Source organism: Actinomyces sp. zg296 (assembly GCF_009829695.1).
Classification (GTDB): domain Bacteria; phylum Actinomycetota; class Actinomycetes; order Actinomycetales; family Actinomycetaceae; genus Actinomyces; species Actinomyces marmotae.
In genome coordinates, this window is the sequence record NZ_VWPG01000003.1 from 171,834 (window position 1) to 287,176 (window position 115,343).

General features: G+C 70.7%; 95 protein-coding genes, 1 tRNA gene and 1 pseudogene (2 of these 97 cut by a window edge). 39 read left to right on the forward strand and 58 right to left on the reverse strand.

Annotation, left to right across the window (positions count from 1 at the left end; translation table 11 throughout):
• Together GVV76_RS03035 and GVV76_RS03040 are read left to right on the forward strand one after the other, a co-directional pair.
• Positions 1-3,152, forward strand: the 3' portion of a protein-coding gene (locus GVV76_RS03035) for a multifunctional oxoglutarate decarboxylase/oxoglutarate dehydrogenase thiamine pyrophosphate-binding subunit/dihydrolipoyllysine-residue succinyltransferase subunit (RefSeq protein WP_235904936.1). It extends 562 nt beyond the left edge of the window; only the last 3,152 of its 3,714 coding nucleotides appear in the window; its start codon lies off the left edge, out of view; it ends in the stop codon at positions 3,150-3,152.
• A 194-nt stretch (positions 3,153-3,346) separates the two neighbouring features.
• Positions 3,347-3,961: a GDSL-type esterase/lipase family protein gene (locus GVV76_RS03040; protein WP_159522256.1), complete on the forward strand. Its 615-nt coding sequence runs from the start codon at positions 3,347-3,349 to the stop codon at positions 3,959-3,961.
• A 151-nt stretch (positions 3,962-4,112) separates the two neighbouring features.
• Here the strand turns inward: GVV76_RS03040 and GVV76_RS03045 are convergent, their stop codons facing one another.
• From GVV76_RS03045 to GVV76_RS03060, 5 genes are all read right to left on the reverse strand, one after another.
• A complete protein-coding gene (locus GVV76_RS03045) occupies positions 4,113-4,382 on the reverse strand; it encodes a type II toxin-antitoxin system RelE family toxin (RefSeq protein ID WP_159522254.1) in 270 nt (89 codons plus the stop codon).
• Entirely contained in the window at positions 4,379-4,603 is a 225-nt protein-coding gene (gene relB / locus GVV76_RS03050) for a type II toxin-antitoxin system RelB family antitoxin (RefSeq protein ID WP_159522252.1), read from the reverse strand. The genes GVV76_RS03045 and relB overlap by 4 nt, the downstream gene beginning before the upstream one ends.
• Positions 4,604-4,754: 151 nt before the next feature.
• A complete protein-coding gene (locus GVV76_RS10695) occupies positions 4,755-4,829 on the reverse strand; it encodes a 50S ribosomal protein bL37 (protein WP_370427841.1) in 75 nt (24 codons plus the stop codon).
• Positions 4,830-4,991: 162 nt separating this feature from the next.
• Complete coding sequence (rsrA, locus tag GVV76_RS03055) at positions 4,992-5,408, reverse strand: mycothiol system anti-sigma-R factor (RefSeq protein ID WP_159522250.1); 417 nt, start codon at positions 5,406-5,408, stop codon at positions 4,992-4,994.
• Positions 5,408-6,010, reverse strand: a complete 603-nt coding sequence (locus GVV76_RS03060) for a sigma-70 family RNA polymerase sigma factor (protein ID WP_175994136.1) — start codon at positions 6,008-6,010, stop codon at positions 5,408-5,410. The genes rsrA and GVV76_RS03060 overlap by 1 nt, the downstream gene beginning before the upstream one ends.
• 539 nt (positions 6,011-6,549) lie before the next feature.
• Here GVV76_RS03060 and GVV76_RS03065 point away from each other — a divergent pair.
• From GVV76_RS03065 to GVV76_RS03080, 4 genes are all read left to right on the forward strand, one after another.
• A complete protein-coding gene (locus GVV76_RS03065) occupies positions 6,550-6,987 on the forward strand; it encodes a PadR family transcriptional regulator (RefSeq protein ID WP_159624891.1) in 438 nt (145 codons plus the stop codon).
• Positions 6,984-7,712, forward strand: a complete 729-nt coding sequence (locus tag GVV76_RS03070; protein ID WP_159624893.1) for a hypothetical protein — start codon at positions 6,984-6,986, stop codon at positions 7,710-7,712. Before GVV76_RS03065 ends, GVV76_RS03070 begins: the two co-directional genes overlap by 4 nt.
• Before the next feature lie 77 nt (positions 7,713-7,789).
• Positions 7,790-8,296 carry a DoxX family membrane protein gene (locus GVV76_RS03075; protein ID WP_159625141.1) on the forward strand — a complete coding sequence of 169 codons (507 nt, stop codon included), beginning with the start codon at positions 7,790-7,792 and terminating at the stop codon, positions 8,294-8,296.
• Between the two features lie 129 nt (positions 8,297-8,425).
• Complete coding sequence (locus tag GVV76_RS03080; protein WP_159624895.1) at positions 8,426-10,750, forward strand: NADP-dependent isocitrate dehydrogenase; 2,325 nt, start codon at positions 8,426-8,428, stop codon at positions 10,748-10,750.
• A gap of 230 nt (positions 10,751-10,980) precedes the next feature.
• On the opposite strand, the gene rplL is transcribed toward GVV76_RS03080, so the two are convergent.
• The 7 genes from rplL to GVV76_RS03115 all read right to left on the reverse strand — a co-directional run bounded on the left by rplL (position 10,981) and on the right by GVV76_RS03115 (position 14,955).
• A complete protein-coding gene (gene rplL, locus GVV76_RS03085) occupies positions 10,981-11,373 on the reverse strand; it encodes a 50S ribosomal protein L7/L12 (RefSeq protein ID WP_073451464.1) in 393 nt (130 codons plus the stop codon).
• 69 nt (positions 11,374-11,442) lie between these two features.
• A complete protein-coding gene (gene rplJ, locus GVV76_RS03090; RefSeq protein ID WP_159522238.1) occupies positions 11,443-11,964 on the reverse strand; it encodes a 50S ribosomal protein L10 in 522 nt (173 codons plus the stop codon).
• Positions 11,965-12,323: 359 nt separating this feature from the next.
• The gene (gene rplA, locus GVV76_RS03095; protein WP_159522236.1) at positions 12,324-13,013 is read right to left on the reverse strand and encodes a 50S ribosomal protein L1; all 690 of its coding nucleotides are present in this window, start codon (positions 13,011-13,013) and stop codon (positions 12,324-12,326) included.
• 77 nt (positions 13,014-13,090) lie between these two features.
• On the reverse strand, positions 13,091-13,522 hold the full coding sequence (gene rplK / locus GVV76_RS03100) for a 50S ribosomal protein L11 (RefSeq protein ID WP_073451467.1): 432 nt from the start codon (positions 13,520-13,522) through the stop codon (positions 13,091-13,093).
• Positions 13,523-13,701: 179 nt separating this feature from the next.
• Complete coding sequence (nusG, locus tag GVV76_RS03105; RefSeq protein WP_201292186.1) at positions 13,702-14,490, reverse strand: transcription termination/antitermination protein NusG; 789 nt, start codon at positions 14,488-14,490, stop codon at positions 13,702-13,704.
• Between the two features lie 61 nt (positions 14,491-14,551).
• A complete protein-coding gene (gene secE, locus GVV76_RS03110) occupies positions 14,552-14,782 on the reverse strand; it encodes a preprotein translocase subunit SecE (protein ID WP_159522234.1) in 231 nt (76 codons plus the stop codon).
• A 100-nt stretch (positions 14,783-14,882) separates the two neighbouring features.
• Positions 14,883-14,955 (reverse strand) — tRNA-Trp (locus GVV76_RS03115).
• 260 nt (positions 14,956-15,215) lie between these two features.
• On the opposite strand from GVV76_RS03115, the gene GVV76_RS03120 reads away from it, so the two are divergent.
• The 3 genes from GVV76_RS03120 to GVV76_RS03130 all read left to right on the forward strand — a co-directional run bounded on the left by GVV76_RS03120 (position 15,216) and on the right by GVV76_RS03130 (position 18,547).
• Positions 15,216-16,286 carry a DUF4862 family protein gene (locus GVV76_RS03120; protein ID WP_159624897.1) on the forward strand — a complete coding sequence of 357 codons (1,071 nt, stop codon included), beginning with the start codon at positions 15,216-15,218 and terminating at the stop codon, positions 16,284-16,286.
• Positions 16,287-16,912: 626 nt separating this feature from the next.
• Positions 16,913-17,182: a metal-sensing transcriptional repressor gene (locus GVV76_RS03125; protein ID WP_201288236.1), complete on the forward strand. Its 270-nt coding sequence runs from the start codon at positions 16,913-16,915 to the stop codon at positions 17,180-17,182.
• Positions 17,183-17,314: 132 nt separating this feature from the next.
• Positions 17,315-18,547 (forward strand): pyridoxal phosphate-dependent aminotransferase, encoded by a 1,233-nt coding sequence (locus GVV76_RS03130; protein WP_159624899.1) that lies wholly within the window; start codon positions 17,315-17,317, stop codon positions 18,545-18,547.
• 473 nt (positions 18,548-19,020) lie between these two features.
• Here GVV76_RS03130 and GVV76_RS03135 read toward each other — a convergent pair whose 3' ends face one another.
• Entirely contained in the window at positions 19,021-20,268 is a 1,248-nt protein-coding gene (locus tag GVV76_RS03135; protein ID WP_159522231.1) for a phosphotransferase, read from the reverse strand.
• Between the two features lie 130 nt (positions 20,269-20,398).
• On the opposite strand from GVV76_RS03135, the gene GVV76_RS03140 reads away from it, so the two are divergent.
• Positions 20,399-21,508 (forward strand): adenosine deaminase, encoded by a 1,110-nt coding sequence (locus tag GVV76_RS03140; RefSeq protein ID WP_159522326.1) that lies wholly within the window; start codon positions 20,399-20,401, stop codon positions 21,506-21,508.
• On the opposite strand, the gene GVV76_RS03145 is transcribed toward GVV76_RS03140, so the two are convergent.
• From GVV76_RS03145 to GVV76_RS03155, 3 genes are all read right to left on the reverse strand, one after another.
• Positions 21,463-22,656, reverse strand: coding sequence for a UDP-N-acetylmuramate dehydrogenase (locus GVV76_RS03145; RefSeq protein WP_159522229.1), 1,194 nt, complete (start codon positions 22,654-22,656; stop codon positions 21,463-21,465). The two genes, GVV76_RS03140 and GVV76_RS03145, sit on opposite strands and share 46 nt — an antisense overlap.
• On the reverse strand, positions 22,653-22,751 hold the full coding sequence (locus GVV76_RS03150) for a 30S ribosomal protein bS22 (RefSeq protein ID WP_003792170.1): 99 nt from the start codon (positions 22,749-22,751) through the stop codon (positions 22,653-22,655). The genes GVV76_RS03145 and GVV76_RS03150 overlap by 4 nt, the downstream gene beginning before the upstream one ends.
• A gap of 159 nt (positions 22,752-22,910) precedes the next feature.
• Positions 22,911-23,150 carry a helix-turn-helix domain-containing protein gene (locus GVV76_RS03155; RefSeq protein ID WP_159522227.1) on the reverse strand — a complete coding sequence of 80 codons (240 nt, stop codon included), beginning with the start codon at positions 23,148-23,150 and terminating at the stop codon, positions 22,911-22,913.
• Between the two features lie 369 nt (positions 23,151-23,519).
• Here GVV76_RS03155 and GVV76_RS03160 point away from each other — a divergent pair, with 369 nt between their 5' ends.
• Both GVV76_RS03160 and GVV76_RS03165 read left to right on the forward strand, forming a co-directional pair.
• A complete protein-coding gene (locus GVV76_RS03160) occupies positions 23,520-24,917 on the forward strand; it encodes a TrkH family potassium uptake protein (protein WP_413227731.1) in 1,398 nt (465 codons plus the stop codon).
• 58 nt (positions 24,918-24,975) lie between these two features.
• Positions 24,976-25,644: a potassium channel family protein gene (locus GVV76_RS03165; RefSeq protein ID WP_159522223.1), complete on the forward strand. Its 669-nt coding sequence runs from the start codon at positions 24,976-24,978 to the stop codon at positions 25,642-25,644.
• A gap of 25 nt (positions 25,645-25,669) precedes the next feature.
• Here the strand turns inward: GVV76_RS03165 and GVV76_RS03170 are convergent, their stop codons facing one another.
• The 4 genes and pseudogenes from GVV76_RS03170 to dhaK all read right to left on the reverse strand — a co-directional run bounded on the left by GVV76_RS03170 (position 25,670) and on the right by dhaK (position 29,164).
• A complete protein-coding gene (locus GVV76_RS03170; protein ID WP_159522221.1) occupies positions 25,670-26,599 on the reverse strand; it encodes an aldose 1-epimerase family protein in 930 nt (309 codons plus the stop codon).
• Between the two features lie 241 nt (positions 26,600-26,840).
• Positions 26,841-27,284 carry a PTS-dependent dihydroxyacetone kinase phosphotransferase subunit DhaM gene (locus GVV76_RS10190; protein WP_175994139.1) on the reverse strand — a complete coding sequence of 148 codons (444 nt, stop codon included), beginning with the start codon at positions 27,282-27,284 and terminating at the stop codon, positions 26,841-26,843.
• A 177-nt stretch (positions 27,285-27,461) separates the two neighbouring features.
• Positions 27,462-28,157 (reverse strand): annotated as a pseudogene (dhaL, locus tag GVV76_RS10195) (dihydroxyacetone kinase subunit DhaL); the annotation flags it as partial.
• Entirely contained in the window at positions 28,154-29,164 is a 1,011-nt protein-coding gene (gene dhaK, locus GVV76_RS03180) for a dihydroxyacetone kinase subunit DhaK (RefSeq protein ID WP_159624904.1), read from the reverse strand. The gene dhaK and the pseudogene dhaL, both read right to left, overlap by 4 nt.
• Positions 29,165-29,410: 246 nt before the next feature.
• Between dhaK and GVV76_RS03185 the strand changes: the two genes are divergently transcribed.
• Positions 29,411-30,175: an L-ribulose-5-phosphate 4-epimerase gene (locus GVV76_RS03185; protein ID WP_159624906.1), complete on the forward strand. Its 765-nt coding sequence runs from the start codon at positions 29,411-29,413 to the stop codon at positions 30,173-30,175.
• A 197-nt stretch (positions 30,176-30,372) separates the two neighbouring features.
• Here GVV76_RS03185 and GVV76_RS03190 read toward each other — a convergent pair whose 3' ends face one another.
• The 5 genes from GVV76_RS03190 to GVV76_RS03210 all read right to left on the reverse strand — a co-directional run bounded on the left by GVV76_RS03190 (position 30,373) and on the right by GVV76_RS03210 (position 35,545).
• Complete coding sequence (locus GVV76_RS03190) at positions 30,373-31,770, reverse strand: MFS transporter (RefSeq protein ID WP_159522213.1); 1,398 nt, start codon at positions 31,768-31,770, stop codon at positions 30,373-30,375.
• Between the two features lie 49 nt (positions 31,771-31,819).
• Complete coding sequence (locus GVV76_RS03195; RefSeq protein ID WP_159624908.1) at positions 31,820-32,767, reverse strand: sugar kinase; 948 nt, start codon at positions 32,765-32,767, stop codon at positions 31,820-31,822.
• A gap of 144 nt (positions 32,768-32,911) precedes the next feature.
• Positions 32,912-33,880 (reverse strand): L-ribulose-5-phosphate 3-epimerase, encoded by a 969-nt coding sequence (locus tag GVV76_RS03200; protein WP_236263180.1) that lies wholly within the window; start codon positions 33,878-33,880, stop codon positions 32,912-32,914.
• A complete protein-coding gene (locus GVV76_RS03205) occupies positions 33,877-34,536 on the reverse strand; it encodes an orotidine 5'-phosphate decarboxylase / HUMPS family protein (protein ID WP_159522209.1) in 660 nt (219 codons plus the stop codon). The genes GVV76_RS03200 and GVV76_RS03205 overlap by 4 nt, the downstream gene beginning before the upstream one ends.
• A gap of 16 nt (positions 34,537-34,552) precedes the next feature.
• The gene (locus GVV76_RS03210; protein ID WP_159522207.1) at positions 34,553-35,545 is read right to left on the reverse strand and encodes a phosphotriesterase family protein; all 993 of its coding nucleotides are present in this window, start codon (positions 35,543-35,545) and stop codon (positions 34,553-34,555) included.
• A 201-nt stretch (positions 35,546-35,746) separates the two neighbouring features.
• Between GVV76_RS03210 and GVV76_RS03215 the strand changes: the two genes are divergently transcribed.
• Positions 35,747-36,721 carry a sugar-binding transcriptional regulator gene (locus GVV76_RS03215; protein WP_159624910.1) on the forward strand — a complete coding sequence of 325 codons (975 nt, stop codon included), beginning with the start codon at positions 35,747-35,749 and terminating at the stop codon, positions 36,719-36,721.
• Between the two features lie 131 nt (positions 36,722-36,852).
• Here the strand turns inward: GVV76_RS03215 and GVV76_RS03220 are convergent, their stop codons facing one another.
• From GVV76_RS03220 to GVV76_RS03235, 4 genes are read right to left on the reverse strand one after another with little or no spacing between them, the layout of a single operon-like run.
• A complete protein-coding gene (locus tag GVV76_RS03220) occupies positions 36,853-37,605 on the reverse strand; it encodes an iron ABC transporter ATP-binding protein (protein WP_159522203.1) in 753 nt (250 codons plus the stop codon).
• 22 nt (positions 37,606-37,627) lie between these two features.
• The gene (locus GVV76_RS03225) at positions 37,628-38,644 is read right to left on the reverse strand and encodes an iron chelate uptake ABC transporter family permease subunit (protein WP_159522201.1); all 1,017 of its coding nucleotides are present in this window, start codon (positions 38,642-38,644) and stop codon (positions 37,628-37,630) included.
• A complete protein-coding gene (locus tag GVV76_RS03230; protein ID WP_235904930.1) occupies positions 38,641-39,588 on the reverse strand; it encodes an ABC transporter permease in 948 nt (315 codons plus the stop codon). The genes GVV76_RS03225 and GVV76_RS03230 overlap by 4 nt, the downstream gene beginning before the upstream one ends.
• A 42-nt stretch (positions 39,589-39,630) precedes the next feature.
• Complete coding sequence (locus GVV76_RS03235) at positions 39,631-40,680, reverse strand: siderophore ABC transporter substrate-binding protein (RefSeq protein WP_236263182.1); 1,050 nt, start codon at positions 40,678-40,680, stop codon at positions 39,631-39,633.
• Positions 40,681-40,897: 217 nt separating this feature from the next.
• Here GVV76_RS03235 and radA point away from each other — a divergent pair, with 217 nt between their 5' ends.
• Both radA and disA read left to right on the forward strand, forming a co-directional pair.
• Positions 40,898-42,313 carry a DNA repair protein RadA gene (gene radA / locus GVV76_RS03240; RefSeq protein ID WP_159624912.1) on the forward strand — a complete coding sequence of 472 codons (1,416 nt, stop codon included), beginning with the start codon at positions 40,898-40,900 and terminating at the stop codon, positions 42,311-42,313.
• Positions 42,314-42,500: 187 nt separating this feature from the next.
• The gene (gene disA / locus GVV76_RS03245; protein WP_159522195.1) at positions 42,501-43,562 is read left to right on the forward strand and encodes a DNA integrity scanning diadenylate cyclase DisA; all 1,062 of its coding nucleotides are present in this window, start codon (positions 42,501-42,503) and stop codon (positions 43,560-43,562) included.
• A 25-nt stretch (positions 43,563-43,587) separates the two neighbouring features.
• On the opposite strand, the gene GVV76_RS03250 is transcribed toward disA, so the two are convergent.
• The 10 genes from GVV76_RS03250 to GVV76_RS03295 all read right to left on the reverse strand — a co-directional run bounded on the left by GVV76_RS03250 (position 43,588) and on the right by GVV76_RS03295 (position 56,378).
• On the reverse strand, positions 43,588-44,787 hold the full coding sequence (locus GVV76_RS03250) for a hypothetical protein (protein ID WP_159624914.1): 1,200 nt from the start codon (positions 44,785-44,787) through the stop codon (positions 43,588-43,590).
• Positions 44,788-46,072: 1,285 nt separating this feature from the next.
• Positions 46,073-47,128 (reverse strand): A/G-specific adenine glycosylase, encoded by a 1,056-nt coding sequence (locus GVV76_RS03255; RefSeq protein WP_236263183.1) that lies wholly within the window; start codon positions 47,126-47,128, stop codon positions 46,073-46,075.
• 224 nt (positions 47,129-47,352) lie between these two features.
• Positions 47,353-47,988, reverse strand: a complete 636-nt coding sequence (locus GVV76_RS03260; protein ID WP_159624916.1) for an amino-acid N-acetyltransferase — start codon at positions 47,986-47,988, stop codon at positions 47,353-47,355.
• Between the two features lie 23 nt (positions 47,989-48,011).
• A complete protein-coding gene (locus GVV76_RS03265) occupies positions 48,012-48,956 on the reverse strand; it encodes a sugar-binding transcriptional regulator (protein ID WP_159624918.1) in 945 nt (314 codons plus the stop codon).
• 74 nt (positions 48,957-49,030) lie between these two features.
• Positions 49,031-50,761 carry a ribulokinase gene (locus GVV76_RS03270; RefSeq protein WP_236263185.1) on the reverse strand — a complete coding sequence of 577 codons (1,731 nt, stop codon included), beginning with the start codon at positions 50,759-50,761 and terminating at the stop codon, positions 49,031-49,033.
• An 82-nt stretch (positions 50,762-50,843) separates the two neighbouring features.
• The gene (locus GVV76_RS03275; RefSeq protein WP_159624920.1) at positions 50,844-52,232 is read right to left on the reverse strand and encodes a sn-glycerol-1-phosphate dehydrogenase; all 1,389 of its coding nucleotides are present in this window, start codon (positions 52,230-52,232) and stop codon (positions 50,844-50,846) included.
• Positions 52,233-52,264: 32 nt separating this feature from the next.
• Positions 52,265-53,827: an FGGY-family carbohydrate kinase gene (locus tag GVV76_RS03280; RefSeq protein ID WP_159522185.1), complete on the reverse strand. Its 1,563-nt coding sequence runs from the start codon at positions 53,825-53,827 to the stop codon at positions 52,265-52,267.
• Between the two features lie 79 nt (positions 53,828-53,906).
• On the reverse strand, positions 53,907-54,800 hold the full coding sequence (locus GVV76_RS03285; RefSeq protein WP_159624922.1) for an HAD-IIA family hydrolase: 894 nt from the start codon (positions 54,798-54,800) through the stop codon (positions 53,907-53,909).
• A gap of 73 nt (positions 54,801-54,873) precedes the next feature.
• Positions 54,874-55,839 carry a hypothetical protein gene (locus GVV76_RS03290; RefSeq protein ID WP_159624924.1) on the reverse strand — a complete coding sequence of 322 codons (966 nt, stop codon included), beginning with the start codon at positions 55,837-55,839 and terminating at the stop codon, positions 54,874-54,876.
• 80 nt (positions 55,840-55,919) lie between these two features.
• Complete coding sequence (locus GVV76_RS03295; RefSeq protein ID WP_159522179.1) at positions 55,920-56,378, reverse strand: ribose-5-phosphate isomerase; 459 nt, start codon at positions 56,376-56,378, stop codon at positions 55,920-55,922.
• A 351-nt stretch (positions 56,379-56,729) separates the two neighbouring features.
• Between GVV76_RS03295 and tkt the strand changes: the two genes are divergently transcribed.
• Entirely contained in the window at positions 56,730-58,814 is a 2,085-nt protein-coding gene (gene tkt, locus GVV76_RS03300) for a transketolase (protein WP_159624927.1), read from the forward strand.
• 95 nt (positions 58,815-58,909) lie between these two features.
• On the opposite strand, the gene GVV76_RS03305 is transcribed toward tkt, so the two are convergent.
• Entirely contained in the window at positions 58,910-60,019 is a 1,110-nt protein-coding gene (locus GVV76_RS03305; RefSeq protein WP_201292187.1) for a sugar-binding transcriptional regulator, read from the reverse strand.
• Positions 60,020-60,170: 151 nt separating this feature from the next.
• On the opposite strand from GVV76_RS03305, the gene GVV76_RS03310 reads away from it, so the two are divergent.
• From GVV76_RS03310 to GVV76_RS03375, 14 genes are all read left to right on the forward strand, one after another.
• A complete protein-coding gene (locus tag GVV76_RS03310) occupies positions 60,171-61,937 on the forward strand; it encodes a glycerol-3-phosphate dehydrogenase/oxidase (RefSeq protein ID WP_159522175.1) in 1,767 nt (588 codons plus the stop codon).
• Between the two features lie 98 nt (positions 61,938-62,035).
• Complete coding sequence (locus GVV76_RS03315) at positions 62,036-62,800, forward strand: MIP/aquaporin family protein (RefSeq protein ID WP_159522173.1); 765 nt, start codon at positions 62,036-62,038, stop codon at positions 62,798-62,800.
• 81 nt (positions 62,801-62,881) lie between these two features.
• A complete protein-coding gene (gene glpK, locus GVV76_RS03320; protein ID WP_159522171.1) occupies positions 62,882-64,408 on the forward strand; it encodes a glycerol kinase GlpK in 1,527 nt (508 codons plus the stop codon).
• Positions 64,409-64,593: 185 nt separating this feature from the next.
• On the forward strand, positions 64,594-64,998 hold the full coding sequence (locus tag GVV76_RS03325; protein WP_235925199.1) for an ArsR/SmtB family transcription factor: 405 nt from the start codon (positions 64,594-64,596) through the stop codon (positions 64,996-64,998).
• A complete protein-coding gene (locus GVV76_RS03330; protein WP_159624929.1) occupies positions 64,991-66,937 on the forward strand; it encodes a heavy metal translocating P-type ATPase in 1,947 nt (648 codons plus the stop codon). The genes GVV76_RS03325 and GVV76_RS03330 overlap by 8 nt, the downstream gene beginning before the upstream one ends.
• A 243-nt stretch (positions 66,938-67,180) precedes the next feature.
• A complete protein-coding gene (locus GVV76_RS03335; RefSeq protein WP_159522167.1) occupies positions 67,181-68,875 on the forward strand; it encodes an L-lactate permease in 1,695 nt (564 codons plus the stop codon).
• Positions 68,876-69,242: 367 nt separating this feature from the next.
• On the forward strand, positions 69,243-70,040 hold the full coding sequence (locus GVV76_RS03340) for a (Fe-S)-binding protein (RefSeq protein WP_159522165.1): 798 nt from the start codon (positions 69,243-69,245) through the stop codon (positions 70,038-70,040).
• Positions 70,037-71,590: a LutB/LldF family L-lactate oxidation iron-sulfur protein gene (locus GVV76_RS03345; protein WP_159624931.1), complete on the forward strand. Its 1,554-nt coding sequence runs from the start codon at positions 70,037-70,039 to the stop codon at positions 71,588-71,590. The genes GVV76_RS03340 and GVV76_RS03345 overlap by 4 nt, the downstream gene beginning before the upstream one ends.
• A complete protein-coding gene (locus GVV76_RS03350) occupies positions 71,590-72,240 on the forward strand; it encodes a LutC/YkgG family protein (RefSeq protein WP_159624933.1) in 651 nt (216 codons plus the stop codon). Before GVV76_RS03345 ends, GVV76_RS03350 begins: the two co-directional genes overlap by 1 nt.
• A 184-nt stretch (positions 72,241-72,424) precedes the next feature.
• Complete coding sequence (locus tag GVV76_RS03355) at positions 72,425-73,267, forward strand: DeoR/GlpR family DNA-binding transcription regulator (RefSeq protein ID WP_159624935.1); 843 nt, start codon at positions 72,425-72,427, stop codon at positions 73,265-73,267.
• A 327-nt stretch (positions 73,268-73,594) separates the two neighbouring features.
• The gene (locus GVV76_RS03360) at positions 73,595-74,917 is read left to right on the forward strand and encodes an RbtT/DalT/CsbX family MFS transporter (RefSeq protein ID WP_159624937.1); all 1,323 of its coding nucleotides are present in this window, start codon (positions 73,595-73,597) and stop codon (positions 74,915-74,917) included.
• 112 nt (positions 74,918-75,029) lie between these two features.
• Complete coding sequence (locus tag GVV76_RS03365) at positions 75,030-76,481, forward strand: mannitol dehydrogenase family protein (protein ID WP_159624939.1); 1,452 nt, start codon at positions 75,030-75,032, stop codon at positions 76,479-76,481.
• A gap of 278 nt (positions 76,482-76,759) precedes the next feature.
• Positions 76,760-78,028, forward strand: a complete 1,269-nt coding sequence (locus GVV76_RS03370; protein ID WP_159624941.1) for an alpha-hydroxy acid oxidase — start codon at positions 76,760-76,762, stop codon at positions 78,026-78,028.
• Between the two features lie 331 nt (positions 78,029-78,359).
• Complete coding sequence (locus GVV76_RS03375; protein WP_159522153.1) at positions 78,360-79,928, forward strand: peptide MFS transporter; 1,569 nt, start codon at positions 78,360-78,362, stop codon at positions 79,926-79,928.
• A gap of 106 nt (positions 79,929-80,034) precedes the next feature.
• Here the strand turns inward: GVV76_RS03375 and GVV76_RS03380 are convergent, their stop codons facing one another.
• The 5 genes from GVV76_RS03380 to GVV76_RS03400 form a co-directional block, all read right to left on the reverse strand.
• Positions 80,035-81,405: an aspartate aminotransferase family protein gene (locus tag GVV76_RS03380; RefSeq protein ID WP_159624943.1), complete on the reverse strand. Its 1,371-nt coding sequence runs from the start codon at positions 81,403-81,405 to the stop codon at positions 80,035-80,037.
• 176 nt (positions 81,406-81,581) lie between these two features.
• Positions 81,582-83,159: an APC family permease gene (locus tag GVV76_RS03385; protein ID WP_159522149.1), complete on the reverse strand. Its 1,578-nt coding sequence runs from the start codon at positions 83,157-83,159 to the stop codon at positions 81,582-81,584.
• Positions 83,156-84,016 carry a universal stress protein gene (locus GVV76_RS03390; protein WP_159624945.1) on the reverse strand — a complete coding sequence of 287 codons (861 nt, stop codon included), beginning with the start codon at positions 84,014-84,016 and terminating at the stop codon, positions 83,156-83,158. Before GVV76_RS03390 ends, GVV76_RS03385 begins: the two co-directional genes overlap by 4 nt.
• Before the next feature lie 30 nt (positions 84,017-84,046).
• Positions 84,047-85,474, reverse strand: a complete 1,428-nt coding sequence (locus GVV76_RS03395) for an aminobutyraldehyde dehydrogenase (protein WP_159624947.1) — start codon at positions 85,472-85,474, stop codon at positions 84,047-84,049.
• 256 nt (positions 85,475-85,730) lie between these two features.
• On the reverse strand, positions 85,731-87,311 hold the full coding sequence (locus GVV76_RS03400; RefSeq protein ID WP_159624949.1) for a PucR family transcriptional regulator: 1,581 nt from the start codon (positions 87,309-87,311) through the stop codon (positions 85,731-85,733).
• Between the two features lie 192 nt (positions 87,312-87,503).
• On the opposite strand from GVV76_RS03400, the gene gabT reads away from it, so the two are divergent.
• From gabT to GVV76_RS03420, 4 genes are all read left to right on the forward strand, one after another.
• Positions 87,504-88,826, forward strand: coding sequence for a 4-aminobutyrate--2-oxoglutarate transaminase (gabT, locus tag GVV76_RS03405; protein ID WP_159624951.1), 1,323 nt, complete (start codon positions 87,504-87,506; stop codon positions 88,824-88,826).
• A gap of 81 nt (positions 88,827-88,907) precedes the next feature.
• On the forward strand, positions 88,908-90,158 hold the full coding sequence (locus tag GVV76_RS03410; RefSeq protein WP_159624953.1) for a Glu/Leu/Phe/Val family dehydrogenase: 1,251 nt from the start codon (positions 88,908-88,910) through the stop codon (positions 90,156-90,158).
• A gap of 39 nt (positions 90,159-90,197) precedes the next feature.
• The gene (locus tag GVV76_RS03415; RefSeq protein WP_159624955.1) at positions 90,198-91,730 is read left to right on the forward strand and encodes an NAD-dependent succinate-semialdehyde dehydrogenase; all 1,533 of its coding nucleotides are present in this window, start codon (positions 90,198-90,200) and stop codon (positions 91,728-91,730) included.
• Positions 91,731-92,057: 327 nt separating this feature from the next.
• Complete coding sequence (locus GVV76_RS03420; protein WP_159624957.1) at positions 92,058-92,393, forward strand: DivIVA domain-containing protein; 336 nt, start codon at positions 92,058-92,060, stop codon at positions 92,391-92,393.
• A 16-nt stretch (positions 92,394-92,409) separates the two neighbouring features.
• Here the strand turns inward: GVV76_RS03420 and GVV76_RS03425 are convergent, their stop codons facing one another.
• A complete protein-coding gene (locus tag GVV76_RS03425; protein ID WP_159624959.1) occupies positions 92,410-94,104 on the reverse strand; it encodes a lysine--tRNA ligase in 1,695 nt (564 codons plus the stop codon).
• 153 nt (positions 94,105-94,257) lie between these two features.
• Here GVV76_RS03425 and GVV76_RS10345 point away from each other — a divergent pair, with 153 nt between their 5' ends.
• Positions 94,258-95,208, forward strand: coding sequence for a hypothetical protein (locus GVV76_RS10345; RefSeq protein ID WP_235904892.1), 951 nt, complete (start codon positions 94,258-94,260; stop codon positions 95,206-95,208).
• Between the two features lie 84 nt (positions 95,209-95,292).
• Here GVV76_RS10345 and GVV76_RS03435 read toward each other — a convergent pair whose 3' ends face one another.
• From GVV76_RS03435 to GVV76_RS03490, 12 genes are all read right to left on the reverse strand, one after another.
• Entirely contained in the window at positions 95,293-95,685 is a 393-nt protein-coding gene (locus GVV76_RS03435) for an aspartate 1-decarboxylase (protein ID WP_159625157.1), read from the reverse strand.
• Between the two features lie 114 nt (positions 95,686-95,799).
• Positions 95,800-96,762 (reverse strand): pantoate--beta-alanine ligase, encoded by a 963-nt coding sequence (gene panC, locus GVV76_RS03440; RefSeq protein WP_159624961.1) that lies wholly within the window; start codon positions 96,760-96,762, stop codon positions 95,800-95,802.
• A 175-nt stretch (positions 96,763-96,937) separates the two neighbouring features.
• The gene (locus GVV76_RS03445) at positions 96,938-97,906 is read right to left on the reverse strand and encodes a Rossmann-like and DUF2520 domain-containing protein (protein WP_159624963.1); all 969 of its coding nucleotides are present in this window, start codon (positions 97,904-97,906) and stop codon (positions 96,938-96,940) included.
• Positions 97,907-97,919: 13 nt separating this feature from the next.
• Positions 97,920-99,575 (reverse strand): PH domain-containing protein, encoded by a 1,656-nt coding sequence (locus GVV76_RS03450; RefSeq protein ID WP_159624965.1) that lies wholly within the window; start codon positions 99,573-99,575, stop codon positions 97,920-97,922.
• Positions 99,576-99,691: 116 nt separating this feature from the next.
• The gene (locus GVV76_RS03455) at positions 99,692-100,261 is read right to left on the reverse strand and encodes a PH domain-containing protein (RefSeq protein ID WP_159624967.1); all 570 of its coding nucleotides are present in this window, start codon (positions 100,259-100,261) and stop codon (positions 99,692-99,694) included.
• 170 nt (positions 100,262-100,431) lie between these two features.
• Positions 100,432-100,938, reverse strand: coding sequence for a DUF3180 family protein (locus tag GVV76_RS03460; protein ID WP_159624969.1), 507 nt, complete (start codon positions 100,936-100,938; stop codon positions 100,432-100,434).
• Positions 100,938-103,247, reverse strand: coding sequence for a 2-amino-4-hydroxy-6-hydroxymethyldihydropteridine diphosphokinase (gene folK, locus GVV76_RS03465; RefSeq protein ID WP_159624971.1), 2,310 nt, complete (start codon positions 103,245-103,247; stop codon positions 100,938-100,940). Before folK ends, GVV76_RS03460 begins: the two co-directional genes overlap by 1 nt.
• Positions 103,244-104,113: a dihydropteroate synthase gene (gene folP / locus GVV76_RS03470; RefSeq protein ID WP_159522119.1), complete on the reverse strand. Its 870-nt coding sequence runs from the start codon at positions 104,111-104,113 to the stop codon at positions 103,244-103,246. Before folP ends, folK begins: the two co-directional genes overlap by 4 nt.
• A 367-nt stretch (positions 104,114-104,480) precedes the next feature.
• The gene (folE, locus tag GVV76_RS03475) at positions 104,481-105,053 is read right to left on the reverse strand and encodes a GTP cyclohydrolase I FolE (RefSeq protein WP_159522117.1); all 573 of its coding nucleotides are present in this window, start codon (positions 105,051-105,053) and stop codon (positions 104,481-104,483) included.
• The gene (gene ftsH / locus GVV76_RS03480) at positions 105,050-107,170 is read right to left on the reverse strand and encodes an ATP-dependent zinc metalloprotease FtsH (protein WP_159624973.1); all 2,121 of its coding nucleotides are present in this window, start codon (positions 107,168-107,170) and stop codon (positions 105,050-105,052) included. The genes folE and ftsH overlap by 4 nt, the downstream gene beginning before the upstream one ends.
• Before the next feature lie 136 nt (positions 107,171-107,306).
• Complete coding sequence (locus GVV76_RS03485) at positions 107,307-107,705, reverse strand: hypothetical protein (RefSeq protein WP_235904890.1); 399 nt, start codon at positions 107,703-107,705, stop codon at positions 107,307-107,309.
• Entirely contained in the window at positions 107,702-110,056 is a 2,355-nt protein-coding gene (locus GVV76_RS03490; protein ID WP_159624975.1) for a hypothetical protein, read from the reverse strand. Before GVV76_RS03490 ends, GVV76_RS03485 begins: the two co-directional genes overlap by 4 nt.
• 193 nt (positions 110,057-110,249) lie before the next feature.
• Between GVV76_RS03490 and GVV76_RS03495 the strand changes: the two genes are divergently transcribed.
• The 3 genes in view from GVV76_RS03495 to GVV76_RS03505 are tightly spaced (each overlapping or abutting the next) and all read left to right on the forward strand, a layout consistent with a single transcriptional unit that may run on beyond the window.
• Complete coding sequence (locus tag GVV76_RS03495; protein WP_159522111.1) at positions 110,250-112,007, forward strand: hypothetical protein; 1,758 nt, start codon at positions 110,250-110,252, stop codon at positions 112,005-112,007.
• The gene (locus GVV76_RS03500) at positions 112,004-113,986 is read left to right on the forward strand and encodes an RAMP superfamily CRISPR-associated protein (RefSeq protein WP_159522109.1); all 1,983 of its coding nucleotides are present in this window, start codon (positions 112,004-112,006) and stop codon (positions 113,984-113,986) included. Before GVV76_RS03495 ends, GVV76_RS03500 begins: the two co-directional genes overlap by 4 nt.
• Positions 113,983-115,343: the 5' portion of an RAMP superfamily CRISPR-associated protein gene (locus GVV76_RS03505; RefSeq protein ID WP_159624977.1), read on the forward strand. It continues 361 nt past the right edge of the window; 1,361 of the gene's 1,722 nt are visible here — the first part of the coding sequence; it begins with the start codon at positions 113,983-113,985; its stop codon lies beyond the right edge, outside the window. Before GVV76_RS03500 ends, GVV76_RS03505 begins: the two co-directional genes overlap by 4 nt.

Here is a 115,343-nt window from a genome sequence, read left to right on the forward strand (position 1 = left end):
CCAAGGGCGAGCGGCGGCTGCTCGTGCCCTCCATCAAGGAGGCGGACCTGATGGACCTGGCCGGGTTCATCGCCGCCTATGAGGAGTTGGTGCGCAGGGCGCGCGCCGGGGGGCTGGGCGTCGAGGACTTCGCCGGCACCACGGTCACGCTCACCAACCCCGGCATGATCGGCACGCTGCACTCGGTGCCCCGGCTCATGAGCGGCCAGGGGCTCATCGTGGGCGTGGGCTCGATGGCCTACCCGGCGGCCTTCGCCGGGGCGAGCGAGGAGACCCTGGCCAGGCAGGGTATCGGCAAGGTCCTCACCCTGACATCCACCTACGACCACCGGGTCATCCAGGGAGCCGCGAGCGGGGAGTTCCTGCGCCTGGTGGAGCGCAAGCTCATGGGCCTCGACGGCTTCTGGGACCGCGCCTTCACCTCGATGCGCGTCCCGCACGAGCCGGTCGCCTGGCAGCGCGACACCACCTACGACCCCGAGCTCGAGACCGGCAAGCCCGCGCGGGTGGCCGAGCTCATCCACGCCTTCCGCCAGCGCGGGCACCTCGCCGCGGACACCGACCCGCTGACCTACCGCCAGCGCCACCACCCGGACCTGGACCTGACCTCCTATGGGCTGAGCCTGTGGGACCTGGACCGCTCCTTCCCCACCCGGGGGGTGGGAGGGGCCGGGCGGGCCACGCTGCGCGAGATCCTGTCCCTGCTGCGCGAGGCCTACTGCGGCACCGCCGGCATCGAGTACATGCACATCCAGGACCCGGCCCAGCGGGCGTGGTGGCAGGAGCGGCTCGAGGGCCCCCGCGCGCCGATGAGCGCCGACGAGCGCCGCCGGATCCTGGCCAAGCTCGTCCAGGCGGAGGCCTTCGAGACCTTCCTGCAGACGAAGTATGTCGGGCAGAAGCGCTTCAGCCTCGAGGGCGGGGAGTCCCTCATCGTGGCTCTCGACCGCCTCCTGGACGCCGCCGCCCACGACGGCCTGGACGAGGTGGTCATCGGCATGGCGCACCGCGGGCGCCTCAACGTGCTGACCAGCATCGCAGGCAAGTCCTACGGCCAGGTCTTCGACGAGTTCGAGGGCAACGGCGTCATCGTGGGGGCGGGCACCGGGGACGTGAAATACCACCTGGGCACGGAGGGGGTCTTCTCGGGCACCGACGGCGTGAGCACCCGGGTGTCGCTGGCCGCCAACCCTTCCCACCTGGAGACGGTCGACGGCGTCGTCGAGGGGATCACGCGCGCCAAGCAGGACCGGATCGGCCTGGGCGAGCGCGGGTACACGGTCATGCCGGTGCTCGTGCACGGCGACGCGGCCTTCGCGGGCCAGGGCGTGGTCTACGAGACCCTCAACATGAGCCAGCTGCCCGCCTACCGCGTCGGCGGGACGGTGCACATCATCGTCAACAACCAGATCGGCTTCACCACGGGGGCGGCCTCGGCGCGGTCCACCAACTACGCCACGGACCTGGCCAAGGGCCTGCAAGTGCCGATCTTCCACATCAACGCCAATGACCCTGAGATGGTGGCCCGCGCGGTGCGCCACGCCTACGAGTACCGGGCGGCCTTCCACAAGGACGTCATCATCGACCTCATCTGCTACCGGCGCCGCGGGCACAACGAGGGCGACGACCCCTCGATGACTCAGCCGGTCATGTACCGGCTCATCGACTCGCTGCCCTCCACGCGCGCCGTCTACACCACCGACCTGCTGGGGCGCGGGGAGATCACCGCCGAGCAGGCCGAGCGGATCGAGTCCTCCTTCCACGACGAGCTGGAGCGGATCTTCGCCTCCACGCGCGCCCAGGCGCCGGGCGGGCCCGAGGCCGGCCCGGCGGCGGCGCCCGTGGGCGAGGACGCCTCGCTGGCCGACCCGACGACGGTGGGCCGATTCCCCGGCGGCCTGGGGGTCCCAGCCTCCCAGGAGGCCGGAGCGGGCATGATGATCGGCTGGAGGAGCGCCGTCGAGCCGGGCGTCATCGAGCGCATCGGGGACGCCCAGGTGGCCTGGCCCGAGACCTTCACCGTCCACCCCAGGCTGGAGCCGATGCTGCGCCGCCGCCAGGCCGCCAGCCGCGCCGGCGGCATCGACTGGGCCTTCGCCGAGCTCATCGCCCTGGGCTCACTGCTCATGGAGGGCGTGCCGGTGCGCCTGGCCGGGGAGGACGCGCGCCGAGCCACCTTCGCCCAGCGGCACGCCGTCCTGCACGACCACAGCACGGGCGCGGAGTGGACTCCCCTGGACTTCCTCACCCCCGGCCAGGCGCCCCTGGAGATCTACGACTCCCTGCTCAGCGAGTACGCGACCTTGGCCTTCGAGTACGGCTACTCCGTGGAGCGGCCCGAGGGGCTGACGCTGTGGGAGGCCCAGTTCGGGGACTTCGCCAACGGGGCGCAGTCGGTCATCGACGAGTACGTCACCTCCGCGTCCCAGAAGTGGGGTCAACGCTCGGGCCTGGTCATGCTCCTGCCCCACGGGCAGGAGGGCCAGGGGCCGGACCACTCCTCGGCGCGCATCGAGCGCTACCTGCAGATGTGCGCGCAGGAGAACATGCGCGTGGTGATGCCGTCGACCCCGGCCAACCACTTCCACCTGCTGCGCGAGCAGGCCTACTCCCGGCCGCGCCGCCCGCTCATCGTGTTCACTCCCAAGCAGTTGCTGCGCCTCAAGGCCGCCACGAGCCCGGTGGAGGCCCTCACCTCCGGCTCCTTCCAGCCGGTGATCGGGGAGGTCGATGCGGCGATCTCGCGCGGGGGCGGCGTGGACCGGGTGCTCCTGTGCTCGGGCAGGGTCTACTACGACCTCATGGCTGAGAGGGAGCGGCGCGGGGACGCCTCCACGGCGATCGTGCGCCTGGAGCAGCTCTACCCGCTCGACGGCGAGGCGATCGAGGCGGCTCTGGCGCCCTTCCGGGGCGCGGAGGTCGTCTGGGTGCAGGACGAGCCGAGGAACCTGGGGGTCTGGCCCTTCCTCGCCCTCGCCGCCCCCGCCGGGCTGGCCCGGCGCCTCTGGCCCGCGGGCCATCGGGGCGGCCTTGACGACGGCGCGGCCCACTGCGTGTCGCGCCCGGCGGCGGCCTCCCCCGCGCCCGGCACGGCGGGGCTGTACAAGCGCCAGCAGGAGACGCTGGTGGCCCAGGCGTTCGACCGCTCCTGACGGCACCGGTCCCGGGGCGCGGAGGGGTGGCCGGGGGGGTGGCCCGCGCCTCCCGGGCCCTTCCCGCCCCCGGGCCCCGGCGCGCGGGTGCCGCGCCCGCAGCGCGCCGCCGGGATCGGGAGGGCCGGATCGGTAGTCTGGGGCCACTGGGGGCCACTGATCGGGAGGACTCCCGCACGAACAGGAGACCGTCAATGAGCGCAGCAGCCGTCCCTGGAGCGGCCGACGCCAACAGGATCCACTTCATCGGCGATGAGATCGTCGCCGGCTACGGCGATGCGCGGGCGCTGGGCTGGACCGGCCGTGTCCTGGCGCGCACGCCCCGCGAGGCTGACCTGCTCCCCTCCACCCTGGCGATCCCCGGGGAGACCCTCGCCCAACTCGCCGAGCGCTGGCACGCCGAGGTGGCGCCGCGCTCCACCCACACCCGGGACAACCGGCTCGTCATCGGCATCGGCGTCGGGGATGTGCTGGCGGGCATGTCCGCAGCGCGCTCGCGCCTGGCCCTGGCCAACATCCTCGACAAGGCCTCCAGCGAGCACCGGCCCTGCTTCGTCGTCGGCCCTCCGCCGCTCCCCCACGCGGACACCGATGCGACGGCGGCGCTGTCGCACGCGGCGGCCGAGGTGTGCCGGCGCCGCTCCACGCCCTACGTGGAGGTCTTCGACCCGCTGCGCCACCACGACCAGTGGCTCACGGACGTGGCCGGGGGCGCCGGGCACCCGGCCCAGACCGGCTACGGGCTCATGGCCTGGCTCGTGCTGCACCGCGGCTGGTACGAGTGGCTGGGGGTTGAGGCCCCCGCCTGAGGCCTCCGACGGCGCGAGGCGGGCACCGCCCTCATGGGGAGGCCTGGAGGGCGGGCTGGCTCCGGCGGCTCCACTACGCGCGAGGGGATGGCATGTGGCGATGACTTATGCGCGCTCGCGCGCCATCGCATCGGCGGTGACCGTCACGGGATCAGCGTCGGTAGATCACCGAACGGTGCCCGATCTCAATGGCCAGGACGATCAACTCCTCGTCACGGATGTCGCACAGCACTCGGTAGTCACCGATCCGATACCTCCACGCCCCGCTCAACTCACCGCTCAGCGCCTTCCCCCGCTCCCTGGGGTCTTGGGCGCCGTCGATATTCTTGTTGAGCCACGCGACAATAACGCGAGCTGTTCCGCGATCCATCTTGGCGAGCTGTTTGTCCGCGCGTTTGGAGTAGAGGAGCCGGTAGTTCATGCGTACTTGCGCGCCATCGCATCGGCGGTGACCGTCACGGGATCAGCGTCGTGCTCCGCCCGCGCCTCCTGCCATGTCTTGAGATCGGTCTCATCCTCGATGCGCTCCAGAGCCGCGGTCCTCATGAACTCGGACAGGCTCTGGCCGAAGGCCGAGGCGTAATCCTGGATGATGGCTTTCTCCTCCGCCGCCAGGCGCAGGGTGATCGATGTCGCGCTCATGCGCACCTCCTCCGCAAGACATTGTAAGGCAGGCTCTGGCCGAAGGCCGAGGCGCGGCGGCTCCCAAGAGGATGGCCGCGCGACACGGCGGCGGCCGATCACCCATGTGATCGGCCGCCGCCGTTCGATGCTCGGGGCGTTGCCGCCCGACTCAGGCGTTGGGGCGCTTGCCGTGGTTAGCCCCGCCCTTGGCCCGGGCCCTGCGCTTGCGACCGCGCTTGCTCATGGTTGCCTCCTCGTGTCAGATCTGCCCCACGAGGGGGCAAGGAACGCGCACCATCCTCCCACACCGCGCCGAGGGCCGGCCAATCGGATGGGGCCCCTTCGGCGTGCGCCTGGACACAGGCCGGGCGCGCGCCCGCGAGGACCGCGAGCCGGCGCGGGCTCCTCAGTCCCGCTCGACGCGCATCGAACTCGTCCGGGTGACGGTCACCCGGGAGCCGTCCCTGGAGACGGTGGTTGAGGTCGTCCGCGACACGGAGGCGACGCCGCTCGTCCCGCGCAGGACGGCGAGCCGCCCCAGGACCCGGGCGCGGAGCTCGGGCGGCGCCTGCTCGGCGCAGCGCGAGCGGATGATGGCGCGCAGGTGCTGCTCGGCGTCGGCGATCTGCGCGCAGTGCGCGCAGTCGGCCACGTGCCGCGCCAGGCGCTCGGCGACGGAGCGCTCGCACTCATGGTCGAGGAAGGCCTGGAGGTGGGCGATCATCTCCTCACAGGAGACACAGGTGCCCTCCGAGGACGCGGGCTTCCCGGCCTCACCGGTCGCGGCGCCACGAGCGACGGCGCTGGCGTCGGGCGCGCCCATCACTCGCCCTCCTCGTCGTCGCCGGGGAGGTAGCCGAGCTGGCGGGCATGGTCGGCCAGGAGCTCGCGCAACTGGCGGCGCCCGCGGTGCAGGCGGGACATGACGGTGCCGATCGGGGTGCCCATGATCTCGGCGATCTCCTTGTAGGCGAACCCCTCGACGTCGGCGAGGTAGACGGCTAGACGCCTCTCCTCGGTCAACTCGTTGAAGGCCGCCTTGATCTCCTCGTCAGGCATGTCGTCCAGCGCGAGGGACTCCGCGCTCGGCAGCCCGACGGAATCGTGGGAGGCGGCGCGGTGGAGCTGCCAGTCCTCGACGGCGTCAGCGTCGGACTGCAGGGGCTCGCGCTGCTTCTTGCGATAGGAGTTGATGAAGGTGTTGGTCAGGATCCGGTAGAGCCAGGCCTTGAGGTTGGTGCCGGGGCGGTACTGGTGGAAGGAGGCGAAGGCCTTGGCGTAGGCGTCCTGGACGAGGTCCTCGGCGTCGGAGCGGTTGCGCGTCATGCGCAGGGCGGCGCCGTAGAGCTGGTCGAGGTAGGGCAGGGCCTCGGCTTCGAATCGGGCGGCACGGGCCTCGGCGTCCTCGTCGGCGGGAGCTCGCATAGGAGTGTCGCGGTGGTCGCCGAACTCCTGGGCGTCATCAAGGATGACGCTCCCGGGAGTCGGCGCGGCTGAGGACTCGCCGGTGAGGCGGTCCTCGTCGTCGATCGTGCTCGCGGAGCGCTCGCCGCGCTGGGTCTGCTGGTGGGTCATCACCGGCGAGCCTAGCGCGATGCGCCGCGCGGCGCGGGAGGGCCGGCGCGGGGCCCCACCCGTCAAAGAGGCGATAACAGGCGTCATCAGGGCCACAGGGCTGGACGGTGCGGACGTCTCGATCATCACAGTCACGCATCATCCAACGACGACGGCACCGCGCTTGTTCCCGCTCCGGCGTCGCGCGCCTCACCCCCGACACACCGTCTCGCCCCGCCCTTGCGCCCTCGAACGACGACGATGAGGGTGCAAGGGCGGGGCGAGGCGGTTTCCGCGGCCTCAGAACGCATGACCAAGCCGCATCAGCCTGAACCAGCCCCACAGCCGTTGACGCCAGGTACCTTGTAGTGCAAGATATTTGGCATGACCGGGAACGCGAGGTGGAGGGGATGAGCAAGGAGATGTCCGCAACAGCAAGAGCCCCGAAGGGGACCGCGGCTGGCGCCGCGGAGCCGCAACTGCGCAAGGGAGCCCTCGAACTCGCCGTTCTGGCCCTGGTCGAGCGCGCGGAGCCGGACGGCATCTACGGCGGCGCCCTCATCGAGGAACTCTCCGCCCTGCCCACGCTCACCGCCCCCCAGGGAACCGTCTACCCGCTCCTGTCCCGCCTGCGCGCCGCCGGCGTCGTGGAGACCACCTGGCAGGAGTCCCCCAGTGGGCCACCCCGGCGCTACTACCTGCTGACAGAGGCCGGTCGAGAGCGACTGGCGGCCCAGCGACGGGTCTGGCTGGCGCTCAGCCGCGACATGGCCGCCCTCCTGGACAGCGCGGCAACGACAACCAGGGCGCGCGGCACGAGGACGCGCGAGGAAGGAGAACCAAGATGAGTACGGACGAGACCCGCGCCCCCAAGGAGCGCGCGACGCCCACGGAGCCCACCGCGTGGGAGGAGGCCTCCTGGGACGCGGGCGGGGACCCCTCAGCCCTCCGCGTCCTCGGCATCCCCGTCTCCCTCGATCCACGAGGCCTGCGCGAGCGCTCCGCCCGCCACTTCTCCCCGACGGACCCGGTGCTCGTTCCCCGCGCATGGGGCATCGGCTGGGACCTCAACCTCGGGGCCCTCGCGACGAGGGCGGGCTGGATCAACCCGGATGACCTGGGCGATGACCTGCGCCTGGGCCCGGCGGGAATGAGGGCGCTCAGCCTGGCGCCGGCCGCCCTCGCTGTGGGAGCGGCCGCGGGCGTCATCGTCACCAGCGGGCGGGTCCCATCGACGGCGCGCTCTCGACCTCGGGCGGTGCCGACGACGTCGAGCGCGGCCATCGCGCCCATTGCGCTGGCCGCACTCATGGCCACCGCGCTGGGCGCCGTCGACCTCGCGCTCGACGCGCCTCTACCGCAGCGCCTCGGCCACACCACCGCCTCGCTCCTGCTTACCGGCGCCGGGATCGCCGGCGCGATCCAGCAGCGGGGAGGCGCCGGCCGCGCCCGGCGGGCGGCGGTCGTCGTCGGGGCCGCCACCGCGGCCACGGGCCTCGCCATCACCGCGACCCGGGCCGCGATCCGCCGCGCCATGAAGGCCACCACCACGAGCGGCCAGGAGCAGTCATGAGCAGCGCAACCACCGCGGCGCGGACTCGCGGAGCCCTGGGCCTGGCCCGCGCCGCCGAGGTGGGCCAGGATAGGGGCATGGATCTTCTGCGCGCCGTCGCCCGTCCCCTGCTCGCCGCGAGCTTTGTCGTCGATGGCATCGACGCGATCGCCCGCCCCAAGCGCCACGTCGAGAAGATGAGGCGGGTAACGCCCATCCTGGAGCGCGTGGGCGTCCCGCCGGTCATGGACTCCGACGCCGCCCTGGCCACCCGCGCCCTCGGCGCCGTGAGCGTCGCCGCGGGCCTGGGCCTGGCCACTGGCCGCACGCCGCGCACGAGCGCCGCCGTGCTGGCCGCGATCAACGTGCCGCTCGCCGTCGTCAACCACCCGGCGTGGGCGGTCAAGGGCAGGGAGGCGCGCCTTGACGCCGTCTCCGGGCTCCTGCGCCGGGGCGCGCTGGGCGCGGGCCTCCTGCTGGCCTGCGTGGACCGCGCCGGCCGTCCCTCGCTGGCGTGGCGCGCCGCGAACAAGCGGGAGCAGCGCCAGGCGATCCAGGCCGCGAGGGCCGCGGTGCGCCAGCGCTATGAGGGCGCCTCCGCCTAACCCGCCCACGGGACGGCGCCGTCCAGTGCCGGCCGGCTCTGTCCAGCGCCGGATGGCTCTGTCCAGTGCCGGCCCGTACCGCCCCATCCCACGTCCACCGCCGCTACGCCGCCCCGAGGAGCCGTTCCAGTGACCGACCACCAGATCACCGCCACCGAGCCCGACATCGTCTGGACCCGCACGGATGAGGCCCCCATGCTGGCCTCGGCCTCCTTCCTGCCGATCGTGGAGGCCTACACGCGCGCGGCGGGGGTGAGCATTGGCGTCGCCGACATCTCCCTGGCGGGGCGCATCCTGGCGGCCTTCGGGCTGGCTGACGACGGCCTGGCCCGCCTGGGCGACCTCACCTCCTCCCCGAGCGCCACGATCATCAAGCTCCCCAACATCTCCGCCTCCCTGCCCCAGCTCAAGGCCGCGATCGCCGAGCTGCGGGGGCAGGGCTTCGACATCCCCGAGTACCCGGACGCCCCCGCCTCGCCCCTGGCGGAGGAGGTCCGCGCCGCCTATGACGCGATCAAGGGCAGCGCCGTCAACCCCGTCCTACGCCAGGGCAACTCCGACCGGCGCGCCCCCGCCTCCGTCAAGGCCTACGCCCGCTCCCACCCGCACTCCATGGGTGAGTGGTCCCCTGAGTCGCGCACCCGCGTGGCCACCATGGACGAGGGCGACTTCAAGCACAACGAGCGCAGCGTCATCGTGAGCGAGGGCGGCGCCCTGGAGATCCGCTTCGTGCCCGCGGGCGGTGGCGAGCCCCGCGTGCTGCGCGACCACCTGACCGTCACGGCGGGCGAGGTCGTGGACGCCACGCGCATGAGCGCCACCGCCCTCGACTCCTTCCTGGCCGCGCAGGCGGCCGCCGCCAAGGAGGAGGGACTGCTGCTGTCGGTCCACCTCAAGGCCACGATGATGAAGGTCTCCGACCCGGTCATCTTCGGGCGCGCCGTCGCCTCCGTCATCCCGAGGACGCTGGCCGAGCACGGGGACGCGCTCGCCGCCGCCGGGCTGCGGGTCGAGGACGGGCTCGCCTCGATCCTCGCCGGGCTCGATGGGCTGGAGGGCGGGGAGGCGATCCGCGATTCGATCACCGCCGAGCTGGCCGACGGCCCGACGATCTCCATGGTCGATTCGGACAAGGGCATCACCAACCTCCATGTGCCCTCCGATGTCATCATCGACGCCTCCATGCCGGCGATGATCCGCCGCGGGGGAACCCTGTGGGATGCCGACGGCGAGCTGCGCGACACCCTCGCCGTCATCCCCGACTCCTCCTACGCGGGCGTCTACGAGGCCGTCATCGAGGACTGCAAGGCCCATGGCGCCCTTGACCCCACCACCATGGGCACGGTCCCCAACGTGGGGCTCATGGCCCGCAAGGCCGAGGAGTACGGGAGCCACGACAAGACTTTCATCATGGACGCCGCGGGGCAGGTCGAGGTGGCGGCGATCGAGGGGGCGGGGGTGGAGCCCGGCACCGTGCTGCTCTCCCACGAGGTTGAGGCCGGGGACATCTGGCGCGCCTGCGCGACGCAGGACGCCCCCATCCGCGACTGGGTGCGCCTGGCCATCGCCCGCGCCCGCGCCACCGGGGCTCCCGCCGTGTTCTGGCTCGACCCGGAGCGCGCCCACGACGCCGTCCTCATCTCGCTCGTCACGCGCTACCTGGCTGAGGAGGGCGTGACCCTGACCGAGGGCGGCGACGGCGCCGATGAGCGCGCGAAGAAGGCCGACGGCGATGACGCCCCCGTGGAGGACTCGGCGGATGGCGCCGGGCTCGACATCCGCATCCTCGACCCGGTGGCGGCCACGCGCCTATCCCTGGAGCGGGCGCGCCGGGGCGAGGACACGATCTCCGTGACCGGCAACGTCCTGCGCGACTACAACACCGATCTCTTCCCGATCCTGGAGTTGGGCACGAGCGCCAAGATGCTCTCAGTGGTGCCCCTCATGAGCGGTGGGGGCCTGTACGAGACGGGCGCGGGCGGCTCGGCCCCCAAGCACGTCGCCCAGCTGCTGGCGGAGAATCACCTGCGCTGGGACTCCCTGGGCGAGTACCTGGCCTTGGCCGAGGCCCTGCGCCATGTGGCCGACCGCGGCGGAAAGCCGGCCGCCGCCCTCCTCGCCGATGCCCTCGACACCGCCACGACCGCATTCCTGGAGGCCGACCACTCCCCGGGCCGCAAGCGCGGCCAGATCGACAACCGCGGCTCCTCCGCGTGGCTCGCCCTGGAGTGGGCGCGCGCCCTGGCCGCCCAGTCTGAGGACCCCGAGTTGGCCGGCGCCTTCCGCCCCGTCGCCGAGGAGTTGGAGGCCGTCATGGGCACGATCCAGTCCGAGATGCTCGCCGTCCAGGGAGGCGCCGTGGACATCGGCGGCTACTACCACCCCGACGCCGAGCTCACCGCCGCCGTCATGCGCCCCAGCGCCACTCTCAACGCGGTCATCAACGGGATCTAAGACCCGCCCAGGAGAGGCGGCCCCCGCGCGGCAGGGGCCACGCGCAGCAGGGACCACAGCCCTCCCGTGGTGACGGGCCCGGTGGCGCCCCATGCGCTCATCGCGGGATCGCCTCCTGCCCCGCGCGCGCCTGGGCCCCGACCACCTCGCGGTGGTCGGGGCCCAGGATGATCAGTGGCTCCCTGCGCCGGCTCAGGCCGCGAGGCCGAGCGCCGACGCCGGGGACGGGGTCACTTGAGGGTGACGGTGGCGCCGGCGCCCTCGAGCTGCTCCTTGGCCTTCTCGGCGGCCTCCTTGTTGGCGCCCTCGAGGACGGGCTTCGGAGCGCCGTCGACGAGGTCCTTGGCCTCCTTCAGGCCGAGGGAGGTCAGGGCGCGCACCTCCTTGATGACCTGGATCTTCTTGTCGCCAGCGGCCTCGAGGATGACGTCGAACTCGGTCTTCTCCTCAGCGGCCTCGCCACCGGCGGCGGCAGCGCCGGGAGCGGCGGCCACGGCCACGGCGGCCGGGGCGGCGGCGGTGACGTCGAAGGTCTCCTCGAAGGCCTTGACGAACTCGGACAACTCGATGAGGGTGAGCTCCTTGAAGGCCTCGATGAGCTCGTCGGTGGTCAGCTTCGCCATGATGGGCGTTCCTTCCTGGTTAAGTGGTTCCTGCGCGGGCAGGATGGGGGATGACGCGCGCGGCCTGGATCAGGCCGCGGCCTCCTGCTTGTCGCGCAGGGCGTCGACGGTGCGCACGGCCTTGGAGGCCGGCGCGGCGAAGAGGTAAGCGGCCTTGGACAGGGACGCCTTCATAGCGCCCGCGGCCTTGGCGAGCAGAACCTCGCGGGATTCGAGAGATGCGAGCTTGTCGACGCCGTCGGCGGACAGCACGGAGCCATCCATGACACCGCCCTTGATGACGAGCTCCTTGTTGTCCTTGGCGAAGTCACGCAGGGCCTTCGCGGCCTCCACCGGCTCACCGGTGACGAAGGTCAGGGCCGTGGGGCCCTTGAGGTCCTCCGCGAATGCCTCGAAGCCGACCTGGCGGGCGGCGATCGCGGCAAGCGTGTTCTTCACCACGGTGTACTCGGCGTTACCGGCGAGCGAGCGGCGCAGCGTCTTCAGCTGGGCGACGCTCATCCCGCGGTACTCAGTCAGCAGCACGGCGCCGGAGGCGCGGAACTTGTCCGCGATCTCGGCAACAGCCGCTTCCTTGTCAGGCCGTGCCATGGGCCCTCCTTCCGTGGTCTGCCGCAGCGCCCTTCACGGAAGAAGCCCCGCGCCGGTGGGCACGGGGCTCGCAGCCCAGCGATGCTGGAGCGGTCTCGTCTCACCTGCGCCGGCCCCGCCCGTGGCGGACTTGGTCCCGCTCGCGCGGGAGACCTGCGGTCTTTGGCACGTCACACTCTGCCCGCTGGCCGCGCCCCCGCGCAAGCCAGGAGGGGGTCAGCGCGCGGTGTGATCGCTCACTGCCCCGGTTCACCCGCCACCGCCTCGGGGGCGCCCCGGAGGCGCCCGCGCGGGAATGACGACGGCGCCGCCCGTCCCAGCGTGGGGCGGGCGGCGCCGTCGGACGCGATCGCGGGCGGTCAGGCCTTCGTGACATCCATCGGGATGCCGGGGCCCATCGTCGTGGCCATGGTGGCCTTGAGGATGTAGCGGCCCTTCGACGTCGACGGCTTGAGGCGCAGGACCTCCTCAAGGGCGGCCTTGAAGTTGTCCTCGAGCTGGGCCTCGGTGAACGAGGACTTGCCGATGATGAAGTTGAGGTTCGCGGCGCGGTCCACACGGAACTCGATGCGGCCGCCCTTGATGTCGGTGACGGCCTTGGTCACGTCCATCGTCACGGTGCCCGTCTTGGGGTTGGGCATGAGGCCGCGCGGGCCCAGCACCCGGCCCAGGCGGCCGACCTTGCCCATGAGGTCCGGGGTGGCGACGGCGGCGTCGAAGTCCGTCCAGCCCTTGGCGACCTTCTCGATGAGCTCGTCGCCGCCGACCTCGTCGGCGCCCGCGGCGAGGGCCTGCTCGGCCCGCTCGCCCTGGGCGAAGACGATGACGCGGGCGGTCTTACCCGTACCGTGCGGCAGGGACACGGTGCCACGCACCATCTGGTCGGCCTTGCGGGGGTCCACGCCCAGGCGGAGGACGACGTCCACGGTGGAGTCGAACTTCGTCACGGACGTGGCCTTGGCCAGCTTCACGGCCTCGGCCGGGGTGTAGAGGATCCCGGACTGGATCTTCTCAGCGGCGGCGCGGTAGGCCTTGCTGCGCTTGGTCATCTGCTTCTCCTTGGCAGTCGTGGTGAACGGGCCGCGCATGGCCCTTCCACGGGGTCTTGATTAGGGGTGCCGGGGCCTCAGGCCTCGACGGTGATGCCCATCGAGCGGGCGGTGCCGGCGATGATCTTGGAGGCCGCCTCGACGTCGTTGGCGTTGAGGTCGGCCATCTTCGCCTCGGCGATCTCGCGCACCTGGGCGGCGGTCATCGAGCCGACCTTCGCGGAGTGCGGCGTCGAGGAGCCCTTGGCCACGCCAGCGGCCTTCTTGATGAGCTCAGCGGCCGGAGGGGTCTTGAGGACGAAGGTGAAGGAGCGGTCCTCGTAGACGGTGATCTCAACGGGGATGACGTTGCCGCGCTGCGACTCCGTGGCGGCGTTGTAGGCCTTGCAGAACTCCATGATGTTGACGCCGTGCTGGCCGAGCGCGGGGCCGATCGGCGGCGCGGGGTTCGCGGCGCCGGCCTGGATCTGGAGCTTGATGAGCCCAGAGACCTTCTTCTTGGGTGCCATGTGTATGGGTCTTTCTTGTCCGGATGCCGCGCGCCTGCCGCGCGGCGGTGCGCAGGAGCGCGCACGAGGGCCCATCCTAGCCCCCGCGCGGTACCCCCGTAGCGCCCGGTGCCCGGTATCACAAGCGCTCGCGCTGTGATACCGGGCACCGGCGCGGCTCGCCGCGGGGGCGGCTCGCCTCAGATCTTGGACACCTGCGTGAAGGAGAGCTCGGCCGGGGTGTCGCGGCCGAACAGGGAGATGAGCACCTGGAGCTTCTGGGTGTCCGGGTGGATCTCGGAGATCGTGGCCGGCAGCGACTCGAAGGGGCCGTCAGTGACGATGACCGACTCGCCCACGGAGAAGGCGACCTCGTAGACCTGGCCTCCGGCGGCGACCTGCGTGGCGGCCCCCTCCTCGGGGCTCGCGTTCGCGCTGGCGGCCTGCTTGGCGGCGACCTCCTCCGGGGTGGGGCCGAGTTGGGAGACGGCCTCCTCGAGGGTCAGCGGCACCGGGTTGTAGCGGTCCCCCACGAAGCCTGTAACGGCCGGGGTGTCCTTGATGGTGCGCCAGACGCGGTCAGAGGTCTCCGGGTCATCCAGGTCCATCCGCACGAACACGTAGCCGGGGATGCGGACCCGCGACACCTCCTTCTTCTTGTTGGAGGCCTTGATCTCGATGACCGTCTCCATGGGGACGACGGCGTCGAAGACGTAGTCCTCGATCTCGAAGTTCTCAGCGCGGGCCTTGATGTCCGCGGCCACGCGGCGCTCGTAGCCGGAGTAGGTGTGCAGCACGTACCACTCGCCGGGCAGGGAGGACATCTCCTTGCGGAAGTCCTCCAGCGGGTCGATGGCGTCGGCGGCGTCGGCGGCCTCGGGCGCGGCCTGGGCGGTGGCGCCCTCAGCGGCCTCCTGGGCGGCGTCGGCGGCGCTGGCGGCCCCGCCGCTCTCCTCGACAGCGGTTTCCTCGAGCGTCTCTTCGGACACGGTGTACCTGCTTTCCACTGGCTTCTTCAGGCTGACGGGTGGGCGCTGGGCTCGGCGGGACTCAGCCGAGGCCCCACATGACCAGGCGGTCGAAGATGGTGTCGAGAATGCCGGTGAAGGCCATGATCGCGACGATGAAGACCATGACGACGACGAAGTAGGTCCACAACTCGTTCTTCGTGGGCCAGATGACCTTGCGCATCTCGTCGATGACCTGGCGGATGAAGCGCATGACGCGCTTGATGGGGTTGCCACTGCGCGTGGATGCGTCCTTGGCGGCGCTCTCGCTCATTGTCACGATCCTCGGGTGCTCGACGGTCCGAATCCTTGCCATCCCTGACGGGACGAGAAGACGAACCGACGGGATCTCCCGACAGATCCGCCGTTCTCAGCAGGGCAGGCGGGACTCGAACCCACAACCGCCGGTTTTGGAGACCGGTGCGCTACCAATTGCGCCACTGCCCTTCAGCGGTGACCAATCCTGCCACAGGTTCCCCCGGGAGTGGAAACAGCGACGGGGTGGGCTGCACCACTGCCAGCCCCCAGAGTCTCGGGAGCCAGCCCCAGAGCCTCGGGCAGAGGCAGGCATCCCAGGGAAATCCGCTATCGTGGTCCCCGTTGTCTGATATCCGATGAGAGGTGCCGACGACAGCTCGTGACCGCGCGCACCGCGCCCCGCGCCCGAACCGCCCCGGCCCTGCTCGACCTCACGAGAGGAGGCCACTATGACCACCGCCCGGAGCACCGCCGCAGCCCTCCCGATCCCCGGGGCGCCCAGCCCCACCGGCGCCGTCGCCGCCCAGCAGCCGGCATCGGGCGCCGGGGCGCCCGACGAGTCGCGCCCCGCCCCGAGCGCGATCCTCGGCGCCTACGCCTCGCTGCCCGAGTCCCAGGAGGACCAGGAGGAGTACTACCGGCTCCTGGCGCAGATTCCGGGCGCTCGCGGGCTCGAGATCCCCTTCCGGGACGACCTCGGCGGGGCGGCCGGCCTGCCCTGGCTGGCCTCCCAGCTCGCACCCCACTGGGACCGCAACATCATCACCGCGATCCCCGGGACCATGGTGCGCGTGTGGGCGACCGGCGCCTTCGGCCTGGCCTCCACCGATCGCCAGGGCCGCGCCGACGCCCTCTCCTTCACCCGCTCGGTGCGCGACGGCGTCGAGGCGCTGCGGGAGGCGGCCGGCCGCGACGTCGTGGCCGCCGTCGAGATCCACTCCGCGCCCTCGGGCGAACCCGGGGTGGCGCACAGCGCCGAGGCCTTCGGGGAGTCGCTGTCGCGGATCGTCGACTACGACTGGGGCGGCGCGCTCCTCCTGGTGGAGCACTGCGACGCCTTCGTGGCGCCCGACCTGGGGGAGAAGCGGCTGCTCGGGATCGACGAGGAGTTGGAGGTCCTGCGTGTCCTCAACCATCCCCGCGCGCGCATGTCCCTCAACTGGGGCCGCTCGGCCCTCGAGGCCCGCGACGCCGCCACCGCCTTGGAGCATGTGCGCCTCGCCCGCGCCGCCGGAGTGCTGGAGGGGGTCATGTTCTCCGGGGCCGGCCCCGCGGATACCCGCTACGCGAAGGCGTGGATGGATGGGCACCTGCCCCTCGACGTCGACGAGCCGGGATCGGTGATGGGCGCTGAGGATGTGCGCGCCTGCTCCCTGGCCGCGCTGGAGCCCATCGAGGGCCCCGAGGGGGCCATCGCCCCGGCCTCCTACCTCGGGGCCAAGTGCCAGGTCCCGGCCGAGGCCACCCCCGAGCAGCGTCTGTCCTTCCTCACCCACATCCTCGACGCCACCCGCGTCTAACCGCCCCTCATCACCGAGACCGGTCGAAATCATGAGCGAGACCGGTCCGCAGCACGCAGGGCGGGGTCATCGGGAAGCGCAATGCCCTCCCGCGCCACGCGCCCGGCTCCCTGCGGGCCCGCACCCCTGGGGCCCTCGCCTCCACCGAGGCCGCGCCCATCGACCGCGCCGCGCGCCGCGCCACCATCCACCGCGCCGACGCCGGGGCCAGCATCACCGAGGCCGGGCCCTCCTGCGCGCCTTTGACCGGCGGCGCGCGAGGCTGGGAGCCGATGAGCGCGGGGCGATCGCCGTCGACGACCAGCAGCGATCATCCGATCCCGCGACGTGGCCGGCCGGCGACGCCACTGCCAAGCGCGACGCCGTCGACGAGCGGGCCGGCGGAATGCGCCCGGCGCCCTCAACATCCCGGAGGGCACCCCACGCGATCACCTCGGAGATCCGCCCGACCGACCGCTGGCAGCGGCTCGCGAGGCGGGCCTGCGCGGCCACGTCGCGACCCGTATCCTCCTCCAGGAGGGGCGCGAGGCGCGCGATCTCGACGGCGGCCACCGCACCTGGTCCGCGGCTGGCGGGGCCGGCGCTCGGGACGACGCCGCAGCGCCCCCGATGAAGGAGGAACGACCATGGGCATCGCGCTCAACCCCACGGACCTGCATCCCACCATGGCCCGCCTCAAGCGGGCGCGCGGGCAGCTCGACGCCGTCATCCGCATGATGGAGGAGGGCCGTGACTGCGAGGAGGTCGTCGTGCAGGTCGCGGCCGTGAGCAAGGCGGTGGACCGCGCGGGGCTCGCCATCATCGCCTCCGGAATGCGCGCCAGTCTCACGAAGGACCCATCCGGCCAGATCCTGGAAGCGACCCGCCTGGAGAAGCTCTTCATGTCCCTGGCATGAGGGCGCGGGGCGGGGCGGCGGCATCGCGAGCACGAATCTCGCCGTGTTGATGGACCGGTCTCGTTGCCGATTTCGACCGGTCTCGGCGAGAGGGCGGGAGGGGCGTGACAGGCGGATAACCCGCGTGGGACCATGGGCCCTGTGAGCACAGTGAGCACCTCCCCCGCACGGCGCGTCTCCGCGCGCCTGTCCGCCATCGCCCCCTCCGCCACCCTCGTCGTCGACGCCAAGGCCAAGGCCCTCAAGGCCGCTGGTCGGCCGGTCATCGGCTTCGGCGCCGGCGAGCCCGACTTCGCCACCCCTGACTACATCGTCGAGGCCGCGATCGCCGCCGCTAAGGATCCCGCCAACCACAAGTACTCCCCCGCCAAGGGCCTGCCCGCGCTGCGCGAGGCCATCGCCGCCAAGACCCTGCGCGACTCCGGATACGAGGTCTCCCCCGACGACATCCTCGTCACCAATGGCGGCAAGCAGGCCGTCTTCCAGGCCTTCGCCTCCATCCTCGACCCGGGCGACGAGGCCCTCCTGCCCGCCCCCTACTGGACCACCTACCCCGAGGTCATCGCCCTGGCCGGCGGCGTCACGGTGGAGGTCTTCGCCGGCGCGGACCAGGAGTACAAGGTCACCGTCGAGCAGCTCGAGGCCGCCCGCACCGAGCGAACGAAACTCCTGCTCCTGTGCTCGCCGTCGAACCCCACCGGCTCGGTGTACACGCCCGCTGAACTCACCGCCATCGGGCAGTGGGCCCTCGAGCACGGCATCTGGGTCATCACCGATGAGATCTACGAGCACCTCCTCTACGACGGCGCCGAGCCCGCCCACATCGTGGCGCTCGTCCCCGAGCTGGCGGACACCACGATCGTCCTCAACGGCGTGGCCAAGACCTACGCCATGACGGGCTGGCGCGTGGGCTGGATGATCGGCCCGAGCGACGTCATCAAGGCCGCCACGAACTTCCAGTCGCACCTGTCCTCCAACGTCGCCAACGTGTCCCAGCGGGCAGCGCTCGCGGCGGTGGCCGGGGACCTGACCGCCGTGGCGCGGATGCGGGAAGCCTTCGACCGCCGTCGGAAGGTCATGGTGGAGATGCTCTCGGCCATCGACGGGCTCGCCGTCCCGACGCCGCGGGGCGCCTTTTACACCTACTCGAGCATCGAGGCGCTGATCGGGAAGTCCCTGCGTGGGACGGTCATCGACTCCTCCGCCACGCTGGCCTCGCTCGTCCTCGAGCACGCCGAGGTCGCGGTGGTGCCCGGTGAGGCCTTCGGCCCGTCCGGATTCCTGCGCCTGTCCTACGCCACGAGCGACGACGCGATCACCGAGGGCGTGGGGCGCCTCCAGGCGCTCCTGGCCGAGGTCGCCTGAGCGCCCGCCCGCCGGGCCTCCTTCCCGGGAGCGGTTCCGCCGCTCAGTACCGCGAGCAGGAGGCCCGGCCGACGGTGGGCCCGCGGCCTGTCGCCAGGTTCCATCAGGTCATCCCCGACCGCTCCAAAGGACGGGCGGAGACGCCGTGGGCCGCTGTCAGTCCGTGCTCGAGCCCATGGGACCGGACCCCGGCCCCGCCGTGTAAGTACTCGCCGCAGCGCGGCTGACGCCCAGTGGAGTCCGTGGGGATCGCGAGGATGAGCAAGGTCCAGTGGCGGAGGATGCGCGGTCAGGGACGTTGACGCGCTCCCCGAGGAGGATGCCGCCGACGGCGCCCGCAGCAGCCCGCGCGAGCACGAGCGGGAATCAGCGCGCTCTCCTGCGCCCAATGCGAACCGGTCTCGACGCTGTTTTCGACCGGTCTCGGCGCTGTTTTCGACCGGTCTCGGCGAGGGGGAGGGTGGGGAGCGGCGTCAGTGGGGGCCGCGGCGGGCTTGGAGCTCGCGGGCCTGGGCGAGCCAGGTCTCGGCGCGGGCCAGGCGGCCCTCAGCGTCGGAGCGCCACGGGCCGCCATCCTCGCGCCGGGCGCCCGCCACGAGGGACAGCACCACGCCGGCGGCCCGCGCCCGCAGCGCCACGGGATCCGCCTGCTTCTCGGCCAGGCGCGTCCAGGTCTCCAGGGCTGGGCGCAGGCGGGGGTAGGAGGCAGGGGCGAGGTGGTCGAGGACGCTGACATGCCCGAGCAAGCAGGCCAGGTCGTCCACGCGCCGCCCGGGCCCGAGAGAGTCCACGTCGAGCAGGCAGGAGACGGACTCGCCGTCCATGAGGACATTGGCCTCGTAGAAGTCGCCGTGAACCGGCACCACCGGGCCCGGGTCGGAGGTGGCCATGAGCTGGGCGACGCCGTCGGCGATGGCCCGGGCGCGCGAGGCGTGCTCGGGCAGCACGGTGGCGGCGGCGTGGGCGTAGTGGCGGGCGCGGTCGGACCAGGCCGGGTGGACCGGCAGATCCAGGGAGGCCCGCGGAAGAGCGTCGAGCAGGCCGGTGAGGTGGTTGAAGACGCGGGTGGCCTGCTCGGGATCCATGCCGCGGCTGAGCAGCCCGGACAGGGAGGCCCCCTTGCCGGTGGACAGCAGGACGAGGCCATCGGGGTCGTCCCGCAGCACCTCGGGGGCGGGGACCTCGGCCGCGGTGAGCAGCCGGTGCCGGTGAGCGAAGGCCTTCGACTGGGAGGGGCGCAGCACCTTGGCGTAGGCGGTGGAGGCATCGGCAAAGGTCACCTTGACCACCGCGCGGCGCGTGGGGCGGTAGGCCACCATCATCGCCTTGACCGGGGATCCCAGGCGCTGGGAGAGCAGGGAGGGCGTGCAGGCCACGGGGAGGGCGGGGAGCTCGGGGTCCCCGGGGTGCCGCCACACGTGGACGGCCGGCCCGTCCCCGCCGGTGGGCGCCACGCGGGTCAGGCCCGGTGCCTGCGGGTTGGTCAGTCGCGCCGTCGTCGCGCACAGGTACTCGGTGGAGCGGCGCCCATCCGCGGACAGCACGACGGCGGTGTAGCCCACGGACACGCCCGCGCCGGGGCGGTGGTGGACGGAATGGACCTCCCAGGAGTCCAAGCGCCTGCCCGCGGGGGCGAGGGCCGCGGACAGGACGGAGGCCGCTCGGGGCCCGGTGAGGAGCGCGACCTCCTCGGGCTCGCGGGATGCCGACGATGGACTCATGCCGATAAGTCTGCCGCACTCGGCGCCAACGCACATCCGACCAACGGGCGGTGCTCGTGGGAGAATCACCGCCGTGCCCACCGAGTTCCCCGGGCCGAACGCGCCCACCGCATCCGCCGCATCCACCATGATGAAGGCGCCCGCCCCCACCGATGGGCCGACCGACGCCCGGCGCTCCAGCACCGGCCGGCGCGATCTCGCCGCCCTTCCCAAGGCGCACCTCCACCTGCATTTCACGGGCTCCATGCGCCTGGACACCCTGACCGAGCTGGCCTCGACGTCGCGCGCGCGTCTGCCCTCCTCTCTCCTAGACGGCGATCCCCTGCGTGTCCCGGCGGACCACCGGGGCTGGTTCCGTTTCCAGCGCGCCTACAACACCGCCCGCCACCTCGTGGACTCAGAGGAGGTCATGCGCCGCCTCGTGCTGGAGGCCGCGCTCGACGATGCCGCGGAGGGCTCGCGGCGCCTGGAGATGCAGGTGGACCCCACCTCCTACGCGCCCTTCGTCGGCGGGATCACGCCGGCCCTGGAGATCATCCTCGACGCCGCGGCGCAGGCCACCGCCCTGACCGGCGTGGAGGTGGCGATCATCGTGGCGGCCTCCCGCATCCGCCACCCCCTCGATGCCCGCGCCCTGGCCAGGCTGGCCGCCCGGCACGCGGGTGATGGGCCGGGCCAGGTGGTTGGCTTCGGGCTGTCCAACGATGAGAGGGCCGGGGAGACCTCCGCCTTCGCCCCCGCCTTCGCCATCGCGCGGCGCGCGGGCCTGGCCTCTCTCCCCCACGGCGGTGAGCTGCTGGGGCCGGAGCACGTGCGCGAGGTCGTCTCCGCCCTGCGCCCCCACCGCCTGGGCCACGGCGTGAGGGCCGGAGAGGACCCGGCCCTGCTGGACTCGATCGTGGCGGCGGGCATCAGTCTGGAGGTGTGCCCGGCCTCGAATGTGTGCCTCGGGGTCTACCACCGCACCGAGGACGTGCCACTGCGGGCACTCATCGACCACGGGGCGCAGATCGCGCTGGGCGCGGACGACCCGCTGCTGTTCTCCTCGCGCTTGACGGACCAGTACGCGATCGCCCGCTCGCAGGGGCTCGACGACGACGCGCTGGCAGAGTTGGCGCGCGGCTCGATCCGGGCGAGCCTGGCTGAGGAGTCATCCAAGCGGCGCTGGCTGGCCGAGGTGGACGACTGGCTGGCTCACCAGCCGACGTGGACGGGCTCGGGGACGAGCGTGACGCCGTAGCGCTCGCGCACGCCGTCGACCACCGCGTCGCGCAGGGCGACCAGGTCGGCGGCGCTGGCCCCGCCCCTGTTGGTCAGGGCCAGGACATGCTTGGTGGACAGCGAGGCGCGCGGCGCATCGGGCAGGGCGAAGCCCTTGGGGAAACCGGCGTGGTCGATGAGCCAGGCGGCGCTCGTCTTGACCATGCCCTCGATGACGGGCGCTCCCCGCACCGTGTCGGTGGGGCGGGAGTGGTCGGCGACCGGGAAGCGGGGGGCGTCGTCGGGCAGGCTCGCGGCCTGCTCGGCGGTGAGGATCGGGTTGGTGAAGAACGAGCCGGCGGACCAGGTGTCGTGGTCGGCGTCGTCGAGGATCATCCCTTTGGAGCGGCGCAGGTCGAGGACGGCCTGGCGCACGTCGACCGCGGGGACGCGCGCGCCGATCTCAGTCCCGAGGGCGGAGGCGAGCTGGCCGTAGGCGATGGGGGCGGCGAGGCTGGCCTGGCGGACGTGGAAGCCCACGGCGAGCACCACCCAGCGGCCCGTCGGGCCCCAGACGCGCCCGCCACCGGTGGGGGCGTCCGTGAGCGAGCGCTTGATCACGGAGTCGCGGTAGGCCAGGCGCAGGTCCGCCAGCGGCATGTGGACGACGCGGCCGGTGAGGCGGTCCCAGGCGCGCACGGAGGCGAGGAGTTCGGCGACCTCAGCGCCGTAGGCGCCGATGTTCTGCACGGGGGCGGCCCCGACGCTGCCGGGGATGCCGGACAGCGGGGCGAATCCGGCCCAGTCGTCGGCCACCGCCCGGCTGACGAGATCGTCCCAGGCCACGCCACCGGTGGCGGTGATCTCGACGCCGCCACAGGCGGATTCGGAGACGACGCGGACCTCCTGGCGGCCGTCGCGCAGGACGAGGCCGTCGAAACCGGCGTCGGAGGCCACGATGTTCGAGCCGCCTCCGACCACGAGCAGCGGCGTCCCCGAGGCGTCGGCCTGGCGGACCGCCTCGATCATCTCCTCCTCCGTGGAGGCTTCGAGATAGTGGCCGAGGGGACCGCCGATGCGCAGGGTGGTGAGCTCGGCGAGGGAGGACGGCGCCCGGCCGCCCAGCGCCCGGGCGCGCGTGGGCACGCCCGGGGCGGGAGCCCCCGAGGCCCCCGGGGGGCGCGTCACTTCTTGTTGCGGCGCTGGTGACGCGTCTTGCGAAGCAACTTGCGGTGCTTCTTCTTGGCCATGCGCTTGCGACGCTTCTTGATGACAGAACCCATGGGTATTCCTCACAGTCTTACTTGCCGGGGCCCGACCGCGCCCCGGGATCCGAAGACGGGCCAGCGGGCGGCCGGACGGGCCTGATGGTCGGGCGATGACGGGCCCTCATGGGATGTCTCGACCCGGCCACTCATGTGACCCGGCGAGTCTAGCGGGTCTCAGGACCCCGAGGCCTCCGTCTCCCCGTGGCCCCAGTCACCCAGGCCAGCGGAGAGGTACTCGGCCACCGCGCGCTCGGGGACCCGGAAGGAGCGCCCCACCTGCATGGCGGGCAGATCGCCGGAGTGGACCATGCGGTAGACGGTCATCTTGGAGACCCGCAGCATGGCGGCGACCTCCGCGACCGTAAGGAAGGAGGGGGCGCCGGAGGCGGCAGGACTGGGAAGGGCAGGTGCCATGGATGCGGATCCCGTCAGTCAGGTTCGGATATGTGCACAGCGGGCAGCCCCGGGCGGCGGAAGGCGCTGAGGAGTCATGGGTGACGCGCCCTCCCGCCCGGGCGGTCGGCGCCGCGCAGGACTGAGCCCAATATAACGCCTGTCCCACCAGGCGCACACGTCCATCGCGTCCCCAAACGCACCACTCGTTGCAGATCACATTTTGGTCACGACAACGCCCGAGATCAAGAAGGGGAAAGCGACGCCGCGATGGCGCGCGCGGCCCATCGAAGGGGCCACAATGTGCCCGTGCCCTCATCCAGCAAGTCGCCCCGGCAGTCCCCGGGCCCCCTCTCCGCGCTGAGCACCGCGCCCGAGGACGCGGCTCTCATGCCCGCCGACCGCGGCCCCGCCACCGGACCGCGGGGCCTGCTGGTGCGCCTGGGGCTCTACGACCGCCTGGCGCGGGCGGCCCGGTTCTCCCCCGCGCGGCTCGCCGTCGTCATCTTCGCCGCGATCATCGGCGCGGTCGCGGCCCTCCTCGCCCTGCCGATCTCGACGGCGTCGGGGCGCGCGCCCAGCCTCGTCGACTCACTGTTCACGGCGACGTCGGCGGTCTGCGTCACCGGCCTGACCACCGTGGACACCGCCACCTACTGGTCCACTTTCGGCCAGGCGGTCATCATCCTGGGCGCCGCCATCGGCGGCCTGGGCGTCATGACCCTGGCCTCACTGCTGTCCTTCGCCGTCAACCGGCACGTGGGCCTGACCCAGCGCATCCTCGCCGCCAGCGAGAACCAGTCCCGGCTGGGCGACGTCGCCGCGCTGCTGAGGGCCGTCATCATCACGGCGTTGGGGGCCGAGGTGATCCTCGCCATCGTGCTGCTCCCGCGGTTTCTCACGCTGGGGGAGCCCCTCCCCCGGGCGCTGTGGTACTCGGCGTTCATGTCCCTATCGATCTTCAACAACGCCGGATTCGTCATCATGCCCGAGGGGCTGGAGCCCTACGCCTCGGACTGGTGGATGGGACTGCCGATCGTGGTGGGCACCTTCGTCGGCGCGCTCGGCTTCCCCGTGGTGCTCGACATGGTCCGGCGCCGCCGGCGCCCGCGGCAGTGGACGCTGCACACCAAGCTCACCCTCGCCACCTACTCGCTGCTGACCGCCGGATCGGCGATCACGCTCACCGCCTTCGAGTGGGCCAATCCCCGCACGCTCGGGCCCATGCCCATCGGGAGCAAGATCCTCAACGGCCTGATCATGGGGGTGGACTCACGCTCCTCGGGACTCAGCCTCATCAACACCGACCACATGCGCGAGACCACCTGGTTCGTCCAGGACGCGCTCATGTTCATCGGCGGGGGCTCGGCGTCCACGGCCGGCGGCATCAAAGTGACCACCTTCGCGATCCTGCTCATGGCGATCGTCGCCGAGGCCCGGGGCGACGAGGACATCGAGATCTTCGGCCGACGGATCACCCCGCAGGCCGTGCGGCTGTCCGTGGCCGTGGCCTTCATCGGCTCGTGCGTGGTGGGCGTGGCCTCCGTGCTGCTGCTGGAGATCACGGGCCTGTCGCTGGATCGGGTGCTGTTCGAGGTGATCAGCGCCTTCGCCACGGTGGGGCTGTCCACGGGCATCACGCCGATCCTGCCGACGAGCGGGAAGTACGTCATCATCGTGCTCATGTTCGTGGGGCGCGCCGGGACCATGACGGCGGCCTCAGCCCTGGCCATGCGCGAGCGCAGGCGGGTCATCCGGATGCCCGAGGAGCGCCCCCTCATCGGCTGAACCGCTACCGTGGGGCGTGGGCGGGGCATCCCGCCGCCGATCTTCCTCAGGAGCAGACATGGCACCCGCCGCATCACGCACCGACTCAACCCTGGTCATCGGCCTGGGCCGATTCGGCTCAGCCGTGGCCGCCACCCTCGACCGCCTGGGCCGCGAGGTCCTGGCCGTGGAGAGCGACCCGGCCATCGTGCGCCAATGGAGCGGCCACATCCCCCTGGTCGAGGCCGACGCCACCGATGTCGAGGCCCTCGAGCAGTTGGGCGCCACCGAGTTCGGGACGGCCGTCGTCGGCGTCGCCTCCTCACTGGAGGCCTCCGTGCTCATCGCCGGCAACCTCGTCGACCTCGAGACACCCCAGATCTGGGCCAAGGCGATCTCCCGGGCGCACGGCCGCATCCTGCGCCGCATCGGCGCGCACCACGTGGTCTACCCCGAGTTCGACGCCGGGCAGCGCGCCGCGCACCTCGTGTCGGGCCGGATGCTCGACTACATCGAGATGGAGAAGGGCGGCTTCACGATCGTCAAGATGCGCCCGCCGGCCGAGCTGCACGGCTTCACCATCGGCGAGTCCCGCATCCGCTCCCGCTACGGGGTGACGGTCTTCGGCCTGATGAGCCCCGGCGAGTCCTTCGAGTACGCCCGCGCCGACACCCTGGTCTCCTCCGACGACGTGCTCGTGGTCGGCGGGGACGCCAACCTCCTGGAGCGCTTCGCCAACCGGGCCTGAGAGCGGGCGCCGGGGCGGGCGCCGCTCAGCGCTCCTCGCGCAGGGCGCAGGCCAGGGCGTGGGACTCTCCGACGGCCAGGGTCAGGAGGCCGTCGCCGGAGTTGAGGGCGTTGGGCGGGCAGGTCATCGGCTCCACGGCGATCGCGCGGCGGCCGAGGCCGTCGTCGGTGTAGACCTGCGCCCAGGGGGCGTCGGAGGACAGCACGACGGCGCCCCCCTCCCCTTCGACGCGCACCTGCCAGGCGCCCTCGGGAAGGCCGGTGAAGGCGTTGTCCACGCTCACGCCGGCCATCGGGCGCCCGGAGCGGAAGTCCCAGTCGGTGCCGGCCACGTCCACGAGGCCGTTGGGAACCATCCGCTCATCGGCGGTGAGGACCGCGGCGGCCGGGACCGTGAGGACGCAGTCGTCGGCGCCCGCGCCGCGCAGGAGGTAGGGGTGGAAGGCGGCGCCGTAGGGGGCGGGGAGGAGGGCGCCGTCGGAGAGCGGGGCGCCGACGACAGCCTCGGAGGGCCGCGCCGCGCCGACGCAGGTGGTGGTGAGCGTCATCGTGAGACCGGCCTCGGCGTCGAGCTCCCAGCGGCTGGAGAGCTCGAGGGCCCAGGGGTAGGCGTAGGAGGCGGGCAGCAGCACCTCAAGGGTGACGGAGTCCTCTGCGACCTCGGCCACCTGCCAGTCGAGCCAGCCGACCAGCCCGTGGAGGGCGGAGTCCGTCTCCGGCTCGTTGCGGGGCAGGAGGTAGTCAGTGCCCCCGTAGGCGTATGCGGCGCCGGCGGTCCGGTTGGGCCACGGGGCGAGGGTCTTGCCCTGCCAGCCCGGGGGGAGCTCGGAGGCGGCGTCGAAGGGGAGGACGAGGTCGCGGCCCCCACGGCGCGCGTGGACGAGGGTGGCCCCCGCGGTGGCGATGCGCGCGGCGTAATCGCCCGCCCGCAGGTCGATGAGCTCTCCGTTGATCATCGGTGTTCCTCCCTCGTATGCCGCCGCGCGTCGCCGCGCCGGTCGCCGCCCATCCTAGGCAATCCATCCCTCCCCCTGCTCCTCAAGGACCGATAGGCACCGCTCGCTGATCCGGCGGGCCAGCGCCTCGCTCATCTCGGGATGACCGCGCGAGGGCTCCGATCGCCGGGCTGGTCGGTGGACGCATCGACCCGCCCCGGTACGCGCCCGTACCGGGGCGGGCCATGGTCCAGCCGGGGGCTCAGGAAATCTGAGCGGCCTTGGCGGGGGCGGCCTTGGCGGCCTCAGCGACCACCGCCTCCAGGTCGAGGCCGATCCCGGCGGCGCCGTGGGCGCCGATGAGACCCTCGACGAAGGGAGCCGGGCTCAGGCGGGCGCGGGAGGCCGCCGCTGGACTGAGCCGCTCCAGGGCGGCCTCGGCGCTCATGATGGCGCTGCCAAGATCCGCGATGACGAGCACGCCCTGATTGCCCGGCTGGGCGGCCAGGCGCTCGATGGCGGCGGCGACGACCGCGGCATCGGTTCCGAGCCCTCCGTCCGCCAGGCCGGCGGCGATCTCGATCGGAGCGCTCACCGAGGCCATAAGCCCAGTGGCCAGGTCACGGGCGGCCTCGGCCAGGGCTCGGGAGTGCGAGACCAGGACGATACCGACGGTGCCGCCCCTCGTACCGGCTGCGCCCGTCATACCGGCGTCGGCTCCGCGCCCCTCCTCAGTGGTGGGAGCGGGCACCGGCCGCTCCACTGGCGCCCCGGGAGCACCGGTCGCACCGGTCGCACCGGTCGTCGCAGGCGCCGCGGCCTCTTGGGGCCGCGACACCTCGGCGGGCTCCTGCGCGGCCTGGGCCCCAGCCCCGGGAGCCTCGGCGGTCCCGGCGACGACGTCGGCCAGGGCCCCCAGGATGATCGCGGTCGAGGCGGCGCCCGGATCGATGTGCCCCTGCGAGCGCTCGCCCAGGTAGGAGGCGCGGCCCTTCGTGGCGATCATCGGCTTGGTGGCCTGGCGGCCCTCGGCAGCGGCGCGCGCGGCGGCGGCCGTCCCCGCGGCCAGGTCCTCGCCGTGGGCGCGCAGGGCCTCCAGGGCGGGGTACCAGGCGTCGAGCATGGTCTTCTCCCCAGCGCCCGCCTTGCCGCGGGCCACGATGCCGGCGACTCCGGCGTCGATGGCCTCCGAGAGTTCGGTGGCGCCGAGCTCGGTGACGCCTGCCTGGGAGGCGCCCATGCGCATGAAGAAAGTGCCGTACAGGGGGCCGGAGGCCCCGCCGACCGAGGAGACGAGCGTCATGCCGGTCTTCTTCAGCAGCGCGTCGGCGGTGGCGAGCACCGGGGCGCCGTCGGCCCCGTTCGCCGTGTCGATGGCCTTGACGACGGCGGCCATGCCCCGCCGCATGTTGGCGCCGTGGTCGGCGTCGCCGATGGCGGCGTCGAGCTCGGTGAGCTCATCGGCGCGCTCGGCGATGCGCGCCGCGGCCACGCGCAGCCAGGACTTCAGATCCTCCACCGTCAGCCGGGACGGCGGGGCAGCGGGCGCGGCCGAGGATTCGGCGGGAGCGGCGCTCATGCGCCCATCCTCAGACCGGGGGTGACGGCGGGGGCGTCCCACAGGCGCAGCATCTCGTCGGTGGCGCGCACGAGGGTGAGCGAGCATCCGGCCATGTCGAGGCTGGTGATGTAGTCGCCCACGAGGCTGCGGGCCACGGTGATGCCGGCGGCATCGAGGAGTTTCGCGACCTCGCCGTACATGAGGTAGAGCTCGAGCAGGGGCGTGGCTCCCATGCCGTTGAGGAAGGCGATGACGCCCCGGTCCTCGCCGTCGGCGGCGGGTAGCTCAGCGAGGATCGGCTCGACGAGCCTCTTGGCGATCTCGGCGGCGGGCGCGATGGGAGCGCGGTGGCGGCCGGGCTCCCCGTGGATGCCGATGCCGATCTCCATCTCGTTGTCGGGAAGATCGAAGGAGGGCTTGCCGTTGGCGGGGACGGTGCAGGAGGTCAGGGCCATGCCCATGGAGCGGCCCGCGGCGTTGACCGCTCCGGCGATGCGGGCGACCTCCTCCAGCGGCTGGCCCTCCTCGGCAGCCGCGCCGGCGATCTTCTCCACCAGGACGGTCACGCCCACGCCGCGCCGCCCAGCGGTGTAGAGCGAGTCCTCGACGGCGACGTCGTCGTTGGTGACGACGGTGGCGACCTTGATGCCGGACTCCACGTCCACGATCTCGGCGGCCATCTCGAAGTTCATGACGTCGCCGGTGTAGTTCTTGACGATGTGCAGGACCCCTGCGCCGCGGTCGACCTCGGTGGTGGCGGCGACGATCTGGTCGGGAACGGGGGAGGTGAAGATCTCTCCCGCGCAGGCGGCGTCGAGCATCCCGGTGCCGACGAAGCCCCCATGGAGGGGCTCGTGGCCGCTGCCGCCCCCGGAGACGAGCGCGACCTTGCCCTCGGCCTTCGGGGTGGCGCGGTAGACCACGCGGTGCTCGGGATCCACCCGGAGCTCACCCGGGTGGGCGGCGGCCATTCCGGCCAGGGCTTCGGGGACAACGGCGTCGATGGCGTTGATGAGTTTCTTCATGCCGCCGACGCTACTCGCCCCGGGCCCGGCGCGCAGGCGGATCGGCGGGATCCCGCGCCGCGCTCGGCGGGGGCGGGCTTGGCACTGCACCGATGTGCACGCAGCCCGGTGAGATCCCCTCCGCACCAGTGTGACAATCGGGAGCCGTCAGGGAAACCACCGAATCAGCATGTGAGCAGGTCGGGACGGCTGTCGCGGAGCACCGCCCGGCCCTCCGGCCCGCGATCCCAGTGAGGAGAAACCGTCATGTCAGCATCTTCGTCAACCGCCCCATCCCCCGCCGGCCGGATCGTCCTGGCCGAGTTGGATGAGGAGCTGCGCTCCGCCGTCGCCGCCACCCGGGAGCGGGTGGCCGCCCTGCACGCCGAGCTGCCCCGATGGGGCCTCGTGGTGTGGACGGCGGGCAACGTCTCCGAGAGGGTGGTCGTGGATCGCGGCAACGGGCCGGAGAAGACGGACCTGTTCGTCATCAAGCCCTCGGGCGTCACCTACGACCAGCTCTCGCCCGAGACGATGGTCGTGTGCTCCCTGGATGGGACCAAGATCGACGACGGCACGCCCGCCTCGCTCGCGCCATCGTCGGACACGGCCGCGCACGCCTACGTCTACCGGCACATGGAGCACGTGGGCGGGGTGGTGCACACGCACTCAACGTACGCGACGGCGTGGGCGGCCAGGCGCGAACCGATCCCCTGCGTGCTGACGATGATGGCCGACGAGTTCGGCGGCGAGATCCCGGTGGGGCCCTTCGCGCTCATCGGGGATGACTCGATCGGCCGGGGCATCGTGGAGACGCTGTCGGGATCGCGCTCGCCGGCGGTGCTCATGGCCAACCACGGCCCCTTCACTATCGGCGCCGATGGGCGGGCGGCGGTCAAGGCCGCCGCGATGTGCGAGGAGGTGGCGCGCACCGTTCACATCGCGCGCGACGGCGGCACCCCGATCCCGATCGACCAGGCGGCCATCGACAGCCTCAACGACCGCTACCAGAACGTCTACGGACAGCACTAACCCACCCATCACCCCCTCTTATATCCGAGACCGGTCGAAATGACGAGCGAGACCGGTCGAAATGACGAGCGAGACCGGTCGAAATGACGAACGAAACCGGTCGGGAGCGCTCCAAGCGGAGTTCCCGACCGGTTTCGTTCTTGTTTTCGACCGGTCTCGCTCTTATTTTCGACCAGTCTCGACGGGGGGGGGAGGGGTCAGATGTCGTCGAGGGAGGCGCCCTTGGTCTCGGTGGCGAACATGTAGGTCACCCCGCCGAGCACGAGCAGCACGGCGAAGATGAGGAAGGGCACGAAGACGACGTCGGTGCTAGTGGGCTTGTCCCCGCCGATGAGGGCGCCCACGAGGTAGGGCCCCGCCACCTTCGCGATCGCGCCGATGCCGTAGCCGAGCCCCAGGCCGGTGGAGCGCGCGGAGGTCGGGAACTGCTCGCCGCCGAAGGCGTTGAGGATCCCGAAGGCGCCGTCGCCGAAGGTCATGATGATGAGGATCCCGATGAAGAACACCCAGCCGGCGGTCCCCGCGGTGCTCGCGGCGCCGTCGTCGACCATCGTCGTGGACAGCGCGGCGATGAGCGCGCCGATGCCGCCGATGACGCCACAGCCGAGCATGGTCAGGCGCCGCCCGATGCGGTCGGAGATCCAAGCCGAGCCCAGGCGCCCCAGGAGGTCGCCGAGCGAGACGAGGATGAACAGCGTGGCCACCATGCCGCCGTCGAACTTGAAGGACTGCCCGAGCAGCGTCTGCCCCCAGGACTGCACGGTGAACGACCCCAGGATGAAGCAGAAGGAGCCCAGCGACACCACGAGCAGTTGACGCGGGTAGCGCTTGAGGATGGTGGAGTACGCCACCGAGGTCTCCTGGGGGATCTCCGGCAGGGAGGCCACCTGCTCCACGGGGATCTCCATCGCCCAGGCGTAGGCCTCCCGCGCCTCGGCCTCACGGCCGTGAGTCTGGTAGAAGCGCGGCGACTCGGGCACCACCCGGGTCCAGGCGAGCAGGACGATGGGAACGCAGCCCACCGCGATGAGGCCACGCCAGCCCAGGTCGTCCCCGAAGTACTTCGTGACCAGGCTGCCCAGCAGGATCCCGGCGGGGATGAACACGCTCGTCAGGCCGGACAGGAGTCCGCGCTGCTTGGCGGGGACGAACTCCTGGACGTAGGGCACGGAGGTGATGTTGAGGCCGCCGACGCCGAACCCCACGCCGGTGCGCAGGATGGCCAGGATGATCCAGCCGTTGACGGGGGTGAGCGCCGAGGCCGCCGTGAACACGACGAGCACGATGATGCACCAGATGAAGGCCTGCTTGCGGCCGATCCTGTCGGCCAGGCGCCCCCAGATGATCGAGCCGAGGACCGTGCCGAGTCCCGCCCCGGCCAGGATGATGCCGGACTGTATCCCTGTCAGGCTCCAGCCCGGGGCGCTGGAGAGCATGTTGATGATGAAGCCGATGAGGAACAGGTCGAAGAACTCCGACACGTTGCCCACGATGGCCATCGAGATGAGGGACTTCTGATGGCCGGTGAGGCGGTGGTTGTCGATCTGCTCCGCGGCGGTCGCGCCGCGCGGAGGGGTAAGAGTCGATGCGCTCATCATTGAACCTATCTATACCTTGCTGAACCGATGTGTGTGCTGGCCCGCCTCAGCGGACGATGTCGGAGCCGCCTAGCAGGGCGAGCTCACCGGGGCGCACATGCGTGAGGTCGCCGTGATGGGTGAGGGCCAGCTGAGCGACCCGCGTGCCCATCTCGATGCCGGCGACGACGTCGCCGTCGAGCCAGCCGTGGAGGGTGCCGGCCACGAAGGAGTCACCCGCCCCCGGGCGGTCGATGACGGTGACGGGCTTGATGTCGAAGACCTTCTCGTCGCTCTCGGAGGAGAGGTAGGTGCCGGCTCGCCCGTCAGTGGAGACCACGATGGGCGCGCCCATGGCCTCACGCAGGTTGTGGCAGGCCTGGATGCCCTCGCCGTCGATGCCGAACACGATGCCGGCATCGGTGCGCGAGCAGAAGAGGATCGAGGACACCCTCGCGATGGGCTCGAGGACCTCGCGGGCCTGCTCGCCGCTCCACAGCAGGGAGCGGAAGTTGACGTCGAGGGCGATGTCGACGCCGCGCTCACGGGCGGCGTCGGCGAAGTAGCGCACGACGCCGGCGGTCTCGGGGGTGAGCGCCGCGGTGATCCCGGTGAGGAAGACGACGCGGGTGTCGAGCAGGGAGTCCCAGTCGAAGTCGGCGGGAGTGATCGAGCGGAAGGGCGTGTGCTGCCGGTCGTAGGTGACCTTCCCTGGCAGGGGGAACTCGCCGGGCTCAAGGAAGTAGAGCGCCACCCTCCCCTCGTCGGTGAGCACCACGTGGCTCATGTCGACGCCGACGGCGGAGTACTCCAGGGCGATGCGGTCGGCGAGCTCGCCCTTGGGCAGCTTGGAGGCCCAGGTGGTGGAGCGGCCGAGCTCGGAGAGCAGGCCGGCCACGTTGGCCTCCGAGCCGGCGGCGGTCATGCGCAGGGTGCGGGCGGTGATGAGCCGGTCTCCCCGCTCGCAGGTGAGGCGGATCTGCCCCTCACCGATCGTGGATAGGTCATAGGTCATGGCGAACTCCTTCGTTCTCCGGGCTGGGCCGGGTCCGGCCCGGGTGGTGCGGTGGTACGGATCGTGCGAGTGGTGGGGTCGTGCGGCGCTGGCCGCGGGCGGGCAGGGACTGGTTGACGGCGGGCATCACGGCCCACGGGGTGATCAGGGGGACTCGGGACCGACGATGGCGATGCCCGCCGCGCGCGCCCGCTCCTCGATGAAGGACCGGGCGGCCACGCATCTGGCAACAGAATCGGGGGCATCATCGTTCCACATCTCGATCATGAGGCGCCCGGCCCAGCCCTGGTCGGCCAGGAGGGAGAAGGAGAGGTCCCAGTCGACGATCCCGGTTCCCATCTCCACGCGGCGCGGCTCGCCCCGGCGCACGTCCTTGGCGTGCATGGCCACCATGTGGCCGCGCCCCGCGGGGATCTCGACGCGCGGGTCGAGGCCCTGCTCGGCGATGTTGCCGAGGTCCGGGTAGACCTGGAGGAAGGGGGAATCGATCTCCTCCACGAGCTCCATGGCGCGGGTGATGGAGGTGACGCCGACGCCGTCGACGTTCTCGATGCCCATGACCACCCCGAGCCGGGCGGCCAGGGGGACGGACTCGACGAGGAGATCGGCGTACCAGCGCGCCGAGTCCGGCCCGGGCTCCTCGTAGAAGCAGTAGTAGCCGGCGATCTGGAGGACCGGGGCGCCCACCTCGTGGCAGGCGTGCAGGCCCTGGGCCATGACCTCGCGGGCGCGCTGGCGCGTGGCGGGGTCCGCCGAGCCCGGCGCGATGCGCCGGTGGATGGATAGGCAGATCCCGCCGATCATCACTCCGGCGTCCTCGGCCGCGCGGCGCACGGCGCGCCACTGCTCGGGGGACCAGTCCAGGCGGGCCTCCCTCTCGGGGGACTCATCGATGGACAGGTCCAGGAACGAGAACCCGCCCTGCGCCACCTGGGCGAGGAAGTCCCGCCACTGCGGGGGCGTGACGGGGGCGGGCCCGCGCAGGGCCTTCTCGTAGATCCCCAGGCTGAGGCCTTCGGCCAGGGGATCGTCGGCCCGGGGCGAGCCGTTGGGCCGCGTGGCGCTGGAGCCACTGGCCGAGGACGCCGACCCCGCCAGGACACTCGCGCTCACGGCCACACCTCCTCGATGGCCCGCTTGAGCTCGGCCGCCGCGGCGGCAGGGTCGGCGGCGGACACGATGGAGCGCCCGGCGATGACGATGCCGACCGGGTGGCCGGCGAAGGCCGACAGGTCGGCGGGGGTGACCCCACCGGTGATCGTCACGGTGAATCCCATGCCCGCGAGCTCGTCGACGCGCCCCAGGTCCTCGGGCTTCCAGGACAGGTCCCCGGCGGCCTCGCGGTCCCGGGAGCGCTTGACGATGACGTGCTGGACCCCGGCCTCCCGCCAGGCGCGGGCGCGGTCGGCGTCGTACCACTCGTCGGCGAGCTCGACCTGGACCTCGCCGTCGAACTCGGCGGCGACGGCGCAGACCTGCTCGATCGTGGCCATGGAGGCCCCCGCGACGCAACTGACCAGTGAGGCCCCCGCCTCGAAAGCCATGCGGGCGATCTTGGAGCCGGCCTCCGCGATGCGCACGTCGGCGAGGATCTCCTTGTCCGGGAACAGGGCCCGCACGGCCCTCACGGCGTGGAATCCCTCGGCGAGGACGAGGATGGTGCCGCACTCGATGACGTCGACGTGGGGGGCCGCCTTCTGAAGCGGCCCGAGCGCGCTGGGAAGGTCGAAGGTGTCCAGGGCGATCTGCAGCCCGGGCGAAGGTGACATGATCCTCTTCCCCCGTTCAGCCGGCGAGGGGCTCGAAGGCGAAGAAGGTCGCCGCGTTGTTCACCAGGAGGTCCTGGACGTAGGCGGGGTCGACCCCTTCGTCGTCGATGAGGCGCGGGCAGAAGACGGCCGGGTCGTAGTCGATGCCGGAGACCGAGCCGTAGGCCTTCTGGTACGAGGCCTTGCCGGAGTCGGTGCCCAGCAGGATCTGCTTGCCGTAGCCCTTGTCCCCCAGGGTCTTGATGATGTTGACGCGGGCATTGTCCGGCACGTACTTGATGCGGTTGGTGCCGTCGAGCTCCACGTAGGCGCCGAGGGAGGTGATCTGCTCGTGGATCCAGGGGTCCCAGTTGCGCTGGATGTGGCCGATGGCGATCTTCTCGGGCGCCACGCCGTGCTCGATGAGGAAGCGCGCCTGCTCGGGGCCGCAGGTGCCGGCGGTGACATGCGTGTTGATGGGGGCGCCGGTCTCCTTGGAGGCGATGGCGACGGCCTGGCCGGTCTTGACCTCCCAGTCGGTGATCTTGCCGTAGGCGGTGGCCCACTTGATGCAGCCGGCCTTGATGTCCGTGCGCTTGACCAGCGGCCCCATGTAGTCGTTGGCGTCGACGCCCTCGACGATGTCGGCGATGAGCAGGTCGGCGATCTCGGTGACGGTGTACTGGTTGACCCAGGACTGACGCCATTCCAGGTAGACCTTCTGCTGGTGGAAGCCGGTGGCCTGGATGACCTGGAGGTCGGGGACCCGGTCGACGACGTCGCGCAGCTTCAGGACGCCGCGCCCCGAGGAGGCGGGGCACATGTCCACGATGGTGCCGGAAGTGGCGAAGCGCTTGGAGGCGTCCACGAAGTACGTGGCCTCCTCGACAGCCTTGTCCTCGTCGATGAGGAGGTGGTCGGGGTCGATGTAGACCTCGCCGGCGCCGACGCGGATGAGGTGGTCGTGGGCGTTGACGACGCCGAGGGTGGAGGCGTCGACATCACCGTGGATGGTGCGGACGATGCTCATGCGGGTTCTCCTTCGAACGGACCGCGCCCGATGCGCGGATGGCATGGACGAGCCTAGGAGTCGGCCAGTGAGGATCACGCCCCAGCGGTGCACATAGGTTCACGACCTCTGACGCGCTCTCGGGCCGGCGCGTCCTAGAATCGCAGCACGCGCCTTGGAAACGCCGCCCACCCACACCCCTGACGAGTCGAGAAGGAACAGATGTGCGCTGCAACTAGTCGATCCCGACTGTCCCTGCTGCTCGACGTCGCCCGCCTGTACTGGGAGGACGGGCTCGACCAGGCGGCGGTCGCCTCCCGCCTGGGCTACTCGCGCCCCACGGTCTCCCGGATGCTCGCCGAGGCCCGGCGCGAGGGGGTCGTCACGATCACGGTCGCCCATCCGATCGAGCGCCTCATGGGGCTTGAGGAGGAACTGACGCGGGTCTTCGGCCTCAAGCAGGCCCGGGTCTGCGAGGCGCGCCCCCCGGGGGAACAGGGCGTCAGCGCGGAGCTGGCGCGCTCGGCCGGGCAGCTCCTGCTGGAGCACGTGGGACGGCGCTGCGTCGTCGCCGTTTCCAATGGGCGCGCCGTCGGGGCGGTGGCGCATCACCTGCCGGAGCAGATCTGGCCGGACTCGATGGTGGTGGCGATGGTGGGCAGCGCCGGCGAGTCCTTCAACCTGGAGGACGGCCCCAATATCTCCCGTTCCATGGCCCTGCGCCTGGGCGGGCACTACCGCAATCTCACCGTGCCGCTCGTCTTCGACTCCCTGGCCATGGCCACGGGCATGCGCCAGGAGGAGCAGGTCTCGACGACGATCGAGCTCGCCGCCCGCTCGGACGCGGCGCTGACCGGCATCGGCGCCGTCGGCGATGGGCTGGGGGTGAGCCCCCTGCTGCGGCGGTGGATGACGCCGGAGGTCATCGCCGAGTGCCGGGCCAAGGGCGTCGTCGCCCATATCTGCGGGCATCACCTCGACGCCAACGGCCGCCATGTGCATACCGCGATCTGCGAGCGCACCCTGTGCCTGGGACTGGAGCGCCTGGCGGGAATCCCGCTGGTCATCGGGGTCGCGGCGGGAGCCGATAAGACGACGGCGATCCTGGCGGCCCTGCGCAGCGGCTACCTCTCCGCGCTGGCCACGGATGAGCCCACCGCCCGCGCCGTTCTCGCCCCGGAGACCGCGAGGCGCTGAGCCCTTACGCCGACCGGTGCGATTCGCGCCCACTGGAGCGGGCGGCCCGCACCTGTCGGGGCGGGGAGCGCCTGTCGGGGCGCAAGGCGCCTGTCGGCGCGGGGAGCGCGGCCCGGGCAACTCCCCGCGGCTCAGAAGCAGGCGAGGGGGCCGTGAGGGCCCTCGATGACGGTGATGTCGGTGCCGAAGACCTTCGAGAGGACCGCGGGGTCCATGACCTCGGCCGGGGTGCCGAAGAAGGCGACGCCGCCGTCCTTGATGGCGCAGATGCGGTCCGCGTAGCGGGCGGCGATGTTGATGTCGTGCAGGACGATGAGGATCGTGCGGCCGAGTTCCGTGGCGGCGTGGCGCAGGTGCGTCATCATCTCCACGCTGTGGGCGATGTCGAGGTTGTTCAGCGGCTCGTCGAGGAGCACGTACTCGGTCTCCTGGGTGAGGACCATGGCCACGTATGCGCGCTGGCGCTGGCCGCCGGAGAGTTGGTCGAGGTGGCGCGACTCCAGGTCGGTCAGGCCGAGGAAATCGATGTAGCGGCTGATGACGCGCTCGTCGTCGGCGGTCAGGCGCCCATGGCTGTGGGGGAATCGCCCGAAGCCCACGAGCTGGCGGACGGTGAGGCGGGAGATGAAGTGGTTCTCCTGGCGCAGGATGGACAGGATCTTGGCCATCTCGGCGGACCTCGTGGTGGTCACGTCCTTGCCGGCCACGGTGATGGCGCCCTCGTCGATGCCCAGCAGTCGGCCGATCATCGTCAAGAGCGTGGACTTGCCCGCGCCATTGGGGCCGATGAAGGCGGTCATGCCCCCGGCGGGTATCTCTAGGCTCACCGGCCCGATGGAGACCTCGGAGGAGTAGGCCTTGCGGACACCGGACAGGTCGATCATGGTGTCTCCTTCATCCGGGGGCTCACAGCCGACCCCGGCGCAGTAGGACGATGAGGAAGAGGGCCCCGCCGACGAACTCGATGATGATCGATACGACCCCCTGGGCGGAGAAGACGTTCCTCATGAGGAAGTAGGCGCCGCACAGGGTGAGCATGGCCAGGCTGACGGCCATGGGGAAGACGTAGCGGTGGTCGTAGGTCGGCGAGAGCTGGTAGGCGAGGGTCGCCACGAGGAAGCCGAGGAAGGTCATGGGGCCGACGAGGGCGGTCGAGGTGGCCATGAGCACGGAGATGAGCACGAGGACGGCCAGGGAGATCCTGGCATGGCCGACGCCGAGGCTCGTCGTGGTGTCGCGCCCCAGAGCGAGGACGTTGAGGCGCTTGGACAAGGCGTACAAGAGCGCCGCCGCCCCCAGGACGAGAGGGATCGCCACCGGGTAGTAGTCGGGGTCGGCGTTGTTGACGGAGCCGAAGAGCCGGGCCGTGAGCACGTCGAACTCGCTGGGGGTGAGCAGGCGCTGCATGAAGGTGGACAGGCTCCCCAGGCCCGCGCCGATGATGATGCCCACCAGCAGCATGGGGTACAGGCCCTTGACCGAGCCCAGGAGCAGCCAGGAGTAGAGCATGAGGCTGAGCCCGATCATGAGGGCCAGTTGGAGCAGGAACATGCTCGTGGTTCGGGCGGCGTTGAGGCCCGCGACGCCGAACAGGAAGATCGTCGTGGTGTGGATCGCCCGGTAGAGCGATTCGAATCCGAGGATCGAGGGGGTCAGGATCCGGTTGCCGGTGACGGTCTGGAAGGAGACGGTGGCCATGGCCTGGCACAGCGCGACCACCGCCATGGCGATAACCGCGTCCATGCGGCGGTCGACGATCCTCCAGAACCCGCGAGAGCCGACGACCGCGGGGTTGCCGTAGAGGACGAGGCCGACGACGCAGGCCGCCGCCAGTGCTGTGATGCCGAGGAAGAGGAGCCACCAGCGGCGCCGGTCGGCCCGCGAGGCGAAGGCGCCGGAGCGCCGCTCTTGGGTCGCGCTCATACGGTCCCCCTCCTCACCTGGCCGATGATGAGGCCGATGAAGACCGCGGCGCCGAGGAGCCCGAGGATGACGGCCACCGGCACCTCGAAGGGGGCGATGATCGTGCGCGCCACGAGGTCGCACACGGTGACGATGCCGACGCCCAGCAGGCAGACCCAGGGCAGGTTCGAGCGCAGGTCGTCACCTCGCCGCATCGACACGATGTTGGGGACGATGAGGCCCAGGAAGGGCAGAGAGCCGACGACGACCGTCACCACCCCTGTGGCGATGGCGATGAGGCCGGTGCCGATCATGACGGCGCGCCGGTAGTCCAGGCCGATCGTCGTCGCCACGTCCTCGCCCAGGCCGGCCGCGGTGAGCCTGTCGGCGTAGATGAACACGGCGAGGACGACGGCCAGCACGATCCACAGCACCTCGTACTGGCCGCGGTAGACCGAGGTGAAGGAGCCCTGGAACCAGACGCCCAGGGCCTGCAGGGCGTCGGCCTCGAGGGCAATGAAGGTGGACACCGCGCTGACCACGGCGCCGAGCATGATGCCCACGATGGGCACGAGCAGGGAGGATCGCAGGCTGATTCGGCGCAGGATGAGGAAGAAGATCATCGTGCCGACGAAGGCGGCCGTCACCGCCCCGACCATGCGCGTGAGCACCGTGGCGTTCGGCAGGAGGATCGTGACCCCCAGGAGCCCCAATCCCGCCCACTCCGTGGTGCCCGTGGTGGTGGGCTCCACGAAGCGGTTCTGGGTGAGGGCCTGCATGACGAGCCCCGACATGGCCATCGCCGCGCCAGAGAGCACGAGGGCGACCGTGCGCGGGACGCGCACATCCAGGAACAGCCGGGCGCCGTCGGCCCCGCGGAGGATGGAGTACTCGCCGGTGGCCAGGCTCGCGGCGAGCAGGGCGAGGACGACGGCGAGGCCGATGAGTTGGCCGCGCCCGAGCAGTGGGGGGCGGGTCGCCCGACCGGCGCCCGGTGCCAGCGCCACTCAGGAGGCCTTGCCCGAGAAGGCGTCGGCGATGGAGTTGACGATCTCGGTGTAGGTGATGATCGACTCGTTGGTGTAGGTGTCCGCGGGGGCGTAGACGATCTGCCCCTTGCTCACCGCGGTGACGCTCTGCAGCGCGGCATTGCCGGCGATGACGTCCTTGGCCGGGACGTAGGCGGGGTCGTTCGCCTTGATCGCCGCGTCGCGGTCGAGGACGAGGATCCAGTCGGGGTTGGCCTCAGCGATGGCCTCCACGGAGATGTCATCGCCCTGGTGGTCATTGGTGGCACCCGGGACCTCGAGGGCGGGGGTGAGCCCCAGCAGGTTGAAGACCGGGCCCCAGGTGCGCCCCTTGCCGGGGCCGACGTACCCGATGTTGCCCCCGGAGACGTTGACGGCCATGACCTTGTGAGAGGCGTCGTAAGCGCCCTTGGCCCTCTCGATGGCGGAGCGGAAGTCGGCGATGAGCTTGTCCGCCTCGGCGGTCTTGTTGAAGATCCGCCCGAGCGCGCTCACCTCGCGGCCGAGTTCGGCGTCCAGGGGCTGGCCCTCGCGGGGCTCCAGGTCGATGACGGCGGCCTCGGGGTTGTCCTTGACGACGCGGTCGTAGTGCTGGGTGAAGCGCTGGCCGATGATGATGAGGTCGGGCGCGGCGGCGATCAGGGCGTCGAAGTCGGGCTCGCGGTGGTTGCCGAGGTCGACGACGTCGCTGCCGGAGTAGGCGGTGATGGTCGACGGGATGATCTTCTTGGGAACCGCGGCGAGCGTGACGCCCCAGTTGGCGAGGACCTCGAAGGTGCGGTTGTCGGTGGACACGACGGTCGCCGGCGGCAGGCTGACCTTCACCGTGCCGTGGTTGTCCTCGATGCTGACCGAACTGGGCGCCGCCGAGCCATCCGCGGCGGAGGCACTACTGGCGGCCTGCGAGCCGCTCTCCTTCTTAGAGCCACAGGCGGCCAGAGCGGCTGCCAGGCCAAGCGCGCCGGCCCCGGTCAGGGCTCCACGGCGGGTGAGCAGATACGGTGCGGCGAGGTGTCGGCGAGGGGCCACGGGAGATCCTTCTCAGTAGAAATCAGCGGTAAGCGGAGGCCAGCGGTGCGCGGCAGAGAAATAATGCCTGAGGGAACCGGGTTTTAAAAGGTGAGGCTTACCTCAGCCTCTCCATCGCGACAGGGCTTGACTGGACCGCCCCCACATGCGAATCGGCATCGGAGCGAGTCCCGGGGCGTCCACCATTCGTGTCAGAGCCCCTGGATACTCTCGGGGCATGCCGAGCAACACCGCTTCCTCCGTCAAGGCGCCCAAGCCCTCTTACCGCTGCTCCGAGTGCGGTTGGTCGAGCCCCAAGTGGCTGGGCCAGTGCCGGGAGTGCCGCGCCTGGGGGACCCTGGAGGAGGTCGCGGGCGCGCTCGGGGGCTCCGGGGTAACGCGGGCGGTGCCGGCGGCGCGCCCCTCCTCCCCCGCCCGCCCCATCGGGCAGGTCAGCGCGGAGGCGGCCCGGGCCCGCCCCACCGGGGTGGGAGAACTGGACCGGGTGCTCGGCGGCGGGATCGTGCCGGGCGCCGTGGTCCTCCTGGCAGGCGAGCCCGGGGTCGGCAAGTCCACCCTCCTGCTCGACGTCGCCGCCAAGGCGGCCACCGTCGCCCGGCAGCGCGGCGAGGGGCCCGTCCTCTACGTCACCGGCGAGGAATCCGCCTCCCAGGTGCGCCTGCGCGCCGAGCGCATCGAGGCCATCGATGATGCCCTGCTCCTCGCGGCGGAGACGGAGCTGGGCGCGCTGCTGGGCCATGTGGAGGAGGCCTCCCCCTCGCTGCTCGTCGTCGACTCGGTGCAGACCATCGCCTCGGCCGCCGTCGATGGCTCGGCGGGCGGGGTGACGCAGGTGCGGGCCGTGGCCGGCGCCCTTATCGCGGTGGCCAAGGAGCGGGGGATCCCCGTGCTCCTCGTCGGCCACGTGACGAAGGACGGCGGCATCGCCGGTCCCCGCGTCCTGGAGCACCTGGTGGACGTCGTCACCCAGTTCGAGGGGGACCGCCACGCCCGCCTGCGGCTCCTGCGGGCGGTGAAGAACCGCTACGGGCCCACTGATGAGGTCGGCTGCTTCGACCTCGGCGAGCGCGGCATCGTGGGGCTGGCCGACCCCTCCGGGCTCTTCCTATCGGCCGCCCGATCCGAGGTGCCGGGCACCTGCGCCACCGTCACCTTGGAGGGGCGCCGGCCCATGCCCGTGGAGATCCAGGCCCTCGTGGCCGCCACCGGAGCCGGGTCGCCGCGCCGCACCACCTCCGGCGTCGATCACGCGCGGGTCGCCATGGGCCTGGCCGTGCTGGCCGCCCGGCTCAAGGTGGACGCCAGCGGCTCGGATGTCTACGTCTCGACTGTCGGCGGGGCGCGCGCCGTCGAGCCGGCCACGGACCTGGCGGTGGCGATCGCCATCGTCTCCGCGGCCCAGGGCGTACCCACGCCACCGGGGCTCGTGGCCTTCGGGGAGGTGGGGCTGACCGGGGAGGTGAGGGCCACCGTCGGCATCCAGCGGCGCCTGGCGGAGGCGGCGCGCCTCGGCTTCGACCGCGCGCTGGTCCCCCTGGCCGGCTCCCAGGAGCTGCGGGAGGTGCCCGGCATGCGGGTGCTGCCGGTGAGCCATGTGGGCGAGGCCGTCGGCGCGGCGCTCCCCCGCGGCTGAGGCCGGCCCATCCGCGCGGGGCGGGGAAGACGGGCGGCGATGATCCGGGAAGGCAACAACTCGGCGTCGGAACCCGTGGTCTTCAACACCTTGCCGAGGCGGGCCGCCACCCGGCCACTACGATTGCCGAGGATCAGCCACGACAGCGCCACTCACCCATTGAGCGAGCGCCCGACCAGGAGCACTGATGAGTGACACGAGCAGTCTCATGCGTGAGACCCTCTCCCTCGTCGCCCCCGGCACCGAGTTGCGCGACGGCTTGGAGCGCGTCCTGCGCGGCCGCACCGGCGCGATCATCGTCATCGGCTACGACGAGACGGTCGAGGAGATCTCCTCGGGAGGCTTCCAGATCGACGCCGAGCTCTCCGCGGCCCGGCTGCGCGAGTTGTCGAAGATGGACGGCGCCGTCGTCATCGACTCCACCGCCACCCGCATCCGCCGCGCCAACGTCCAGCTCCTGCCCAGCGCCTCGATCGAGACCGCGGAGGCGGGCATGCGGCACCGCACCGCCGAGCGCGTGGCCCGCCAGACCGGCTACCCGGTCATCTCGGTGAGCCAGTCGATGCAGATCATCTCCCTGTACATCGATGGCAAGCGCCGCGTCATCGAGCCCAGCGAGTCGATCCTGGCCCGCGCCAACCAGGCCCTGGCCACCCTCGAGCGCTACACGACGCGCCTGTCCCAGACCACCTCCGGGCTCAACACCCTGGAGATCGAGGACATCGTCTCCGTCCGCGACGTCACCAGCGTCCTGCAACTGCTTGAGATGGTGCGGCGCATCGCCTCGGATATCGAGGGCTACGTCCTCGAGCTCGGCACCGACGGCCGCCTGCTCGATCTGCAACTCGAGGAGCTCACGCGAGGCCTGATGGCCGAGCGGGACTTCCTCCTGGCGGACTACCTGCCCGACAGCCTCGAGGTCGCCACCGTGGACGCGCGACTGAAGTGGGTGGGTTCTCCCGCGCTGCTCGACCTGGCCATGGTGGCCCGCTCCATGGGCCTGGGCGGCCCGGACGGCCAGGAGCTCGACGCCGCCATCTCCCCACGGGGCCTGCGCCTGCTGTCCAAGATCCCGCGGCTGCCGCTGGTGGCGATCCGCGCCGTCGTCGACCACTGGGGGTCCCTGCAGGGGATCCTCGGGGCGTCGAGCGAGGAGATCGAGGCCGTCGAGGGCATCGGGCCGCGCCGCGCCCGCACCCTGCGCGATGGCCTGAGCCGCCTCGCCGAGGTCTCCCTCAACGAGCGCTGAGGCGCGGCGCTCGCGAGCGGCCGCGTCACTTGACGACGAACACCCTCTCGTCGCCAAGATTGGCGTCGCCCAGGCGCAGTTGGAGCTTGTAGACCCCGGTGGTGGCGACGTCCCCGTCGGACTGGGCGGGGGCCAGGGGCGAGGCCGACGGCGTCGGAGTGGCGGCGGGGTCGGCGCTGGCGCTGGGAGCGGCGCCCTGGGAAGCGCTCGGGTCCACGGCGGGATCCTGGGAGGGCGTCGCGCTGGGTGATTCCGAGGCAGTGGTGGTGGGCGTCGCCATGGTCCCGGTGGCGGTCGCCGTCGGGGCGGCGGGGACGCACTTGGACCCACTGCGCCGCCCGTCCCAGGTGATGGTGGCGGAGGCCGAGGCACCGGGCTTGACGAGGAGCAGGCGGCTGCCGGCCGACGGCGAGCAGGTGTCCGATGCCCACACCGGGTTTCCCCCGGAGGTGATCCGGGCGCCCAGCGACTGGCCGCCCAGATCGAGGAGGCAGGCGTCGGCGCCGTTGTTCGTCGCAGTGACCTCGACGCTCATGCCCGCGCCGGGGGCGACTTCCTCGGGGGCTCTGACCGACACGCCAAGGGCGTCCGCTGCGCAGGCCCGCGGGGCGGGGTAGGGGGTGACCGTCCGCTCGGCGGCCTGCTGGCGGTCCTGCTCACGAATCTGGTCCCGGACGGCGTAGGCGGCCTGGACGATGCCCACGACAAGCGCCAGCAGGAGGAGGACGACAGCGCCCAGCAGGCTGAGCCGGCGCAGCCAGTAGCGGGGCTGGGGCGGAGGCACGGGGCGCTGGCCGCGGGCCCCGCGCGGGCCCCGTGGGACTCCCCCGCCATTGACCGCTGCGCGCCCGGCGCCGCCCCGGGGGCTCGCACCGGAGCGCCGCCCGGAGGCCCTGACCGCGGAGGCCCCGGCCGAGGAGGAGCGGGCCGCGGAGGAGCGGGCCGCGCCCGCCGTTCGCGCGCCCGCGGCTCTTGGGCCGGCGGATCGCGGGCCGGCGGATCGCGAGGAAGAGGCGCGAGGTGAGGAGAGGCCGGGGGCCTTGCGGTCCTGGGAACGGGAGGCGAGGGAGGCGAGTAGCCCCCTCACCGCGCCCATGGCGCCCGCGCGCGGATGGCGCTGGGTGCTCAGGGCGTCGGCCGCGCGGTCCAAGCGCCCTTTGCGCGCTCCCTGACCGGGCGACGGAGCGGAGCGGTGGCCCTTGGCGCGCCCCGTGGCAGCGCTCATTCGCTGGGAGGAGGCTGCCCGACGGCGCTTGGGAGCAGAGCCGGACCCGGCGCGCGCGCCCCCTCCGCTCATGGCTGAGCGGGCCTGCTGCCCCGAGGAGGATCCCCGCGACGGGGATGACGAGCCGGGTGCGCGCCCGCTTCCGGCCCCTCGGCCTGAAGAACGCGCCGAGCCCGCGGGGCGCGGTCGGCCGCTCTTCCGGCCCTTGGCAGCGCCACCGCTGCCTCCACCGCCCCCTCCGCGTCCCTGTGCCATGCGGCCGACTGTACCGCCCGGATCCTGCCCCGCCCGAGAGCACCCCGCCCAGTCGGCCGCGTGTCCCGAATCCTGCCCCGCCCGAGAGCACCCCGCCCAGTCGGCCGCGTATCCCGAATCCTGCCCCGCCCGAGAGCACCCCACCCGAGAGCACCCCACCCAGTCGGCCGCCTGTCCCAGCCCCCTCGCACGCCGACCGGGCACCCCAAGACTCGCTCCACCGCGCCAGGGTCGGCTGCTCTTGCGCGCTTGTCGGGTCATGTCCTTCGGCGCGGCGCTCTTCACCCGGCCCGTCACGGGGTGGGCATCGACGGCGTCGTTGGTGGGCGGGCGAGCCGGAACGCCCAGGCCCCTGGATGGGGATCGGCGTCCCGGTCCTCCCCGAGGTGAGTCCCGCGTCTTGAGCAGCACTAGGAGCTCTTGAGAAGCACCTGACCGTTTTGGGCAGCGCTGGGACGTTGAAAGCAGCGCTCCCCGCGATGCTCCCAACGTCCCAGCGCCGCCCACGACCGCCCAGCGCAGCTCAAGACCGCCCAGCACCGCCAAAAACCGCCCAGCGCTACTTAATGCCCACAACCGCCCAGCGCAGTTCGAGACCGCCCAGCGCGGCCCACAACCACCCAGCGCAGCTCAAGACCGCCCAGCGCTGCCCAGGCCGCCACCTGCCGCTCCACCCCTGGCCACTCGAACGGCTCGGGCCGTACCCATGACCGCCCAGTTTCGGCATGTTGATCTCACTGGTATCGCGACAAGAACCCGCAGTCGGACCGCTGCGGGGCGCAGGGGGACGAACATGGATCCCCACGATGCCCGCTGAACGCCCTCACCGCGGAGGCGCGGAAATTGCCACCGCGCAACAGCACGCGTCCCACGCAGCGGGAAAGCCGGGCGGACACAACGACGGCGACTCCCGCGACGAAACGCGGCCCACGCAGCGGGGAAGGCCGGACGCGTTCGAAACTCCCGGAGTTGTTCAGGGCACGCGGCCCACGCAGCGGGAAAGGCCGGTTCCTCACCCGCCTCGCCCCGCTCACGGCAGGCGATAGCTGGCGCCGGCGTCGTCGGTGGCGATGAGGCCATCGGCCAGGAGGCCCGCCAGTGCTCGGCCGGGCTGCCCGGCATCGGCGCTCCCCCGCCTGGCCGCGCGCGCGGCGGCGGCGAGCAGCACCTCGGCGACGACGCCTCGCCCCTCGGGCGCCTCCCGCAGGACCGCCATGACCAGGCCCCGCGCCTGGCGGTCCGTGCCCGCCCAGGCCTGGGTCCGACGCCGCCCCGCATGCGCGTCGCCGGGACGCCCCGCGGCGAGCCAGGCGCAGCGCTGGCTCCAGGGGCAGGCCCCGCAATCGGGCTCACGCGCCACGCACACCAGCGCCCCCAGCTCCATGACGGCCACGGACCACTGGGCCGCCGTCGCATCGTCATGAGGCAGGAGGCGCTCGGCGCGATCGCGCTCAGCGCGGCCCAGATGAGGGGCCGGCAGCGCCTCCCCGCCGGCACTGCGGGCCAGGACCCGGCGCACGTTCGTGTCCAGGGCGAGGGCGCGGCGCCCATACGCGAAGGCCATCACGGCTCCGGCCGTGTACTCCCCCACGCCGGGCAGGGCCAGGAGGAGGTCGCGCTGGGCGGGCAGCGCGCCGTCGTGCTCGGCGACGACGGCGTCGGCGCATTCCTTCAAGCGCAGCGCCCGGCGGGGGTAGCCCAGGCGGCCCCAGACCCGCAGGACGTCAGCGGTGGGGGCGGCGGCGAGCTCGGCGGGCCCCGGCCAGCGGCGCTGCCACTCCTGCCAGGCCGGGATCACTCGGGCGACGGGGGTCTGCTGGCTCATGACCTCGCTGACGAGAATCGCCCAGGGCGATGTTCCGGGACGGCGCCAGGGCAGGTCGCGGGCGTGGTGGCGGTACCAGGCGATGATCTCTGAGGCGGCGTCCTCTCCCCCAGTGACCCCGCCAGGGCAGCCAGCGCTGCCGGTGGAGCCGGTGGAGCCGGTGGAGCCAGCGCTATCGGCGCTGCCCATGGGGCTCCCGGCGCCATCTGGGGCCTGGGCGATCCCGCGGCTCAGGGTGCCCGATCCTCTTGCTCCATCCACGCGTGCCTCCTGGGCCCGCATCGTAGCGGCCCAGCGGCCATGAGCCGGGCGTCAGGGCCCGCGGGACGGGGCTGCCCGCGCAGCGGGGTTGCCCGGGCGCCAGGGCCTGGGCGCCAGGGCCCGGGCGGCGGGTTCGCCAACGGGACGGTTCGCCGGCGCGTCCCCGTGGGACGTTCCACGACCACGCCGCGCGTTGGCGATCGCGGTCAGGGCCTGGCAGCGGATCAGAGTTCCAGGAGCATCCGGGTGTTGCCCAGGGTGTTGGGCTTGGCCCGGGCCAGATCGAGGAACTCGGCGACGCCGTCGTCATGGGAGCGGACGATCTCGGCGAAGGCATCGGTGCCCACGGGCGTCCCCGTGATCTCCTGGAAGCCGTGCCGGTTGAAGAAGCCGACCTCGAAGGTCAGGCAGAACAGGCGCTTGAGGTCCAGGGAGCGCGCCCTGATGATGAGGGCGCGCAGCAGCGCCGAGCCGACGCCGCGCCCCTTGAGGCGGGGGTCCACCGCCAGGGTGCGGACCTCAGCGATGTCATCCCACATGACGTGCAGCGCGCCGCAGCCCACGATCCGCCCCGGCTCGATGCCCGTGGGGCGTGCGGTCCCCGGCACCGGGGGCAGCTCGGCGACGGTGAACTCCTGGATGTCCTCGAAGTAGGTGATGAGGTCCTTGGCGACCAGGATCCGCCTCTCGGCGAAGGGCCGGACAAGCTCGGCGATCGCGCGCACGTCCGCCGGGCGAGCGGGCCGCAGGATCGGGAGGCTCTCCCGCTCAGCCGCCGGGCCGCCCGGCGCAGCGCCCGATCCATTGCCTGCAGCGGGCGCCTGAGCGTGGGAAGGCTTGGGCTCTTTCACGGGGGTCACCGATCCACCCTACTCAGTCTCGTTCAGCGCGCCAGGATCGCGGAGGCCGTGGTTGAATCGGTGACGACGGCGGTGGCGAAGCCGGCGGCGAGGGCCACGCGCATCGGCAGCGCCTTGTCCGGCCCGTGGCCCGCCATGATCCGCCGGCCCGGCCCGGCGAGCGCCTCCAGGCCGATGGAGATGACGCGGTCCTCCACCTCGGGGATGACGGGCGCGCCGCGGGAGTCGACGAAGTGGGAGAAGAAGTCGGCCACCGCCCCCTTGGCGCGCAGTCGCTCCATCACCCCCTTCTTGAGGTATCCCGAGCGCACGAGGATGGAATCGTCGCGGATCGCCCCGGGCGAGTAGAGGATGGTGTCGGCGCCAGCGGCGTCGCGCAGCGTGCGGGCGATGCTCGGCTCCTGGCGCAGGCGCTGGGCCAGCTCGACGTCGCGCACGAAGGCCGGGGCGGGCAGGAGGCGCCCGACCCCCTGACCCTTGCGCGCGATGAGGCTGATCGATCGCCCGATGACGTCGTCATCGTCATCGGAGCGGATGAGCCCGCCGAAGGCCTGGTAGACCTTGAGTCCGCTCGTCCAGCGTTCGGGCATGGCCTGGGCGACCGCCGCGACGGTGCGCCCCCAGGACACACCGAGGGTCGCCGGGCGCGGGCGCAGCCCGGTGAGGTAGTCGCTCGTCGCGGAGGCGACGATGCGCCGGGCGGTCCGCGCCTCCTCATCGCAAGTGACGACGATGGCGTCGGCGATGCCGAAGGCATCGCGCAGCCGGTTCTCCAAGGGACGGTCGCGGGCGTTCGGATGAACGATCGAGATGGTGATCATCCCGCAGTCCCGGGCCTCCTCCAGCAGGCGCCCGACGGTCCATCGCGAGCACATGAGGCGGTCGGCGATGGCCGCCTGCGTGAGGCGCTCGTAGTAGTAGAGTTCGGCGGCCCGCAGCATGAGGGCTTCGCGCTCTGAGTCAGTCATCATCATCCTCCCCAGGCTCCGGGCGCTGCGCGGCCCCGGTCCCGCCGGGCGCCGCGCAGCGCCATGCGCGTCGCTCAGTGCCGGCCGGCCTCGCCCGGCGCGGGCTCGTTGGCCCGGCGCCTCAGGGCGTCGGCCCGCAGCGCCTTGAGGGCGTGCATCGTCTCGTCCCCGCGCCCGAAGAGCCCATGGAGATGGCGGTAGATCTCGTAGAGGCGATCGTATTGAACCGCCGCGCTCTCGTTGGGCTCGTAGATCCTCTCGGAGACGCCGCCCATCGCGGTCGCCGCGGCGGGCAGGTCCGGGTGGGCGCCGGCGGCGACGGCCGCGAAGATCGAGGAGCCGTGGGCCCCGGCCTGGATGGTGGAGGCGGTCAGCAGGGGTCTCCTGGTGATGTCGGCGTACATCTGCATGAGGAACCCGTCCTTGATGAGGCCGCCGGCAACGCGCACCTCGGTGACGGGCACGCCGTGGGACTCGAAGTTCTCGATGATGACGCGGGCACCGAAGGCGGTGGACTCCAGGAGCGCGCGGTACTGGTCCTCGGGGCGGGTCACGAGCGTCTGGCCGATCATGAGGCCGGTGAGCTGGGAGTCGACCAGTGGGGACCGGTTGCCGTTCCACCAGTCGAGGGCCACCAGGCCGTGCTCGCCGATCTCCTGCTCGGCGGCCAGGCGGGCCAGGAGCGCGAAGATCGAGACGCCCTCGGACTCGGCCTGGATGAAGTACGAGCGCGGCACGTTGTTCTCGATGAACCAGGCAAAGGAGTCTCCCACCGCGCTCTGACCGGCCTCGTAGCCCCATGTGCCCTCGGAGATGCCGCCGTCGACGACGCCGAAGACGCCCGGCACCTCCACGCACTCCTCAGCGGGCAGGACCCAGCAGGTCGAGGTGCCGAGGATCCCGGTGAGCTGACCGGGGCGAACCGCGTTGACCGAGGCGGCGTGGACATGGGCGTCGATGTTGCCCGCGGCCACGGGGGTGCCCTCGCGCAGTCCGAAGGCCTGGGCGTACTCCGCCCTCAGGCCCCCCACGGCTGTTCCGAGCGGGGCGATCGGGTGGCTCATGCGCGTGGCGTAGACGTCGGCGAAGTCGGGGTTGAGGGCGCCGAGGAGCTCCTCGGAGGGGTAGACGCCGTCCTGGAGCATGCGCTTGTAGCCGGAATCGGAGGCCGAGTAGGCCAAGGTTCCGGTCAGGCGCCATGTGAGCCAGTCGAGCATGTCGACGATCTCTGCCGTAGCGGCGTAGAGGTCAGGGGCCTTCTCGAGGGTCTCCAGCGCCTTGGGCAGGAGCATCTCGGCTGACAGGATGCCGCCGTAACGGGGCAGCCAGGCCTCGCCGCGCTTCTTGGCGAGCTCGACGATGCGGTCGGCCTGGCCCTGCGCCCCATGGTGCTTCCACAGCTTGACGTAGGCGTGGGGGTTGTTAGCGAATTCGGGCTTGTCGCACATGGGCACGCCGTCGGAATCGGTGACGACGACGGTGGCGGAGGTGACGTCGAGCCCCACCCCGATGATGTCGGCGCTACTCACCCTGGAGGCGCGCACGGCGGCGGCGCTGGCGGCACACATGGACTCCAGGTAGTCGCCGGGCACCTGGAGGGCGAACTCCGGGGGCAGCTCGCGGTTGTCACCTGCGGTTAAGCGCCGGTCCATGATCGGGGTGGCGTACTCGCTCACGGCATCGGCGAGGATCTCGCCGTCGGATACGCGGGTGACGACGGCGCGCACGGACAGCGTGCCGAAGTCGAGGCCCAGGGTGCAGGCCCCGTTCCTGGAGGGCGCTCCTGTGATTGTCATGGTGCTCATCGCTCCTTCGCATTCAGGGTCACGGTGGGTGGTCGGTCAGGGGCCCAGCGGGCCCCGCGTGCTGCCGGGTCTCGGCCGGCGGTCAGCCCCGCTCCTCGTGGGGGTGGCGCCCCCAGTAGCCCTGGGGGGAGAAGAGGGCGTCGACGACGTCGTCGAGCAGCCCGAGGTCGGTCAGGGCATCAAGGATGGTGTAGCGGGGCCGGATCATCTGGGCCTTGGCGTGGGTCGCTCGGAAGCGCCCCATGTCGATCCCGATCATCTCGGGATGGTAGGGCGCGCCCACGGCCTTGAGGCGGTCGGCCACCTCCTGCGGGCTCATGAGCAGGGGGCGGACCCGCTCGACCACGCGCGGCCAGGCCCTCTTGATGGCGGTGATGCGCTCACGCAGGGCGTCACCGGTGAGGTTCTTGCCGACGGCGTGCCCCACCGCCTCCTGCGCGATGCGCGGGATGAGGGCCCGGCGCACGGCGGCCTCGATCTCCCCATCGGCGCGGGCCCGCGCGACGACCTCGTCGGCGTCGATCGCCTCCACGAAACCGGGTCCGCGGCTCAGGATCTCCTCCCACATGGCGCAGGAGGCGATGGTGCCGATGCCGACCTTCATGCCGTGGGACAGCGGCGGCTCCCAGTCCAGGCCGTGCCCCTCCATCTCCCACACGTGGGAGAACTGGTGCCCCGCCCCGGAGGCGGGTCGGGAGGACTGGGCGGCCTGCATGGCCAGCCCGGACATGATGTTGCCCTCGGCCAGGCCCCTGATGGCCCCGGGGTCTCCCGCTCCGATGCGCCCGGGGTCGGCCAGGGCGTCGCGCAGCGGGCCCTGGACCAGGTCCCACACGTCGTCGTCGATGGGCTCGATGCCGAGTTCGTCGGCGAGCACCCAGTCGGCCCCGGCGGGGATCTTCTCGATGAGGTCGCCGTAGCCGGTGGCGGTCAGTCGCCTGGGGGCGGCGGCGATGACGCCGAGGTCCGCCACGAGGCCCGCGGGGGCCGGGCAGCCGCGGGTGATCTTGAAGCCGTCCTTGGAGATCGAGGCCCCGAAGGAGGCGTAGCCGTCCACGGAGGCGGCGGTGCACACGTTCATGTAGGGGCGGGAGAGCTCCCCGGAAGCGAGCTTGGCGATGTCGTTGAGCGTGCCCGCGGCGATGGAGCACACGATGGCGTCCTCGAAGGGCCTGATGCGCTCGCGCAGGATCTCGACGTTCTCATAGCCGGCGTAGAGCGTCGAGGTGCCGGGGAAGATGCAGGGCTCGATGGCCTCGACCCCGGCGGCCGCCAGGGAGTCCACCACGGGCCGGCCCGCCGCGGCGAAGGTGTTCTCGTCGGCGACGACGATGGCCCGCTTGCCGGGGAACAGATCGGCGAAGAGGGGGCCCGTGGCGCCCAGGGCGTCGTCGCCAAAGGCAATGCGCCTGGTATCGGTCGCGGTGGCAAGGGCCCGGGTGATGAGGTCGGTGTTCGAGAACTGTGTCATGGATCGTGCTTCCTTCCTGGGATTCAGGCGCGTCAGACGAGGTGGTCGACCATCCCGTGGGAGAGATCCCGCAGGCGCGGGTAGGTCTCCATGTACTTGCGGAGGTAGAACCGGTACTCCTCGTGGACGTCTGGGCGCGGCTCGATGCGGTCGGTCTCGCGCACCATGTTTCGGACGGCGTCCTGGATGGAGGGGTACTGCCCGGCGCCGACGGCCGCGAGCACGCACGAGCCCAGGACGACGGCGTCGCCCACCTCGGTGAGGGTGACGGGAACACCGGTGACATCGGCGTGCATCTGCATCCAGTCACGGGACTTGGTGGCGCCGCCGCAGGCGACGAGCTCGGTGGTGGCGAAGCCGGCGTCCTTGAACGCCCGCAGCACGTGGGCGGTTCCGTAGCAGACGGCCTCCTGGATGGCCCGGTAGAACTCCTCGGGCGTGGTGCCCAGGGTGAGTCCCCATACGATGCCGCGCGCCTTGGAGTCGGTGTACGGGGTGCGGTTGCCCTGGAAGTACTCGTTGATGATGAGGCCGTTGGAGCCGACCGGCACATGGGCGCTGCGCTCGTCCAGGATCTTGTAGGGGTTGTAGCCCAGGCGCTCCGCGGCGGAGGCGACGTCGGCGGCGAAGTTGTCCTTGAACCACTTGAGCACGGAGCCCGAGGAGACCAGGCCGCCCTCGCAGGTGTACTGGCCGGGCAGGACGCCGTCGGTGTAGCCGCCGAAGAAGCCGCTGCCGTGCAGGGGCTTGGGCGACTGGCCGGTGATGACATGGGAGGAGCCGGTGATGATGGCGGTCTTGCCGGGCTCGACGACGCCCAGGCCGATCTGCCCCGCCCAGGCGTCGGCGCAGCCCTGGGCGACCGGCGTCCCGGGCAGTAGGCCGAGGTCGCTGGCGGCGGCGGTGGTCAGCCCGCCGACGGGCATGCCGAGGTCGAGAATGCGCTCGGGGATTTTGTCGAAGACGTCGCCGCAGCCGATGTGCTCGTAGAACTCGACCGGCCAGCCGCCCTTGTCGCGGTTGTAGTACATGCGCAGGGCCGCGGAGTTGATGTTGAGGGTCCACTCGCCGGTGAGCTTGTGGGTGAGCCACTCGGGGGCGTCGACGAGCCGGTGGGCGGCCCTGTAGACCTCGGGCTCGTTCTCCTTGAGCCAGGCGGCCTTGAAGGGGTACCACTCGGCGGTCGCCCCCATGGTGCCGCCGCCGTTGTACAGGCGGGCCCAGTGGTCGATCGTCTCGGCGCGGGCGGCCTGCTCGGAGGCTCGCACATCCATCCACATGATCGCCGGGCGCAACTCCCGGCCGTTGGCGTCCACGGCGACGACGGTCATCGTCGTAGCGTCATAGGAGATGCCGGCGATGTGGCGGCCGGGGATGCCCGTCTCGTTGAGGACCCGGTAGACGGCAGCCCTGAGGGCGTCCCACCAGTCTCCGGGGCTCTGCTCGGCCCGGCCCGGGCGGGGGTGGGCGGTGGGGTAGGGGGCGGCGGCGAAGGCGATCGGGTGACCGGAGAGGTCGAAGATCGCCGCGCGGCAGGACTCCGTTCCGAAATCGATGCCGAGCAGGTAGGGGCCTTCGTATCCAGGACTGACCATCGTTGGTCTCCTTTCCTCGTGTCGTCTCTTCGTGTCGTGGCGCCGGTGCCGTCGCGTGATCGGCGTCGGACGGGCTTGGTCAGGGGACGGGGTCGGCGTCCTCGCTCCAGCCGAGCTCCTCCCACGCGGCGGCGGGGATGAGCCGGTCGATGCGGTCCAGGACGTAGGTGGGGCGGTCGGCGCTGTCGAGGGCCAGGGCCTCGGCGAGGGTGGACTCACCCGTGAGCGGCATCGCGGAGCGCATGCCGGTGCGCGCCGCCATCTGGATATCCGTGCTGAGCCGGTCGCCGACCATCACGCACCGCTCGGACCTGACGTCGAGGTCGCCGATGGCGGCCTGGAGCATCGAGGCGTTGGGCTTGCCGATGACGGTGCGGCAGGTGGTGCCGGTACAGGCCTCGATCGCGGCGATGACGGCGGCGCAGTCGGGCTGACCGCGCCCACCGGGGAAGGGGCAGAAGCGGTCGGGGTTGGTGGCGATGAGGAAGGCCCGCTTGTGGAACCAGATGGCGTCGAAGGCGATCTGGAGCTTGCGGTAATCGAAGGCGCGGTCGTAGGAGGCGATGACGATGTCGATCTCCTCGGGGTCCTCGCTCTGCGCGATGCCGGCCCGGGCCAGCGCGCGCTTGAGCGGATCCTCGGCGATGGCGAAGACGGTGGCATCAGGGTGGTGGGACGTCAGCCAGCGCACGGTGGTGACCACCGTGTTGGCGATCTCGCCCACCGGGGTCGGCAGGCCGAGGCGGGCGAGCTTGTCGGCGTACTGGTCGGGGTCCTTGGTGGGGTTGTTGGACAGGAAGCGCACGGGGATGGCCCGGCGGCGCAGCTCGGTGATGAGGCGCTTGGCTCCCGGCAGGAGCTGATCGCCGAGGTAGATGGTGCCGTCCATGTCGAAGACGTAGGCGTCGTAGAACTCGGTGGGCCAGTCGTGGGCGGTGCTGGGGGCGGTGTTGGGTGGACGCGTGTCGCTCATGAGTGCTTCCAGGGGTCATGGGGGCGTTTCGGGCAGGGGCTCCCCGGGAACGCCCCGGTCGGAGGCGGAGGAGTCAGACGGCGAGCAGGGTCAAGTGGATGAGGGTGGTCATGATCCAGATCACCCCGGCTGGCGGGTCGATGTGCGTGTCGCCGTGGTAGTAGGTGAGGCGCGCGATGACGAACTCGGCGACGGAGCCCGACAGGACACCGAAGACGGTGCCGATGGCCAGGGCCGCCCATCCATTGCCGGTGGCGAGCCAGAACTGCGCGCCGGCCAGGCCCGCGATGATGGTGATGTGGTGGGTGACATTGACCCTCTGCCCTGCCACCAGCAGGAAGATGCAAAGAGCTGAGATGGCGAAGGGCAGGGTGTGGGCATTGCCCACTACTGCGGCCGCCGCGTCCTCGGGCAGGTGCGCCCGGGCGTAGGAGGCCAGCACGATCGCGCCGCCGGAGGCCATGACGGCGGCCCCCAGGGCGACGGTGCCGAGCTGCCCCGGCGTCTCCTGGTGATCGAGCCAGCGGTGCGAGCCCTGTGGCCGGGTCGGGGCGTGGAGGACGCCGGTGGAGCCGAAGATGAGGCGGGAGGCGCAGCCGGACAGGAACACCGTCAGGGCCACGGAGTCGGTGTGGCTTCCGAACCAGGGGATGAGCGCGATGAGTCGCTGCACGATCAAACCTGCCACCCCGAATCCCGCGGCCACCCACAGGACCGAGGGATCCTTGAGGCTGCCCAGCGGCGTATCGATATCCCGCCCGGTGGCGAGCAGCTTCTTCTTCGCCGAGTAGGCAGATCCGGCGGCGGCTCCCGCGAAGGCAATATGCGGCCCGAAGACGGGCCCGAAGGCGACATAGTCGAAGAAGAAGGTGCTGCCCGTCGAAGCGGCGATCCCGAAACCGGTCAGGATCATGACGCCGGTGAATCCGAAGGCGTTATTCGCTCCGACGATGGCGCCGATAATACCTCCGACGCAGGCCGCCAGGAGCCAGAACAAATTCAGGTTCTCCAGTAGGGGAAATGTTGTATCAGGTGTCATTCTTCATCCTTGAGGTGCTGCGGTGGTCGGGGAGCGCCTCACCCGGGCGCGCAGGGAGTTGACTAGGGGCGGGGCGGGGATCAGACGCCGGACTCGTAGGACTCCAGGGCGGCCACCTTGCGGGCCGACGGCGAGGAGGGGTCGAAGACATGGCCGAGCCACTCGCTCACGAGCCTTCGGGCGAGCTCGATGCCGATGACGCGCTGGCCGAGGGTCAGAACCTGGGCGTTATTGGACTTAATGAGGCGCTCCACCGAGAAAGAGTCATGGGCGACGCAGGCGCGGATACCAGGGACCTTGTTGGCACTGATCGCCATACCCATTCCGGTGCCACAGAGCAGGAGGCCGCGATCAGCGTCGCCATCAGAGATCATCCGGGCGGCTTTCACGGCGACGTGGGGGTAATCAATGCTCTCCCCTTCCGACACGCCGGCGTCGATCACCTTATCGACGCGCGGATCACCATTGAGATCCCTCGCCAGCGCCTCCTTGTAATCAATGGCGGCGTCATCACAGGCAACGACGATTCTGTATCCCATATGCGGCCTCCTCGCTCGCCCGCACCATTCCGCCTGGAACCTCTCAAGCCCCGGGGAGAGACGGATGATGCGGTGGTTGATACGCGCTTCTCATATTCCTGAATTGCGGCGAATTCGACAATCGGTTGCACACATGAGCAGTTTCCGCCGAGCCCCTGCCGCCGCGCCGGAGCCGGTGGTATCGCACCGCGCCCAGAGCGCTCAGCGCCCTGGCGCCCCCGGCGCCCCCGCCGGGGGCGCGCACATATGAGCGGCGCGGCGCTGGCTCCCGGCGCCTCGGCGTGCTTCGTTAGTGTGTGAATCAACAACCGCACCAGCCCAGCCCAGGGACCGCCGTCCTAGGAGGAACGCATGACCGCACCCGCACTGTTGACCGACCTCGACCTCAAGGCCATCGCCGCGTCCAAGGCGCTGGCGGCCGACGCCGTCGAGAAGGCCGGATCCGGGCACCCCGGCACCCCCATCTCCCTGGCCGGCGTCGCCTACCTGCTCTATCAGAAGGAGATGGCCGGCGATCCCGCCGACCCGGCCTGGCTGGGCCGCGACCGCTTCGTGCTGTCCATCGGGCACGCCTCACTGCTCCAGTACATCCAGCTCGCCCTGGCCGGCTACGGCCTGGAGATCAGCGACATCGCCGCCCTGCGCTCATGGGGCTCCCTCACCCCGGGCCACCCCGAGTTCGGGCACACCGCCGGCATCGAGACCACCACCGGGCCGCTGGGCGCGGGAATCGCCAACGCCGTGGGCATGGCCATGGCCGCGCGCAGGGAGCACGGCCTCTTCGACGCCTCCACCCCCGCCGGAGAGTCCGTCTTCGACCACTACGTCTACACAATCGTGGGCGACGGGTGCCTCCAGGAGGGCGTGGCCTCCGAGGCCGCCTCCCTGGCGGGCACCCAGCAGCTGGGCAACCTCATCGCCATCTACGACGACAACGACATCTCCATCGAGGGCAACACCGACATCGCCTTCACCGAGGACCCCTCCGCCCGCTTCGCCGCCTACGGCTGGCAGGTGCTCGACGTCGACTGGAAGGCCGGCGGCCAGTACCGCGAGGACTACGACGCGCTGCACGCCGCCCTCGTCCAGGCGCGCGCCGAGACCGCCCGGCCCACGCTCATCCGCCTGCGCACGATCATCGCCTGGCCCTCACCCACCAAGCAGGGCGATGAGTCCTCGCACGGCGCCAAGCTCGGCGCCGAGGAGGTCGCCGGCCTCAAGCGGGCCCTCGGGCTCGACCCGGAGGCCGACTTCCAGATGCCGTCCGAGGTCCTGGAGCACACCCGCGCCCAGGCCGCTAAGCGCGCCGCCGCCCTGCGCGCCGACTGGGACGCCCGCTTCGCCGCCTGGCAGACCGCCGCCCCCGAGGGCTCCGCGCTTCTGGAGCGCCTGCGCGCCGGTCGGCTCCCCGAGGGTCTGGACGCCGCCCTGCCCCGCTGGGAGCCCGGCGACACCGTGGCCACTCGATCCGCCTCCGGCAAGACCCTGAGCGCCCTCGCCCCCGTGGTGCCCGAGCTGTGGGGCGGCTCGGCGGACCTGGCGGGGTCGAACAACACGACGATGGCCGGCGAGCCCTCCTTCCTGCCGCCCTCCCTGGCGGTGGGCCAGGGCGACGGCCCCTACGGGCGCACCATCCACTTCGGGGTCCGCGAGCACGCGATGGGCTCGATCCTCAATGGCATCGCCCTGGATGGCCTGACCCGCCCCTACGGCGGCACCTTCATGGTGTTCTCCGACTACATGCGCCCGGCCGTGCGCCTGGCGGCGCTTATGGGCATCGGCTCGGTGTTCGTCTGGACCCACGACTCCATCGGCGTGGGTGAGGACGGCCCCACCCACCAGCCCATCGAGCACCTGGCGGCCCTCCGCGCCATCCCGGGCTTCGCCGTCGTGCGGCCCGCGGACGCCAACGAGACCGCGGCCGCCTGGGCGGAGATCCTGCGCCGCCGCCGCGAGCCGGTCGGCGTGGTCCTGTCGCGCCAGAACCTCACCGTGAGCGCCACCCCCGAGGCTGCCGCCGAGGGCGTGCGCCGGGGCGCCTATGTCCTGGCCGACGCCGTCGACGCCTCCGGGGCGCCGGCCGATCCCGCCGTCGTCATCATCGCCACCGGCTCCGAGGTGGGCGTGGCCATGGACGCGCGCGAGCGCCTGGGCGCCGCGGGCACCCCGGCCCGCGTGGTCTCCGCGCCGTGCCTGGAGTGGTTCGCCGAGCAGGACGAGGCCTACCGCGCCTCCGTGCTGCCCGCCGGTGCCGTGCGGGTCTCCGTGGAGGCCGGCATCGCGATGGGCTGGCGCGAGATCGTGGGCGACTCGGGGGCGATCGTGTCCCTCGACCACTACGGCGCCTCAGCGCCCGGACCGCGCCTGTTCGAGGAGTACGGCTTCACCGGCAAGCATGTCGCCGAGGCGGCCGCCCAAGCCCTCGCCCGCGCCTGACGCCACCCCGGCGAGACCGGTCGAAAATAGGAGCGAAACCGGTTCGTGAACCGGTTTCGCTCCTATTTTCGACCGGTCTCGCATATTGGGGGAGGCTATGGGGCGGAGGCTAGATCGAGGACGGCGCGCGCGGTGGCGTCGTCAACAACCAGATCCGTGGCCACCCGCGCCCGAAGCGCCGCCAGCAGGGCGGGCGCCTTCGCCCTCCCCGCCACCACGCACAGGCGCCTGGGGATGCGCGCGAGCTGGGCCGGAGTGGGGCCCGTGGCCCGCGCGTTGAGGGCAATATCGCTCCAGGACCCGTCGGCGCGCAGCAGCACGGTGCACACGTCGCCCACCACCCGCTCCCGGCGCAGCGCCACGCGGTCGGCGCGGCTGACATGCCCGCCCTCGTATACCTGCGAGGGCAGGACGCCCTGAACCACTGACCCGACGCCGAAGACCGCCAGGTCGGCGCTGCGCGCCAGCGCCAGCACCCGGCGCACGGAGCGCTCGGACCACATCGCCTCGCGCGTGGCCACATGATCGAAGAAGGCGGGGACGGGGAAGGCGACCACGCGCGCGCCCAGCGCGTGGCCCACCCGCGAGAGCACCTCGCCGGCGCTGGGCCCCACCTCCATCGGATCCGTGGCGCCGTTGAGCTGGACCACGGTCACCCCCGGAACCTGCCGCGCTGGCAGGGCCACGCTCACCTCGGACATGGTGGTCCCCCAGGCGATACCGACGACGACGCCCCGGCCACCCGCCCTCGCCGCCCCCTCGGCGCCCCCCATCTCGGCGTCATCGGCACCGGACCCCACCGGCACCCCCGGCGCCTCAGCAGCGCGCCGCTCGGCCAACTCGGCGACGAGCTCGACCATCCGGGCAGCCGCGACACCCGCGACCTGCTGGAGCCGATGGATCTCGGTGGTTCCCTCGCGCACGGGCACGATCTGGGCGCGCACGCCGAAGAGGGTGGCGAGCCGCCCCTCGATGGAGCCGGCGCCCCCCGGCTGGGTGAGTTCGATGCGCACGATGCCCGTCGCCCTGGCGCGGTCCAGGAGCCGGGAGACGGTCGAGCGAGACACCCCCAGGTGGTGGGCGATCACCTCCATGGTCTCGCCCTGCACGTAGTACATCGACGCCGCCTCATAGGCCCGCAGCAGGGTGGAACTCTCGCCGGAAATGTTGGAATTCCGGGAAGAATCGTGGCTCCGAGTGCTCATGTTCCTCCGCTTCACGCTCCGGCTCTGCACGTTCGTGCAGCGCGCTTGCCCATCCTCTCACAAGCCTCGACGATGTGTCACAGGGAACAATCGCCGCCCTGACAGCCGCGCCAGAGACGCAGCCGCTCACCGTCGAGACCGAGGAGCCACCATGCCAAGCCCAGCACCCGCGCCACTGCGATCCACAGCCCTCAACCGGGAGCAGCGCGTCGAGGCGCTCGCCGCCCTGTCCGCGAACGGCCCCACCGACGAGCCCCTCGACGTCCTGGTCATCGGCGGGGGCGTCACTGGCGCCGGGATCGCCGTCGACGCCGTCTCCCGCGGCCTTCGCACCGGCATCGTCGAGATGGGCGACTGGGCCTCCGGCACGTCGTCGTGGTCCTCCAAGCTCATCCACGGAGGCCTGCGCTACCTCTACCAGGCGAACTTCGCCCTCGTTCACGAGGCCCTCACCGAGCGCGGCCGCCTCCTGACCACCACCGCTCCCCACCTCGTCAAGGCCCAGCCCTTCCTGTGGCCACTCAAGCACCACTACGAGCGCACCTACTCCGCCGTCGGCGTGGGCATGTACGACGCCCTGGCCGTCGCCGGCGCCCGCGGGCACAAGACCGTGCCCGTCCAGAAGCACCTGGGCAAGAAGGGCACCGCCGCCCTCGCCCCCGCGCTGGACACCAGCCACCTGGCCGGCGCCATCCGCTTCTACGACGCCCGCGTGGACGACTCGCGCCTGGTCATCGACCTCGTGCGCACCGCTGTCGGCCTGGGCGCCCACGCCGCCAACCGCACCCGCGTCACCGGCTTCCTCAAGGACGACGAGGGCCGCGTCCTCGGCGTGTCCGCCACGGACCTTGCCTCCGGCGAGGAGATCGAGATCCGCGCGACCCGCACCATCAACGCCACCGGCGTGTGGACCGAGGAGGTCCAGGACATGGCCACCACCGAGGGCGGCCTCAAGGTCCTGGCGTCCAAGGGCATCCACATCGTCGTGCCCAAGACCGCGATCGACGCCGAGACCGGCATCTTCCTGCGCACCGAGAAGTCCGTGCTCTTCATCATCCCGTGGCCCGAGTACTGGGTCATCGGCACCACGGACACCCCCTGGACCGAGGACATCGCCAAGCCCGTGGCCACCAGCGCGGATATCGACTACGTCCTCGAGCACGCCAACTCCGTGCTCACCCGCCCGATTCGCCGCGAGGACATCATCGGCGTCTACGCGGGCCTGCGCCCGCTGCTCCAGCCCCGTCTCAAGCCGGGCGCCAAGGCAGCCTCCACGAAGGTCTCCCGCGAGCACACCGTCACCCGCGTGGCCCCCGGCCTGACCGCCATCGCCGGCGGCAAGCTGACCACCTACCGCGTCATGGGCGTCGACGCCGTCGACCACGCCCTGGGCGAGGCCCTCGCCCACGCCCACCCCAGCCGCACCGAGAACCTGCCGCTCGTGGGCGCCCAGGGCTACGAGGAGTTGGCCGGCCGCGCCGCCCAGCTCGCGGCGGAGCGCGACTGGACGCTGGCGCGCATCACCCACCTCCTGGACCGCTACGGCGACGAGACCGCCGACATCCTGGAGCTCATCGACGCCGACGCCGCGGCCGAGGACTCCCAGCGCCTGGGCGAGCCCCTGAACGGCGCGCCCACCTACCTGCGGGCCGAGGTCGCCTGGGCCGTCACCCACGAGGGCGCCGAGCACCTCGAGGATGTCCTGCTGCACCGCGTGCGCCTGGACGTCTCCCACCGCGACCGCGGCCTGTCGGTGGCCGAGGAGATCCTGGGGATCATGGCGCCACTCCTCCGTTGGTCTGACAAGGACGCCGCGAGCGAGCTAGCCTCGTATGCCGAGAGGGTGAAGCAGATCGCCGACGCCGAGGCCGAGACAACCGACGCCGACGCGGTCGCCAAGCTCACCCGATCGATCTGATTAGAGCGTGCGCCCGCTCGGGCGAGTGGGCGCACGTGCCTCTCCCCCGTCCCTGGTAACCCCCATGGCACGTTGACGTGCAGAAAGTGATTCTTCATATGAGCCTTGCTCAGATCTTCTTCTCGGAGTTCCTCGGAACTGCGATCCTCCTCCTGCTCGGTGGAGGCGTCGTCGCGACGAACCTGCTGCCCAAGTCCAAGGGCAAGGACAGCGGGTGGCTCCTCATCAACTGGGGGTGGGGCCTGGCGGTGTTCGCCGGCGTCTACGTCGCCTACAGCACCGGCGGCCACCTCAACCCCGCGGTGACGATCGCCAAGGTCGTCGCCCACATGTTCGACTCCAGCGTCACGCTCAACGGCCCGGAGCTGGGCGCCGGCGGCATCGCCGTGAGCGCCACGAACGTGCTCATCTACATCGTCGCCCAGTTCCTGGGCGCCTTCGCCGGCGCCGTCCTGTGCTGGCTGACCTTCAAGCAGCACTTCGACGAGGACTGCGACCCGGCCCTCAAGCTCGGCGTCTTCTCCACCGGCCCTGAGATCCGCTCCTACGGCTGGAACACCCTGACCGAGGCCATCGGCACCGCCGTCCTGATCATCTGGGTCCTCGTGTCCGGTCACACGCAGAGCGCCATCGGCCCCCTCGGCGTGGCCCTCATCATCGTGGGCATCGGCAACTCGCTCGGCGGCCCGACCGGGTACGCCATCAACCCCGCCCGTGACCTCGCCCCGCGCGTCGCGCACGCCATCCTGCCCATCAAGGGCAAGGGCGGATCCGACTGGGGCTACTCGTGGGTCCCGGTGGTCGGCCCGATCCTGGGCGCCATCGTCGCCACGGTGATCGTCTTCGCCTCCGGCCTCGCCTGACCCGCATCGGGGCGGCCCCGGTACCCGCCCGGGGCCGCCCCGGTACCCGCCCCCCCTCACAAAGAAGTGAAAGGAAACCCCATGACCGAGAAGAAGTACGTCCTCGCCATCGATCAGGGCACGACGTCCTCGCGCGCCATCCTGTTCAATCACTCCGGTGAGATCGTCTCCGTCGGCCAGAAGGAGTTCACGCAGATCTTCCCCAACCCCGGCTGGGTCGAGCACGACCCCGTGGAGATCTGGGAGTCCGTGCGCTCCGTCGTCGCCGACGCGCTGCAGAAGGCGGAGACCAACCGCCACGAGGTCGCCGCCGTCGGCATCACGAATCAGCGCGAGACCACGATCGTGTGGGACAAGAACACGGGCAAGCCCGTGTACAACGCCCTCGTGTGGCAGGACGTGCGCACGGGGGACATCGTCCGGGAGATCGCCGACGGCGACCCGCTGGGCACCGAGCGCTACCGCCAGATCACCGGTGAGAACGTCTCCACCTACCCCTCGGCCACGAAGATCAAGTGGATCCTCGACAACGTCGAGGGGGCCCGCGAGCGCGCGGAGGCCGGCGACCTGCTCTTCGGCACCCCGGACACGTGGGTCCTGTGGAACCTCACCGGAGGGATCAATGGCGGCGTCCACGCCACCGACGTCACCAACGCCTCCCGCACCCTCCTCATGGACGTGCGCACCCTGACCTGGCGCGAGGACATCTGCGCCGACTTCGGCATCCCGATGTCCATGCTTCCCGAGATCAAGTCCTCCTCCGAGATCTATGGGTACGGCCGCAAGAACGGCCTGCTGGTGGACACCCCGATCTCCGGGATCCTCGGCGATCAGCAGGCGGCGACCTTCGGGCAGGCCTGCTTCGAGAAGGGCATGGCCAAGAACACCTACGGCACCGGCTGCTTCACGCTCATGAACACCGGCACCGAGCCCGTCTTCTCCTCCAACGGCCTGCTGACCACCGTGCTGTACAAGCTCGGCGACGAGGCCCCGGTCTACGCCCTGGAGGGCTCGATCGCGGTGGCCGGCTCCCTGGTGCAGTGGCTGCGCGACAACCTCGGCATGATCGCCACGTCCTCCGAGATCGGCGAGCTCGCCGCGAGCGTGGAGGACAACGGCGGGGTGTACTTCGTCCCGGCCTTCTCCGGCCTGTTCGCCCCTTACTGGCGCGACGAGGCCCGCGGCGCGATCGTGGGCCTGACCCGCTACGTGACCAAGGGCCACATCGCCCGCGCGGTCGAGGAGTCGACGGCGTTCCAGTCCGCCGAGGTGCTCGACGCCATGAACGCTGACGCGGGCGTGCCGCTCAAGGAGCTCAAGGTCGACGGCGGCATGACCCACGACGACCTCCTCATGCAGTTCCAGGCGGACATCTCGGGCTGCGACGTCGTGCGCCCCTCGGTGGTGGAGACGACGGCGCTGGGCGCGGCCTACGCCGCCGGCCTCGCGGTGGGCTTCTGGGCCTCCACCGATGACGTCATCGCCAACTGGCAGGAGGGCAAGCGCTGGACGCCGTCGATGGACGCCTCCGAGCGCGACCGCGCCTACCGCCTGTGGAAGAAGGCCGTGACCCGGACCTTCGACTGGGTGGACGAGGACGTCAAGTAACCGCCGCCCCTGACCGGCCGGCCCTGCTGCCCCCACTGGTCTCCTGAGGCCCCTGGCGCCCGCGCCGGGGGCCTCAGCGCGTCCTCACCCCCGAGATACCGTCTCGGGGGTGAGGACGCACGAGCTGGCCGAGGGGCGGCGAACCGCCCCTTGCGAACGACTCGTCACCTCCCTATCATTTAAGCGTGAACGCAAACGCTAAACTCTCTCTTGTGCGCGACGACGGCGCCGCCCCGCGCCCCACCATGAGCGACGCCGAGACCCAGGAGACCGCCGAGCTCGCGGCCGAGGTCTTCTCCCTGCTTGCCGATGCCACGCGCATCCGCATCATCGCCCTGCTGGAGGAGGAGGGGGAACTCTCCTCCGGCGTCCTGGCCGAGCGCACCGGCCGCAGCGCCGCCGCCGTCTCCCAGCACCTGGCCAAGCTCCGCCTCGGGCACGTCGTCGCCTCGCGCGGCGAGGGCCCCCGCGTCTACTACCGACTCATCGACGAGCACGCCCGCATCCTCGTGCGCCAGGCCGTCTTCCAGGCCCAGCACGTCACCGGGAACCTGCCCGCCGACCACCGGATCGGAGTGGATCATGATTGAGACCGCCCCTGAGCGCGTCGAGCCCACACCTCGCCCCCGGCGCGATCCGGCATCCTCGACTCCCCCTCCCACCGAGGCCCCCGAGTCGCTCCTCAACCGGATCGAGACCGCCGACGCCGCCCGCGTCATCCTCGTCGCCGTCGGCGCGCTGGCCGCCTGGGTCGCCCGCCTGGAGGGCGCGCCGGGGTGGGCGCTGGCGACGATCGGCACCGCCGTCCTGGCGGCCGGATGCTGGCCCATCGCCGTTGAGGCCTGGGGCGACCTGCGCGAGCGGCGCATGAGCATGGAGCTGTCCATGCTGCTGGCCATCGCGGCGGCCGCCGTCATCGGACAGTGGGGCACGGCCCTGCTCATCGCCCTGTTCGTGCTCGTGGCCGAGATCCTGGAGGAACTGTGCATGGAGCGGGGGCGCGACGCGCTCACCGGCCTCATGACCTTCCTGCCGCGCACGGCCCGCGTCATCATCGACGGCGAGCAGCACGAGACCCCCATCGATGACCTCGCCCCGGGCCAGGTCATCGCCCTGCGCCCCGGTGGGAGGGTCCCGGCCGACGGCGTCGTGCGCAGGGGCAGCGCCGACATCGACCAGTCCCGGATCACCGGGGAGTCCATGCCGGTGACCGTGAGCGCGGGCGATCCCGTGCCCGCCGGTTCGATCACCCAGGGGCCCCTCGAGCTCGAGGTGACGAAGGCGGGCGAGGATTCCTCCTTCGGGAGGATCATCGCCGCCGTGCGCGCCGCGCAGGACAGCCGAGCCCCCGTCCACCGCTTGGCGGACGTGCTCGCCGCCCGCATCGTCTACCTGGCCCTCGGCCTGGCTCTCCTCACCCTTGTCGTCACGCGGGACACCCGGGCCACGATCTCCGTGGTCATCGCCGCCGGCGCCTGCGGCGTCGCGGCCGGCACGCCCCTGGCCGTCCTGGCATCCGTCGCCCGGTGCGCGCGCACCGGGGCCTTCGTCAAGGACGGGGCGCATCTGGAGAGCCTGTCCGCCGTCGACACCGTGGTGCTGGACAAGACCGGCACGCTCACGACCGGCGCGCCGCGCGTGATCGCCCTGAGCCCCACCGACGGCGGCCCGGGCGCGGAGGACTCCATGCTCCGCCTGGCCGCGGCCGCGGAGTGGAACACGGAGCACCCCATCGGGCGGGCCATCGTCGAGAGGGCCCGCGAGCGCGGCCTGGCCCTCCCCTCGCCCGAGTCCACCCGCTACACCCCCGGCATGGGCGTCGAGGCCATTGTCGAGGGGCGGCGAGTGAGGGTCGGCCGCCTCGACGCCGATCAGGCCTCCAGGGGGCTCGCCGGACTGACGGGCCCCGCGGAGGACCTGCCCGCGGGCACCACCGCCGTCCAGGTCGTCGTCGACGGCGCCACGGCGGGGATCATTCTGGTGGCCGACGAGCTGCGCGAGGGGGCGGCGCTGATGCTCTCCCAGATCCGTGACATGGGCCTCGATGTGCTCATGCTCACCGGGGACGCGCCGTCGACGGCCGCGAGGATCGGGGCCGAGCTGGGCCTGGCCCCCGAGCGGATCTGCGCCGGGCTGCTGCCCCACGACAAGGGCGCGATCATCGGCGAGCTGCGCGCGGCGGGCCATCGCGTGGCGATGGTCGGCGACGGCATCAACGACGCCCCCGCCCTGTCGGCCGCCGATGTGGGCATCGCCATGGGCTCGGGCACGGACGTGGCCCGGGAGGCGGGGGACATCGTCCTGGTGGGCTCTGACCCGCTCTCCCTGGCGCGCACGATCCGCATCGCCCGCAGGGCCCGGCGGATCATCATGGCGAACTTCATCGGGACCATCGCCGTGGACGCCGTGGCCATGGGGCTGGCCGCTCTGGGCATGCTGGGCCCGATCGCCGCCGCGCTCGTGCATGTGGGCTCCGAGAGCGCCTTCATCCTCAACTCCGCGCGCCTGGCGCCCGGCCCCCGGCGCTGAGCGACGGCGGGCCGGCCTCGGAGCGCCACCCGGCGCGGAACCCATCAGCCCGGCATCCCCGGCTCGCACCGCGCGCCGGGGATGTCGGGTACTCTCGCCTAGGACGTTCGTCCACTTGCCGCGCCCGGGGCGACTCGGCGTGGCGGGATCCACCCCTTCCCGGGCCTTCAGATGGCACGAGGCACCGCGCCCGAGCCACCTCGCAGACCCGGAAACTGACCAGCAACGACGCCGGAGGTCCTCATGGCATCAGCCTTCCCTGCCAGCGCTCTCCCAGCGGTCCTCGCGACGGGTTTCACGCCGTCGACGAGCGCCGTCGGGGACAGTGTCTACCTGACCGCCCTCGTGGGGCTCGTACCCCTAGCGTCCTTCTTCATCCTCATGGGGGCCTTCAAGGTCAAGACCCACTGGTGCGCGCTCATCTCGCTGGCGATCTCCATGGTCATCGCCCTCTTCTTCGGGATGCCGGTGGTCCTGACCGTCATGAGCGCCACCCAGGGCGCCGTCTTCGGCCTCATGCCGATCATCTACATCATCATCGCGGCCGTGTGGCTCTACAACCTCACCGAGTCCTCCGGGCGCAGCGCGGACCTCAAGGCGATCTTCAACGTCATCGGCAAGGGCGACCAGCGCGCCCAGGCGCTCATCATCGCCTTCTCCTTCTGCGGGCTCATGGAGGGACTGGCGGGCTTCGGCGCGCCCGTGGCCATCACCTGCGCCCTGCTGGTGAGCCTGGGGCTGCCCAAGATCAAGGCGGCCGTGGCCGCGATCGTGGGCAACGCGATCAACGTCGGGTTCGGCGCCATGGCCATCCCCGTGACCACCGCCGGCCAGCTGGGCGGGGAGGACCCCGTCGAGGTCGCCACCCGCATGGGGCATCTCACCTGGATCTTCGCGGCCTTCATCCCCCTGATCCTGCTGCAGATCATCGACGGGATGCGGGGCATCAGGCAGTTGTGGCCGCTGGCGATCGCGATCGGCCTGGCCACCGGCGCGGGGCACTTCTTCGTCTCCTCGAGCTCGTACGAGCTGACCGCCGTGGCCGCCTCCCTGCTGGGCCTGGCCGCCGGCTACGCCTTCCTGCTCGCCTGGACCCCGACCACGCCCGAGGAGTTCCGCACCTTCGTGGCCGAGGAGGACAAGCCCGACGGCGCCCGCGTGGGACTCGCCCTGCTGCCCTACGTGCTCGTCGTCATCATCATCGCCATCACCAAGTTGTGGAGGATCGGCGTGGACCTGCCCGCGGTGCTGAAGTCCAAGGACCTGCCGATCCACTGGCCCGGGGTCCACGGCCAGCTCTTGGGCGCTGACGGCCAGCCCTCGCCATCAGGCACTTACACCCTTCAGATCCTGTCCAACCCGGGCACGTGGATCTTCGTCACCGGCATCATCGTGGCCATCGTCTACGGCACGCGCTCCTCCGGCGGGCGGTACCGCACGAGCGTGGGCACCATGTTCGCCGTCCTGCCCAAGACGATCCACAACCTGCGCCTGGCGATCCTGACCATCGCCTCGGTCATGGCACTGGCCTACGTCATGAACTTCTCCGGCCAGACCACGGCGATCGGCGCGGCACTGGCGTCGACCGGCGCCTTCTTCGCCTTCCTCGCCCCGATCCTGGGCTGGGTGGGCACCGGCGTGGCGGGCTCGGCGACCTCCGCCGGCGCCCTGTTCGCCAAGCTCCAGGCGACGGCCGCCCAGGGCGCCGGTCTCGACGCGCGCATCCTGCTGGCGGGCAACACGATCGGCGGCGGCCTGGGCAAGATCATCTCCCCGCAGAACCTGGCGGTGGCCTCCACCGCGATCGACGAACCCGGGTCGGACGCCCAGATCCTCAAGAAAGTGGCGCCCTACTCGATCGGCCTGCTGATCCTCCTGTGCGCGCTGATCTTCGTCGGCTCACAGGGCTGGCTGGGCGCCTACATGCCCATCCGCTGAGCCGGCCGAGGCGGCGCCCAGCGCCCCTGACCCAGCTTCGACCCAGCCCACCCACTCAACCGCCCCCTCGCGCCACCCGCGCGAGGGGGCGGTCCCGCTGGGGCCCACCTGAGAAAACATCACGACACACGTTCGTAATATCCGGCGCGCGGAGGGTCGCCACCACTGGCGCGGCCGCCGCCCTCAACCGGCCCCCACCCCACGACAGCGCCGAGTTTCCGCAGCCCACCAAGGGTCACGCCCCCACCACGCCCCACCGGGTGCCGCCCGACGGACATCACGGTCACTGACGCAGGGACGAAGGCCCTAAGGTGAGAGCGACATCGGACAACGACGCCGCGAGACAAAAGACAGGGAGGTCCTCATCGTGCGTATCGCGCTCTTCGCGACCTGCATCGCGGACACCATGTTCCCGCAGGCGCCGCAGGCGACCGTCACACTCCTGGAGAGGCTCGGCCATGAGGTCGTCTTCCCCGAGGGGCAGGTCTGCTGCGGCCAGATGCACGCGAACACCGGGTATTTCAAGCAGGGCGCCAAGCTCATCCGCAACCATGTGAAGACCTTCGAGCCGGTGCTCGACGGCGAGTGGGACGCCATCGTCGTCCCCTCGGGCTCCTGCACCGGGGCCACGCGCCACGAGCAGGCCCTCGTGGCCGAGCACGTCGGGGACCACGACCTCGCCAAACGGGCCGACGCCGTCGCCAAGCGGACTTACGACCTCTCCGAGTTACTCGTCGACGTCCTCGGGCTGACGGACGTCGGCGCCTACTTCCCCCACCGCGTCACCTACCACCCCACATGCCACTCGATGCGCATCGCGAAGGTCGGGGACCGCCCCTACGCGCTGCTGCGGGCCGTCGAGGGCATCGACCTGGTCGACCTGCCCGACGCGGACGTCTGCTGTGGGTTCGGCGGCACCTTCTCCATGAAGAACCATGAGGTCTCCACGGCGATGCTCACCGACAAGGTCGCCAACGTGAAGGCCACGAAGGCCGAGATCCTATGCGCGGGCGACTACTCCTGCCTCATGCACATCGGTGGCGGGCTGTCCCGCTTGAACTCCGGGGTGCGGATCACGCACCTCGCCGAGATCCTCGCCTCGACGAAGGACGCCCCCTTCATCGGCAACGTCGCCTTCCAGGCGGATGCGGAGGCGGCCCGATGAGCCAGACATTCCTGGGCATGCCCGCGGGCGCGGGCCAGCGCCCCGAGGACCGCCCCCACACCGGCGGCTGGGCGACCACCGTGGACGTCCCCGAGAACCCGCTGCGCTGGGGCACCACCTTCCCCAAGGGCGCGCACCGCACCCTGCAGAACACGCAGATGCGCCGCAACCTGGGCCACGCCACCCGCACCATCCGCGGCAAGCGCGCCATGCGCGTGGAGGAGATGCCGGACTGGGAGGACCTGCGCGACGCCGCCTCCGCCGTCAAGAACGAGGTGATGAGCAACCTGCCCGAACTCCTGGAGCAGTTCGAGGCCAACGTGACCGCCCGGGGCGGGATCGTCCACTGGGCGCGCGACGCCGCCGAGGCCAACGCCATCGTCACCGAGATCATCAAGTCCAAGGGCGTCGATGAGGTCGTCAAGATCAAGTCGATGGCCACCCAGGAGACCAATCTCAACGAGCATCTCAAGGCCGAGGGGATCTTCGCCAACGAGACCGACCTCGCCGAGATGATCGTCCAGCTCGCCGACGACATGCCCTCGCACGTCGTCGTCCCGGCCATCCACCGCAACCGCTCCGAGGTCCGCGGCATCTTCCTGGACCGCATGGGCGATGCACCGAAGGACCTGTCCGACGATCCCAAGGAGCTCACGGCTGCCGCCCGCGCCCACCTGCGCAAGAAGTTCCTCCACGCCAAGGTGGCCGTCTCCGGCACCAACATGGGCGTGGCCGAGACCGGCACCGTCTCCGTGTTCGAGTCCGAGGGCAACGGCCGCATGTGCCTGACCCTGCCGGACACGCTCATCACCCTCATGGGCATCGAGAAGCTCGTCCCCCGCTTCCAGGATGTCGAGATCTTCTCCCAGCTCCTGCCGCGCTCGGCCACCGGCGAGCGCATGAACCCCTACACCTCCATGTGGACGGGCGTCACCGAGGGCGACGGCCCCCAGGAGTTCCACCTCATCCTCATGGACAACGGGCGCACCAAGGCCCTGTCCGACCCGATCGGCCGCGAGGCGCTGCACTGCATCCGCTGCGGCTCGTGCATGAACATCTGCCCCGTCTACCAGCACACGGGCGGCCACGCCTACGGCTCGGTCTACCCCGGGCCCATCGGCGCGATCCTCACCCCCCAGCTGACCCAGGGCCTGGCCGACGACGATCCGGTCCACACCCTGCCCTACGCCTCCACCCTGTGCGGGGCCTGCGGCGAGGTCTGCCCGGTCAAGATCGACATCCCGACGATCCTCGTCCACCTGCGGGCCAGGACCGTCGACGTCAAGCGCAAGATCCTCCCCGATATGTGGGACGTGGCCATGGGGGTGACCACGCCGGTCATGAAGAGCGGCCGGGTGTGGGCCACCGCCACGAAGGCCATCAAGGCCACGCGCCTCATCGACCGGGACGGCAAGATCGGCTCCCTGCCCTTCCCCGCCTCGATGTGGACGGGCACCCGCGACGTGCCCGCCGCCCCCGCGGAGAGCTTCCGTGAGTGGTGGAGGCGCACGCACCCGCAGTCGATCGCGAACAGCAAGGAGGCCAAGTGATGGACGCCCGCAGCGTGATCCTCTCGCGAGCCCGGGAGGCGATCTCCCGCTCCCAGGCCGCCCCGGCCGCGCCCGTCCCCCGCACCTACGCGCGCGTCGGCGCCAACCCGCCCGGATCCGAGCCCGTCGTGGCAGAGATGGTGGAGAAGTTGGAGGACTACAACGCCGTCGTGCGGGTGGAGGCCGAGGACGCCGGAATCCTCAACGCCATCGACGCCCTCCTGGCCGACGCGACCACCGTCGTGGTTCCCGCGGGGCTCCCGCAGGCCTACAAGGAGGCCGCGGCGAGGAACGGCCGGACCGTCCGCGAGGACTCCCGTCAGGACCCGATCCCCACGCTCGAGCTCGACGGGATCGACGCCGTCGTCACCTGCTCGCGCACCGCGATCTCGCTGTCGGGCACGATCTGCCTCGACGGCGAGCCCGACCAGGGGCGCCGTGCCATCTCCCTGGTGCCGGACCGCCACGTCATCATCTTGGAGCGCGAGTCGATCCAGCCCACGGTGCCGCAGGCCGTGGACATCCTGGGCGAGAACCCGACCCGTCCGAGCACCTGGGTCGCCGGCCCCTCGGCCACCAGCGACATCGAGCTCATCCGCGTCAACGGCGTCCACGGGCCCCGCAACCTGGGGGTCGTCATCGCGCACTGACCGCGGGGCCGGACGCGATCCGGCCCCGCCCGATAGCCCCACTGCCCGGGATGTTCACCCTCGGGCAGTGGAGAACCGGAGGCCCCGGCGCTCATCCCTGTCCCAGAGGGCGCCGGGGCTTCCGGGCACCTCGCCCCCCCCACTTGCCTCCCACGCCACTGGCTGACATGCCACGATGGAGGGCATGGGCATTGAGATCACAGCGGATCCGTCGCATCCCGAGGGCGGACGGCCCCTGACGCCGCACGGACAGCACGCCGAGCAGTTGGGCGCGGCCGAGCGGCGCAAAGCGATCCTCGCCCATCTCCGGGCCACCGGCGAGGTGTCCGTGTCCTCCCTGCCGGGCCTCTTCGGGGTCTCCGTGGAGACCATCCGGCGCGATTTGCGCGAGCTCGAGGACACGCACGCGATCACCCGTTCCTACGGGCGTGTCGGGATCGCTGAGGCCTCCAATTACGAGTCGACTCTGACCTACAGGAAGGAGCACCTCGCCGATGAGAAGGAGCGCATCGCCCAGGCCGCCGTCGATCGGCTGGGCGCGGCCGACACCGTTTTCCTCGATGAGGGCTTCCATCCGCTCCTCGTCGGCCGGGCCCTGCCCGCGGACCGGGACCTGACGATTATCACCGCCTCCCTGCCCACGGCCCTGGAGATGTGCGAGCGCCCCCGCACCACGGTGATCGTGTTGGGCGGCAGGGTGCGCCACGTGACCGCCGCCAGCGTCGAGCGGTGGGCCACGAGGATGCTGCGCGACATGCGACCGGATCTGGCCATCATCGGCGCGAACGGGGTAGATCTGGACGGCTGGCTCACCACGCCCCACGCCTCCGTGGCCGAGGTCAAGGAGACGGCGCTGTCCGTGTCCCAGCGAGCGCTGTTCGTGGGCTCGCACACGAAATTCGCGCGCTCCACCCTGTGCCGGTTCGGCCATGTGCGCCAGTTCGAGCGCGTCATCACCGGCACCGAGCTGCGCTCGTCGACCGCCCGCCGGATCATCGACGCCGGGGGGCGCCTGGATCGGGTCTGACCACGCCCCACTCAGCGACGCCCCGCGAGCACTCGCCCCCCCATCGGGGAAGACCCCCGCCCGGATCCGCTCCCCACAGTGAATCGGGCACCGAAATGGTTGCCAACGGTCACTCGGGCCCCGCGAACCGGTCAGCCGGGCGCTTCACCGGGCCCGCTCAACCGCGCCGGCGGAATCGACGCGCCGGTGGGACCCCATTGATGAATCGGCAGTCGGTGATCCCCGACCGGTCACTCCCAGGCACCCCAGTGTCGGCCATGCTGGAGCCGTCAGAACGATCTGACACGACATCCAAGACAACGCAGTCCCCGTCGAAACGAGCCTTGAATGCCCAGCTCCAATCCTGTTATCGCGGCGATCCAGAAGACTGGATTCCCCACCAATCTCGCCCTCGGCTTCCTCGGCGTCGTCATCTTCGTGATCGGCGATGGAATCGAAGCCGTGTGGATCACGAACTACTTCTCCTCCGACGACGTGGGATTCACGGTGGCGCAAGGGTCCACCATCGTCTCCTTCTACGGCGTCATCGTCGCGATCGCGGCGTTCTTATCCGGGGCGCTGTGCGATGCGCTGGGCTGCCGAGCAGTCATGCTCACCGGCCTGATGTCCTTCCTCATCTTCGACGCCCTGTTCATCCTCGTCGGGCTCCCCAGCCACTCGATGCCGCTCGTCCTGCTGTTCTACGGGCTGCGAGGATTCGGCTATCCCATGTTCGCCTACGGCTACCTCACCTGGACCATGATGGTCACACCCCCGGAGCGCCAGTCCTCGGTCTCCGGCTGGTTCTGGTTCGCCTTCTCCCTGGGCATGCAGTTCCTCGGCTCCTACTTCTCAAGCTTCTTCCTGCCGGCCATCGGCCATGTCGCCACCCTGTGGGCCGGATGGATCCTGGCGGCCATCGGCGGCATCATCACAATGCTGTTCCTGCGCCTGCACCCCTCGGCGACGCAGACCGCGGGGATCTCGATCGCCAATTCGGTCGGCTCGGCGGTGTCAGTCCTCTGGCGCTACCCCAAGGTGTCGATCGGCGGCATCGTCAAGATCATCAACCTCTCCGGCCAGTACGGGATGCAGGCCTACTACGTCGTCTACCTCCACAAGGTGTTCGGGATGCCGGAGTCCCAGGCCATCCTCGAGTTCTCCGTATTCGGCCTGGTCGCGATCATCGGTGACGTCTTCTGGGGCGTGGCCGGCGACAGGATCGGTTGGAGGAACACCCTGCAATGGGCGGCCACCCCGATCACTTTCGCCTCCCTGGTGTACATGTACTTCATTCCGATCATCGCGGGGCCGAACTTCTTCCTTATCGCGATCGGCACCGCTGGGATCGGTATCGGCCTGAGCGCGCACGTGCCCACCACTCCCCTACTCGTGGCCCATGCGCACGGCGAGACCGGCAACGCCCTGGCCATCCTCAACCTCGGAGCCGGCCTGGGAGCGTTCGTTGGCCCCGCCATCGTGACCGTGCTCCTGGGCGACGAGAGCACCGCGCAGGGCTACTTCTGGCCCGGGATGGCCCTAGCCCTCATCTACGCCGTCTCCTTCCTGCTGTGCTTCGCCCTCAAACTGCCCGGCAACGCGCGAATCCTCCACTCGGCGCCCGCACTGTCCGACAAGCCGAGGGCGGGGACCGGTCAGGCGGCCGGCTGACGGCGCCCCGCGCCCATGGGCGCCGCCGCGCGAGCGATACACCGACAGCCGCCGGGCGACAACCATCCCTTGCCCATCACCAGATGACCACCACCGTCCCAAGGAGAGAACCATGACCACCAGCCTCGCCGACTCACCCCTGGCCCCCGCCTACGACCGCTCGGCCATCACCACCGGGATCGTCCACTTCGGCGTCGGGGGATTCCACCGCGCTCACCACGCCATGTACCTGGACCGCCTCATGCGCGAGGGCAAGGCGCTGGAGTGGGGCATCTGCGGCGTCGGGCTCCTCCCGGCCGACGCCGCCATACGCGATGCCCTGACCAGTCAGGACACCCTTTACTCGCTCACCCTCAAGCACCCCGACGGCCATCTTGAGCCCGCGATCATCGGCTCCATCCACCGCTACCTGTACGCCCCCGAGGCCCGCGCGGAGGTTCTTGACGCGCTCACCGCGCCGACCACGCGGATCGTCTCCCTGACCGTCACCGAGGGCGGCTACAACATCGACGACGCCACCGGCGCCTTCCGCACCGACGCCGAGGGGGCGGTCCGCGACGCCGCCAACCCCGGTGAGCCGACGACGGCCTTCGGCTACATCGTGGAGGCTCTACGCCGTCGCCGTGAGGAGGGCACCGCCCCGTTCACGGTCATGAGCTGCGACAACCTGCCCGGCAATGGGAAGGTGGCCCGCGCCGCCGTCGTCTCCCAGGCCCGGATGAGCGATGCGGAGCTGGCCGACTGGATCGACACGAGCGTCTCCTTCCCCAACTGCATGGTGGATCGGATCACCCCCCGCACCACCGATGAGGACATCGCCATGGTGCGCTCCGAGCTCGGCGTCGACGACGCCTGGCCGGTCGTGGCCGAGCCCTTCACCCAGTGGGTGCTTGAGGACGATTTCCCCGCCGGGCGCCCTCCGTACGAGGAGGTAGGCGTGCAGATGGTGACCGACGTCGTCCCCTACGAGCTCATGAAGCTCCGGCTGCTCAACGCCTCCCACCAGGCGCTGGCGCACTGGGGGAGGCCGCTGGGGATGACCTATGGCCACGAGGCCGCCGCCGACCCGCGGATCGCCGCCTGGACCCGCGCCTACCTGGAGCGCGAGGCCCTGCCGACGCTGCGCCCGGTGCCGGGCATCGATCTTCCCGCCTACGTGGACTCGCTGTTCGAGCGCTTCACGAACGCGGCGATCGCCGACACCCTGGCGCGCCTGGCCTTCTTCGGTCCCTCGGGCATGCCCAAGTTCGTGCTGCCAACGATCCGGGAGAACCTGGAGGCGGGCCGCTCCATCCGCCTGGGCGCGGCGCTGTGCGCCGCCTGGGCCTGGTGCACCGAGGGCGTGGACGAGGCCGGCGAGCCGATCCCGGATGCCCAGGACCGCCTGGAAGACTACGGGCGGCGCCAGCGCGACGGCGAGGAGGGCGCCTTCCTCACCAATGAGGAGGTCTTTTCCGACCTGGGCGCGAACGAGCGTTTCCGGTCAGCCTTCCTCACCGAGCTCGCCGCCCTCAAGGAGCAGGGCGCGCGCGCCCGGATGGAGGCCACGCTCAACGAGGGCTGAGGCGCGCCCCGCGCGGTCCAGAAGAGCTCCCAGCGCGCCGAGCCCCGCGATCGGGCCCGCCAGCGATACCGGGGCCCCGGCTCCCTCCCTCAATTCCGGGGGGGGCGCCGGGGCCCCGCCACCACAGCAATTGCATAGGTAAGGCTTGCCTTGCACTTTCGGCTGCCGCAGAGCATACTTCGGCGTGCGCCAGACCTAGACCAAGGTCTCAGCCCTATCCGATTGCCGCAGCGGCCATCACCGGCTGCGGCACCACCCGCCAACAAAGAGGTAGCCCTGTGGTGAAGCGCCAGTTCCCCAGACCATCCGAGGTCTTCGAGCTCCTGCAGTTCAAGACTCCAGACTTCAACGGACGCCGTCGGCGACTCGCCGCAGCGCAGACGATCTGGGACCTTCGCACTATCGCCAAGCGCAGCACGCCGGCAGCGGCCTTCGACTACACCGACGGCTCCGCCGACGAGGAGATCTCCCTGCGCCGCGCCCGCCAGGCCTTCCGGGACATCGAATGGCACCCGGACATCCTGCGCCCCGCACCGGAGACCGACACCGCTTGCTCCATCCTCGGCGGGCGCTCCTCGCTCCCCTTCGGCATCGCCCCTACCGGGTTCACCCGCCTCATGCAGACCGAGGGCGAGATCGCCGGGTCCACCGCCGCCGGCGCCGCGGGCATCCCCTTCAGCCTGTCCACGCTGGGGACCACGTCCATTGAGGACGTCGCCGCCGCCAATCCCCACGGCCGCAACTGGTTCCAGCTCTACGTCACCCGCCAGCGCGAGATCTGCTACGGCCTGGTCGAGCGCGCGCAGAAGGCCGGCTTCGACACCCTCATGTTCACCGTGGACGTGCCCACCGCGGGTGCCCGCCTGCGGGACAAGCGCAACGGGTTCTCCATCCCGCCGCAGATCACCGCCGGAACGGTCCTCAACACGGCGATGTACCCGCGCTGGTGGTTCGACTTCCTGACCACCCCGAAGCTCGAGTTCGCGTCCCTGTCCTCCACTGGCGGAACAGTGGGCGAGTTGCTCGACTCCGTCATGGACCCCACGATCTCCGACGACGACCTCTCCGTCATCCGCTCCATGTGGACGGGCAAGATCATCGTCAAGGGGGTCCAGAACGTGCAGGACTCCAAGCGGCTCGTCGACCTCGGCGTCGACGGGATCCTGCTGTCCAATCACGGCGGGCGCCAGATGGACCGCGCCCCCGTCCCCTTCCGCCTCCTGCCCGAGGTCCTGCGCGAGGTGGGCAAGGACACCACGGTCATGATCGACACCGGAATCATGCACGGCCAGGACATCATCGCCGCCGCCGCCCTGGGATCGAAGTTCTCACTGGTGGGCCGCGCCTACCTCTACGGCCTCATGGCCGGCGGACAGGCCGGGGTGGACCGCATGATCGAGATCTTCAGCGATCAGATCGTGCGCACCATGCGCCTGCTCGGGGTCAGCTCCATCGAGGAGTTGGAGCCGCGCCATGTCACCCAGCTCACCCGACTCGTCCCCGTGAGCCGCCAGGTCGCCGCGGCCGAGGCGAGCCTCAGCCGCTGAGGATCCTGCGCCCACGGCCCACTCCGGACGTGGAGGGTCGCGGCGTGCCACTCCGCCCGGCCGCATCCCAGCACGCCGCGATCGGCGACCCGGGATGCGGCCGGTCCCAGCCGTGCCCCACGGGGAAAACAATTCGTTACACCCCGGGGGTATCGTGCCCGCAGTGCTCTCACCCGACGGCGCCCCCAGCAGATCGCCCTCACAGCGGTCGCCGGGGACGCCGTCGGGCGAGGGCTGGACCACTGGACCCCCAGCGGCCCCACGTCACAGCACGGTGGCCCCGCCCACAAGGCGGCGCCACCGGCCGTCTCACCCCCTTGAGGAGACACACATGACGACCGAGACCACTGCCTCGGCCACGGCGGACCGGGCACCCATCGCGTCCCGGTGGACGCCGACCACCCTGCGCACCGGCCCCTCCCGAGATGATCGCAGTCCCTTGTTCGGCCATCCCCGCGGCCTGCCGTGGATGCTCAACGTCGAGATGTGGGAGCGCTTCTCCTACTACGGGATGCGCGCCATCCTGCTCTACTTCCTCACCGACACGATCGCCAACGGCGGCCTGGGCCTGAGCACCAACACCGGGCAGGTGATCCTGTCCGCCTACGGCGCCGCCGTGTACCTGCTGGCGATCCCCGGGGGCATCTTCGCCGACCGCGTCATCGGCCCGTGGCTGTCGACGCTCTACGGCGGGGTCATCATCATGATCGGCCATCTGTGCCTGTCGGTCCCCGTGGCGCCGCTGGCGTGGGTTGGGATCGTATGCGTCGCCATTGGAACCGGGTTCATCAAGCCGAACCTGTCGACGATCGTCGGCGGTCTCTACGACGATGATGACCCGCGCCGCGACGCCGGCTTCCAACTGTTCTACATGTCGGTGAACGTCGGCTCCTTCTTCTCCCCACTGGTGACCGGCTGGCTCAGGGGCCACTACGGCTACCACGCGGGCTTCGCGGCCGCCGCCGTCGGCATGGCCCTGGCGCTCGCGGCATTCATCTACGGACGGAGCAAACTCTCCGCCTTCGCCTTCGACGTGCCCAACCCGATCCGCGGCGAGGCCCTGACGCGCCTCCTGCTGACCTGCGTCGGCGCGGTAGCCGGCTTCGCGGCCCTGGCCGGGGTCATCTTCGTCATCACCCACTCCCTGACCTCCGCGATCGCCTACGCCCTGTTCCTCGTCGCCACGGGCTCGTCGATCACCTACTTCGTCGTGATGTTCCGCTCCCCCAGCGTCACCACCGCCGAGCGCGGCCACCTGCGGGCCTACGTCCCCCTGTGGATCGGTGCCGTTCTGTTCTGGATGATCTTCGAGCAGGCCGCGGGCAAGATGGCGACCTTCGCCGAGGCGCACACCGACGGCCGCACCCCCTTCTTCGGCTGGACCCTCACCCCCGAGGCCTACCAGTCGGTCAACCCACTGGTGATCGTGGCCCTGGCTCCCGTCGTCGGGTGGATCTTCACGCGCCGAGCGGGCAGGTTCCCCTCCACACCGGTCAAGTTCGCCTCGGCCGTCCTCCTCATCGGCCTGTCCGCCCTGCTCATGGGGCTCGGCTTCGCCACTTGGCCCGGTGGCGGCGTGCTCTCGCCCTGGTGGTTCCTGGCCTTCGTGTTCATCGTCCAGACCATCGGCGAGCTGTTCCTGTCCCCCGTGGGGCTGTCCACGACGGCGGCACTGGCCCCCAAGTCCTTCGCCTCCCAGTCGATGGCGCTGTGGCTGCTGGCCTCCTCCACCGGCCAGGGCATCGCCGCCGTCGTCATCGAGCGCACGGAGGGCATCGCCGACTCGACCTACTACTACGGCCTGGGCGCCATCACGATCCTCGTGTCCCTCGGCCTCTACGCCCTGGCTCCCTGGACGCAGCGACAGATGGCCGACGTCGGGGTCACCTCCCGCGGCTAGGCGCCGCTCGCTTCCTCAGCCCTGAGGGGCGCTTGCCCACCACTCAATCTTTTTGGGGGCCGCCGGATACTCCGGCGGCCCCCAAAAAGTTCGCTACGCGCTCACGTCACTTGGCGGTGATCGCCTCGGCAAGCTCCTCGAAGCAGGAAACATAGGCGTCGATCGCCTCGTCCGTGTGGGTCACAGACAGCGTCCACTCCTCCTCACGGCCCGGAGTCATGAAGATCCCCCGGTTCATGTTGAACAACCAGGCGAGCTCGGACAACTGCGCATTCTGGTGCTCCTTGAAGGACTCGTAGTCGACGACCTTCTTCGGGGAGAAGGTGACACATCCCTTGCCGCCGACGCCCACCGCGTAGCCCGGAAGGCCGTAGCGCTCGATGACCTCCGTGCAGCCCGTGAGGATGCGCTCGTTGAGGTGGTCGAGGTGGGCGTAGGCATCCGGGGTGAGGACCTCCTCAAGGTTGGCCCGCACGGCGGCCATCACCAGGGGGTTGCCGTTGTAGGTGCCGACTTGGAAGACGGTGTGATCCTCCACCACGGACATGACCTCCTCGGTGCCGCCGATGGCGCCCGAGGGCAGGCCGCCGCCGAGGGCCTTAGCCATGGTGACCATATCGGGAGTCACTCCGAAGCGCTTCGTGGCGCCACCCGGCCCGATGCACAGGCCGGTCTTGACCTCATCGAAGATCAGCACGATGCCGTGCCGGCGGGTGATCTCACGAACCTGCTCCAGATAACCCGGCTCCGGCAGCACGACGCCCAGGTTCATCATGGCCGGCTCCATGATGACGCAGGCGGGTTTGCGCCCCTCATCGGTCAGCCGGATGATGCGGCGCTCCATGGCCTCGGCATCGTTGAAGGGCACCGGCACCGTCATCTGGACGGTGGCGTCGGGGATGCCACCTCCGTAGGGCAGGGAGGCCAGGTTGTCGCGGTCGCCGATCTTGTCGTACTCGACGCCGATCGAGACCATGACGGTGTCGTGGTGCCCGTGGTAGGAGCCGAAGATCTTCATGACAGTGTCGCGACCGGTGTAGGCGCGCGCGATGCGGATGGCGTCCATCGTGGACTCCGAGCCCGAGTTCGTGTAGCGCCACTTCGGCAGTCCCCACCTGTCCGAGAGGTTCTCCGCCACGACCAGGGCGTCCTCAGTCGGGGCGGCGAAGTGGGTGCCCTGGGCGTACCGCGCCTGGACGGCCTCACCGATCGCCGGGTGGGCATGCCCCTGAAGCATCGATCCGAATCCGTTGTGGAAGTCCCACATCTCGTTGCCGTCGACGTCCCAGACCTTCGGCCCCTGCCCGCGCTCGAGGTAGATGGGCCAGGGATCGCGCAGCTGGTACGAGGAAGCCACACCGCCGGAAAGACTGATTCTCGCGCGACTGTACATGTCGCCGGACCCCTTGGTCCGTTCATTGAGACGCTTCGACTCGATCTCCGTCAACTCAGCGACTCGTTCCATATTGATGCTCATTGCTCACTCCTTCGTGGTCCGGCCTGGCGTCCACATGTCGTGTGTTTGATTCCGGTGCATCGATCAGAGTACTCGTCGATGCGATCGCGATGCGATTCCTCTCAACTCCTCCCACCGGCCTGGCGCGGGCGGGGCTGTTCTCATTCGCGCGTATGCTCATCCCGGCTCACCGGCACTCACAAAGCCGCGCTGGGCGGGAAGGCCTCACCGCCCTCTAAGGCGGTCGATGCCTTCCTCTCCTCGGTGACAGCGTCCGATCGTGCGATCACCTCCCCGCGGAAGAAGGCCGGTGCTCGGACGTACTGCACAACCATCAGCACCACCCCCAGGAGAATGAGGACGAGGGTGAGGACGAAGACGAGTCCGACGCCGAAGAGCTGCGATCCCGACCCATAACTCGGATCGAGGGAGTCCTTCAGGGTCAAGCCGAGCAGTGAGAAGAGGATAAGGCCCCCCAGCCCCGGCGATACCAGCCTGAAGAAGAAGCACCTCACCGACCGGAACCAATGCCCCCGAAAGTACCACACCGCGGCGAAGGCGGTGAGCCCGTAGTAGAAGGCGATCATGGCCCCCAGGGTCTGGACCGTGTCCCACAGGACGGTAGTGGACACGAAGCGCAGCAATGTATAGAATGCCGAGGCGGAAATCGCCGAGATGACTGTTGCACGACCGGGGGTGAGGAAGCGCGGAGAGATCTTGCTGAGATTCTCCGGCATCGCCCTGTAGTACCCCATCGACAGCAGGGTGCGGGCAGGAGAGACGAAGGTCGACTGCAGCGAGGCGGCCGAGGATATCAGCACCGCCGTCGACATGAGGATCGCGAACGGCCCCAGGACCGGCTTGGCCAAGGCGAAGAAGACGTTGTCCTGGATCGCCGGATTACCCAGCCCAATCCCATCCTCCCCCATACCGGCGAACATCATTGATGCGATCGTGACAAACATGTACACCGAGACAATGGTCATGACGGTGAGCACGGCGGCGCGCCCGGGGGTGGAGGTAGCGTCGTCCGTCTCCTCATTGACCGTCAGAGACACGTCCCAGCCCCAGTAGATGAATAGGGATAGGGAGACGCCCGCCACGAAGGTCCGCACAGAGTCGACGGCGAACGGATTGAGCCACTCAAGCCTGAATGGAGTCGGATTGACGGCGCTCCCGGTGAAGTACCGGAGGACGGCCACCGCGCCGAAGCCGAGGAACACCGTCAACTGAAATCCCACCAACCAGTACTGAAGCTTCTGGGTGGTATGCATGTCGCGGTAAGCGATCCAGGTCGCCAGGGTGATGAAGATCAGACAGGTGAGCGTGTTCACCCACACGTTGTCAGCGAGTTCCGCGATGGAGGGCCTTCTGGTGACCTGCGCGATCAGCAGGTAGAAGAAGTCGACCGCGATGGCCGCGAGGTTTGACAGGACGACGACGGTCGCCACGATCAGCCCCCAACCGTTCATCCATCCGACCCACGGGCCGAAAGCGCGAGTCCCCCAGGTGAAGGAGGTGCCCGAGTCGGGCATCGCCGCATTGAGCTCTCGGTACCCGAAGGCGACCAGGAGCATCGGGATGAACCCAACGAGGAAGATCGCCGGAACCTGCTCGCCGACCTCCGAGGCCGTGGGCCCCAGCGCGCCGGTGAGGGTGTACGGGGGGGCAATGCAGGACACGCCGATGATGATGGCGCCGAGCAGGCCGACGGAGCCCTTGGCCAGTCCCTTCCGCGATAACCCACCCTCGGCGCCAGTGGACGCCGCGCTCATGACCCGCTCCCGCCGTCGGCCGCGTCAGCCGGGACGGCGACGAGCGGCACAGGCAGGACACGCAGGATCTTGTTGGCATCCGGCCCCAGGAACAGGCGCCCACTCTGGGCCAGGCGCGCCGATCCCAGGAAGGCCAGCTCATTCCTGTTCCACTCCATGGCCAGCACGGCGGCGCTCATGCCATGGGCGTAGACGACCTGGACACGCTGGTCATCCAGTCCCGTCAAATCCAGGCGCACCTCAGCGAGCAGGGCTTCAGCCCGCTCCTCGATCTCCGTCCTGTCCTGGGAGTCATCGGTGGCCACCGTGACGAGGCGCAAAGGAACACCGGCCCTATCGGCGAATTTCCTGGCCGTGCTGAGCAGCCCCCTCCACCTGCCGGACTCCCCCAGCATGACCGTGATGCGCGAGAGCCCGTCGAGAGGGGCGTGCCTCATACCGCGCGGGGACAGCGCGACCGGAACCGTCGAGGAGTTGAGCAGCGTCTGCCCCACGGAGCCGAGGGACACCCGTCCCATGACCCCGTGACGACCCCCGCCGGCCACGAGCAGATCGACCTTGAGTTCCTCGGCCGAGGCGATGATGCCCTCGGGGAAGGAGAGGCTGTACCGCAGGTATTTGCTCACCGGCACACGGGGCCGGTGCTCCTCCATGATCTCCGTCATCCAGCCGTCGACCTGCGTGGCGACGACGTCCTGGAATGCGGGATCGGTGACATCAAGCACGTAGCGCCCATCGCCGCCCTTGACGATGGTGACGAGATCGAGCGGGCACGAAAACGCTTCAGCCAGAGACACGCCCAGGTGATAGGAGTCCCGACCACCGAGCGAATTGGTGAAGGCCGTCAGAATGCGCATGGGGATGACCTCCTAATCGCTAGCGCCGCGTCACAGGGCGCTCATGACGTGCTTGATGCGCGTGTAGTCCTCCACGCCGTAGATCGAGAGGTCCTTGCCGTAGCCGGACCGCTTGAATCCGCCGTGAGGCATCTCCGCGACGAGGGGGATGTGGGAATTCACCCAGACGCAGCCGAAGTCCAGGTCCCGGCTGAATCGAAGGACGCGCTGATGGTCGGTCGTCCAGATAGACGAGGACAGCGCGTAGTCCACACCGTTGGCCATGGACAGGGCCTCATCGGCGGAGGAGAACTCCTGAACGGTCAGGACCGGGCCGAACACCTCCTGCTGCACGAGCGCGTCGTCCTGCTTGAGCCCCGAGATGATGGTGGGCGCGTAGTAGTACCCGCTCTCACCGACGCGGTGCCCACCGGTTAGCAGGTTGGAGTGCGCGGGCCTCTCCTCGACGATCTTTTGCACGGAGGCGAAGTGACGGGCATTGTTCAGGGGGCCGTAGAACGCCTCCTCCTCGGGAATCGGACCGGTCCGCAGGGACTCGGCGTGACGCACCAACGCATCGGTGAACTCCTTCGCGACAGAGGCCTCGACCAGCACGCGGGTGGCGGCGGTGCAGTCCTGCCCGGAGTTGAACATCCCCGCGGCGGCGATGCCCTCGGCGGCCGCCTCGGTGTCGGCATCGGCGAAGACGATGGCGGGGGCCTTGCCCCCGAGCTCGAGGTGAACACGGGTCACGTTGCCAGCCGCCTGTTTGGCGAGATCTGAGCCCGCGCGCACCGATCCCGTGAGCGCGACCAGCCCGGGCACCGGGTGGGCGCTCATGAGGCGCCCGGTATCGCCGGTGCCAAGCACCAGGTTAAAGACCCCGGGCGGGAGGATCTCGCCGGCGATCTCAGCGAAGACAATGGCGCTCTCGGGCGTGGTGGCGCTGGGCTTGAGCACCACCGTGTTGCCAGCGGCCAGAGCCGGCCCGACCTTCCAGATGAGCATCATGAACGGGTAGTTCCACGGGACGATCTGCCCGACGACGCCGATGGGCTCTCGACGGATCTGCGAGTTCAGCCCCTCGGCGTACTCACCTGAGGCAACACCCGACTGGATGCGGGCGGCACCGGCGAAGAACCGCAACTGGGAGGCGCCCGTCAGCACTTCCTCCACGCGGATCATTTCAGCGAGCTGACCGGTGTTGCGGCGCTGGGCCTCAACAATGCGGTCGGCATTGGCTTCCAGGGCTTCTGCGAGCCGGAGCAGGAATGCCTGCCGTTCTGCCGGCGTTGTCAGCCGCCAACTCTCGAAGGCCTTGAGGGCGGCGTCGTAGGCCGCATCGACGTCGGCGGCCCCTGAGACCGGGCACTGCGCCACGGCTTGTTCCGTCCGGGGGTCTACAACCTCAACCGCGGTGTCGGTGGCTGCAGCAACAAATCTTCCGTTAATGAAATTCTGGAGGAGGGGAAGGCTCATGTGAATCACTCCGCTTCTTGGCATCGGCGGGACATCAGTGTCGAGGTGGGAGGTGTCGAGAGTCGAACAACCAGGCGGCTCGGGCCTCTACCGCCCGAGCCCATGCAGGTCCATGCCGGCCACAACGCGGGCTAAGGTCCTACGTGACGGGCACATGGTAGGCACACAGCGTCAACTATGTCGAGCATCACTTTCAGCGCTCGAGAGATCCGCGCCATCACAGGGAAAAGTCGCCCGCGCGCGAGACGACGGATCGTCACATCTTCAAAAAGTGTGATGCGATCCACAAATTTGCTCGCTGCTCGGCGTCCTCGATGTCGACGCCGAGAGCCCGACGCAGGCGCACGAGGCGCGCCGACACCGAGTTGCGATGCACCCCCAGGCGGTCGGCGATGCGCTGAACCGCCCCCGCCTCGCTCAGGTAGACCCGCAGCAGCTCGAGCAGCTCGGGCTGCTCGACGATGGCCCCGAGTCGAGCGCGGGCGAAGGCGCGGGCCTTGTCCTCGTCGAGGAGGTCCATGACCGACGGCGGCCCCGAAGCCTCCCAGCGCACCGCCCGTCCGACCTGCTGAGCGCCAGCGCACACGGACAGGGCCTGCTGCGCGGCCCGCGGCAGGTCGGTGATGCCGGCAGGGCCACTGACCCCGATCCGCATCCGCCCCGTCCATGGCGTGACGCGACCATCTTCGAGAAGCGCGGGAACGAGCTCGGCCTCCCCGAGGATCATCAGGCGGGCCCCACCCCGTTCCGCGCGCCATAGAAGCCCCTCCCCCGCCGGGGCCCCCCGCCTCTCGACGAGCAGCCTGGCCAGCGCCGAGGCGAGCCCGGCGATGGCGCCGCCAGCACCCTCGAGGCAGATCACGCGCCACTGATGGTCGAGACCGGCACCGGCCATCGACCGCCGCGCCGGGGATGGGAGGCGCTTGAGGACGAGCTCCTGGACCTGGCCGGCCAGGGCCAGCCCCTGCGCGGCCTCGCCCGCCAGGAGATGCCCGGCGGCGGCTCCCACGAGCTGAAGGAGCCATCCGGTGAATGCCTTGGAGGACTCGGCGATGAGATTCAGGAACGACCAGGCGAGGTCCTCCCCCAGGCTCTGGGCGCGCGTGAGCGCCCCCAGATGGACGGTCGTCAGATAGTTCTCGGGCTCACCGGTGACGCCGACCGGGCGAACGACCAACCGCATCTCACCGAGCCCCACCGCCCCGGCTCCCCGCATTCCTCCCGCGCGGATCCTGTCGATGCACTCGGCGACCTCGTCGTCGACCCCTGGAGCCGGCGGGCCGAAGGGGCCGACCACCGTGCGCCCCGTAGCGTCCCTCAGGGACACCTCCCCCCGGAGGATCGACGCCAGGGCGCGCATGATCGCGCTCTGGTTGTCCTTGGCGGCCGCGCGCGTCAACTGCTGCAGCACCAGGGTCTCCTCATCTCCCGCCCCCTCGGCTCCCGCATCGGGCCCGGCACCCTGAAGCATGGCCCCCACCTCACGGCTGATGGAGGCGAAGGAGACCTCGAGGGGGACCTCGAGGAGGTTAAGCCGCACGACCCGGCAGGCCTCGCGCAGATCCTCGGGCACGGCGTCGAAGACGATGCCGGTCCCCAGTCCGAGCGCGGCAACTCCCGCCTCGACCAGTGAGGCCGCGTACTCCCGCCATGTGCTCGCCTCGGCATCCGCCATGACGAGGCCCGTGGTGAGAACGAGCTCACCCCCCTCGAGGTAGGACGCCGGCTGGAGGAGCTCGGTCGCCACGACCCACCTGACAGCGGCGCTCGGCGCGGGCAGAAGCACCTCACGAACCCCCAGTTCCGCTCGATTCATGAGGTCCGACACCAGCAGCATGCCTGGATTCAAGCACGCTTCTGTGCATTGCGCACAGGATTCGCGTGATTTTGTGCATCATGCTTAGGTGCTCAGCCCCAGAGGCGGGCATATTCTGAAGCGGTACTCAACGCCGAGCACGTCTCTACGACATCCCGGAGCGCTCTGCTCTCACGCAGATCTCCGCCCGTCACGACATCCTGTGAGGTCCACATGGCAACGCTGCCCCAGACCATTCATCTCGCCACTCCTATGCCCGGCCCCGAGGCCAGCGCCCTTGACGAACGCGCTAGTAGCGCGCTCCCACGCGCGCTGACCGCCGCCATGCCGACCTTCGCACGGCGCACGGACCGCGGTGTCCTGGAGGACGTGGACGGCAACCGTCTCATCGACTTCGGATCAGGCATCGCGGTCACGACCGTGGGAGGCGCGGCGGCGCCCGTCGTCGCCGCGATCCGGGAGCAGGCCGAGAACCTGACGCACACCTCCTTCGCCGTCACGAGGTACGCCGGATACGTCGACGTCGCTGAGCGCCTGAACGCCCTGACCCCGGGCAGCTCCCCGAAGAAGACCGCGCTGTTCAACTCCGGGGCGGAGGCCGTCGAGAACGCCATCAAGCTCGCTCGCAAGCACACCGGCCGCCAGGCGGTCATCTGCTTCGACCACGCCTTCCACGGACGCACGTCCCTGACGATGGGGCTGACGGCCAAGGCGGCCCCCTACAAGGGCGGCTTCGGCCCCTTCGCTCCGGAGCTCTACCGGGTCCCCGGCTCCTACCCGTACCGCGACGGGCTGGACGGCCAGGCCGCCGCCGCGCGCACGATCAGTCAGATCGAGAAGCAGGTGGGGGCGTCCTCCGTCGCCGCCGTCATCATCGAGCCCATTCAGGGCGAAGGCGGGTTCATCGTCCCAGCGCCCGGCTTCCTCTCCGAACTCCAGCGCTGGTGCCATGACAATGGCGCGGTCTTCATCGCCGACGAGATCCAATCAGGAATCGCCCGCACCGGCGCATGGTTCGCCTGCGAGCACGAGGGCGTCGTCCCCGACCTGGTGACGACCGCCAAGGGCCTGGCCGGGGGCATGCCGTTGTCAGCGGTCACCGGTTCGGCCGAGATCATGGACTCCGCCGGCCCCGGTGCCCTTGGCGGCACCTACTGCGGCAACCCCGTGGCCTGCGCCGCCGCCCTGGCGACCCTGGACATGATCGAGGAGCACGATCTCCTCAAGCGGGCCGACACGATCGGCAAGACCGGCATCCGCCTGATGGAGAGTTGGAAGGCGGAGGACCCGCGCATCGGCGAGGCCCGCGGCAGGGGCGCCATGATGGCCCTTGAACTCGTCGACCCCGTCTCGCAGGAACCCGACGCGGCGCTGACCGCCGCCGTCGCGGCGGCCGCGCGCTCACGCGGTCTGATACTGCTCACCTGCGGCACCTACGGCAACGTCATCCGCCTACTGCCACCGGTCACCATGCCCGACGAACTGTTCGCCGAGGGCATGGGGATCCTTGAGCAGGCGCTCCGGGACCAGTCCTGACCCCCTCTCCCACCCACGCTTCAAGGCCGTACCGGCCTTCGGATCACGATCCGCCACTCGACCAACCCAGGAGGTAGTCACATGTCCTCGACCCCTCATCCCCTCGACGATGCTCGGACACAACTCGCCGAGGCCATCCAGTTCCTCGGTTTTGACGATGGAATGCGCCGAATGCTCGAAACCGCTCGTAAGGAGGTGACGGTCGCGATCCCGCTGCGACGCGACGACGGCACGATGGAGCTGCACATCGGGCACCGCGTCCAGCACAACATCTCTCGCGGCCCGGCGAAGGGAGGGATCCGCTATTCCCCCAACGTGGACCTCAACGAGGTGCGGGCTCTGGCCATGTGGATGACATGGAAGTGCGCCCTTCTCGATCTGCCGTACGGCGGGGCGAAGGGAGGGGTCCAGGTCGACCCACTGGCCCTCTCGACACGAGAGCTTGAGCGCCTGACCCGGCGCTACACCTCGGAGTTGATCCCTCTGATCGGGCCCGGCAAGGACATCCCCGCCCCCGACATGGGGACCGACGAGCAGACCATGGCGTGGATGATGGACACCTACTCGGTGGCCATGGGGCACACCGTGCTGGGCACCGTCACGGGTAAGCCGGTCAATCTCGGCGGATCCCAGGGACGGGCCGCGGCCACCTCCCGCGGCATCGTCTACACCACTCTCAACGCGATGGAGAGCGTCGGCCTGAAGCCCTCGCAGACCACCGCGATCGTTCAGGGCTTCGGCAAGGTCGGCAGGGGCGCCGCTCGCTTCCTGCATGAGGCGGGCGTGAAGGTCCTGGCCGTGGCGGACGTGTACAGCACGATTCGCAACGACAAGGGCATTGACATCCCCGCGCTAGAGGCCTTCGTGGATGAGACCGGCACCGTCAAAGGGTTCCCCGGCGCGGATCCGATCCCTCCGAGCGAACTCTTCGCGATTCCCTGTGACGTGGTCGTCCCCGCGGCGATCGAGGGGGTCATCACCGAACAGACCGCGCCGACGATCGATGCCAAGCTGATCGTCGAGGGCGCCAACGGCCCAACGACTCCCACGGCCGACGCGATCCTGGAGGACAAGGGCATCCTGGTCGTTCCGGACATTCTCGCCAACGCCGGTGGTGTCATCGTGTCCTACTTCGAGTGGGTGCAGGCCAACCAGTCCTACTGGTGGACCGAGAACGAGGTCAACGAGCGCCTCCGCGCCAGGATGGACAGGGCATGGGACGAGGTCACGGCCTTCTCCCGGGATCACGGGCTCTCACTGCGCACCGCCGCGACGACGATGGCGGTCAAGCGCGTCGCTGAGGCCCACGTCTCCCGCGGTCTCTACCCGTGATGCGCGGCAGGCGAAAGTCGATGGTCAGGGAGCACCAGCATGGCTGAGACAAGACCCAGCGCGCCGGCTGACGCGGCGGCGTACACAACCCTCGGAGCCCACCCGGCTCTGGCCGACTACCTGCGCAGCATCCATCCCGAGGAGGGGATCCTCCTGGGCGGGAGGATGATGGCAGCGTCCGACGGGGGAACCTTCGACGTCGTCGACCCCGCCAGCGACGCCGTGTTCGCGCGCTGCGCGGACGCGACTGTGGCGGACGCCGCGCGCGCCGTCGACGCCGCCGCCGAGGCGCTACCGGCGTGGAGCGCCACCCCGCCCCGGCAGCGCGCAGAGCTGCTGCGGACCCTGTTCAGCCTCATGGTGGAGCAGAAGGAGGAGCTCGCGGCGCTCATCAGCGCGGAGCACGGCAAGTCACTGGACGATGCCAGGGCGGAGGTCCTCTACGCGGCGGAGTTCTTCCGGTGGTTCTCCGAGGAGGCGGTGCGCACCGAAGGTGATTTCGGCTCCTCCCCGGCGGGCGGGACTCGGACGATCGTCACCCACCGGCCGATCGGGGTGGTCGCCATGATCACCCCCTGGAACTTCCCAGCGGCGATGGGGACCCGCAAGATCGCCCCAGCCCTCGCCGCCGGGTGCACAGTGGTCCTCCGCCCCGCGTCCCTCACGCCTCTGACAGCGGTGGCACTGGGCCATCTGATCCTGCGGGCCGGCCTGCCCGCGGGCGTGGTGAACATCGTGCCCTCGAGCCGTGCCGCGGAGGTGTCGACGACGTGGCTCGAGGACCCCCGGGTCCGAGCCGTCTCCTTCACCGGCTCGACCCAGGTCGGTCGCGTGCTCATGAGGCAGGCGGCGGAGAAGGTGCTCGTGTCATCCATGGAGCTCGGAGGGAACGCTCCCTTCGTCGTGGCGGCCGACGCCGACATCGACGTCGCGGTGACGGGCGCCGTTCAGGCCAAGCTCAGAGGAGGCGGCGAGGCCTGCACTGCCGCCAACCGCTTCTACGTCCACCAGGACGTCGCCCAGGAGTTCACCGAGAAGTTCTCCACTATCGTCCGCGATCTGAGGGTCGGACCGGCACTGGCGGAGGAGGCCAACCAGATCGGCCCGGTGATCACGACCGATGCCCGCGACACGATCAACGCCCTGGTGGACAGGGCGGTGGCCGAGGGCGCAGTCGTGCACGCCGAGTCCTCCTGGCCCGAGGACTCTCCAGGAGCGTTCATGCCGGTGCGGGTCCTCACCAACGTCGCCCCCGACGCGGAGATCGTGCGCACCGAGATCTTCGGCCCCGTGGCCCCGATCGTCACATGGGACGATGAGGACGAGTTGCTGACGTGGATCAATGACACGGACTACGGGCTGGCGGGCTACGTCTTCTCCCGCGACCTCGGGTGGGCGCTGCGCCTGGCCGAGCGCATGGAGGTCGGGATGGTCGGCGTCAACCGCGGGCTCGTGTCTGATCCCGCCGCTCCCTTCGGCGGCGTCAAGCAGTCCGGCATCGGGCGCGAAGGCGCGCGCGAAGGGATCCGTGAGTTCCAGGAGACTCAGTACTACTCGGTTGCCTGGAGCTGACGGGTCACGCCCGATCAGCGCGCGGCGGCCACGAAACTCTCCAGGCCGAGGAGGTCTCAGAGCAGCGCGCGACAGCGCGCTCCTGGGGCTGCTGGTTCACCGCCTCCACGCCACTGGCCCATGGCCAGGCACGCGCGGCTTGGGAGCATACCTGGCCGCAGCGCGCCGACCCGCGGGCCGACTCCACAATCGGCACCGCTTCCTATCCCCGGGCCCCGGCCCCGATCATTGAGTCTGCCGACTCGATCGGGCCGGGGCCGGCGTATATGGCCCCTCCCCTATACTTGGGCCACCCCGATTCCCGTTCCCGAACCCGATTGGATATCCGTGACCCCTACCGTCACCAGCCGCGACGTCCAACTCAAGTCCTTCAAGAAAACTCGTCTGGGGCCCCGCTACGCCGTCGAGGATGTGGAGGCGACGATGGAGAGGGCCGAACAGGCCCTGCGCTCCTGGGAGGCGAGGAGGGAACCGACTCTCCTGGCCTCGATGAGCGCCACCTCGGGAGGGGTGGGCATCCTGACCGCCGATCAACTGCTGAACGCCGTCTTCGACCCGCTGTGGATGCCCCTGCGGGCCGGATACGATCAGGAGGATGTCGATGAGTACCTCGACGAGGTGATCGATGCCCTCAAGGCGTGGGAGTCCGAAGCCTCGAGTTGAGGCGCCTCACGGGTGATCAGCCGCGCTTAACGATGGGGAAGGTGATGGTCTCCCGGATGCCCTGACCGGTCAGGGCCATCAGCAGGCGGTCGATGCCCATGCCCATGCCGCCGCAGGGCGGGAAGCCCTGCTCCATGGCCACCAGGAAGTCCTCGTCGAGGACCATGGCCTCCGGGTCGCCGTTGGCCGCCGCGAGGGCCTGCGCCTCGAAGCGCTCGCGCTGGACCACCGGGTCCGCCAACTCGGAGTAGGCGGTGCCCAGCTCGAAACCGCGCACGTACAAGTCCCACTTCTCCGTCAGCCCCGGCTTGGAGCGGTGGTAGCGGGTCAGCGGCGAGGTGTCCTCGGGGAAGTCGTAGACGAAGGTGGGGGCCCACAGGGAGTCGCCAACGGTCACCTCGAAGATGTCCTCGGCGATCTTGCCGGCCACCGCGTAGTCGTCGACGTCCAGGCCCAGCCTCTCGGCGATGCGGACGAGATCCTCGCGGGGGGTAGTCACGGTGATCTCCTCGCCGACGGCCTCGGAGATGGAGGTGTAGAGATCGATCTTGGCCCACTCGCCGGACAGGTCGTACTCGGTGCCATCCGCGAGTGTGACGACCTCCCCGCCCTCGGGCAGGCCGAAGGCGTCGCGGGCCGCCTGCTGGACGAGATTGCGGGTCAGCTCCGCCATGCCGTTGTAGTCCGAGTAGGCCTCATAGGCCTCCAGGGCGGCGAACTCCGGGGAGTGGGAGGAGTCGACCCCCTCGTTGCGGAAGTTGCGGTTGATCTCGAAGACCCGGTCCACGCCCCCCACGACCGCCCGCTTGAGGTAGATCTCCGTGGCGATGCGCAGGTAGAGGTCCATGTCGAAGGCGTTCATGTGGGTGATGAACGGGCGCGCGGCGGCTCCGCCGTGGATGACCTGGAGCATGGGGGTCTCCAGTTCCACGTAGTCGCGACGGTGGAAGTTCTCGCGCAGGGAGCGCACGACGGCGGCGCGGATGCGCACCATGTCGCGGGCCGCCGGGCGGGTGAGGAGATCGAGCTCACGGCGCCGCACCCGCTGCTCCTCGGACAGGGTGACTGCCTCGCCGGCCTCGTTGGTCCAGGTCTTGGGCAGGGGGCGCAGGGCCTTGGAGGCGATGCGCCAGGCGGGGACCTCCAGGGCGTCATCGCCCGCTGCGGCCAGGTCGGCGGCGTCGTGCTCCTCGCGCAGGACCGGCTCGGCGAAGACGGAGAGCTCGCCGCGGCGGGAGGTGCCCACGTGGCCGTGGACGAAGAGGTGGTCACCGAGGTCGACGTCCGCCTTGAAGGCGGCCAGCGCGGAGTGGCCCTGGCCGGGCAACGACTTGGCTGACAGCATCGCCTGCAGGGTGGTGCCGGCGCCATCGGCCAGGGTGACGAAGCAGAGCTTGCCGGTGTTGCGCAGGAAGACGACGCGGCCGGCCACGCCCACGACGTCCTCGGTCTCCTCACCGGCGGCCAGGTCCGCGTACTTGGAGCGGACGGCGGCGATCGTGGTGGTGATCGGGAGCTGGACGGGGTAGGGCTCCCAGCCCTCGGCGCGCAGGCGCTCGCGCTTGCCGGCGCGGATGGCGAACTGCTCACCGGGGCTCGGCTCGGCCTTGGGCTGCTTCGGCTTGCCCTGCGCGGGGGGCTCAGCAGCGGGAGTCGCAGGAGCGTCTGCCAGGGGGGATGCCTCGGGGGCAGTGGGGTTCTCGTCGATCACGGCCCGAGTCTACGGCTCCTCCACGCGCGCCGGACCGGGCCCGCACCGTGATCCGCGTCGAAGTCAGTCCGCGGGCCTGTGGATGAGTGGTGTCCTCCTCGGGAATCCACAACCAGCGGTTCCGAGTGATCGACGACCGCGCATGATGGATGGATGCTCCACACCGATTCAGCCACCAACGACGACCTTCCAGCGCTGATCGCCGCGGTCGAGGACCATTGGGGAGCCGCGCACCTGGACGAGCTTCCCAAGACGCTGGCCGACAAGGATCTCGTGAGCGCCGCAGTGACCGCTGGAGCCCTGAGCCTCGTATCGAGGACGCTTCTGGTCGCGCCGGGCGCCGATCACCGTGTCGTGCGCGCGAGACGGTTCCGCGGTCGCCTCACATGCGCCAGCGCCGCCCAGATCCTGGGCTACCCCCTCGATCACCCACCAAGCCGCACCCATATCGCCATCCCCGCTAATCACGGGTTCCGCCCCAGCCGGAGCCGTACTCTCGATGACGTCGTCCTGCATAGGAAGTCAACGATCACGCCGATCACCGTTGAGGGAGCCCCGCTGGTGATCCCGAGCGAGGTGGTGGCCTGCGCGCTGCGATGCCTCGACGAGCTGGAGGCGATCACGGTCGCCGATGCCGCCCTGGGCAGGGGTGACACCACCGTTGAGGAACTGCGGAATCTACTGACCAGTCGTTATGACGCCACCGCCCGGAGGCGACTGGAGGAGGTTGAGCCGAGGACGCGCTCCCCTCTGGAGACTCCTGTCCGAATCTGGCTGCGACGCGCTGGTTTCGAGGTTGAGTGCTGCGTGCCCATCGAGGGCGTTGGCGAGGTGGACCACCTCATTGACGGCTGGCTGATCCTCGAGGAGGACGGCTTCGAGTTCCATCGCTCTCAGGAGCAGTTCCTGGCCGATCGCAGGCGGGTCAGCGCGGCGGGGGCGCTGGGGTACCCAACGCTGCGACTCACGTACGAGGATGTCCGGGCCGGGGAGGAGCACGTGGTGAGGATCGTCAGCGGCTTCATGATCGGGTTGGCACGCTCACCACGCATCTCTCTTCCCAAGAACGTTGAAATTCTGCGGAAACGAGGGATCCAAATCTGAAGGGCGCGAGCTCGGATGTGCATTCACGCCCTGTTTGCACATGGGAGACTCCGAGCGCCTGTCCAGCGGTGGCGGCCGATCACACTATTCCGCGAGATTGCAACGTTTCGCTGCTGGAGCGAAAGAAGTGTCCCGGGGCTGAGCGTGCAGAAGCGCGCCGCGGCTGGTAGCGCGGGCCTCCCCATCGCTCATCCGCCCGTAGGCGATGAGGATGACGGCATCGCCCGGGCTGACCAGGTGGGCGTCGGCGCCGTTGACGCGGATCTGGCCGCTGCCGCGCTCGCCGGGGATGACGTTGGTGAGCAGGCGATCGCCGTTGGCGCCATCGCGGATGCCCGCCCCCTCATCTGGCAGGGGATCGGCGGCCTCCAGGAGCGCGGCATCCACCGTGATCGAGCCGACGCGGTCGAGGTCGGCCGGGGGGCACGGCGCGCAGTGGATCCTGGGGGTCATCATCGTCCGGGCGCGGGTGGTCACCGGCGCGCCCATGCCGGTCACCAGCGCCGAGCGTCATCATCGTCCGGGCGCGGGTGGTCACCGCGAATCAGCCGGGATGGCCGCGGGGGCGGAGGGCGCGGGCATCAGTGCCCTTCAGCTCGTCAGGGGCACGCGGGCGTTATCGATGAGGCGGGTGGAGCCCACTCGGGCCGCGAGCGCGAGCAGTCCCTGGCGCGGCTCGCCCTGCGCCTGCTCCTCCCCCGTCTCGGGGCCACCGGCCAGCCCGAGCCCGGCGCCCGCCAGGTCCACGAAGGTCTCCGGATCCACGATGGCGACGTAGTCGACCTCGACGCCGGGGGCGGCCTCGAGGTGGGCCAGCGCGGCGGCACGGATGCGCGACGCGCCCGCCCCCGCGTCGGCCGCCGCCCGGCCGGCCTCCAGGGCAGCGGACAGGGCGAGGGCCTGCTGGCGCTGCTCGGGGCCGAGGTAGGCGTTGCGCGAGCTCATGGCCAGGCCATCGGGCTCGCGACGGATGTCCACTGGCACGATCTCCACGGGCACGGCGAGGTCGCGGACCATGGCGCTGACGATGGCAAGCTGCTGGGCGTCCTTGCGCCCGAACATCGCCCACCTGGGGGCTGTCAGATGCAGGAGGGCGAGCACCACCTGACACACGCCGCCGAAGTGCGTGGGCCGTGAGCGCCCCTCCAGGACCGTGGCGATGGGGCCGGGGTCGATGCGCACCCGCGGCTCACCGTCCGGGTACATGACCTCTGGGGTGGGCGCGAAGACGATGAGCCTGCCCACGCGCAGGACGCCGTCATCCCTCGTGAGCGCGCCAGTGAGCCCGGCAACGTCGGCATCGAGGGTGCGCGGGTAGGCGTCGAGGTCCTCTTCGGGGGCGAACTGGAGGGGGTTGACGAAGATCGTGACGACGACAGTGCCGGACTCCCCCACGCGGCGCGCGGCCTCGATGACGAGGTCGAAGTGGCCCTGGTGGAGGGCGCCCATGGTCATCACCACGGCGCGCGGCGCCGCGTCGCCCGCGAGGGCGTCGGCGAGCTCCGCGCGGGTGCGGGCCAGGACAGCGGGGGACGGTACGACGGAGCCAGTCATGGCGCTCACACTACTGCGGACGGGCGCCCGAGCCGATCCCGCCCGGGCGCGCCTGGCAGGGGCCAGGCCGCTGACGGGGTGCGTGAGCCGGGCGCGAGCGGGCGCCCCCGATCCCGGTGCGGACAGCCAGTACACGGCCGTGCGTGAGCCGGGCGCGAGCGGGCGCCTCTCCTCGTCAGGCCCCCGGCTCGCCGGCCTCCAGCGCGCGTCTGATGGCACCGGCCTGCTCGGCGCCGAGCAGGCCGACGGCCTCCCTGCGATCCACGGTGGCGCGGGCCAGCGCCCGGTAGGTGGCGGTGACATCGTTGAGGCCGCGGCCCGAGGAGTCCTCCAGCGCTTCGAGGGCGGTGAGGTGGCGGGTGATCGTGCCCGCGTCCCCCCGGGCGATGGGACCGGTCAGAGAGGACTCCCCCTCGTGGAGGGCCCCGTCGAGCGCGGCGGTGAGCAGCGGGCGAAGAGTGGTGGCGCCATCGGGGACGCCGGAGGCCTCCAGGGCGCGCACGGCCTGGGTGACGAGGGTGACGAGGTGGTTGGCGCCGTGGGCGAGTGCGGCGTGGTAGGCGGGGCGCGCGGATTCCCCCAGGACGAAGGGCTCGCCGCCGAGCTCGACGGCGAGGGCCTGGGCGATCGGCAGGACGGCGGCGGGCGCGGTGACGGCCATGGGGCATCCGGTGAGGCGGGCGATGTCCGTGGACCAACCGCTGAAGGTCATCGCCGGGTGGATCGCCAGGGGGATCGCCCCGCACAGGCGCGCGGGCTCGAGAATGGCGATGCCGTGCGTGCCCGAGGTGTGGACGACGAGCTGTCCCGGCTGCCAACGGCGCAGTTCGGCCAGGCCCTGGACGAGGGGCCCCAGGGCGTCATCGGGGACGGCGAGGAGGACGAGTTCGGCGCGCTCGACGATGCTCTCGACCTCCAGGATGGGCACGCCGGGCAGGAGCATCTCGGCGCGCTCGCGCGAGGCCTGGGAGACGGCGTGGACGCCGATGACCTGATGCTCGACGGCGCGCAGGGCCGAGCCGAGGACCGCTCCCACGCGCCCGGCGCTGATGACCCCCACTCCGAGGCGCCCGGGGCGGGCCGCTCCCCCTTCTGGAGAGGGGCCGGGGGACTCGGGGATGCCGGGTGCGGATGCGTCGCTCATGGCCAGGATCGTCTCACGACCTGGAGGCGGTGACGCGGGCGAGCCAGCGGTCGAGGCGCTCATCGTGGCCCCGCCTGGCCACCCGCGCGGCGATATGCGCCGAGAGCTCGGTGACGTGCTGGGCGTCGAGGTTCGACAGGATGACGGGCACATCGGAGTCGACCATGTCGAATCGGAGGGTCGCCAGGCCGCGGCGCCGCGCGAGGGGCCCCTGGAGGACGCGGAAGGACTGGATGCGCTCGTAGGGGATGACGCTCACGCGCCGCGCCCATCGATTGAGGCGCAGGATGACGCAGGTGCCGGTCAGGGCGATGGCCTTGCGGCGCCAGGCGATCGGGTTGAAGAGCCGGGCGCGGCGGGGCGCGCCGATGAAGCCGCGCTCCGTCGAGCCGATGGGCGCGGCGGTGGGACCGGCGCCGTCACCGTCGATGCCGGTCAGCGCCGCGGCGAGGAGACCATCGGGGTCGGGGGTCCCCAGGTCGGGCGCCACCAGCCACAGTGCCCGCAGGGCGTGGTCGCGCGGGCCGACGGGCAGCAGCCGTGTGGAGACCTTCCTCGCGCTTTTCGAGGCGGAGGGGGTGACGGCGCGGCCGGCGACGGTCGCGTCCGCGCGCCACCAGTCCTTGCCCCGCCACAGCACTGATTGGACGAGCCCGACGGCGTGCACGCGGCCCGGGGGCAGCGTCGTGGAGGTGGCGTCGGTGAGGCCGTAGCGCACGCGGATGCCCGCGGGCGTCGCCGCCGCGCGGAAACCCCAGCCATGGGTGAGGGTGTCCCATTGCAGGGAGATGAGCGCCATGGGAAGCGTAAGGACGCCCATGATGACGGGCAGGGCGGTCAGGACGTCCGCTTCCTGCCGGAGGATGAAGAACAGCGCGATAGCTGTCAGGATGCCGGACAGGAGCACGGACACCGCGATCCCCGAGCGCATGAGGGAGCCGATGAGGACGCGGGGCTCGACGGCGTAGAGGGGGTGCTCGGTCTCACTGAGGGCGCCCTCGGGCATCCGGGGCGCGCCCACGACGTCTTCGAAGCCCTTGATCTCGGGGATTGAGCCGGCGCCCGCGCCGATGCCCGCGCCCGCCGGGGGGCCGGGTTCCACCGCAGTGGGGGCGCCCGCGGCGAGGTCGAGGATCTCCCGTCGCAGGGCCTCGAGCTGGCGGGTGCGCAGGTAGCCGATGAGAACTTTAGAGTCCGCGCCGCCCGCGACCTCGACGGAGAGCTGTCCCAGGCCGACGATGCGCCCGAGCAGCGGGTGGGTGATGTCGATGCTCTGGATGCGCGGCAGCCGGGCGATCCGCAGCTGCTTGGCGAGGATCCCTGAGCGCAGGTAGACGGCGTCGGCGTCGACGGCGTAGCTCATCGCCCGCCAGGACAGGAACGGGATCATGAGGATCGTGAGCACGATCAGGCCGAGGATGATCCCGGCGCCGATGAGCCAGGTCGTGGGGTCTCCGCCGGAGGCCTGCGCGGCCCAGTCGCGCACGGTCTGGCTGTACTGGCCGGGGTCGACCTCGCGCAACTGGTGGTAGAGCTCGATGGCGACCTTGATGTCGTCCAGCGCCTGCCAGGAGACGATGGCGAAGACGGCGGCGACGCCCCTCCACCCGCGGACCAGCGGGGTGATGGGGTGGACGTGGCGCCAGTTCAGGCCCTTGGGGAGGCTCATGGCGCGCTGGCGCGCGCGCTTCGGCGCGCCGCCTCTCGCGCTCCGGCCGCGAGCGGGGGCAGCGGTCCTGGCCGGGCTCGGACCGCGGGAGGCGCCACCCGCCTTGGCGGCCCCGTTCACAGGCCGGCCATCCTCTCCTCGCCGCGCTCGGCGAGGATCTGGCGCAGGTGCTCGGCCTCGGCCACGGGCAGTCCGTTGATGGTGGCATCGGTGGCGGCGCTCGCGGTGTGGAGCTTGACCTCGGCGATGCCCAGGCGGCGCGCGATGGGCCCCTGGGAGGTGTCGACGTACTGCATGCGGCCGTAGGGGATGACGGACATGCGGCGCCACATGATCCCCTTTCGCCACAGGAGGTGCTCCCCGGCCAGGGCGTAGCCCATGGCCCGCACCTGGCGGGGGATCATCCACAGCAGGAAGGCGAGGATGACGATCGCGGCGCCGGTTCCCGCCCAGAACCAGGGGCTCACGAGGACCGCGGGGATGGCGAGTCCCGCGGCCAGGAGGAGCAGGAGGGGGAGGACCGCCATGACGCGGGCGGTGGCCAGGGAGGGCGAGACCGGGGAGAAGGAGACGCCCCGGGGGGCGAAGGGCCCTCCGGCGCCGGAGGCGGCGTCGGCGAGGCGGGAGGTCCTGGGCGCGGCGGCCCGGCGCTGATTGGCAGGGCCTGGGATCGGTTGGGCGGTCATGCGGCTCCTCGTTCTCACAGGAGTATCCATCATGCCCGAGGCCCGGCAGTGGCTCTCTCCTCCCGCGGGAGGAAACACGGCGAGCCCGGTGGCGCCCACAGGGCCGGGGGCCGGTAGCGGGGGCCGACCGGTGGGATCCGGGCGATGCCCGTCGTCCTCTAGCGCGGTGGTCAGGCGGCGGCCCCGGGGGTGGCGGCTCCGCCCGATCGCGCGGGGCCGGTGGAGTGGTCATCGTCATCGTCGGATGAATCGATGGCGCACCAGTACTCCACGAGGAGGCCGACGCCGCACCAGGCCGCGCAGGCGGCCAGGCAGAGCCCACTAGTGAGGGCCAGGTCGCTTATCGCCGGTGAGGCTGGAGCGAGGAGCGCGCAGGCCAGCCCCCCTGCGTAGACGCCGCCGATGCAGGAACCCGCCAGCGCGGAGGCCTGCGCGCCGGCGGCGGTCGCCGCGGCGCCGGTGGGGGTGATCCAGGTCGCCTGCCTGGCGCGCAGGCGCCTCACCGCGAGCCCTGCGACGAGGATGACCATGGCGATGACGAGGCCTGTCGCCGCGCCCCACGCGGTGAGGGCCGGGATCCAGCCGCGGCTGCGCAGGATGAGATCGAGGGCGACCAGGGAGAGGACGGTCGTCGTGGCGAAGCACGCGAGGACCGTCGTCCAGCGCGTGCGGCGCATCAACTCCCCTGCCTGCCTTGGCCCAGGACGTCCTCCCAGCCGGAGGAGGCCGACCAGGTGTGGTCATCCGAGCGCTGGGAGCCCTCGACCCCGCTCCCGCCCTGCGGAGCCCTGCCCGGTTGGCCGGGCCGTCCCGGCACGGCCCCGCTGATCGGCTCAGCGATCTGCGGGGCCTGATCGACGAAGGGGCTGGGCGCGGGAGGGGCGGGCGGCACCGGCACGGAGGGGGCGCCGGGCATCCCGGGGCCGAGAGGCGCGGCGTCGGCGATCGAGGGGCCCTGGGCGAGGGCTTCCTTGACCATGGCGGCGGGGACGGTTTCGCTGAAGGGCTCCTCCTCGTCCCCCACCGGGGCGGCCGACGGCGCGGACAGGAGGTCGGGGACACCCTGCGACCGCGGGGCCCGCTCGCCGGATCCGGCCCCCTGCGAGGAGCCCGCGGGGGTGTCGGCGGGCACGTACTGGCCGGTGGGGAGCTTGGGCAGGGCGTCGGAGTCGACCCAGTCCAGGGCGAGCCAGCGGATGCCGTCGCGGTCCGGCGCCTGCTCCGCCAGGGCGGCGACGCTCTGGCCTTCGATCTCGGCGAAGGCGTCCGCCTGGGACCAGGGCAGCAGCACGAAGGAGCGGCTGGCGGCGCGCGGGTGCGGGAGGGTGAGCTCGGGATCGTCCGAGCGAAGGTCGGAGTAGGTGATGACGTCAGCGTCGAGGGTGCGCGGTCCCTTCGGCTCCAGGCGCACGCGCCCGGCGTCGGCCTCCAGGCGCTGGCAGAGGGCCAGGACGTCCTTCGCGGGAAGGCTCGTGCGGGCGAGGACCACCGTGTTGAGGTAGTCGGGCTGCTCGGCGGCGCCGGGCTCGGTGACGGCGGCGGTGCGCGCCAGGGGGGCGATGGCCGTCACCTCGACGCCCTCGGCGCCCTGGAGGGTGCGGACGGCGCGTCGCAGGCTGGGGACGACCTCACCAAGATTGCCCCCCAAAGCGATGACGACGGGCACCGGGGTGGCGGGTGCCTCCGCGAGGGGGTCGACGACGGGCTCGACGGGAAGCGGGACCGCATCCGCGACCGCGGCGTGGCCGGGCTCAACAGCGTGGTAGTGGGGCGCGGTGGAGGAGCCGGCTCCAATGGGGTAGTCGGCGCCCTCAGCGCCCGCGGCGTGGGCCGGGGAGTCGAGGCGATCGTCGTCGGGCCGGGCGTGCGCGTCCATGCCGAGCGGGGCGGGCGCGGCGTGAGGGGCCGCGTCGTCGATGAGGGTCATGGCCCCGGCATCGTGGGTGGTGGCGCCCTCGAAGCCCACCCCCTCGGTCCAGGTCTCGTGGGAGTCCTCGCCCAGAGCGCCTCCGACGGGCTCGGCGTGGTTGACCGGGGCGGCGGCCCAGGGCTGGTCCGCGGGGCCGGCCTGGAGGGGGCCGGCCTGCCCCGACTCGCCCCGCGGGGCATCGGGCGCCTCGGCGTGACCGGCGGAGTCGGCCGACAGCTCGGGCGCGAGCGGCCCCGCGCCGCCGATGGGGCTGCCCGCGGAGAGGGCCGGGGCCTGCCCGAACTGGTCGGCCGCGCCCTCGCCGAGGCCGCCGGCGGGTGGGGCGGGGGCCTCCACCGGCCCGGGCGCGCTGAAGTCCTGGGCGAGTGGGGCCTCAGGCGCGCCGGGCCAGGAATCGCCGGCGGCGTCGAGCCGACCGGTGAAGGCGCCCGGGAAAGGGGGTGCGTCGTTGGCCGGCTCAGCCGCGTGCGCGCCGGCGGGCGCCGAGGAGACCGACGGCGCGGACGGCAGCGGAAGGTCCGTGGGCAGTGGGGGCGCCGAGGCGCTGGCGGCGGCCGCGTAGGGGGCCGCCGACGGCGCGCTCGCCACGACCGGGGCACTGGCCACCGCGGGCGCGCTCGCCACCACGGGCGCGCTCGCCACCGAGGAGAGCACGGATGCCGCCGCCTCGGACAGGCGCGAGATGGAGACGGAGACGTCGTCGAAGGCGACTTCGAGGGGCGCGTTGGGCTTGTGGATCGTGACCTCCACGGCCATGACACGGGGGAAGGCGAGGACCGTCTCACTGATCCGCTCGGCGAGGGTCTCCAGGAGGGCCACGGGCTCACCCTCGATGAGTGCGACCACCGCGTTGGCGACCGCGGAGTAGTCAACGGCGTCGTTGAGGGAGTCGGTCACCGCGGCGACGGCGGTGCCGCGCGGGCCGAGGTCGAGGGTGATGTCGGCGGTGAAGATCTGCCCCTCGGAGCGCTCGAAGGGGAGGACTCCGTGGTAACCGCGGGCGGACAGGCCGGTGAGGCGGATCCTGTCGGAGGAGGAGGTGGTGACGGTGCTCATCGGGGGTCCTTCCAGAGGGAGGCGGTGCGGATGGCATCCCGGTTGGCCGGGATCTCGTGGACTCTCACGGCCCAGGCCCCGGCTGCGGCGGCCAGGGCGGTGGTGGCGGCGGTGGCGGCGTCGCGCCCCGTGGGCTCGGCATCCGGCGGCGCGGCAGCGGCGAGGAAGCGCTTGCGGGAGGAGCCGATGAGGACGGGCAGGCCCAGATCCTCGCGCAGGCGGGCGGTGGCGGCCAGGAGCTCCCAGGACTGCGGGTGGGTCTTGGCGAAACCCAGTCCGGGGTCGACGACGATCTGGGAGTCGCGCGCGCCCGCGGCGGTCAGGGAGTCGAGGCGCTGGCGCAACTCGGCCTCCACCCCGGCGACGACGCCGTCGGGGTAGTCGGTGAGCTCATTCATGGTCTCCGGCGTGCCGCGCATGTGCTGGCAGATGTAGACAGCGCCGGAGGAGGCCACGAGGGGGTGCATGGCCGGATCGGCCAGGCCCCCGGAGACGTCGTTGATGATGAGGGCGCCGGCCTCAAGGGCGGCAGCGGCGGTGGAGGCGTGGGTGGTGTCCACGGAGATGACGGCCCCCTCGGCGGCGAGCGCGCTGATAACCGGCAGGACGCGCTCGGCCTCGTCGGCCGGGGTGATGGGGGCGGCGCCGGGGCGGGTGGATTCCCCGCCGATGTCGAGGATGTCCGCGCCCTGGGCCAGGAGCTCGCGCGCGTGGGCGATGGCGGCCTCGGGGGTGGACCAGCGGCCGCCGTCGGAGAAGGAGTCCGGGGTGACGTTGACGATCCCCATGAGGAGGCACCGGTCATCGGCGAGCGAGCCGGGCAGAGGCTCCGGCCTGAGTCGGGGGGCGTCCTGATGCGCAGTCACCGCCCCAGGCTAACGGGTCTGAGCCGAGATGGGCTGTTTCAGCGACCACTGTGAGCGCCGGCTCGCCCTGGAGGGCGCTCGCGGGTGGGTGGCGGGCGGGCGTCCGTCAAGAGGCCGAGACGAGCCCGCCGAACCCCTCAATCGCAGTATTCCCAAGGATCTCACGCGCTTCTAACGCCGACGGCGCCCGATCATCCGCTGGGCGGAGGAGTTGAGCGCCCCATGAGCGTTATCGAATCGCAGCACGTCACCACGTCAGCGGGCCCCGTCGTCGAGGCCGAGGCGCGATGGGGGGGATCAAGATCGGGGCCTCCAAGCACGATAAGTCCTCCTTCGGCCAAGCGATCTTCTCCAGGTTCCGCGCCGCTCAGTGCCTCCCGCCCTGGATGAGGCTCATCGCCTCGGCGCGGGTGGCGGCCTTGCGCAACTGGCCGCGCACCGCGGAGGTGACGGTGTTGGTCCCGGGCTTGCGCACGCCCCGCATCGACATGCACAGGTGCTCGGCCTCGACGACGACGAGCACCCCGGAGCACTCCAGGCGCTCCACGAGCGCGTCGGCGATCTGGGCGGTGAGCCTCTCCTGGACCTGGGGTCGGCGCGCGTAGCCCTCGACGAGCCGCGCCAGCTTGGACAGCCCCGTGACCCTCCCCCGCTCCCCGGGCAGGTAGGCGACATGGGCGACCCCGTGGAAGGGCAGGAGGTGGTGCTCGCACACGGAGTACATGGGGATGTCGCGCACGAGGATCATCTCGTGGTGACCGACCTCGAAGACCCGCTCCACGTGCTTGCCCGGGTCCTCATCGAGCCCCGAGAAGAGCTCGGCGTAGGCGCGGGCCATCCTCTCGGGGGTCTCGCGCAGGCCCTCCCGGTTTGGATCCTCGCCGACGGCGATCAGCAGGTCGCGGACGGCACGGCGCACGCCCTCGGCGTCATAGGTCATGCGCGGGGGCCCTCGGAGCCGAGCGTGGGATCGGCATGCGTCGCCGTGCCCGCCCCGGCGGCGAGGCGGCGCGGGAGGCGAGATCCGGCGAAGGAGCCGGCGACGCCCTCGGGCAGGACGAGGCTCTCATCGGCGGACCACAGGGGCCGCTCGGGCTGCTTGATGACGGGGGCGAAGATCTCCTCCAGGTCCTTCTCCAGGAGGGTCTCCTTCTCCAGGAGCTGGGTGGCCAAGTCCTCCAGGACATCGCGGTTGCGGGTGAGGATCTCCCAGGCCTCCCGGTGGGCGGCGTCGAGGAGGGCGCGGACCTCGGCGTCGACCTGGGCGGCGACCGCCTCGGAGAAGTCCCGGTTGGTGGCGGACAGGCCCAGGACGGTCTCGTTCTCGGTGGTGCCGAGCTTGACGGCCCCGACGCTGCGGGTCATGCCGAAGTCGGTGACCATGCGGCGGGCGGTGCCGGTGGCCTTCTCGATGTCGTTGGAGGCGCCGGTGGTGGGATCGCGGAAGACGATCTCCTCCGCCGCGCGCCCGCCCATGGCGTACACGAGCTGGTCGAGGAGCTCGTTGCGGGTGGTGGAGTACTTGTCGTCCGCGGGCATGACCATCGTGTAGCCCAGGGCTTTGCCTCGCGGGAGGATCGTCACCTTGGTGACGGGGTCAGAGTAGGCGCCGGCGGCGGCGCACAGGGCGTGGCCGGCCTCGTGGTAGGCGGTGACGGCCTTCTCATGGTCGTTCATGACGCGAGTGCGCTTCTGGGGGCCGGCGATGACGCGGTCAATGGCCTCGTCCAGGGCGCGGTTGTCGATGAGCTGCGCGTTGGAGCGGGCGGTGAGCAGGGCGGCCTCGTTGAGGACGTTGGCGAGGTCGGCGCCGGTGAAGCCGGGGGTGCGCTTGGCGACCTGGTCGAGGTCGACGTCGGCGGTCATCGGCTTGCCCTTGGCGTGGACCTTGAGGATGGCGGCGCGCCCGGCCATGTCGGGGGCCTCCACGGAGACCTGGCGGTCGAAGCGACCGGGGCGCAGGAGGGCGGGGTCGAGGACATCGGGCCGGTTGGTGGCGGCGATGAGGATGACGTTGGTGGCGGCGTCGAAGCCGTCCATCTCGACGAGGAGCTGGTTGAGGGTCTGCTCGCGCTCATCGTGGCCGCCGCCCATGCCGGAGCCGCGGTGGCGCCCGACCGCGTCGATCTCGTCGACGAAGATGATGGCGGGGGCGTTCTCCTTGGCCTGGTCGAAGAGATCGCGCACGCGGGAGGCGCCGACGCCGACGAACATCTCAACGAATTCCGAGCCGCTCATAGAGAAGAATGGCACTCCCGCCTCGCCGGCCACGGCCTTGGCCAGCAGGGTCTTGCCCGTCCCGGGAGGGCCGTAGAGGAGGACGCCCTTGGGGATCTTGGCGCCGACGGCCTTGAACTTCTCGGGCTCGGAGAGGAACTCGCGGATCTCCTCGAGCTCCTCGACGGCCTCGTCCTCACCGGCGACGTCGTCGAAGGTGACGTCGGGCATTTCCTTGGAGCCGATCTTGGCCTTGGACTTACCGAAGCCGAGGGGGCCGGACGAGCCGCCGGAGACACGGCTCATGAGGAACCAGAGCAGGCCCAGGAAGAAGAGCATGGGCAGCGTGATCTGGATCAGGGAGCCCCACCAGGAACTGGTGGGGACCACCGAGTTGAAACCGCCGACGGGCGCGGCCTTCTGAACGAGCTCGTCGACCTGCTCAGCCTGGGCATCGGTGTAGGTGAACTGGACCTTGTCACCGACCTGCCGATCCTGCTGGCCGGGAAGCTTGGCCTTGGCGGTGTAGGGGGCGGCGAGGTCAAGCTCGACCCGGTTGGTGCCGTCGATGACGGTGATCGACTTGATGGTGGTGCCATCACGGAGGATGGCCAGGCCGTCGGAGGTGTCGATGGCGCGGTAGCCGCTGAGCGAGGAGAAGAGGGCCCAAAGGAGAACGGCGACGAGCACGATGGGGGCGGCCCACATGAAGGGGCTGCCAAGGGCGCCCTTGCGCTTGCGGTTCTTCTTGTCGCCGCGACCGGAGGGGTCGCGGCGGTCGCTGTTGCCGCCCCGCCCCCCGGAGGGAGTGAACTTGGGGCTTTGGCCAGGCTTCTTCATGGGCGGTGCGTCCCTTCAACGTACCCGGAGCGTCATTCTGGTCCGACGCTATCCCATGAGGCTGCGGATCACCTCACCCGCTTCCCTTCCGTTCGCGCCGGGCGTGGGTGGGAATGGCTCTGTAGCCGCCCGGCGCTCAGGCCCGGCGGCGCGCGCAGGCGAGGCGGCGCGCGGCGACCACCTGCCCGTCGGCGTCGCGCACGAGGTCGTCGGGCCACACGAGGTCCGTGCGGTCGGGGTAGTGCTCGGCAACGACGCGGCTGGTGACGTAGAGGACACCGGGGCGCGCATCGGGCAGGGGCGGGTCGATTCCCTGCCAGGTGGCGCCGACGACGAGCGGGAGGGCGACGGCGGCATCCGGGTTGTCGGGGCGGGCCGGGTCGGCGACGGTGAGGGCCTGCCGGCTCGGCTCTGACAGCAAAAGGCGGGGCACCGTGCCCGAGGCCGGGAAGCGCACCGGAGTCGTGCCGTCACCCGGATCGACGACAACGTCGTGCGGGGTGAGGTTGATGAGGGTCACCGGTGCGTCGTTCATCGCGTTGTCCCATGGGCGCTACCCTGTTGCTCGCTGACCTTGCGGCGCAGCCCGTCCAGTCTGTCCGCCCAGTCACTGACGGTGACACCATGCGTCTCGGTCACTGTCCTGACAGCGCGGTCAATGAGCTGCGCGTAGGTGCACGACTCCTGCTGAGCATAGTGTTGAAGGACGTGAGCGGTGGCCCCCTGCAGGTCGCGGTCACCGTGGTTGAGAGGTACTTCGTCACGGACTTGCACGAGGAGTCGGAGGAGAACCATGGCGTCCTCGGAATCCAGGTCCGCAGGGGCCCCGGACTCTGACGGCTTGCGGTGAGCCAGGATCTGGGGTTCACGAAAGGCCTCGCTCCGTCTGCTCCTAGGTGGGAGGCTCAGCAGCTCGCCGACAATGGTCGCCAACCGGACCTGCGCATCGGGTTCGACATGGTCAATACAAGTGCCGACCGAGCGCATGACGCTCAAGACAGTGCTGGCGCAGCCATCAAGATCCTGACTCCTTACCGCAGTGAGGAGGTCGTCCGACAAAGCGATCGCGTCATCAGCCAGGCCCGCCATGGCCGGGTCACCCAACGCGAGCAGACGCGCTGCAGTTAGCAGGTCGAGACGGTCGAGGCAGTGCTCAGCAGCCGTGAGCAGCGCCTCTCGGACGTCACGGTCGAGCCCAAACTGGTGGAACTGGAGCTCTTCCGCACCAGGGCCGTTCTTTACGGAGGACATAAGGAAAACAGGAATGCCGTGACGGGCACCGAAGACCTGTGCGGCACGCAGGAGCGCGATGACGACAGGCTTTTCCCCCACGACGGTCGTCACGATGGCGCGTGGGCGTCTCGGACGGTTCTTGAGCCACCCATCGGCAAGACTCTGCACCCGTCTCATTCCCTCCTCGGCATCCGCGGACACGATCCCGTTATCCGTGGTCGGTCTGCCGTAGGAGCAGACGGTCAAGCCATCCGCGCCAGCAGAATCCCATTCCTGATTGCGAGAGAAGGAGTCAGCAGTGATCTCATCGGCGACACGTCGCCCATCCTCCACAGTCTCTTCGGAGCAGAGGAGCAACGCGTCGAGAGTCAGGGGTGCATCGACAGCACATGCACGGCGCAGAGCCGCGGCCGGTTCCTGTGACATCATCGTCGCGGCGATCGGAGGGCGCCGGATGTCGGCCGCAGGCAGCTTTCCCTGACCACTCAAAAGACACACATCACCCGAGGGCCACGACAACCAGTCGGGCCTGTCGCCCAGCAACACGGGGAGGCACTCCCTGAGTTCCTCGGTCGCGGTCTTGAGCTCATGAGTCGCCGCGTTGCCTATATCGACCAGGTACTTCTGCCCGACGAGCCAGGCATCCGGCTCCGCTAGGGTTTCCTGCAGGGAGCTCCGGTGGAGATTGCCGATCGCCTTCCCGATCATGATCGGCTCACCCTTGCCGTTGAGCGTGGCATCAGGGTACTGGTCAGGTGCCTCTCCCGTCTCACCCAGGTACTCGCACCGCCGACGCCGGTACTCCGCCACTAGCCAAGCACGCAGCGCCATGCCCGCCGCCAGGTCCCCGCGGGCAACGTCGGCCCACAGCAGCACCGCAAGATCCTCGGGGGCGGCACTCACGGCTTCCTCACCCACCGCTCGCCGGACGGCACTCGCGGCATTCTGGAACTCGTCAGGGAGGACCTCGCGACGGCGCTCGTACTCTGCATTGAGGACCGTAGGTAGTCCTAGACCCATAAGCCATCCCCGCAGGGGATCCTCCTGCGAAGTGACGGACATATCGATTCGCGGCGCGATTCCAGCCCGGGGATCGTCCCCGGCCCGGTCAATGAGGAGGAGAGACCACTCGGCGGGGTGTGTAGCAGCGGCAACCCCGGCAGCCTCCACGAGAACGGTACTGGCACCGCCGGCCAGAGAAAGGACGACATGACCATGATGCCTGCCGATGGCGGTTTCGAGTTTCTCGTGGTCACCGACGCCGGGATTGAGTCCGTTGTCGAGGACGAGCGCGTCGAGAACGCGCAGGTTGCGCCCCTTCAACAAGGCAAGGCCATCGGATTCGCACACCCTCGCCAACGCCTGGCGGACCGCCAGCGCCAAATCCTCCGTGGAACCCCGGCCCCCTGCGGCACCGATGACGAGCACCTTGAGCGACTCGCCCTTAGCCTCCTGGATCCCGGCGGCGGCCACCAACTCCTTGCGCAGCGGGCTGAGAGCCCCGTCGGCGAACCAGTCGCCATCGTCGGTCAGGCCGAGCAGCCCGGCTGCCTCATGGCCGTCAGCGTCCCGCAACAGGCTCAGACGCTCAGAGCCGTCTTGTCTCGGCTGAAGCCCGAGGTCGGCGTTGCCCACCACGTGTACGAGCAGCATCACTCATCTCCCACATCCGCGCTCGCGGGCTCCCTGACGCCACGCAGCCGCGCGGCAGAACTCTCTCACACACGCGGCTCGCAGGCGCCCCCAGGGGCGGTTTCGGCGCTCTCCTCACACACCCGCCAGTAACGTGACATACTGCACACACCTGTCCCACCCCTCCCTACAGAGGAGCACCATGCACCTGGTCATGCTCGAGACGAACGGCAACCAGCGTTACATCTTCTCCTCACCGCGCCTGCGGGAGAGTATCGGAGCCTCCTACCAGCTGACGCGGTTGAGGGAGTGGACGGAGGATGCCCTTCGTGACACCGGCGTCTCAGCCGACTGGCGGTGTGTGCACCCCCCTGCCCAGGACAGGGACACGGAAACGGACGCGCAGTGGGTCTCCCGCTCCTCCGGAAAGGTCATCCTCCGGGTCGACACGCAGCCACAGGCCAGGCACATCATCGGGCACGTCACCCGCCAGGCCCTTGCCCAGGCGCCAGGCATGGACGTCTCCGGGGTCATGGTGAAGATGGATGGTGACCACGTCACCGCCACAGACCTCAAGGCCGTGCACGCCCGGGCCGCCGAGTACGCCCTCTCCCGCCCTCCTGCGCTCGCCCGTTTCTCCCAAATGCCCTTCCTCGCCCGCGCCAAGGACTCCGTTCTACCGGCGGCACCTCCTCTGGGCGTCAAAGGCGAGGCACAGACGGACCAAGAAGAGGCTCTGTCCCTCCCCGCTCGGGTCAAACGGCACCTGGCGCTGACGTCCAAGGAGAACCTGCTCGACCGGGTACGGGAAGGTGGCCTGCCCGATGACCAGCTCGCCCGGGACGTTCCGAAGCTGGAGAGCCTGCTCCAGCCGCAGGCGTCCGAGGACTCCTCCGCCCTGTCCAAGATCGCCGTCATTCATATCGACGGCAACGGCGTCGGCGCCATCATGAGCCATCTCGATAAGGCGATGGAGCGGGTGCCGCCCGGTGACTTCACGGACGTCGTCGGCTGCGAGCGGAACGATCCCGACGCCCTGCGGTGCTTCCTCCTGACGGTCAACGAACACCTGGACACGGCCGTCGGACAAGCCTTCGTCGACGCGTGTCAGGACGTCGCCACCTGGGCGCAGGCCGACGCCGAGGCAGCTGGACGGGCGAGCACCGCTGTGCCTGTCGTCCCCGTCATCCTGGGTGGCGACGACGTCACCGTCATCACCAGCGGCGACTACGCCCTGCCCTTCGCCGCCGCCTACCTCAGGCATTACGAGCGCCACACCGGCGAGGACACGCTGCTCAGTCACCTCAGCACTCTCGACGAGGCCGGGCTCCACGTCGCCCCGATGACCGCAGCCGCCGGCGTCGCCATCACCGGCCGCAACTACCCCTTCCACATCGCCTACGACCTGGCCGAGCGACTGGTCGCCATGGCCAAGACAGTCGGCAAGGCATCTGCTCCCACGCGCTCAACGCTGAGCTACCACGTCCTGTTCGACTCCACGGTGCTCGACGCCGAGCAGCTTCTGCGCTCCTACGAGTCCTTCACCACCCGCCCCTTCCTGCTGCGTGACGACGCTCAAGACCGCGAGGGCCAGACATCATGGCCCACGATCTGCCAGCGGCTAGGTGCGTTCCGGGAGCACGTCTCAACGGAGGCGGAATCGGGCGCGGGATACTTCCCCAGGACGCGGGCCACGCGCATTCGCCGGATCCTGTCCGACGCCGCACAGGCGAAGCAGGCGGGTGACAACGCCCGCGCCGAGGGCCTTCGCAAGAGGGCCCAGAACGAGTGGGAGGACGCGCAGGAGGTCCTCGGCTCTGACCTCACCAAGGCTATCGGTGACATCCGCTCACTCTTCGACCTCCTCGAGCTCGCCGACCTCCTCCCCGACTCCTACCTCTCCTACCTCAGCAACCCCATGCCCGACGTGGAGCCCTCCACCGTCACACGTCCCGCGGAGGACCACGCATGAGCAACCAGGCAGCCCCTGAGATTCCCGTGACCATCACCTTCCACTCCGACTGGGGAGTGTCCACCGGGGCAGGTATTGCGGGCGGTGTGAACGCCGTCGTCGAGAAGGACGAGCGAGGTCGGCCGGTAGTACGGGGCACCGTCATCACCGGTGCCGTGCGAGAGCAGGCCTTCGTCGTCGCCGAGGCTCTCGACGGCGCTGCGACCGGGGCCTGGCAGTCCTTCATCGAGGCGCTCTTTGGTAAGGCTGAGCGTTCCCGCCTCGTCTCCTTCAGCGATGTGCGGCTGCCCGACAGCGGTTCCTCGGACACAACGGACACAACAATCCATGAGGTCGTCTCTTTGTCCGTCGATCAGGACACGGGGACAGCGAAGAAGGACCACCTGCGCTTCTTCGAGCGTGCCAGGGCCTGCACGCTTCATGGCACTGCCACCCTGGTGGACACTGACACCTTCGGGCATTCGGTGTCATGGACCGATGACCAGCGCCAGGCCGCTGAGTTCGTCCTGGCTCTGTCCGGTCTGCTCGTGCGAGCCATAGGTTCGCACCGCTCCGACGGCGACGGGCTGTGCGACGTCCGCATCGGTCCGGCGGCCGCCGTCGAGGGCCGTAAGGCGGCGGAAACCTGGTGCCGCGAGCAGCTGCAGAACTCGGCTGATGCCCCACCCGAGCCCCCGGCCCCAGACGTATCCGCGGCCGAGGCTCCCGTCATCTGCGCCGAGGCCCGGCTGAGCCCCCACGGGGCGAACGGCGGGGTTCTGTACCAGGCGAGCCTTGACCTCGTGCTGCGCTCCCCGGTCATCTCCTATGAGGTGCCCTTCTCCAGCGAACTGAGGTCCTTGGACTTCGTTCGCGGAACGGCTCTGCTGCCGCTCGTCCACCGCCGACTGCGCAAGGCCTTCGGCTCCCAAGAGCTCGTACGTGACGCCGTCGTCAACGGCGACCTCCTGGTCTCGGACGCCACCGTCGTCGTCGACGGGGTTCAGGGCCTGCCGGTGCCACTGGTGCTCTCCAGTCCCAAGGTGGCCACGGCAGCGTCTGCCACTGTTGAGGAGCGTGATACCGACGACGCCGCCGCACCTCGCCCCCGCACCGCCGTGCTCAACAGGTTGCGCTCCGGAGAGCCGGCCGAGCCCCACAAGCCTCTGCGCAGTGGCTACGTGTTCCCGGGCCTCGTACCCGCGGGGTCGAACCGCACCGGTGGCCTAGCGGGAGCGATCGGCGCGCCGGCACTTCTCGGTCGCCAGTCCAGTGCCCACAACCCCCTCACCGGTGCGGCCGCCTCCGGACAACTGTTCCTCACCCGCGCCCTGCCCGCCGGACTGCGCCTGCGCGCCACCGTCACCTTGAGCGAGCGCCTGCACCAGGTGATACAGGGGCGGATCACCGAGGTCTTCCCCACCAAGGGGTTGATGGAACGGGTGGGCTCCAGGCGGCTGAGCGGCTCCTACGGCCGTGTCCACTGCACGCTGGGAAGCCTTGAGCCGGCGGCAACGGCGACCGCGCCGGAGTGGGAGACGGACGGCACCACGACCCTGTGGTTCACCTCGGACGTCATCACCCGCTCGCAATGGCTCGGCCCGGGCGGCCGCGCGGAGGACCTGCTCAGGGCCTTCAAGGACGCCGGCGCCCACGTGGCTCTCGTTGACCCAAAGGGCGAGAACTTCTCCGCGGGGATCCGTCACAGGCGCGTCGACTCCTGGGCGGGGGCGGACCGTCAGCCGCGCGCCACCCGCGCGACCATCTGCGCTGGCAGTGTGCTGCGGGTGCATCCTGCCGACGGGGCTGATGCAACTGCTGTGATGGCAGTACTTGCGCGCCTGTCCGCCCTCGGCGTCGGCGAGCTCACCGCCCAGGGTTTCGGGCGCTTCGTCGTCGCCCACCCACTGTTGGCGAAGGAGAGCCTTGCCCTGGCCCCATTGGACCAAGCCGACATGATCGGGCCCGGTCCGCGATCGACGCGCCAGGAGGAGCGATGAGCATCACCCGTTACGAGATGACCATCCACCTGGTCACCGAATCTCCCCTGCACTCGGGCGGTACCGACGAGGTTGTCGACCGCTCGCGCCCGGGCAGTGAGCGTGTTGCCGTCCCGCGGCGCTTCGCCCGCGACGGCAAGGGCCACCCCGTCCTCACCGGGCGTTCTGTCAAAGGCGCGGTGCGGGCCGCCTGCGAGGAGTACCTCCACAGTGACGCCGGTGCCGCTGTGAGGAAGCAACTCGGCAGCGACTGGGAAGGCCTGTGGGGCACGACATCGAGCGGGAAGCCCCGGGCGGCCACGCTCACTTTCCACGCCGTCGACCTGGCTGAGGCAGCGCAGCGCAAGGACGGGTCCGCCTGGAAGTCCGGAACCGCTGACGCGCCAGCGACTCATCCCGTGGCGCAGAGCATTGCGCTGGCGACCCGCACCGGGATCGCCGTGAACCGCTACTGGGGGGCCGCAGGTGACACGGCACTGTTCGAGCACGAGTACATTCCCGCCGGATGCCCCCTGACCTTGACCATCACCGCCCAGGCCGGCAGGATGTCGACAAGTGACAAAGGGACGCAGCCGGAGGCGGAAGGTCCTGAGCCGGCAACGGAGAGCCAGGTTGAGCAGCTCTTCGCCCTCATCATCGGTCTCCTGGAATCGGGACGGGTCGCTTTCGGTGGGCGCCGCAACGCCGGGTGGGGACGGGTCCGGCTGGACGCGGATGAGCCCACGTGGACCCTCACGCGATCAAGGTTGGGGACGCGCGAGGACCTGCTGACGTGGCTGGGCGGCGGCGAGAACGTGACCAGCGCGATTGATCCGGTTGACTGCACGGAGTCGGAGCGCATACGCATCACGATCAGTTGGGACAGCCCGACCGGGATCCTCGTGGCCGAGCCTCGCCCTGAGAAGAAGGCGGAGGACGACACGCCCGCCCACAAGGGCGCCAAGGGCCAGGCTGACGACCAGCAGGAGATGATCTACACCGAGCCCTTGCGCAGCGGCCCTCAATCCAGCGCACCGTTCGTGCTGCCGGGGTCATCCGTGCGCGGAGCTCTGCGTTCCCGTGCGTCCCGGATCGCCCGGACCGTGCTGGCCGCACAGCAGTCCACCCCCATCGACGACTGGGCGGAGCGAGGGGTCCATGACCAGCTCGCGGCTGATCCGACTCTGGTCAGGGACTTGTTCGGCTCAACGGACAGGCGCGGCGCTCTGAGAGTGCTGGACACTCTGGCCAGCGGCCAGACGACGCTGCGCAAGGTGGTCCACAACGCCGGCGACCGCTGGACCGGTGGGGTCGCCGAGGGCCTCTTGTACGGTGAGAAGGTCCCCGATACGAGATGGAAGGATCTTGTCCTTGAGCT

Excerpts from the sequence above, each read along its gene's own strand:
- panC (WP_159624961.1), bottom strand. The coding sequence starts at position 96,762 with ATGACTGGCTCCGTCGTACCGTCCCCCGCTGTCCTGGCCCGCACCCGC.
- ftsH (WP_159624973.1), bottom strand. The coding sequence starts at position 107,170 with ATGAAGAAGCCTGGCCAAAGCCCCAAGTTCACTCCCTCCGGGGGGCGG.
- GVV76_RS03295 (WP_159522179.1), bottom strand. The coding sequence starts at position 56,378 with ATGGGATACAGAATCGTCGTTGCCTGTGATGACGCCGCCATTGATTAC.
- relB (WP_159522252.1), bottom strand. The coding sequence starts at position 4,603 with ATGAGCGCGACATCGATCACCCTGCGCCTGGCGGCGGAGGAGAAAGCC.
- GVV76_RS03155 (WP_159522227.1), bottom strand. The coding sequence starts at position 23,150 with ATGGCACCTGCCCTTCCCAGTCCTGCCGCCTCCGGCGCCCCCTCCTTC.
- radA (WP_159624912.1), top strand. The coding sequence starts at position 40,898 with ATGCCGAGCAACACCGCTTCCTCCGTCAAGGCGCCCAAGCCCTCTTAC.
- GVV76_RS03060 (WP_175994136.1), bottom strand. The coding sequence starts at position 6,010 with ATGCGAGCTCCCGCCGACGAGGACGCCGAGGCCCGTGCCGCCCGATTC.
- GVV76_RS03385 (WP_159522149.1), bottom strand. The coding sequence starts at position 83,159 with ATGAGCGCGGCGTCCACTGGCGCCGAGGGTGGGTTATCGCGGAAGGGA.
- GVV76_RS03345 (WP_159624931.1), top strand. The coding sequence starts at position 70,037 with ATGAGCCAGACATTCCTGGGCATGCCCGCGGGCGCGGGCCAGCGCCCC.
- GVV76_RS03075 (WP_159625141.1), top strand. The coding sequence starts at position 7,790 with ATGGATCTTCTGCGCGCCGTCGCCCGTCCCCTGCTCGCCGCGAGCTTT.
- GVV76_RS03220 (WP_159522203.1), bottom strand. The coding sequence starts at position 37,605 with ATGATCGACCTGTCCGGTGTCCGCAAGGCCTACTCCTCCGAGGTCTCC.
- rplK (WP_073451467.1), bottom strand. The coding sequence starts at position 13,522 with ATGGCACCCAAGAAGAAGGTCTCTGGGCTCATCAAGCTCCAGATCCAG.
- GVV76_RS03215 (WP_159624910.1), top strand. The coding sequence starts at position 35,747 with ATGTGCGCTGCAACTAGTCGATCCCGACTGTCCCTGCTGCTCGACGTC.
- GVV76_RS03120 (WP_159624897.1), top strand. The coding sequence starts at position 15,216 with ATGACCACCGCCCGGAGCACCGCCGCAGCCCTCCCGATCCCCGGGGCG.
- secE (WP_159522234.1), bottom strand. The coding sequence starts at position 14,782 with ATGAGCGAGAGCGCCGCCAAGGACGCATCCACGCGCAGTGGCAACCCC.
- GVV76_RS03485 (WP_235904890.1), bottom strand. The coding sequence starts at position 107,705 with ATGAACGACGCACCGGTGACCCTCATCAACCTCACCCCGCACGACGTT.
- rplL (WP_073451464.1), bottom strand. The coding sequence starts at position 11,373 with ATGGCGAAGCTGACCACCGACGAGCTCATCGAGGCCTTCAAGGAGCTC.
- GVV76_RS03315 (WP_159522173.1), top strand. The coding sequence starts at position 62,036 with ATGAGCCTTGCTCAGATCTTCTTCTCGGAGTTCCTCGGAACTGCGATC.
- GVV76_RS03500 (WP_159522109.1), top strand. The coding sequence starts at position 112,004 with ATGAGCAACCAGGCAGCCCCTGAGATTCCCGTGACCATCACCTTCCAC.
- rsrA (WP_159522250.1), bottom strand. The coding sequence starts at position 5,408 with ATGGGCGCGCCCGACGCCAGCGCCGTCGCTCGTGGCGCCGCGACCGGT.
- GVV76_RS03330 (WP_159624929.1), top strand. The coding sequence starts at position 64,991 with ATGATTGAGACCGCCCCTGAGCGCGTCGAGCCCACACCTCGCCCCCGG.
- GVV76_RS03265 (WP_159624918.1), bottom strand. The coding sequence starts at position 48,956 with ATGACTGACTCAGAGCGCGAAGCCCTCATGCTGCGGGCCGCCGAACTC.
- GVV76_RS03455 (WP_159624967.1), bottom strand. The coding sequence starts at position 100,261 with ATGACCGCCCAACCGATCCCAGGCCCTGCCAATCAGCGCCGGGCCGCC.
- GVV76_RS03190 (WP_159522213.1), bottom strand. The coding sequence starts at position 31,770 with ATGAGCGCATCGACTCTTACCCCTCCGCGCGGCGCGACCGCCGCGGAG.
- GVV76_RS03130 (WP_159624899.1), top strand. The coding sequence starts at position 17,315 with ATGGGCCCTGTGAGCACAGTGAGCACCTCCCCCGCACGGCGCGTCTCC.
- GVV76_RS03045 (WP_159522254.1), bottom strand. The coding sequence starts at position 4,382 with ATGAACTACCGGCTCCTCTACTCCAAACGCGCGGACAAACAGCTCGCC.
- GVV76_RS03390 (WP_159624945.1), bottom strand. The coding sequence starts at position 84,016 with ATGCGCATTCTGACGGCCTTCACCAATTCGCTCGGTGGTCGGGACTCC.
- GVV76_RS03360 (WP_159624937.1), top strand. The coding sequence starts at position 73,595 with ATGCCCAGCTCCAATCCTGTTATCGCGGCGATCCAGAAGACTGGATTC.
- GVV76_RS03195 (WP_159624908.1), bottom strand. The coding sequence starts at position 32,767 with ATGACCTATGACCTATCCACGATCGGTGAGGGGCAGATCCGCCTCACC.
- GVV76_RS10345 (WP_235904892.1), top strand. The coding sequence starts at position 94,258 with ATGCTCCACACCGATTCAGCCACCAACGACGACCTTCCAGCGCTGATC.
- tkt (WP_159624927.1), top strand. The coding sequence starts at position 56,730 with ATGACCGCACCCGCACTGTTGACCGACCTCGACCTCAAGGCCATCGCC.
- GVV76_RS03375 (WP_159522153.1), top strand. The coding sequence starts at position 78,360 with ATGACGACCGAGACCACTGCCTCGGCCACGGCGGACCGGGCACCCATC.
- GVV76_RS03205 (WP_159522209.1), bottom strand. The coding sequence starts at position 34,536 with ATGTCACCTTCGCCCGGGCTGCAGATCGCCCTGGACACCTTCGACCTT.
- GVV76_RS03415 (WP_159624955.1), top strand. The coding sequence starts at position 90,198 with ATGGCTGAGACAAGACCCAGCGCGCCGGCTGACGCGGCGGCGTACACA.
- GVV76_RS03250 (WP_159624914.1), bottom strand. The coding sequence starts at position 44,787 with ATGAGCGCTGCCACGGGGCGCGCCAAGGGCCACCGCTCCGCTCCGTCG.
- GVV76_RS03450 (WP_159624965.1), bottom strand. The coding sequence starts at position 99,575 with ATGAGCCTCCCCAAGGGCCTGAACTGGCGCCACGTCCACCCCATCACC.
- GVV76_RS03285 (WP_159624922.1), bottom strand. The coding sequence starts at position 54,800 with ATGAGCGACACGCGTCCACCCAACACCGCCCCCAGCACCGCCCACGAC.
- folE (WP_159522117.1), bottom strand. The coding sequence starts at position 105,053 with ATGACCTATGACGCCGAGGGCGTGCGCCGTGCCGTCCGCGACCTGCTG.
- GVV76_RS03275 (WP_159624920.1), bottom strand. The coding sequence starts at position 52,232 with ATGACACAGTTCTCGAACACCGACCTCATCACCCGGGCCCTTGCCACC.
- rplA (WP_159522236.1), bottom strand. The coding sequence starts at position 13,013 with ATGACCAAGCGCAGCAAGGCCTACCGCGCCGCCGCTGAGAAGATCCAG.
- GVV76_RS03160 (WP_413227731.1), top strand. The coding sequence starts at position 23,520 with ATGCCCGCCGACCGCGGCCCCGCCACCGGACCGCGGGGCCTGCTGGTG.
- gabT (WP_159624951.1), top strand. The coding sequence starts at position 87,504 with ATGGCAACGCTGCCCCAGACCATTCATCTCGCCACTCCTATGCCCGGC.
- GVV76_RS03280 (WP_159522185.1), bottom strand. The coding sequence starts at position 53,827 with ATGGTCAGTCCTGGATACGAAGGCCCCTACCTGCTCGGCATCGATTTC.
- GVV76_RS03355 (WP_159624935.1), top strand. The coding sequence starts at position 72,425 with ATGGGCATTGAGATCACAGCGGATCCGTCGCATCCCGAGGGCGGACGG.
- GVV76_RS03065 (WP_159624891.1), top strand. The coding sequence starts at position 6,550 with ATGAGCAAGGAGATGTCCGCAACAGCAAGAGCCCCGAAGGGGACCGCG.
- GVV76_RS03135 (WP_159522231.1), bottom strand. The coding sequence starts at position 20,268 with ATGAGTCCATCGTCGGCATCCCGCGAGCCCGAGGAGGTCGCGCTCCTC.
- GVV76_RS03445 (WP_159624963.1), bottom strand. The coding sequence starts at position 97,906 with ATGAGCGACGCATCCGCACCCGGCATCCCCGAGTCCCCCGGCCCCTCT.
- GVV76_RS03210 (WP_159522207.1), bottom strand. The coding sequence starts at position 35,545 with ATGAGCATCGTCCGCACCATCCACGGTGATGTCGACGCCTCCACCCTC.
- GVV76_RS03395 (WP_159624947.1), bottom strand. The coding sequence starts at position 85,474 with ATGAGCCTTCCCCTCCTCCAGAATTTCATTAACGGAAGATTTGTTGCT.
- folK (WP_159624971.1), bottom strand. The coding sequence starts at position 103,247 with ATGAGCACCGTCACCACCTCCTCCTCCGACAGGATCCGCCTCACCGGC.
- GVV76_RS03040 (WP_159522256.1), top strand. The coding sequence starts at position 3,347 with ATGAGCGCAGCAGCCGTCCCTGGAGCGGCCGACGCCAACAGGATCCAC.
- GVV76_RS03125 (WP_201288236.1), top strand. The coding sequence starts at position 16,913 with ATGGGCATCGCGCTCAACCCCACGGACCTGCATCCCACCATGGCCCGC.
- GVV76_RS03305 (WP_201292187.1), bottom strand. The coding sequence starts at position 60,019 with ATGAGCACTCGGAGCCACGATTCTTCCCGGAATTCCAACATTTCCGGC.
- GVV76_RS03310 (WP_159522175.1), top strand. The coding sequence starts at position 60,171 with ATGCCAAGCCCAGCACCCGCGCCACTGCGATCCACAGCCCTCAACCGG.
- GVV76_RS03070 (WP_159624893.1), top strand. The coding sequence starts at position 6,984 with ATGAGTACGGACGAGACCCGCGCCCCCAAGGAGCGCGCGACGCCCACG.
- GVV76_RS03460 (WP_159624969.1), bottom strand. The coding sequence starts at position 100,938 with ATGCGCCGCACGCGCTGGACGACGGTCCTCGCGTGCTTCGCCACGACG.
- GVV76_RS03380 (WP_159624943.1), bottom strand. The coding sequence starts at position 81,405 with ATGAGCATCAATATGGAACGAGTCGCTGAGTTGACGGAGATCGAGTCG.
- GVV76_RS03290 (WP_159624924.1), bottom strand. The coding sequence starts at position 55,839 with ATGACACCTGATACAACATTTCCCCTACTGGAGAACCTGAATTTGTTC.
- glpK (WP_159522171.1), top strand. The coding sequence starts at position 62,882 with ATGACCGAGAAGAAGTACGTCCTCGCCATCGATCAGGGCACGACGTCC.
- GVV76_RS03185 (WP_159624906.1), top strand. The coding sequence starts at position 29,411 with ATGTCAGCATCTTCGTCAACCGCCCCATCCCCCGCCGGCCGGATCGTC.
- GVV76_RS03365 (WP_159624939.1), top strand. The coding sequence starts at position 75,030 with ATGACCACCAGCCTCGCCGACTCACCCCTGGCCCCCGCCTACGACCGC.
- GVV76_RS03335 (WP_159522167.1), top strand. The coding sequence starts at position 67,181 with ATGGCATCAGCCTTCCCTGCCAGCGCTCTCCCAGCGGTCCTCGCGACG.
- disA (WP_159522195.1), top strand. The coding sequence starts at position 42,501 with ATGAGTGACACGAGCAGTCTCATGCGTGAGACCCTCTCCCTCGTCGCC.
- GVV76_RS03270 (WP_236263185.1), bottom strand. The coding sequence starts at position 50,761 with ATGAGCACCATGACAATCACAGGAGCGCCCTCCAGGAACGGGGCCTGC.
- GVV76_RS03150 (WP_003792170.1), bottom strand. The coding sequence starts at position 22,751 with ATGGGTTCTGTCATCAAGAAGCGTCGCAAGCGCATGGCCAAGAAGAAG.
- GVV76_RS03350 (WP_159624933.1), top strand. The coding sequence starts at position 71,590 with ATGGACGCCCGCAGCGTGATCCTCTCGCGAGCCCGGGAGGCGATCTCC.
- GVV76_RS03400 (WP_159624949.1), bottom strand. The coding sequence starts at position 87,311 with ATGCTGCTGGTGTCGGACCTCATGAATCGAGCGGAACTGGGGGTTCGT.
- GVV76_RS10190 (WP_175994139.1), bottom strand. The coding sequence starts at position 27,284 with ATGACGGGCGCAGCCGGTACGAGGGGCGGCACCGTCGGTATCGTCCTG.
- GVV76_RS03225 (WP_159522201.1), bottom strand. The coding sequence starts at position 38,644 with ATGAGCGCGACCCAAGAGCGGCGCTCCGGCGCCTTCGCCTCGCGGGCC.
- GVV76_RS03410 (WP_159624953.1), top strand. The coding sequence starts at position 88,908 with ATGTCCTCGACCCCTCATCCCCTCGACGATGCTCGGACACAACTCGCC.
- GVV76_RS03490 (WP_159624975.1), bottom strand. The coding sequence starts at position 110,056 with ATGCTGCTCGTACACGTGGTGGGCAACGCCGACCTCGGGCTTCAGCCG.
- GVV76_RS03170 (WP_159522221.1), bottom strand. The coding sequence starts at position 26,599 with ATGATCAACGGAGAGCTCATCGACCTGCGGGCGGGCGATTACGCCGCG.
- dhaK (WP_159624904.1), bottom strand. The coding sequence starts at position 29,164 with ATGAAGAAACTCATCAACGCCATCGACGCCGTTGTCCCCGAAGCCCTG.
- GVV76_RS03140 (WP_159522326.1), top strand. The coding sequence starts at position 20,399 with ATGAAGGCGCCCGCCCCCACCGATGGGCCGACCGACGCCCGGCGCTCC.
- GVV76_RS03495 (WP_159522111.1), top strand. The coding sequence starts at position 110,250 with ATGCTCGAGACGAACGGCAACCAGCGTTACATCTTCTCCTCACCGCGC.
- GVV76_RS03165 (WP_159522223.1), top strand. The coding sequence starts at position 24,976 with ATGGCACCCGCCGCATCACGCACCGACTCAACCCTGGTCATCGGCCTG.
- rplJ (WP_159522238.1), bottom strand. The coding sequence starts at position 11,964 with ATGGCACGGCCTGACAAGGAAGCGGCTGTTGCCGAGATCGCGGACAAG.